This window comes from Mesorhizobium sp. B2-5-13, assembly GCF_006440535.1.
Taxonomy (GTDB): Bacteria; Pseudomonadota; Alphaproteobacteria; order Rhizobiales; family Rhizobiaceae; genus Mesorhizobium; species Mesorhizobium salmacidum.
Genome location: NZ_VFUI01000002.1, coordinates 278,664 through 393,164, shown reverse-complemented (window position 1 = coordinate 393,164; position 114,501 = coordinate 278,664). Strand labels below are relative to the sequence as shown.

The 114,501-nt window shown below is 62.9% G+C and carries 105 protein-coding genes and 3 pseudogenes (2 of these 108 running past the window's edge); 57 read left to right on the top strand and 51 right to left on the bottom strand.

The genetic code is table 11. The annotated features are described in order from the left end of the window. Positions 1-752: the 3' end of an FAD-dependent oxidoreductase gene (locus tag FJ434_RS05155; RefSeq protein ID WP_140746284.1), read on the top strand. The gene continues 1,702 nt to the left of window position 1, outside the view; only the last 752 of its 2,454 coding nucleotides appear in the window; the start codon falls outside the window, past its left edge; it ends in the stop codon at positions 750-752. Here the strand turns inward: FJ434_RS05155 and FJ434_RS05150 are convergent. Beyond that, the gene (locus FJ434_RS05150; protein ID WP_140509168.1) at positions 749-1,381 is read right to left on the bottom strand and encodes a class I SAM-dependent methyltransferase; all 633 of its coding nucleotides are present in this window, start codon (positions 1,379-1,381) and stop codon (positions 749-751) included. The two genes, FJ434_RS05155 and FJ434_RS05150, sit on opposite strands and share 4 nt — an antisense overlap. A gap of 94 nt (positions 1,382-1,475) precedes the next feature. Here FJ434_RS05150 and FJ434_RS05145 point away from each other — a divergent pair, with 94 nt between their 5' ends. Next, complete coding sequence (locus FJ434_RS05145; RefSeq protein WP_140746281.1) at positions 1,476-2,378, top strand: phosphotransferase family protein; 903 nt, start codon at positions 1,476-1,478, stop codon at positions 2,376-2,378. Between the two features lie 226 nt (positions 2,379-2,604). Here the strand turns inward: FJ434_RS05145 and FJ434_RS05135 are convergent, their stop codons facing one another. Beyond that, the gene (locus tag FJ434_RS05135) at positions 2,605-3,528 is read right to left on the bottom strand and encodes a DMT family transporter (RefSeq protein ID WP_140746278.1); all 924 of its coding nucleotides are present in this window, start codon (positions 3,526-3,528) and stop codon (positions 2,605-2,607) included. A gap of 82 nt (positions 3,529-3,610) precedes the next feature. After that, on the bottom strand, positions 3,611-4,891 hold the full coding sequence (locus tag FJ434_RS05130) for an amidohydrolase family protein (protein ID WP_140746276.1): 1,281 nt from the start codon (positions 4,889-4,891) through the stop codon (positions 3,611-3,613). A gap of 148 nt (positions 4,892-5,039) precedes the next feature. On the opposite strand from FJ434_RS05130, the gene FJ434_RS05125 reads away from it, so the two are divergent. Beyond that, positions 5,040-6,794 carry an ABC transporter ATP-binding protein gene (locus tag FJ434_RS05125; protein WP_140746273.1) on the top strand — a complete coding sequence of 585 codons (1,755 nt, stop codon included), beginning with the start codon at positions 5,040-5,042 and terminating at the stop codon, positions 6,792-6,794. 44 nt (positions 6,795-6,838) lie between these two features. Here FJ434_RS05125 and ilvD read toward each other — a convergent pair whose 3' ends face one another. Then, complete coding sequence (gene ilvD / locus FJ434_RS05120) at positions 6,839-8,683, bottom strand: dihydroxy-acid dehydratase (RefSeq protein WP_140746270.1); 1,845 nt, start codon at positions 8,681-8,683, stop codon at positions 6,839-6,841. 241 nt (positions 8,684-8,924) lie between these two features. Between ilvD and FJ434_RS05115 the strand changes: the two genes are divergently transcribed. Then, entirely contained in the window at positions 8,925-9,395 is a 471-nt protein-coding gene (locus tag FJ434_RS05115; protein ID WP_027142181.1) for a VOC family protein, read from the top strand. A gap of 171 nt (positions 9,396-9,566) precedes the next feature. On the opposite strand, the gene FJ434_RS05110 is transcribed toward FJ434_RS05115, so the two are convergent. The 3 genes from FJ434_RS05110 to FJ434_RS05100 form a co-directional block, all read right to left on the bottom strand. Beyond that, on the bottom strand, positions 9,567-11,159 hold the full coding sequence (locus FJ434_RS05110) for a peptide chain release factor 3 (RefSeq protein WP_140509158.1): 1,593 nt from the start codon (positions 11,157-11,159) through the stop codon (positions 9,567-9,569). 100 nt (positions 11,160-11,259) lie between these two features. Then, the gene (locus FJ434_RS05105; protein ID WP_140746267.1) at positions 11,260-12,189 is read right to left on the bottom strand and encodes a haloalkane dehalogenase; all 930 of its coding nucleotides are present in this window, start codon (positions 12,187-12,189) and stop codon (positions 11,260-11,262) included. Next, complete coding sequence (locus FJ434_RS05100) at positions 12,186-12,782, bottom strand: TetR/AcrR family transcriptional regulator (RefSeq protein ID WP_140746264.1); 597 nt, start codon at positions 12,780-12,782, stop codon at positions 12,186-12,188. The genes FJ434_RS05105 and FJ434_RS05100 overlap by 4 nt, the downstream gene beginning before the upstream one ends. Positions 12,783-12,902: 120 nt before the next feature. On the opposite strand from FJ434_RS05100, the gene FJ434_RS05095 reads away from it, so the two are divergent. Further along, positions 12,903-13,976: an FAD-binding oxidoreductase gene (locus FJ434_RS05095; protein WP_140746261.1), complete on the top strand. Its 1,074-nt coding sequence runs from the start codon at positions 12,903-12,905 to the stop codon at positions 13,974-13,976. Here FJ434_RS05095 and FJ434_RS05090 read toward each other — a convergent pair. The 3 genes from FJ434_RS05090 to FJ434_RS05080 form a co-directional block, all read right to left on the bottom strand. Beyond that, positions 13,970-15,343, bottom strand: coding sequence for an amidase (locus FJ434_RS05090; protein WP_140746258.1), 1,374 nt, complete (start codon positions 15,341-15,343; stop codon positions 13,970-13,972). The genes FJ434_RS05095 and FJ434_RS05090 overlap by 7 nt on opposite strands. A gap of 121 nt (positions 15,344-15,464) precedes the next feature. After that, entirely contained in the window at positions 15,465-16,319 is an 855-nt protein-coding gene (locus FJ434_RS05085) for a class II glutamine amidotransferase (protein ID WP_246675887.1), read from the bottom strand. A 15-nt stretch (positions 16,320-16,334) separates the two neighbouring features. After that, positions 16,335-16,583, bottom strand: coding sequence for a DUF6356 family protein (locus FJ434_RS05080; protein ID WP_140509146.1), 249 nt, complete (start codon positions 16,581-16,583; stop codon positions 16,335-16,337). Between the two features lie 112 nt (positions 16,584-16,695). Between FJ434_RS05080 and FJ434_RS05075 the strand changes: the two genes are divergently transcribed. The 6 genes from FJ434_RS05075 (at position 16,696) to FJ434_RS05050 (ending at position 21,369) form a co-directional block, all read left to right on the top strand. Beyond that, complete coding sequence (locus FJ434_RS05075; protein WP_140509144.1) at positions 16,696-17,166, top strand: Lrp/AsnC family transcriptional regulator; 471 nt, start codon at positions 16,696-16,698, stop codon at positions 17,164-17,166. A gap of 96 nt (positions 17,167-17,262) precedes the next feature. Beyond that, positions 17,263-17,748: a dUTP diphosphatase gene (dut, locus tag FJ434_RS05070; protein ID WP_140716520.1), complete on the top strand. Its 486-nt coding sequence runs from the start codon at positions 17,263-17,265 to the stop codon at positions 17,746-17,748. 54 nt (positions 17,749-17,802) lie between these two features. Further along, positions 17,803-18,474 carry an HAD family phosphatase gene (locus FJ434_RS05065; RefSeq protein WP_140746255.1) on the top strand — a complete coding sequence of 224 codons (672 nt, stop codon included), beginning with the start codon at positions 17,803-17,805 and terminating at the stop codon, positions 18,472-18,474. 154 nt (positions 18,475-18,628) lie between these two features. Further along, positions 18,629-19,480: a hypothetical protein gene (locus FJ434_RS05060; RefSeq protein WP_140746252.1), complete on the top strand. Its 852-nt coding sequence runs from the start codon at positions 18,629-18,631 to the stop codon at positions 19,478-19,480. A 75-nt stretch (positions 19,481-19,555) separates the two neighbouring features. Beyond that, positions 19,556-20,359, top strand: a complete 804-nt coding sequence (locus FJ434_RS05055; protein ID WP_140746249.1) for an oxaloacetate decarboxylase — start codon at positions 19,556-19,558, stop codon at positions 20,357-20,359. A gap of 11 nt (positions 20,360-20,370) precedes the next feature. Further along, positions 20,371-21,369, top strand: a complete 999-nt coding sequence (locus FJ434_RS05050) for a proline racemase family protein (protein ID WP_140746246.1) — start codon at positions 20,371-20,373, stop codon at positions 21,367-21,369. Positions 21,370-21,373: 4 nt separating this feature from the next. Here the strand turns inward: FJ434_RS05050 and FJ434_RS05045 are convergent, their stop codons facing one another. Both FJ434_RS05045 and FJ434_RS05040 read right to left on the bottom strand, forming a co-directional pair. Beyond that, entirely contained in the window at positions 21,374-22,084 is a 711-nt protein-coding gene (locus tag FJ434_RS05045; RefSeq protein ID WP_140746243.1) for a sulfate transporter family protein, read from the bottom strand. A gap of 119 nt (positions 22,085-22,203) precedes the next feature. Beyond that, positions 22,204-23,106: an EamA family transporter gene (locus FJ434_RS05040; protein ID WP_140746240.1), complete on the bottom strand. Its 903-nt coding sequence runs from the start codon at positions 23,104-23,106 to the stop codon at positions 22,204-22,206. A gap of 275 nt (positions 23,107-23,381) precedes the next feature. Here FJ434_RS05040 and FJ434_RS05035 point away from each other — a divergent pair, with 275 nt between their 5' ends. Then, positions 23,382-24,374 carry an adenosine kinase gene (locus tag FJ434_RS05035; RefSeq protein ID WP_140509130.1) on the top strand — a complete coding sequence of 331 codons (993 nt, stop codon included), beginning with the start codon at positions 23,382-23,384 and terminating at the stop codon, positions 24,372-24,374. A 388-nt stretch (positions 24,375-24,762) separates the two neighbouring features. Then, positions 24,763-25,461, top strand: a complete 699-nt coding sequence (locus tag FJ434_RS05030; protein ID WP_140746237.1) for an antitoxin Xre/MbcA/ParS toxin-binding domain-containing protein — start codon at positions 24,763-24,765, stop codon at positions 25,459-25,461. 46 nt (positions 25,462-25,507) lie between these two features. On the opposite strand, the gene FJ434_RS05025 is transcribed toward FJ434_RS05030, so the two are convergent. The 3 genes and pseudogenes from FJ434_RS05025 to FJ434_RS30065 all read right to left on the bottom strand — a co-directional run. Beyond that, on the bottom strand, positions 25,508-27,787 hold the full coding sequence (locus tag FJ434_RS05025) for an NADP-dependent malic enzyme (RefSeq protein WP_140746234.1): 2,280 nt from the start codon (positions 27,785-27,787) through the stop codon (positions 25,508-25,510). Positions 27,788-27,919: 132 nt separating this feature from the next. Further along, complete coding sequence (locus FJ434_RS05020; RefSeq protein ID WP_246678262.1) at positions 27,920-28,231, bottom strand: hypothetical protein; 312 nt, start codon at positions 28,229-28,231, stop codon at positions 27,920-27,922. A gap of 1 nt (position 28,232) precedes the next feature. Further along, positions 28,233-28,364: pseudogene (locus FJ434_RS30065) on the bottom strand (glycosyltransferase family 1 protein); the annotation flags it as partial. Positions 28,365-28,502: 138 nt separating this feature from the next. Here FJ434_RS30065 and mutS point away from each other — a divergent pair. Further along, positions 28,503-31,274, top strand: coding sequence for a DNA mismatch repair protein MutS (gene mutS / locus FJ434_RS05015; protein ID WP_140746231.1), 2,772 nt, complete (start codon positions 28,503-28,505; stop codon positions 31,272-31,274). Here the strand turns inward: mutS and FJ434_RS05010 are convergent, their stop codons facing one another. From FJ434_RS05010 to FJ434_RS05000, 3 genes are all read right to left on the bottom strand, one after another. Beyond that, the gene (locus FJ434_RS05010) at positions 31,275-32,120 is read right to left on the bottom strand and encodes an aldo/keto reductase (RefSeq protein WP_140746227.1); all 846 of its coding nucleotides are present in this window, start codon (positions 32,118-32,120) and stop codon (positions 31,275-31,277) included. It abuts the gene before it with no gap. 89 nt (positions 32,121-32,209) lie between these two features. Then, positions 32,210-32,602: a DUF305 domain-containing protein gene (locus FJ434_RS05005; RefSeq protein ID WP_140746224.1), complete on the bottom strand. Its 393-nt coding sequence runs from the start codon at positions 32,600-32,602 to the stop codon at positions 32,210-32,212. Positions 32,603-32,645: 43 nt separating this feature from the next. Beyond that, positions 32,646-35,153, bottom strand: a complete 2,508-nt coding sequence (locus tag FJ434_RS05000; protein WP_140746221.1) for a heavy metal translocating P-type ATPase — start codon at positions 35,151-35,153, stop codon at positions 32,646-32,648. A 199-nt stretch (positions 35,154-35,352) separates the two neighbouring features. Between FJ434_RS05000 and FJ434_RS04995 the strand changes: the two are divergent. The 4 genes and pseudogenes from FJ434_RS04995 to murJ form a co-directional block, all read left to right on the top strand. Beyond that, positions 35,353-35,655, top strand: a pseudogene (locus FJ434_RS04995) (glycosyltransferase family 25 protein); the annotation flags it as partial. A gap of 34 nt (positions 35,656-35,689) precedes the next feature. Continuing rightward, positions 35,690-36,493, top strand: coding sequence for a glycosyltransferase family 25 protein (locus FJ434_RS04990; protein ID WP_140746218.1), 804 nt, complete (start codon positions 35,690-35,692; stop codon positions 36,491-36,493). An 89-nt stretch (positions 36,494-36,582) separates the two neighbouring features. Continuing rightward, entirely contained in the window at positions 36,583-39,384 is a 2,802-nt protein-coding gene (locus FJ434_RS04985) for a [protein-PII] uridylyltransferase (RefSeq protein WP_140746215.1), read from the top strand. 46 nt (positions 39,385-39,430) lie between these two features. Continuing rightward, positions 39,431-41,029: a murein biosynthesis integral membrane protein MurJ gene (gene murJ / locus FJ434_RS04980; protein ID WP_140746212.1), complete on the top strand. Its 1,599-nt coding sequence runs from the start codon at positions 39,431-39,433 to the stop codon at positions 41,027-41,029. Here murJ and FJ434_RS04975 read toward each other — a convergent pair. Together FJ434_RS04975 and FJ434_RS04970 are read right to left on the bottom strand one after the other, a co-directional pair. Continuing rightward, entirely contained in the window at positions 41,004-41,408 is a 405-nt protein-coding gene (locus tag FJ434_RS04975; RefSeq protein WP_140509111.1) for a type II toxin-antitoxin system VapC family toxin, read from the bottom strand. The two genes, murJ and FJ434_RS04975, sit on opposite strands and share 26 nt — an antisense overlap. Next, positions 41,408-41,653 carry a type II toxin-antitoxin system VapB family antitoxin gene (locus FJ434_RS04970; protein ID WP_140509110.1) on the bottom strand — a complete coding sequence of 82 codons (246 nt, stop codon included), beginning with the start codon at positions 41,651-41,653 and terminating at the stop codon, positions 41,408-41,410. The genes FJ434_RS04975 and FJ434_RS04970 overlap by 1 nt, the downstream gene beginning before the upstream one ends. A gap of 232 nt (positions 41,654-41,885) precedes the next feature. On the opposite strand from FJ434_RS04970, the gene trpS reads away from it, so the two are divergent. The 3 genes from trpS to FJ434_RS04955 all read left to right on the top strand — a co-directional run bounded on the left by trpS (position 41,886) and on the right by FJ434_RS04955 (position 44,279). Further along, positions 41,886-42,953: a tryptophan--tRNA ligase gene (trpS, locus tag FJ434_RS04965; protein ID WP_140746209.1), complete on the top strand. Its 1,068-nt coding sequence runs from the start codon at positions 41,886-41,888 to the stop codon at positions 42,951-42,953. A 118-nt stretch (positions 42,954-43,071) separates the two neighbouring features. Further along, the gene (locus FJ434_RS04960) at positions 43,072-43,563 is read left to right on the top strand and encodes a universal stress protein (protein WP_010913128.1); all 492 of its coding nucleotides are present in this window, start codon (positions 43,072-43,074) and stop codon (positions 43,561-43,563) included. Positions 43,564-43,709: 146 nt separating this feature from the next. Then, complete coding sequence (locus FJ434_RS04955; protein WP_140509106.1) at positions 43,710-44,279, top strand: NifU family protein; 570 nt, start codon at positions 43,710-43,712, stop codon at positions 44,277-44,279. A gap of 156 nt (positions 44,280-44,435) precedes the next feature. Here FJ434_RS04955 and FJ434_RS04950 read toward each other — a convergent pair whose 3' ends face one another. After that, complete coding sequence (locus tag FJ434_RS04950) at positions 44,436-45,053, bottom strand: L,D-transpeptidase (RefSeq protein ID WP_027142903.1); 618 nt, start codon at positions 45,051-45,053, stop codon at positions 44,436-44,438. Positions 45,054-45,277: 224 nt separating this feature from the next. Here FJ434_RS04950 and cueR point away from each other — a divergent pair, with 224 nt between their 5' ends. Both cueR and FJ434_RS04940 read left to right on the top strand, forming a co-directional pair. Further along, complete coding sequence (gene cueR / locus FJ434_RS04945; RefSeq protein WP_140509104.1) at positions 45,278-45,667, top strand: Cu(I)-responsive transcriptional regulator; 390 nt, start codon at positions 45,278-45,280, stop codon at positions 45,665-45,667. A 238-nt stretch (positions 45,668-45,905) separates the two neighbouring features. Continuing rightward, on the top strand, positions 45,906-46,376 hold the full coding sequence (locus FJ434_RS04940; protein WP_140509102.1) for a nucleoside deaminase: 471 nt from the start codon (positions 45,906-45,908) through the stop codon (positions 46,374-46,376). Positions 46,377-47,470: 1,094 nt separating this feature from the next. Here FJ434_RS04940 and FJ434_RS29670 read toward each other — a convergent pair. Further along, a complete protein-coding gene (locus tag FJ434_RS29670; RefSeq protein ID WP_181165863.1) occupies positions 47,471-47,647 on the bottom strand; it encodes a hypothetical protein in 177 nt (58 codons plus the stop codon). Positions 47,648-48,449: 802 nt separating this feature from the next. Between FJ434_RS29670 and FJ434_RS04930 the strand changes: the two genes are divergently transcribed. Next, positions 48,450-48,950, top strand: a complete 501-nt coding sequence (locus FJ434_RS04930; protein ID WP_181165862.1) for an MmcB family DNA repair protein — start codon at positions 48,450-48,452, stop codon at positions 48,948-48,950. Positions 48,951-49,003: 53 nt separating this feature from the next. On the opposite strand, the gene nhaA is transcribed toward FJ434_RS04930, so the two are convergent. From nhaA to FJ434_RS30565, 5 genes and pseudogenes are all read right to left on the bottom strand, one after another. Next, a complete protein-coding gene (gene nhaA, locus FJ434_RS04925) occupies positions 49,004-50,200 on the bottom strand; it encodes a Na+/H+ antiporter NhaA (protein WP_140716486.1) in 1,197 nt (398 codons plus the stop codon). A 233-nt stretch (positions 50,201-50,433) separates the two neighbouring features. After that, positions 50,434-50,997 carry an ActR/PrrA/RegA family redox response regulator transcription factor gene (locus FJ434_RS04920; protein ID WP_015314185.1) on the bottom strand — a complete coding sequence of 188 codons (564 nt, stop codon included), beginning with the start codon at positions 50,995-50,997 and terminating at the stop codon, positions 50,434-50,436. Positions 50,998-51,060: 63 nt separating this feature from the next. Further along, positions 51,061-52,386, bottom strand: coding sequence for an ActS/PrrB/RegB family redox-sensitive histidine kinase (locus FJ434_RS04915; RefSeq protein ID WP_181165861.1), 1,326 nt, complete (start codon positions 52,384-52,386; stop codon positions 51,061-51,063). A 292-nt stretch (positions 52,387-52,678) separates the two neighbouring features. Then, positions 52,679-55,141 (bottom strand): ATP-dependent helicase HrpB, encoded by a 2,463-nt coding sequence (hrpB, locus tag FJ434_RS04910; protein WP_140746206.1) that lies wholly within the window; start codon positions 55,139-55,141, stop codon positions 52,679-52,681. Between the two features lie 127 nt (positions 55,142-55,268). After that, positions 55,269-55,403 (bottom strand): annotated as a pseudogene (locus FJ434_RS30565) (EamA/RhaT family transporter); the annotation flags it as partial. A 16-nt stretch (positions 55,404-55,419) separates the two neighbouring features. On the opposite strand from FJ434_RS30565, the gene FJ434_RS04900 reads away from it, so the two are divergent. The 15 genes from FJ434_RS04900 (at position 55,420) to FJ434_RS04830 (ending at position 69,302) form a co-directional block, all read left to right on the top strand. Continuing rightward, positions 55,420-56,109 carry a PIG-L deacetylase family protein gene (locus FJ434_RS04900; protein ID WP_140716482.1) on the top strand — a complete coding sequence of 230 codons (690 nt, stop codon included), beginning with the start codon at positions 55,420-55,422 and terminating at the stop codon, positions 56,107-56,109. A gap of 250 nt (positions 56,110-56,359) precedes the next feature. Then, on the top strand, positions 56,360-57,691 hold the full coding sequence (locus tag FJ434_RS04895) for an ABC transporter substrate-binding protein (RefSeq protein WP_140746203.1): 1,332 nt from the start codon (positions 56,360-56,362) through the stop codon (positions 57,689-57,691). Between the two features lie 125 nt (positions 57,692-57,816). After that, positions 57,817-58,764: a sugar ABC transporter permease gene (locus tag FJ434_RS04890; RefSeq protein WP_095771946.1), complete on the top strand. Its 948-nt coding sequence runs from the start codon at positions 57,817-57,819 to the stop codon at positions 58,762-58,764. Beyond that, positions 58,761-59,711, top strand: a complete 951-nt coding sequence (locus tag FJ434_RS04885) for a carbohydrate ABC transporter permease (protein ID WP_027142892.1) — start codon at positions 58,761-58,763, stop codon at positions 59,709-59,711. The genes FJ434_RS04890 and FJ434_RS04885 overlap by 4 nt, the downstream gene beginning before the upstream one ends. Then, a complete protein-coding gene (locus tag FJ434_RS04880) occupies positions 59,708-59,914 on the top strand; it encodes a hypothetical protein (RefSeq protein WP_140506591.1) in 207 nt (68 codons plus the stop codon). Before FJ434_RS04885 ends, FJ434_RS04880 begins: the two co-directional genes overlap by 4 nt. 2 nt (positions 59,915-59,916) lie before the next feature. Beyond that, positions 59,917-61,029 (top strand): ABC transporter ATP-binding protein, encoded by a 1,113-nt coding sequence (locus tag FJ434_RS04875; protein ID WP_140746200.1) that lies wholly within the window; start codon positions 59,917-59,919, stop codon positions 61,027-61,029. Then, a complete protein-coding gene (locus FJ434_RS04870; protein ID WP_140746197.1) occupies positions 61,022-62,035 on the top strand; it encodes an ABC transporter ATP-binding protein in 1,014 nt (337 codons plus the stop codon). The genes FJ434_RS04875 and FJ434_RS04870 overlap by 8 nt, the downstream gene beginning before the upstream one ends. Positions 62,036-62,106: 71 nt before the next feature. Then, positions 62,107-63,750: a dihydroxyacetone kinase subunit DhaK gene (locus FJ434_RS04865; protein WP_140746194.1), complete on the top strand. Its 1,644-nt coding sequence runs from the start codon at positions 62,107-62,109 to the stop codon at positions 63,748-63,750. Between the two features lie 72 nt (positions 63,751-63,822). Further along, a complete protein-coding gene (dhaL, locus tag FJ434_RS04860; RefSeq protein ID WP_140746191.1) occupies positions 63,823-64,425 on the top strand; it encodes a dihydroxyacetone kinase subunit DhaL in 603 nt (200 codons plus the stop codon). Then, on the top strand, positions 64,422-64,811 hold the full coding sequence (gene dhaM, locus FJ434_RS04855; protein ID WP_140506598.1) for a dihydroxyacetone kinase phosphoryl donor subunit DhaM: 390 nt from the start codon (positions 64,422-64,424) through the stop codon (positions 64,809-64,811). Before dhaL ends, dhaM begins: the two co-directional genes overlap by 4 nt. A gap of 21 nt (positions 64,812-64,832) precedes the next feature. Next, the gene (locus FJ434_RS04850; RefSeq protein ID WP_140506600.1) at positions 64,833-65,135 is read left to right on the top strand and encodes an HPr family phosphocarrier protein; all 303 of its coding nucleotides are present in this window, start codon (positions 64,833-64,835) and stop codon (positions 65,133-65,135) included. A 41-nt stretch (positions 65,136-65,176) separates the two neighbouring features. Continuing rightward, positions 65,177-66,751: a phosphoenolpyruvate--protein phosphotransferase gene (gene ptsP, locus FJ434_RS04845; protein WP_181165860.1), complete on the top strand. Its 1,575-nt coding sequence runs from the start codon at positions 65,177-65,179 to the stop codon at positions 66,749-66,751. 9 nt (positions 66,752-66,760) lie between these two features. Beyond that, entirely contained in the window at positions 66,761-67,183 is a 423-nt protein-coding gene (locus FJ434_RS04840; RefSeq protein WP_140506603.1) for a hypothetical protein, read from the top strand. Between the two features lie 39 nt (positions 67,184-67,222). Next, a complete protein-coding gene (gene dhaK, locus FJ434_RS04835; protein ID WP_140746186.1) occupies positions 67,223-68,209 on the top strand; it encodes a dihydroxyacetone kinase subunit DhaK in 987 nt (328 codons plus the stop codon). A 70-nt stretch (positions 68,210-68,279) separates the two neighbouring features. Further along, positions 68,280-69,302, top strand: a complete 1,023-nt coding sequence (locus tag FJ434_RS04830) for a nucleotidyltransferase family protein (protein WP_181165859.1) — start codon at positions 68,280-68,282, stop codon at positions 69,300-69,302. Between the two features lie 8 nt (positions 69,303-69,310). Here the strand turns inward: FJ434_RS04830 and FJ434_RS04825 are convergent, their stop codons facing one another. The 4 genes from FJ434_RS04825 to FJ434_RS04810 all read right to left on the bottom strand — a co-directional run bounded on the left by FJ434_RS04825 (position 69,311) and on the right by FJ434_RS04810 (position 71,817). Beyond that, positions 69,311-70,294, bottom strand: a complete 984-nt coding sequence (locus FJ434_RS04825) for a serine kinase (RefSeq protein WP_140746183.1) — start codon at positions 70,292-70,294, stop codon at positions 69,311-69,313. Beyond that, a complete protein-coding gene (locus FJ434_RS04820) occupies positions 70,291-70,725 on the bottom strand; it encodes a lasso peptide biosynthesis B2 protein (protein ID WP_140716462.1) in 435 nt (144 codons plus the stop codon). The genes FJ434_RS04825 and FJ434_RS04820 overlap by 4 nt, the downstream gene beginning before the upstream one ends. A gap of 12 nt (positions 70,726-70,737) precedes the next feature. Then, on the bottom strand, positions 70,738-71,028 hold the full coding sequence (locus FJ434_RS04815) for a PqqD family protein (RefSeq protein ID WP_140506612.1): 291 nt from the start codon (positions 71,026-71,028) through the stop codon (positions 70,738-70,740). A 432-nt stretch (positions 71,029-71,460) separates the two neighbouring features. Beyond that, entirely contained in the window at positions 71,461-71,817 is a 357-nt protein-coding gene (locus FJ434_RS04810; RefSeq protein ID WP_246672890.1) for a DUF2259 domain-containing protein, read from the bottom strand. A gap of 120 nt (positions 71,818-71,937) precedes the next feature. On the opposite strand from FJ434_RS04810, the gene FJ434_RS04805 reads away from it, so the two are divergent. Continuing rightward, entirely contained in the window at positions 71,938-73,845 is a 1,908-nt protein-coding gene (locus tag FJ434_RS04805; RefSeq protein WP_140716460.1) for a propionyl-CoA synthetase, read from the top strand. A 127-nt stretch (positions 73,846-73,972) separates the two neighbouring features. On the opposite strand, the gene FJ434_RS04800 is transcribed toward FJ434_RS04805, so the two are convergent. The 9 genes from FJ434_RS04800 to FJ434_RS04760 form a co-directional block, all read right to left on the bottom strand. Beyond that, complete coding sequence (locus FJ434_RS04800; protein ID WP_140746180.1) at positions 73,973-76,354, bottom strand: polysaccharide biosynthesis tyrosine autokinase; 2,382 nt, start codon at positions 76,352-76,354, stop codon at positions 73,973-73,975. A gap of 148 nt (positions 76,355-76,502) precedes the next feature. After that, positions 76,503-77,399, bottom strand: a complete 897-nt coding sequence (locus tag FJ434_RS04795; protein WP_140746177.1) for a UTP--glucose-1-phosphate uridylyltransferase — start codon at positions 77,397-77,399, stop codon at positions 76,503-76,505. A gap of 74 nt (positions 77,400-77,473) precedes the next feature. Next, positions 77,474-78,442 (bottom strand): glycosyltransferase family 2 protein, encoded by a 969-nt coding sequence (locus FJ434_RS04790; RefSeq protein ID WP_140746174.1) that lies wholly within the window; start codon positions 78,440-78,442, stop codon positions 77,474-77,476. Beyond that, positions 78,432-79,382: a glycosyltransferase family 2 protein gene (locus FJ434_RS04785; protein WP_140506622.1), complete on the bottom strand. Its 951-nt coding sequence runs from the start codon at positions 79,380-79,382 to the stop codon at positions 78,432-78,434. Before FJ434_RS04785 ends, FJ434_RS04790 begins: the two co-directional genes overlap by 11 nt. Further along, on the bottom strand, positions 79,382-80,371 hold the full coding sequence (locus FJ434_RS04780; RefSeq protein ID WP_140746171.1) for a glycosyltransferase family 2 protein: 990 nt from the start codon (positions 80,369-80,371) through the stop codon (positions 79,382-79,384). Before FJ434_RS04780 ends, FJ434_RS04785 begins: the two co-directional genes overlap by 1 nt. Before the next feature lie 15 nt (positions 80,372-80,386). Next, positions 80,387-81,559, bottom strand: coding sequence for a glycosyltransferase family 4 protein (locus tag FJ434_RS04775; protein WP_140746168.1), 1,173 nt, complete (start codon positions 81,557-81,559; stop codon positions 80,387-80,389). A 303-nt stretch (positions 81,560-81,862) separates the two neighbouring features. Continuing rightward, the gene (locus FJ434_RS04770; RefSeq protein ID WP_140746165.1) at positions 81,863-82,786 is read right to left on the bottom strand and encodes a glycosyltransferase family 8 protein; all 924 of its coding nucleotides are present in this window, start codon (positions 82,784-82,786) and stop codon (positions 81,863-81,865) included. Positions 82,787-82,872: 86 nt separating this feature from the next. Next, complete coding sequence (locus FJ434_RS04765; RefSeq protein ID WP_140506629.1) at positions 82,873-83,727, bottom strand: glycosyltransferase family 2 protein; 855 nt, start codon at positions 83,725-83,727, stop codon at positions 82,873-82,875. Then, a complete protein-coding gene (locus FJ434_RS04760; protein ID WP_140746162.1) occupies positions 83,724-84,785 on the bottom strand; it encodes a polysaccharide pyruvyl transferase family protein in 1,062 nt (353 codons plus the stop codon). The genes FJ434_RS04765 and FJ434_RS04760 overlap by 4 nt, the downstream gene beginning before the upstream one ends. A 208-nt stretch (positions 84,786-84,993) precedes the next feature. Here FJ434_RS04760 and FJ434_RS04755 point away from each other — a divergent pair, with 208 nt between their 5' ends. Genes FJ434_RS04755 through FJ434_RS04745 form a run of 3 tightly spaced genes read left to right on the top strand, consistent with a single transcriptional unit; the run spans position 84,994 to position 88,653 of the window. Continuing rightward, entirely contained in the window at positions 84,994-86,499 is a 1,506-nt protein-coding gene (locus FJ434_RS04755; RefSeq protein WP_140746159.1) for a lipopolysaccharide biosynthesis protein, read from the top strand. Further along, the gene (locus FJ434_RS04750; RefSeq protein ID WP_140746156.1) at positions 86,496-87,470 is read left to right on the top strand and encodes a glycosyltransferase; all 975 of its coding nucleotides are present in this window, start codon (positions 86,496-86,498) and stop codon (positions 87,468-87,470) included. The genes FJ434_RS04755 and FJ434_RS04750 overlap by 4 nt, the downstream gene beginning before the upstream one ends. A gap of 34 nt (positions 87,471-87,504) precedes the next feature. Then, entirely contained in the window at positions 87,505-88,653 is a 1,149-nt protein-coding gene (locus tag FJ434_RS04745; protein WP_181165858.1) for an acyltransferase, read from the top strand. Positions 88,654-89,020: 367 nt separating this feature from the next. Here the strand turns inward: FJ434_RS04745 and FJ434_RS04740 are convergent, their stop codons facing one another. The 5 genes from FJ434_RS04740 to FJ434_RS04720 form a co-directional block, all read right to left on the bottom strand. After that, on the bottom strand, positions 89,021-90,352 hold the full coding sequence (locus tag FJ434_RS04740; RefSeq protein ID WP_140506638.1) for a UDP-glucose/GDP-mannose dehydrogenase family protein: 1,332 nt from the start codon (positions 90,350-90,352) through the stop codon (positions 89,021-89,023). Positions 90,353-90,400: 48 nt separating this feature from the next. After that, positions 90,401-91,261 carry a family 16 glycosylhydrolase gene (locus FJ434_RS04735; RefSeq protein ID WP_140746148.1) on the bottom strand — a complete coding sequence of 287 codons (861 nt, stop codon included), beginning with the start codon at positions 91,259-91,261 and terminating at the stop codon, positions 90,401-90,403. Positions 91,262-91,409: 148 nt separating this feature from the next. Continuing rightward, the gene (locus FJ434_RS04730) at positions 91,410-91,811 is read right to left on the bottom strand and encodes a hypothetical protein (RefSeq protein ID WP_140746145.1); all 402 of its coding nucleotides are present in this window, start codon (positions 91,809-91,811) and stop codon (positions 91,410-91,412) included. A 297-nt stretch (positions 91,812-92,108) separates the two neighbouring features. Next, positions 92,109-93,131: a glycosyltransferase family 2 protein gene (locus tag FJ434_RS04725; protein WP_140746142.1), complete on the bottom strand. Its 1,023-nt coding sequence runs from the start codon at positions 93,129-93,131 to the stop codon at positions 92,109-92,111. 64 nt (positions 93,132-93,195) lie between these two features. Further along, the gene (locus FJ434_RS04720) at positions 93,196-94,326 is read right to left on the bottom strand and encodes a nucleotidyltransferase family protein (RefSeq protein ID WP_140746139.1); all 1,131 of its coding nucleotides are present in this window, start codon (positions 94,324-94,326) and stop codon (positions 93,196-93,198) included. A gap of 435 nt (positions 94,327-94,761) precedes the next feature. Here FJ434_RS04720 and FJ434_RS04715 point away from each other — a divergent pair, with 435 nt between their 5' ends. The 6 genes from FJ434_RS04715 (at position 94,762) to FJ434_RS04690 (ending at position 100,580) form a co-directional block, all read left to right on the top strand. After that, positions 94,762-94,914 carry a lasso peptide gene (locus FJ434_RS04715; protein ID WP_140506647.1) on the top strand — a complete coding sequence of 51 codons (153 nt, stop codon included), beginning with the start codon at positions 94,762-94,764 and terminating at the stop codon, positions 94,912-94,914. A 134-nt stretch (positions 94,915-95,048) separates the two neighbouring features. Then, positions 95,049-95,348, top strand: a complete 300-nt coding sequence (locus tag FJ434_RS04710) for a PqqD family protein (protein WP_140506649.1) — start codon at positions 95,049-95,051, stop codon at positions 95,346-95,348. Positions 95,349-95,457: 109 nt separating this feature from the next. Then, positions 95,458-95,850 (top strand): lasso peptide biosynthesis B2 protein, encoded by a 393-nt coding sequence (locus FJ434_RS04705; protein ID WP_246675884.1) that lies wholly within the window; start codon positions 95,458-95,460, stop codon positions 95,848-95,850. After that, positions 95,847-97,769 (top strand): lasso peptide isopeptide bond-forming cyclase, encoded by a 1,923-nt coding sequence (locus tag FJ434_RS04700; RefSeq protein WP_140746133.1) that lies wholly within the window; start codon positions 95,847-95,849, stop codon positions 97,767-97,769. Before FJ434_RS04705 ends, FJ434_RS04700 begins: the two co-directional genes overlap by 4 nt. Beyond that, entirely contained in the window at positions 97,766-98,743 is a 978-nt protein-coding gene (locus FJ434_RS04695) for a serine kinase (RefSeq protein ID WP_140506654.1), read from the top strand. Before FJ434_RS04700 ends, FJ434_RS04695 begins: the two co-directional genes overlap by 4 nt. Next, positions 98,736-100,580, top strand: a complete 1,845-nt coding sequence (locus FJ434_RS04690) for an ABC transporter ATP-binding protein (RefSeq protein WP_140746130.1) — start codon at positions 98,736-98,738, stop codon at positions 100,578-100,580. Before FJ434_RS04695 ends, FJ434_RS04690 begins: the two co-directional genes overlap by 8 nt. A 23-nt stretch (positions 100,581-100,603) precedes the next feature. On the opposite strand, the gene FJ434_RS04685 is transcribed toward FJ434_RS04690, so the two are convergent. Beyond that, positions 100,604-100,879, bottom strand: a complete 276-nt coding sequence (locus FJ434_RS04685) for an exopolysaccharide production repressor exox (RefSeq protein WP_140746127.1) — start codon at positions 100,877-100,879, stop codon at positions 100,604-100,606. Between the two features lie 600 nt (positions 100,880-101,479). On the opposite strand from FJ434_RS04685, the gene FJ434_RS04680 reads away from it, so the two are divergent. After that, positions 101,480-102,157: a sugar transferase gene (locus FJ434_RS04680; protein ID WP_140506659.1), complete on the top strand. Its 678-nt coding sequence runs from the start codon at positions 101,480-101,482 to the stop codon at positions 102,155-102,157. An 85-nt stretch (positions 102,158-102,242) separates the two neighbouring features. Beyond that, on the top strand, positions 102,243-103,499 hold the full coding sequence (locus FJ434_RS04675) for a polysaccharide biosynthesis/export family protein (protein ID WP_181165857.1): 1,257 nt from the start codon (positions 102,243-102,245) through the stop codon (positions 103,497-103,499). A gap of 360 nt (positions 103,500-103,859) precedes the next feature. Here the strand turns inward: FJ434_RS04675 and FJ434_RS04670 are convergent, their stop codons facing one another. Then, on the bottom strand, positions 103,860-105,158 hold the full coding sequence (locus FJ434_RS04670; protein WP_140506663.1) for an O-antigen ligase: 1,299 nt from the start codon (positions 105,156-105,158) through the stop codon (positions 103,860-103,862). Between the two features lie 322 nt (positions 105,159-105,480). Between FJ434_RS04670 and FJ434_RS04665 the strand changes: the two genes are divergently transcribed. The 3 genes from FJ434_RS04665 to FJ434_RS04655 all read left to right on the top strand — a co-directional run bounded on the left by FJ434_RS04665 (position 105,481) and on the right by FJ434_RS04655 (position 109,319). Next, positions 105,481-106,233, top strand: a complete 753-nt coding sequence (locus FJ434_RS04665) for an SDR family NAD(P)-dependent oxidoreductase (RefSeq protein WP_140746124.1) — start codon at positions 105,481-105,483, stop codon at positions 106,231-106,233. A 229-nt stretch (positions 106,234-106,462) separates the two neighbouring features. Then, entirely contained in the window at positions 106,463-107,803 is a 1,341-nt protein-coding gene (locus tag FJ434_RS04660; protein WP_140746121.1) for a glucoamylase family protein, read from the top strand. Next, positions 107,793-109,319, top strand: a complete 1,527-nt coding sequence (locus FJ434_RS04655) for a mercuric reductase (protein WP_140746118.1) — start codon at positions 107,793-107,795, stop codon at positions 109,317-109,319. The genes FJ434_RS04660 and FJ434_RS04655 overlap by 11 nt, the downstream gene beginning before the upstream one ends. A gap of 343 nt (positions 109,320-109,662) precedes the next feature. Here FJ434_RS04655 and FJ434_RS04650 read toward each other — a convergent pair whose 3' ends face one another. Next, the gene (locus FJ434_RS04650) at positions 109,663-110,238 is read right to left on the bottom strand and encodes a DUF1349 domain-containing protein (protein ID WP_140506670.1); all 576 of its coding nucleotides are present in this window, start codon (positions 110,236-110,238) and stop codon (positions 109,663-109,665) included. Positions 110,239-110,302: 64 nt separating this feature from the next. Next, positions 110,303-111,742: an aldehyde dehydrogenase family protein gene (locus FJ434_RS04645; RefSeq protein WP_140746115.1), complete on the bottom strand. Its 1,440-nt coding sequence runs from the start codon at positions 111,740-111,742 to the stop codon at positions 110,303-110,305. A gap of 274 nt (positions 111,743-112,016) precedes the next feature. Between FJ434_RS04645 and FJ434_RS04640 the strand changes: the two genes are divergently transcribed. Beyond that, positions 112,017-112,676: a TetR/AcrR family transcriptional regulator gene (locus FJ434_RS04640; RefSeq protein ID WP_181165867.1), complete on the top strand. Its 660-nt coding sequence runs from the start codon at positions 112,017-112,019 to the stop codon at positions 112,674-112,676. A gap of 73 nt (positions 112,677-112,749) precedes the next feature. Here the strand turns inward: FJ434_RS04640 and FJ434_RS04635 are convergent, their stop codons facing one another. Both FJ434_RS04635 and FJ434_RS29665 read right to left on the bottom strand, forming a co-directional pair. Next, entirely contained in the window at positions 112,750-113,235 is a 486-nt protein-coding gene (locus FJ434_RS04635) for a hypothetical protein (RefSeq protein WP_140506676.1), read from the bottom strand. A gap of 142 nt (positions 113,236-113,377) precedes the next feature. After that, the gene (locus FJ434_RS29665; RefSeq protein ID WP_181166192.1) at positions 113,378-113,530 is read right to left on the bottom strand and encodes a hypothetical protein; all 153 of its coding nucleotides are present in this window, start codon (positions 113,528-113,530) and stop codon (positions 113,378-113,380) included. 59 nt (positions 113,531-113,589) lie between these two features. Here FJ434_RS29665 and FJ434_RS04630 point away from each other — a divergent pair, with 59 nt between their 5' ends. Then, complete coding sequence (locus FJ434_RS04630; RefSeq protein ID WP_140746111.1) at positions 113,590-114,264, top strand: GntR family transcriptional regulator; 675 nt, start codon at positions 113,590-113,592, stop codon at positions 114,262-114,264. A gap of 45 nt (positions 114,265-114,309) precedes the next feature. Then, a protein-coding gene (locus FJ434_RS04625; RefSeq protein ID WP_246678261.1) for a Crp/Fnr family transcriptional regulator crosses the window boundary here: on the top strand, positions 114,310-114,501 show its 5' end (the start). The gene runs 645 nt beyond the window's last position; only the first 192 of its 837 coding nucleotides appear in the window; its start codon is at positions 114,310-114,312; the stop codon falls past the right edge of the window.

Here is a 114,501-nt window from a genome sequence, read left to right as displayed (position 1 = left end):
GCGGAGGCGTCGATGCCCAGCTCGCCGATGTCACCGAGGATTTCGGCACGCTGTCGCTGATGGGGCCGCGCGCCCGCGATGTGCTTTCGGCCGTGACCAATGCGGATGTGTCGAATGCCGGCTTCCCGTTCGGCCATGTGCGGGAAATCGTCATCGCGGGTCACACGGTCCGGGCGCTGCGTGTCACCTATGTCGGCGAACTGGGCTGGGAGCTGCATGTGCCGATCGCCGCCACCGGCGAAGTCTTCGACGAGCTGATGGCGGCCGGCGGGAAGCACGACATCCGGCCGATCGGCTACCGCGCGCTGGAATCGCTGCGGCTGGAAAAGGGCTATCGCGCCTGGGGCTCCGACATCACGCCCAATGACACACCGCTGGAGGCCGGGCTGGGCTGGGCCGTAAAGCTGCGTAAGAACACCGACTTCGTCGGACGACGCGCACTTGAGAAGGTTGGCGGCGCGTCCCTGACGAAGCGCTTTGCCGGCTTTACGGTCGACGATCCGGAGATCGTGCTCGTGGGGCGCGAGACCATACTGCGCAATGGCGAGCCGGTCGGCTATTTGACCAGCGGCGGCTACGGCTACACGGTCGGCAAGAACATCGGTTACGGCTATGTGCGCAACGCCGAGGGGGTGAACGATGATTTCCTCGCCTCGGGCAGCTATGAACTGGTGGTCGCGATGCAGCGGACGCCGGCTCAAATCTGTCTTGAGCCGCTATACGACCCGGCAATGGAGCGCGTGAAGGCTTAACTCACGCGCAAAGCGAGGCCACGGCTGGGGACGGTATCGGCCTCGCCAGGCATCGAGACGTAGGGACGTGTTTCCTCAATGCGGACGACTAGGCCTTGCGCCTCGAGTTCGGCGATGCGCGCGGCAAAGCCCTGATCCCACAACGTGTTCTTGACCGTCAGCACGATCACTCCGCCCGGCCGGCAGATGCGGATCAGTTCGTCCAAACCGTCGGCGCCGACATGACCCGAGGTGAACACACCGGCCGAGATGATGCCGGCATAGGTGTCGTTGGCAAAAGGCAGGTCACCGCCGAGTGCCAGGCAATGCAGCGCCGAATAGACGCCCTTGCGCGCGGCCTGATCCAGCATGCCCTGTGAGATGTCGAGCGCCTCGACCTGGGGATAGCCGGCAATGTCGAGCCATTCGCCGATCAGCCCGGTACCTGCCCCGGCGTCGAGCAGCGGGGCTGAACCGCGCGGCAGATGGCGGGCCAGCAAGGCAAGGCAGATCGTCGGGTGGCGGTAGCCGGCGGCCGACATGTCGGCGTCATAGGTTTGCGACCACCTGTCATAGAGTGCCGCTACCTCTTCCGGGCGCTTGGCCGCGTAGGCCTCGCCGAGCGCGCCTTGATGTTTGCCGTCCGTCACGTGTCGACCAATCCCTCGTCTTGCCGGGATGATAGCCAAACGGCGAAAATTGTGGAACCGTTGTCTCAAAGAAATAGCGCGTGGGGACGCAGGCATGGTGACAGACGAGGCGCGGGCAAAACTTGCCGCCATTCCGGTGCTGGCCGGCTACACCGGGCCGCTGGAACGGCTTGGCGGCCTCACCAACCTCGTCTTCAAGGCCGGCGATTACTGCCTGCGCGTTCCGGGCAAAGGCACCGAGGAATACATCAACCGCGCCAACGAAGCGGTGGCGGCACGCGAGGCGGCAAAGGCCGGCGTCAGTCCCGAGGTGCTGCATGCCGATGCCGCCACGGGCCTGATGGTGACGCGCTACATCGTCGATGCCGAGACGATGTCGCCGGAGAAATTCAGGGAGCGGCAGGGCAGTCCGGCCCGGGCGGCCGAGGCCTTCCACAAGCTGCACGCGTCCGGCGCGGTATTCCCCTTCCGCTTCGAGCTGTTTTCGATGATCGACGACTATCTCAAGGTGCTGTCGACCAGGGATGTCGCCCTGCCCGCCGGCTATCATGACGTGGTGCGCGCGGCCGGCAGCGTGCGCTCGGCCCTGACCGTCCACGCCTTGCCCCTCGTCGCCTGCCATTGCGATCCGCTGTGCGAAAATTTTCTCGATACGGGCGAGCGGATGTGGATCGTCGACTGGGAATATTCCGGGATGAACGACCCTCTCTGGGATCTCGGCGATCTCAGCGTCGAAGGCAAGTTCGACGCGGCCCAGGACGAGGAGTTGATGCGCGCCTATTTCGGTGGCGAGGCGAAGCCGGCGGAGCGCGGCCGCGTCGTCATCTACAAGGCGATGTGCGACTTGTTGTGGACGCTGTGGGGGCTGATCCAGCTCGCCAACAACAATCCGGCCGACGATTTCCGCGCCTATGCGGACGGCCGCTTCGCGCGCTGCAAGACGCTGATGGAGACAGAGGAATTTTTGCGGCACCTTGCTGCGGTACGCCAGGGCTAAAGCGCGTCGCGGTGAAGCGTATTCATGCGACGCGCTTTAGATTTTTGTTTTGATGCATGTCGTTCTCCCAAAACCGAGGCCACTTTTGAGCGACATGCATTGGGGTACCCGAAATCCGGGCCCTACAGCATGTCGCGGCGAACAGGATTCGCCGCGACATGCTGTAAGCTTCTGATTTAATGCATGTCGTTGTCCCGGAACCGAGTACACTTCCGGGCGACATGCATTAGTTCACACCCTTCGGCACGTTCTCCGGCGGCACCGTGGTGTCGACCACTTTCTGGCGATGGAAGATGAACAGGCCGGCCAGAACGATGATGCCGGAGCCGATCAGGATACGCGGGCCGGGAACGTCGCCGAAGAACACCAGCCCGAACACCACCGCCCACAGGAGCAGCGTGTAGTGCAGCGGCGCCAGTGTCGAGGCCGGCGCCAGTTTCAGCGCCCGCGTGATCATCAGATGCGCACCGCAGGAGACGATGCCGAGCAGCAGCATGGCGCCGAGATCGAGCGCCGACGGCGTCTTCCAGGCACCGATGGTCAGCACGCCGCCAACCAACAGCGTGCCGATCGTCTGCCATGTCACCAGATTGGTGTCGCTGGTGCCGCGCAGGCGCCGGTTGAGGATGATGGCGAATGCGAAGGCAAGGCTGCCGACAAGCGCGAAACCCGATGACAGCGAAAACGCGGCAGAGGACGGTTTCAGCATGATCACCACGCCGCAGAAGCCAAGCAGGATCGCCACCCAGCGGCGCCAGCCGACCTTTTCGCCAAGCAGGAAATGCGATAGCGCCGCCACATAGATCGGGCCAGCCATGTAGAAGCTCATCACATCGGCAAGCGGCAGAAAGACGACGGCGGCGTAGAACAAAGCGGTATCCAGCGTCGTCGCCACCACGCGCAGGACCTGCAGCCCGGGCCGTTCCATCTGGAACAGTCTGCCAGCGCCCTGGTTGGCGATCATCGGGCCAAGCACGATGAAGGCGCCGATAGAGCGGATCAGCACCACTTGGCCGACGGAAAAGCTGGTGACCAGCCATTTGCCCATCGCGTCGTTCAGCGCAAACAGAAAGTCGCCCGCCAGCATCAGCAGGATGCCGGCCAGAAGCACATTCCTGACCATCGAATTCCGGGCGACGGGCTCAACCATGCCCGGCTCCTAGACTCAAGCGCCAACTTTGACGAGTGGGAATCGAAGAAACGGTAAGACCAGCCGCGGAAATCGGCTGTATCTACCCGGATTTGTGCCGCCGGTTCACCTGCGACGGCCTGCCGGAGATCGAAAGCCTGGTATCCTGCCTTGTCCGCTCCGCCACCACCTTGCCCATGGCGATGACGCAGATGCGCTCGGCGCGCAGGCGCAGGGCCTCGATCGGATTGCCGGCATCGAGGATCACCAGGCTGGCGCGCTTGCCGACAGCCAGGCCAAGATGATCGAGGCCCATGATCGCGGCGTTGACGTTGGTGACCATGTCGAAGCAGCGCGCCATGTCGGCGGGGCTCGACATCTGGGCGACATGCAGGCCCATGAAGGCGACGTCGAGCATGTCGGCGGTGCCCAGCGAATACCAGGGATCGAGCACGCAATCCTGACCCCAGCCGACACGGATGCCCAGCGCCTGCATTTCCTTGACCCGCGTCATGCCACGCCGCTTCGGGAACGTGTCTTGACGGCCCTGCAGCATGATGTTGATCAGCGGGTTGGGGATCGCGGAAACACCGGCCTCGGCGATCAGCGGCAACAGTTTCGAGACGTAGTAATTGTCCATCGAATGCATGGAGGTTAGGTGCGAACCGGCCACCTTGCCCTGCAGGCCGAGGCGCTGCGTTTCATAGGCCAATTGCTCGATGTGACGCGACAGCGGGTCATCTGTCTCGTCGCAATGCAGGTCGACCATGAGGCCGCGTTTTGCCGCGATCTCGCACAATTCGGTCACCGAGCGCCTGCCGTCGGCCATGGTGCGCTCGAAATGCGGAATGCCGCCGACGATGTCGACCCCCATGTCCAGCGCGCGCATGGTATTTTGGCGCGCCGTCGGCGAGCGATAGAACCCGTCCTGCGGGAAGGCCACCAATTGCAGATCGATATAAGGGGCGACGGCCTTCTTGACCTCCAGCAGCGCCTCGACCGCCAGCAGCCTGTCGTCGCAGACATCGACATGGGTGCGGATGGCCAGCAGCCCCATCGACACCGCCCAGTCGCAATAGGCGAGCGCCCGATCGCGCACCGCTTCGTGCGTCAGGAGCGGCTTCAGTTCGCCCCACAGCGCAATGCCCTCGAGCAGCGTGCCCGACGCGTTGATGCGCGGAAGACCATAGGAAAGTGTGGCGTCCATATGGAAATGCGGATCGACGAAGGGCGGCGACACCAGATTGCCACGGGCGTCGACCTCGGTCCCCGCGGAACCCTCGAGCTTCGGCTCGATCGCAATGATCGTCTCGCCGCTGATCCCGATGTCGGCGATGCCGCCATGCGGCAGCGTGCCGCCACGAACGATTAGGTCGAAATCCATCTCTCATCATCCCGCTTGAAGAATCACAGTTGCATCGTGTCTCAAAAGGCAGCCTGCCGCAGCGGTTTCTTTCCATGGCGGCAAGGTTCCCTCCGGCGGCAACTCCCTCTATAAGCCGCCTTCGTCATCCCGGCATCAAGGATCAGCCGTGTTTCGCTTCTTCCGCTCGACGGAAAACCAGCGCCTCGTCGCAAGGCTGCTCCGGGAATCGTTCCGGCAGCACAGGGCCGGCTACGCCGCCGCCATCCTGTCGATGCTGGTGGTGGCCGGCATGACGGCCGCCAGCGCCTGGATCCTGCGCGAAATAACCAATGAATTCGTGATCGACAAAAGGGTCGATCGCGTCAACATGATTGCCGTGGCGGTCGCCGCGATCTTCATCGTCAAGGGCATCGCCAACTTCGTCCAGGCCTACTTCATGAGCCGGGTCGGCAACGCCATCATCGCCGAACGGCAGCGCAAGATCTACGACCGCGTCCTGGCGCAAGGCATCGAATTCTACCACTCGACCTCGTCGTCCGACCTGATCACCCGCATGACCAACAATGCCCAGGCGGCGCGCAACGTGCTCGACCTCATCGTCACCTCCTATGTGCGCGACCTGGTGACGCTGGCTGCCTTGATTGGGGTCATGGTCTGGCAGCAGCCGGCGCTGTCGCTGATCTGCTTCGTCGTCGGTCCGCTGGCCATCTATGGCGTCAACCGCATCCTGAAGCGTGTGCGCAAGTTCGCCGCCATGGAGTTCCGTTCGGTCGGCCAGATCGTCCAGGTGATGCAGGAAACCGCGATCGGCGTGCGCGTGGTCAAATCCTTCAACCTCGAAGGCTTGATGCGCAAGCGCATGTACAGGGCGGTGTCCGATGTCGAGGACCGGGCCAACAACATCGCCGCGCTGGAAGCGGTGACCAATCCGGTGATGGAAACGCTGGCCGGTCTGGCGATCGCCGGCGCCGTCATGGTCAGCGGCTTACTGGTTCTGAAGGGCGGCCAGATGCCTGGCAACATCATGGCCTTCATCGCGGCGCTGCTGCTTGCCTATGAACCGGCAAAGCGCCTCGCGCGCGTCCGTATCTCCCTGGAAAGCGGCATTGTCGGCGTGCGCATGATGTTCCAGTTGGCCGACGAGCCTCTGACATTGGCCGAGAAGCCGGATGCAAGGCCGCTTCATGCCGGACCTGGCGAGATCCGGTTCGACGCCGTCAGCTTCGCCTATCAGAATGGCCCGCCAGTGCTTGACCGGTTCGACCTGGCTCTTGCGGCCGGCAAGATGACGGCGCTGGTCGGCCCCTCCGGCGGCGGCAAGTCGACGATCCTGAACCTTATCATGCGCCTATATGACCCGAAGAGCGGCAGGGTGCTGCTTGACGGACAGGACATTTCCTATGCCACGCTCGCCTCGCTTAGGGAAAAAATCGCCTATGTCAGCCAGGACACGTTCCTGTTTGCCGGCACGATCATGCACAACATCCGGCTTGGGCGGCAAGATGCGACCGACGACGAGGTGATCGCAGCGGCCAAGGCGGCCAACGCGCATGACTTCATCATCGCGCAGGCGAAAGGCTACGAAACGGATGTCGGCGAGAATGGCGGCCTTTTGTCGGGCGGTCAGCGCCAGCGCATCTCGATCGCCCGCGCTATGCTGCGCAACGCCGAAATCCTGCTGCTGGACGAAGCGACCAGCGCGCTCGATGCCGAATCCGAGGCGCTGTTCCGCGATGCGCTGCAACAGCTGACGGAGGGGCGCACCACGATCGTCATCGCCCACCGCTTGTCGACCGTGCACCAGGCCGACACGATCGTGGTGCTGGAAGCCGGCAAGGTGGTGGAAAGCGGCCCGCACAAGACCCTGCTGGGGCAAGGCGGGCTTTACCAGAAGCTTTATGAGTATCAGCTGATGCCGTGAGGTTTTTCCTTCTCCCCTTGTTGTGGGAGAAGGAAGAACCGCCCTTACTCCGGCACGTGCCTCACGGCCCCCTTGTCGGCACTGGTGGCGAAGGCAGCGTAGGCGCGCAGCGCGGTCGTCACCTTGCGCTTGCGCTTTTCCTGCGGCTTCCAAGCGTCCGCGCCCTTGGCCTCCATGGCCGCGCGGCGCGCATCGAGTTCCGCGTCGTCCACGGCGAGGCGGATGGTGCGGTTCGGGATATCGATCTCGATCGTATCGCCCTCCTGCACCAGCCCGATCAGCCCGCCTTCCGCCGCTTCAGGCGAAGCATGGCCGATGGACAGGCCCGAGGTGCCGCCGGAGAAGCGGCCATCGGTGACCAGCGCGCAGGCCTTGCCCAGGCCCTTCGACTTCAGATAGCTGGTCGGATAGAGCATTTCCTGCATGCCGGGGCCGCCGCGCGGTCCCTCATAGCGGATGACGACGACATCGCCAGCCTTGATCTCATTGGCAAGGATCGCCTTGACCGAAGCGTCTTGGCTCTCGAAGACGCGCGCCGGACCGGTGAATTTCAGGATCGACTCGTCGACGCCGGCCGTCTTCACGATGCAGCCGTCGAGCGCCAGATTGCCTTTCAGCACGGCAAGGCCGCCATCTTTCGAGAAAGGCGTCTTCGCCGAGCGGATGACGCCGGTTTCGCGGTTCGTGTCGAGCTCGTCCCAGCGGCGGTCCTGGCTGAAAGCGACCTGTGTCGGCACGCCGCCGGGAGCGGCGAGGAAAAAGTCGCGCACATTCTGGCTCGAGCTGCGCGAAATATCCCAATGGTCGAGCGCTTCGCCGAGGCTGGCGGTATGCACCGTCGGCAGATCGCGATTGATCAGTCCGGCCTCGTCGAGCTGGCCGAGGATGGCCATGATGCCGCCGGCGCGATGGACGTCTTCCATGTGCACGTCGGACTTAGCCGGCGCCACCTTGCAAAGGACAGGCACCCGCCGCGACAGCCGGTCGATGTCCTCCATGGTGAAGTCGACCTCACCCTCATGGGCGGCGGCCAGGATGTGCAGCACCGTGTTGGTCGAGCCTCCCATGGCGATGTCGAGCGTCATGGCGTTCTCGAAGGCGCCCTTCGAGGCGATGCTGCGCGGCAGTGCGCTCTCGTCATCCTGCTCGTAGTAGCGCTGGGCGAGATCGACGACGAGATGACCGGCCTCGACGAACAGACGCTTGCGGTCGGCATGTGTGGCCAGCGTCGAGCCGTTGCCGGGCAACGACAGGCCGAGTGCCTCGGTCAGGCAGTTCATCGAGTTGGCGGTGAACATGCCCGAGCAGGAGCCGCAGGTCGGGCAGGCCGAGCGCTCGATGACCTTGACGTCCTCGTCGGAGATCTTGTCGTCGGCAGCGGCCACCATGGCGTCGACCAGGTCGAGCGCCTGCGTCTTGCCGGCCAGCACGACCTTGCCGGCTTCCATCGGCCCGCCGGAGACGAACACGGTCGGGATGTTGAGGCGCAGCGAGGCCATCAGCATGCCGGGGGTGATCTTGTCGCAGTTGGAGATGCAGACCATGGCGTCGGCGCAATGCGCGTTGACCATGTATTCGACGGAATCGGCGATCAGCTCGCGCGACGGCAGCGAATAGAGCATGCCGTCATGGCCCATGGCGATGCCGTCGTCGACCGCGATGGTGTTGAATTCCTTGGCGACACCGCCGGCCTTCTCGATCTCGCGCGCGACCAGCTGGCCGAGGTCCTTCAGATGAACATGGCCGGGCACGAACTGGGTGAAGGAATTGACCACCGCGATGATCGGCTTGCCGAAATCACTATCCTTCATGCCTGTGGCGCGCCACAGGCCGCGGGCGCCGGCCATGTTGCGGCCATGGGTGGTGGTGCGGGAACGGTAGGCGGGCATGTTTTTTCCTTGGTGGCTGGCCGCGCCGGGCGCGGCGGCGCTGAATTTTGATCGCAGGGGTTATAGACGCGCAACTATGGTCTGGCCACAATTTTGCAATGCGCCAGATTCTCCAGGAAAATCCGGTGCCGTTGTCGGATCGGGCGTATCACGACCGTCCTTGGGCAGACGGCAAGAAATGGCGCCATTCCGGGAGCCAGCCGTTTCATTGTGGCAGCAAGAAGCAACCGAGGAGAACGACATGCAAAAGATCACCACCTTCCTGTGGTTCGACGACCAGGCCGAAGAGGCCATGAACCATTACGTATCCATCTTCAAGAATTCGAAGGTGCTGAGCGTCACGCGCTGGCCGCAGGGCCATGCTTCGGAAGGCAAAGTGCTGGTGGCATCGTTCGAGCTCGACGGTGTGCAGTTCCAGGCGCTCAATGGCGGCCCGCAATACAAGTTCACGGAGGCCATGTCGCTCTCGATCGACTGCAAGACGCAGGACGAGGTCGATCATTTCTGGAGCAAACTCACCGAAGGCGGCGGCGAGCCCGGCCGATGCAGCTGGCTGAAGGACAAGTTCGGTGTTTCCTGGCAGGTCGTGCCGGAGCAGTTGCCGCGACTGCTTCAGGATCCTGACAGGGCCAAGGCCGGCCGGGTGATGTCAGCGATGATGCAGATGGGCAAGATCGATATCGCCAAATTGGAGGCGGCGGCGAAAGGGTGAGAAGCGGTCCGCGTAGCGGACGAAAAGCCAATTGCTTGGCTTTTCGAGCTTCGAACGCCCGGAGCTTGCGAAGGCCGGGGGATTGAGTCTAACGATCCTTGAAGTCGGCGCTGCCCCTCATCCGCCCTTCGGGCACCTTCTCCCCGTGAACGGGAGAAGGAAAAAGGGTTCTTATGCCGCTTTGTCGCGGACCTGATAATCCTTGATCGTGGCGAAGCGGATCGCTTTCCAGCGCTCGGCTTCGTAGTTCAGCGAGAAGGCGTGCTGGGCGAGGAAGACCGGGTCGTTGTCGAGGTCGCGGGCGATGTCGCCGCGATGCGCCTCGATGAAGCGAAGCACCTCGGCCTTGTCATCGGCCGAGATCCAGCGGCAGACCGAAAAGCGCGACATCTCGAATTCGACGGGCAGCGTGTATTCGAAGTTCAGCCGCTCTTTCAGCACATCGAGCTGCAGGGCGCCGACGACGCCGACGATAGCCGGTGAGCCGTCCTCGGGCGAAAACAGCTGCACCACGCCTTCCTCGGCCATCTGGTGCAGCGCTTCCTTGAGTTTTTTCGCCTTCATCGCGTCGCCGAGGCGGACACGACGCAGGATTTCCGGGGCAAAATTCGGCACGCCGCGAAACAGGATTTCCTCGCCCTCGGTCAGCGTGTCGCCGATGCGCAGCGTGCCGTGGTTGGGGATGCCGACGACATCTCCGGCGAAGGCTTCGTCGGCGGTGACACGGGTGCGGGCGAAGAAGAATTGCGGGGCCGAGAGGCTCATCGGCTTTCCCGTGCGCACCAGCTTGGCCTTCATGCCGCGCTCGAGCTTGCCCGAGCAGACGCGCACGAAGGCGATGCGGTCGCGGTGGTTGGGATCCATATTGGCCTGGATCTTGAAGACGAAGGAGGTCATTTTTTCCTCCGTCGCCTCGATGGTGCGGGTGTCGGCCTCCTGCGCGCGCGGTGGCGGACCAAAGGCGCCAAGCGCCTCGATCAGGTCGCGCACGCCATAATTGCGCAGCGCCGAGCCGAAATAGACCGGCGTCAGATGGCCCTCGCGAAAAGCGTCGATATCAAGGGGTCTGCACGCCTCTCGCGCGAGCTCCAGTTCCTCGATGAAAGCCTCGCGCTCGTTTTCCGGCAGCAGGCCGGCAACGCGGTTGGAATCGGGACCGTTGACCGGCGTGCGTTCCTTCTCGTCGTCGCCCTTGCGCACGGCGTTCAGCGCCAGGTGATAGGTGCCGGAAAAAGTCTTGCCACGGCCAATCGGCCAGGTGATGGGCGCGGTGTCCAGCGCCAGCTTCTGCTCGATCTCGTCCAAAATCTCGAACGGATCGCGGCTTTCACGGTCCATCTTGTTGACGAAGGTGATGATCGGGATGTCGCGCAGCCGGCAGACCTCGAACAGCTTCAGCGTGCGCGGCTCGATGCCCTTGGCGGCGTCGATGACCATGACGGCCGAGTCGACCGCCGACAGCGTGCGATAGGTGTCGTCGGCGAAATCCTCGTGGCCCGGCGTGTCGAGCAGGTTGAAGACGTTGTCCTCATATTCGAACGTCATCACCGAGGTGACGACCGAAATGCCGCGCTCGCGCTCGATCTTCATCCAGTCGGAACGCGTCTGGATGCGGTCCTTCTTGGCCTTGACCTCGCCGGCAAGCTGGATGGCGCCACCGAACAGCAGCAGCTTTTCGGTCAGCGTCGTCTTGCCGGCGTCGGGGTGAGCGATGATCGCGAAAGTGCGGCGGCGCGCCACTTCCTCTGGAATAATTTCGGGCATTCTCTTGGGATTTCCGTGTGACAGGCCGGGCTTCTAGCAGCGCAGCGCCGGGCTGTCGACCGGTCCGGCGGCGTGAACGCCGCCGGTTGCATGGCTTGCTTCAGGCGGGTTCGTTCATGCGGCCCGCCTGAACGCCCCCCGGAAGCCAGCCGGCGATAGCGCTGCCGATCGTGTCGGCATGATCCTCCTGCAGGTAGTGCGCGCCAGGCCCGAGATCGATGAACCGGCAGTTCTTCAAGCTGGCCGCGAATTCGCGTGCGGCCTGCGGTGAGATCAGCGCGCCTGGATCGCCGGCGAACAGCAGTTTCGGATAGGTGGACAGCCGCAGCGCCCGATGGTCGTGTTCGCTGATGGCGGCGACGTCGGCGGGCTGGCCCTCGATCGGCAATTCCCGGGGCAAACGCAGCACCGGCCTGCGCGATAGCGGCGTCGGGAACGGCGCCCGGTAGACGGCCATCTCTTCGTCGCTCATTGTGCGCAGCACCGAGGCCGGCAGCAATTTTTCGACGAAGACATTGTCTTCCAGGACCAGCTTCTCGCCGACATCGGGTGTACGCAACGCCTTGAACATTTCGCGAGCTTGCGGACGCTGGTGAAAGTCCTCCCAACGCTCGAAGGGCCGGATGAACTCCATGAAGGCGAGGCCGAAAACGCGGCGCGGCCACCGCGCCGCAAGATGGAAGGCCAGGGCAGTGCCCCAATCCTGGGCGACCAGAACCATGTCCCTGATGTCGAGCGCGTCGAGAAAGGCGTCGAGGTAGCGGACATGGTCGAAGAAGCGATAGTCGATATCGGGCTTGCCGGATTGGCCATAGCCGATCAGGTCGGGCGCGATGCAGCGCCCGAACGGCGCCACGTGCGGGATGATGTTGCGCCAGATATGCGATGAGGTCGGATTGCCATGCAGGAACAGCACGGTCGGGCCGGACGCGCCGGCCTCGACAAAGGACATGGTCGAATCGAGGACGGCGATTTGCGAACGTCTCGGTGCGGCGACGCCCGCCTGAGGCATGTCGGCTTTCGAAGTCATGGGATCGGCTCCTTTCCAAAGACTGTACTGAAGATGATCTTCTTGAATCGCTCGAGCGGCTCGGGGCTATGCTCGACTTTCATACGCAGCATGGCGCCTTGCCAGGACGACAGCAGGAAGTCGGCAAGGTCCTCGGCATCGAAGGCTCTCGTGATGTCGCCGGTCGCCTGGCCTTCGGCGATGCAGGCCGCGAAGGGCCGACGCCAGCGCTCGAAGATAGCGACCAGCCGCAGGCGCAGCGGTTCGCTGTGCACGGCGGTCTCAAGACTGAGATTGCCGATCATGCAGCCGCGCGCCCAATCATGCGCTTCAAGCTTCGAGGTGATGAGATCGAGATAACGGCGCAGCCTGCCGACAGGCGGGGTCCCATCCCGGGCCAGCGCTGTTTCGACCAGTCCGCTCACATAGGCGAAATAGCGGTCGACCACTTCGCCAACAAATTGCTCCTTGGAGGCAAAATGGTTCGTGAAGGAGCCCGGCCGGGCGTCAGCCGCGGCGACGATGTCGCGTATGCCGGCGGCGGCATAGCCCGAGTCCCAGATGGTCTGGAAACCGGCATCGAGGAGTTTTTCGCGGAGTGATTGTCTAGCCATGGTCATATAATACGTACGTACGTATTGATGTCAAGCTGCCTTTTTTATGGCATTCGATGTTGGCAAGCGGCGGACAGGATGGCACTTGGATGACATGTCACCCTTGGATCAGGAGCGAACATGAGCGCCGGCAAACAAGTGATCGTCATCGGCGCCGGCATCATCGGTGCGTCGATTGCCTGGCACCTGACCAAAGCGGGCGCCCAGGTAACGGTCATCGCCGACAGCGAGGCCGGGGGTGTCGCGACGCTCAATTCCTTTGCCTGGATCAATGCCAGCTGGGGCAATGCGGAGCCTTATTTCCGGCTGCGCAGCCGCGCCATGGCCGAATGGTCTCGGCTGGCGAGAGACCTGCCCGGCCTGCCGCTCAACTGGTGCGGCGGCCTGTGCTGGGATCTATCGGCGGCGGATATGGGAACCTATGCCGCGGAGCACTCAGCCTGGGGCTACGGCATCGAGCGCGTCGACCGTGCCGGCGCGGCGCGCATCGAGCCGAATCTCGCCGAACCGCCGGATTTCGCTTTGCATGTCGCCGAGGAAGGTGTTGCCGAGCCGGTCGCAGCCTCCAAGGCCCTGCTGGCCGATGCCGAACAGCGCGGCGCGCGCATCCGTTCCAGTACGGTCACGGCGCTGATCCAGACCAATGGCAGGATAACCGGCGTGGGCACATCGCATGGGCTGATTGCCGCCGACGAGGTGGTGATCGCGGCAGGCGTCGGCTCGCCGGACATTGCCGCGACCGCCGGCATCAACCTGCCGATCGAGACCCCGCCCGGCCTGATCGTCCATTCGCGGCCATACAAGAAGCTGCTCAACGGACTGGTGCTGGCCGAGCGGCTGCACATGCGCCAGACGGCGGAAGGCCGTATCATCGCCGGCTCGGACTTCGGCGGCGCCGATCCGGGGATGGATGCCAAAGCCACCGCCCGCGCGTTGTTCGCGGCCACGAAAGCCATGTTGCGCGACAGCGACGGACTTGAGCTGGATTTCTACACGGTCGGCTACCGGCCGACACCGATCGACGGCTTTCCGATCATCGGCCGCGCCGAGGGCATGGATGGCGTCTACATCGCGGTCATGCATTCCGGCATCACGCTGGCGCCGGCCGTCGGCCTGTTCGCCACGCGCGAAATCCTTGGCGGCGAGCGCGACCCGCTGCTGGCGCCTTACGGACTGTCGCGCTTCGCTCAATAGCCGGGCGGACGACTGAAGCCGCCGGTCAAGGGCGCCATCCCCTTGCCCACGGCGAGCAGCCGCGCCTCCGACCAGCGTGCGCCGACAAGCTGCAGGCCGATCGGCAGGCCGTCGCTGTCCTGCCCGCAAGGTATCGAAAGCGCCGGGTGGCCGCTGTAGTTGAAGACGGCTCCGTAGGCCGGCAACATCCAGTAGCTCTGGTCCTTGCCGTCGACTTTGATCGCAGTGCCCGGCGCACAATGCGGGAATGCCGTGGTCATGGCGACCGGGCAGAGCAGCGCGTCCCAATCCTCGAAAAAACGGTCCCAGACGAGAATGGATTTGTCGCGGCGGGCCAGTGCCTCAAACCAGCGCGAGACCGATGCCGGCTCCTCCGGCGGTTCCTGCTGCGCCGCCTCCATCATCATGCCGATCAGCGCGCCGCCCTGGGCGAGATCGTCGTGCAGGTCGAGCTTGGGCAGTTTCGCTTCCTCGATGATGGCGCCGGCGTCTTGCAGTCGTCTTGCGACATTTTCGACCGCTGCACTGATGCCGCCGGCCACTGGGAACCCGGGAAAGGAGGGCGCGAAAGCGATGCGCAAAGTTTGGAGGTCGAGCTTCGGCATGGCCTCGACGGGCACCGGCGCAAGGTCGGTGTCGCGGTCGTCCGGGCCGGCGATGATCCGATAGATCAACGCCAAATCGTCGATGCTGCGCGCCAGTGGGCCGAGACAGGACATCAGCCGCACGCTTCGCGCCGCACCGCCTGGATCCGGAAAGGCGCCGGCCAGCGAAACGCGATGTTCCGTCGGCTTCAGGCCGTAGACGCCGCAGAACGCCGCGGGAAGGCGGATCGAGTCCTGCATGTCGGTGCCGATGTCGAACGGTGTCATGCCTGTGCAGACGGCGGCAGCGGCGCCGCCGCTGGATCCGCCCGGGGTGCGCTGGAGATTCCAGGGATTGCTGGTGCGGCCGAACAGCGGATTGTCCGATTGCCAGTCGGACAGCATTGTGGCGACATTAGTCTTGGCCATCAGCACACCGCCGGCTGTCTTCAACCTGTTAACGACGGGGCTGTCCTCTTTCGCCACATAGTCGGCGAAGAGCGGGAAGCCGACCGTGGTTTTCATCCCAGATGTCTCGTGCATGTCCTTCAGCGTGAAGGGGACGCCGTGCAGCGGCCCGAGCGCTTCGCCACGCGACAATGCCGCATCGGCCTCCTCGGCACGCTCGCGAGCCCCGTCCCTGTCGAGCGAGATGACGGCGTTGACGGCAGGATTGTGCCTGTCGATCTGCGCGAGGTGGGCGTCGAGCGCTTCGACGGCGGAGATTTTGCGCGCGGCGATGGCGGCGGCGAGATCGGTGGCTGAGGAAAAGGCGAGGTTCATGATCAAGGTTCCGGCTTGCTTGCCGCCGCCTCATCAAATGGCGGATAGCGGCGCGGCTTCAAGCGGAGTTGAGCATTCATTGGAGGTGGGCGCTTGATTGGGATTGCGTGAGGTCGGCACTCTACGGCGCCCCCCTCTGTCCTGCCACATTGCCGATTTGAGACATCGGCGAAGAAGACTTACCCGGCCAGCGCCAGCTTCGCCGCGGAGCGAACGGACGAATGTCGATGCCGTCCCTTGTCATGGTGACGAAGCTCGATGGCGGGATCGCCTGCCAGTCGCCGCCCTCTCGATCGAAGGGTTCGGAAACGATGCAGCGGCCAGCGCCCTTGCGGAAGATGGACGTGTAGAGCGTCGGCGCCTGGACGTCGGTGGCATAGCGCACCGCATGCAGCGCCTGCCCGTCGGAGAAGGCGGCGGTCAATTTCAGCGCCGGCTCGAGACCAGCGCGGCGCGAGGCTTCGAGCACGCGGGAGGTGGCGCGGGAAACGGCACCTTGCGGGTCGGACGAAAGCCCTTCGTCGATCATGAGCAGAAAAAACAGTTCGGAATCGGTGGTGCCTTCGCGCTGCTCGAAGACAGCGTCGGACAACGAGTTCTCCAGCGCGCGGCGGATCTTCTCGAAGCCGCCGATCTGGCCATTGTGCATGAACGACCAGCGGCCGGAGATGAACGGATGGCAATTCATGCGGCTGGTGGCGCCGCCGGTCGAGGCCCGCACATGCGCGAGAAACAGGCCGGATTTGATCTGCCGGCACAGGCTCTTCAGGTTGGGATCGGACCACGCCGGCAGGATGTCGCGGTAGAGACCGGGCTCCGGCCGGTCGCCGTACCAGGCAAGGCCGAAACCATCGCCATTGGTCGGCGACTTCGCTTCCTGGGCGCAGTGGCTCTGGGCGATCAGTGAGTGACAGGGCGCCGTGAGGATGTCTTCGAGAAAGACCGCTTCACCGAGATAGGCCGCCCACCGGCACATTGCTTCCGCCTTCCTTTAGGCGCGATCCGGAAGAGCAGCGGGCTCGTTGATCGCGTGTGTGCCTCTGTTGTGCGTCCGCTCGTAGAGCTCGCGAATGATTCGGCTGGCGGTAGTCTCAAAGAGAAATGGCAAGAAAGCGTGAACAAATGCTGCTGCCGCCGCCATCAGCAGGCGCGACGAAAACCATGTGGCGAAGGCCATATGGCCGAAATAGGTTTCACCGACCTTGGCCGGATGAGAGGTGAAAATCCTTGCGACCGACATGCTGGTTCCCTTCAGCGTTTGCGTTCCGATATGAGTATCCTGACACGCCTCACCGGTTCATTGGTCCCAAAATATCCTTGTATTTTGCGATTTCATGGGACAAGTATCCCACATGACACTGGCAATCGACGAACTTGATCGGAAATTGCTCGCCGAATTGCAACGCGACGGCACCTTGTCGGTCGACCAGTTGTCGGAGCGGGTGGCCTTGTCGCGCAATGCCTGCTGGCGGCGCGTCAAGCGGCTGGAGGAAGCTGGCGTCATCACCGGCCGCGTGGCGCTGGTCGATGCCGAGAAGCTCGGGCTTGGCCTTTCGGTGTTCATCCTGATCCGCACATCCAACCACGACCCGGACTGGCTGCAGAAATTCCGCGCTGCGGTGGCGGGCTTGCCCGAGATCATCGGCGTCTACCGCATGTCCGGCGATCTCGACTATGTGCTGCGCGCCCGCGTCGCCGACGTGAAGGCCTATGACCGGCTCTACCAGCGGCTGATCGCCAAGGTGGCTTTGTCGGATGTTTCCGCCTCCTTCGTCATGGAGGAGATCAAGGAGACGACCGTGGTTCCGATGGAAGTGCGTTGAGCCGTCCTCAGGCCACAGTGATGCCCGAAAGAAAGCCGTTGATAGCCCTGCGGTCGAGTTGACCGAATCGGCAATCGCGCCGATAGGATCCATTTTATGCGCGCAGCCCTTCAAACACCTTCCGTCATCGGTCCGACCGTCGGCTTCGTCAGGTTGCCACATGGTGAGGGTCTTCCGCTTCCCGCTTATGAAAGCGCCGGCGCCGCCGGCATGGATTTGCGCGCGGCGGTGCCCGAAGACCGGCCGCTTCTGATCCTGCCGGGCAAGCGCGCCTTGGTGCCGACCGGGTTGATCCTGGAAATTCCCGAGGGCATGGAGGGCCAGGTGCGGCCACGCTCGGGCCTTGCCTTCAAACATGGCCTCACCGTCCTCAATTCACCCGGCACGGTCGACAGCGACTATCGCGGCGAGGTGAAGGTGCTGCTGGTCAATCTCGGCGACGAGGACTTCGCCGTGACGCGCGGCATGCGGATCGCCCAAATCGTTTTCGGCGCCGTGACGCAGGTGGCGGTGGAAGAGCGTTCGCTGGCCGGCGGCACGGCGCGCGGCTCGGGCGGATTCGGATCGACCGGCACCGCCTGATGCATGGCTGTATTTCGGCATATCGAACCGATTTGTCGCGTAGACTGATCCAATATGACTGAAACACGGCCGCTGCCAAAGCTCGTCATCTTCGACTGCGACGGGATCCTGGTCGATACCGAGAACCTCGCCAACCGGCGCCTTGCCGAATGGCTAAGCGCGACCGGCTATCCCGCGACCTTCGAATATTGCCGCAAGAACTTCTCCGGCCGCAGCATGGTGTCAGTGCAGAAAGAGATCGAAGAGACGACCAACGTCAGGCTCGGCGCCGATTTCGTCGAGCGCTGGAATGCCGGCCTGCCGGATCTGTTCGCCCATGGCGTCGAGGCGATCCCTTATGTCCGGGAGTTCATCGAGGCGGTCCGCGCGGCCGGCATCGCCTATTGCGTCGCCACCTCGGCAAGGATCTCCAAGATGCACATAACCCTTGGCCAGACCGGGCTGTTGCCGCTGTTCGAACATGCCATGTTCAGTGCCACCATGGTATCGCGCGGCAAGCCGTTCCCCGACCTGTTCCTGCACGCCGCCAGAACCATGGGCTTCGCGCCCGCCGACTGCATCGTCGTCGAGGACAGCGTCGCCGGCACGCAGGCCGGGATCGCCGCCGGCATGCGGGCGTTTTCCTATCATGGCGACCCCTATTCCGACCGCGACGGCCTGATCCAGGCCGGCGGCATCCTGTTCGATGATATGCGCGAACTCGCCGGGCTGGTGCCGATCCACTGATTCGCCGGCCGTGTAGGCCGGGATAACGACATGCATAAAATCAGAAGCTTACAGCAGGTCGGGCGAATCCTATTCGCCGCGATATGCTGTAGCTGCGCGGCCCGGCAAGTCATGTTAGCTTGGCGGCGCTTGGGGTGAGGGGACGATATCAAGCATGTCAGGATTTTTGCATCGGCTCGTCCTTGCCTGCCTGTTGCTGCCATTGCTGTGCGGCGCGGCCGGAGCCCAGGATGCCGCCAGCCCGGACCTCGGCAAACCCATCGTCGGCCACGCCGATACGACCTATGCCGATCTCATCAGGATGGTCGTTCCGGATCTGACGGCGAAGGGCGATTATTATGTCGGCTCCTCGCCGATCGAGATGCGGCACATTGCCGGTCCCGACAATGACAGCTCGCCACCAGAGGCACCGAGCGTTTTCAGCGCCGGCGTGCTTGGCATCAAAGCCGGCGGCAAGGATCGGCTGGCCATGCTGTTCGACCTCGGCCAGTCGCCCGACAGCGCGGAGGGCTATGCGGTGCTGGCGCTTTACGACCTCACCGGCAAACCGAAGCTGCTCGATGCCGTCAATGTGGCGACCGACCGTTTCACCTTCTTTCGCCACCCCGGTAAACTTTCGCTCGGCCCCAGTGACGATGCGCTGATGATCTCCAGCACGCATTTCAATTCGAACCAGGGCTACATGTCGACGCCGCTTATCCTGGTGCGAGACGGCCGTTTTGAGCTGATCGACCTCATCAACACGTTCGACGAAAATGTCTGTTCCTACCGGCGCTCCCAAGACCTGACCTTCCAGGCTTTGAGCGATGGCTCGCCCTACGCAGCGATCAAGGCGGCGATAACCGACAAGACAGTGCCTGGCGAAGAGACTTGCGACGAACCGGCCCCGAAGGCCGTCTCGAACGACAATTCCGTAACCTACCGCTGGGACAAGAAAACGGCGCGCTATGTCGCCGATTCCGACGCTTTCGAGAAATTGGCAGCAGACAACGAGAAACGCTTCTGAACCAACCGCATTCGTTTGCCCGGCCACGAACAGCGCGGTAGCATCCGCCCCGGCACTCGTCATGGGGGAGCATTCATGGACAACGGCAAGATTTTTCGCGACCTGCATGCCTCGACCTTCGTCATGCCCAATCCCTGGGATCCGGGCACGACGAAGCTGCTTGGCTCCTTCGGCTTCAAGGCGCTGGCCACGACCAGCGCCGGCTTTGCCTTTTCGCGCGGCCTGCCGGACGGAGCCGTGAGCTTCGACCAGATGATCCATCATTGCCGCGAGGTGACGGCGGCGACCGAACTGCCGGTTTCGGCCGATCTGGAGAAGGGCAAGGGCGACAGCGCCGAGCAGGCCGCCGAGACCATTTTCGCGGCGGAAGCCGCCGGGCTTGCCGGCTGCTCGATCGAGGACCACACCGGCGATCCGGACAAGCCCATCTATGAATTTTCGCACGCGGTCGAGCGTGTCGCCGCCGCGGTGGAGGCGGCGCGGGCGCTGAAGCGCGACTTTGTCTTCACGGCGCGGGCCGAGAATTTCCTCTGGGGCAAGTCCGACCTCGACGACACGATCAAGCGGCTGCAGGCCTTCGAAAAGGCCGGCGCCGACGTGCTCTATGCGCCGGGCATCGGCGACGTCGAGATGGTACAGACCTTGTGCTCGGCGGTCGGCAAGCCGGTCAATGTCATGGCGAAGCCCGGCTTCACCATCGCCGACCTTGCCGTGGCCGGCGTCAAACGGATTTCGCTAGGGCCGTGGCTGACCAATTTCGCCTACGGCATGCTGGAGACGGCGGCGCGCGAAATCCAGCAGGACGGCACGTTCGGCTTCACCCGCGCCGCCATGCCGTTCGGCAAGTTGCAGGCGCTGTACGGCAAATCCCAGGGCTAGGACGGGCCCGAATGAACCTTACTGTCGTCGACATGCATACGGGCGGCGAGCCTCTCCGGATCGTCACGGGCGGTTATCCCAGTATTCCCAAGGGCACCATCCTGGAGAAGCGCGCCTATGTGCGCGACCATCTCGATCATTTGCGCAAACTGCTGATCTTCGAACCGCGCGGCCATTACGACATGTATGGCGCCCTGCTGGTCGAGCCCGATTTGCCCGGCGCGGACCTCGCCGTGCTGTTCATGCACAATGAGGGTTATTCGACCATGTGCGGCCACGCCATCGTCGCGCTCGGCCGTTACGCGATCGATCAAGGGCTGGTGGCCACGCAGGAGCCGTTCACCACCGTGAACATCGAGGCGCCGTGCGGCCTGGTCGTCGCCTCCGTCGCGGTCAGCGACGGCAAGGCCGGTTCGGTGTCGTTCGAGAGCGTGCCGGCCTTCCTGTTTGCCCGCGACCAACAGATCGAGCTGACGGAATATGGCAAGATCGGTTTCGATGTCGCCTATGGCGGCGCCTTTTACGCGCTGGCCGACTGTCATCAATTCGGCTTGGAGTTCGGCCGCGACCGTGTGCGCGATTTCGTCGACGCGGCAACCGCGCTGACGAACCGGCTCAAGGCCGAGTTTCCGCTATCGCATCCCGATCATGATGACCTCGCCTTCCTCTACGGCACCATCCTGACAGATGGAAAGGACGCCTTTTCCGGGGAAGTCACCAGGAATGTCTGCGTCTTCGCCGAGGCGGAGGTCGACCGCTCGCCGACCGGTTCCGGCGTCACCGCCCGGCTGGCGGCCATGCATGCCAAGGGCGAGATCGCCATCGGGCAGAAGCGCATTTTCGAGAGCATCGCCGGCTCGCGCTTTTCCGGGGTGGTGGCGCGAACGGCGAAGGCCGGCCCGCACGAAGCGATTGTCGCCCGCGTCGGCGGCCGTGCCTATTATTCCGGACGAGCCGAATTCATTGTCGAACCGGACGACGAGCTGGGGCGCGGCTTTCTCTTGCGCTGAAGGCTCAACCGCGTGCGGGACGGGCCGCTTCCCGTGCCGAGACCGCCTTGTGCAGATGCACCATCATGGCGGCGGCGAAGAGCGGCGTCAGCAGGTTGAGCAGCGGCACGGCGAGGAAAGCCGCGATAACCAGCCCGGAGAGAAACACCGTGCCGGCATACCGCCTGCGCAGGGCCCTCGCATCTTCCTCCGGGCGAAAGCGCATGGCGGCGAATTCGAAGAATTCGCGTCCGAGCAGGTAGCCGTTGACGATGAAGAAGGCGGCGATGTTGATGCCCGGCACCAGCAGAAGCAGCAAGGCGACGATGTTGCCCAGGATGACGACGCCAAAGAATTTTACCGCCAGCACCAGCGATCGCAATGCCGGCATGGCGCGTCCGGCCGGGTCGCCGGGGTAGTCGGTGCGCTCGACCACTTCGGCGACATCGTCGAGGAACAGGCCGGCGATGACGGCCGTGACCGGCGCGACCAGCAGCGCCATGCCGAAGGCCAACGCGATGGCGGCGATTAGTCCGCCCAGCCACCCGGCCCAGGACGGTATGCCGGGCAACGATGTCTGGAGCCACGGCAGGGCCAGCCATTCGACAAGGCTGGTCAGGCCGAACCACAGGGCGACCAGCGCCAGCAGGGTCAGGCCAAGCGTCTTGATGAACACGGAGCGAAACGGAGGCGAGAGCAACTCCAGGGCCGCGGTGCGGGCAGCGTCGAAAATCACCGTGCTTCACCCCAAGGTCAGCGGACACAGCCACAAGGCAGGACGTTCCCGAGATAGGCAGTGCGGCCCGCGAGCACAAGCGCGGGCCGTTGCCAGCCTCGCACTCACCCGAAATCTGCCTATCGGGCGGAGGCCGGCTTGCGGACCGGTATGGTCATGGCCGCCACGCCGACAACGACAAAACCCATGCCGAGCCAAGCCGTAGGGCCCAGGCTTTCACCGAGGAACACGGCGCCAATGCCGACGCCGATCGGCACGCGCAGATAGGCCTGAGACGTCGTGCCGACCGACCCCAGCGTGTGGATCAGACGGAAATAGATGACGAAAGCCAGTGCCGTCGAAAACACGGACAGGCCGAGCAAAGCGAGTATGGAAGCCGCCGAAGGCGCCAGCGTCCACGGCTGGTCGACCGCCAGGCTGAGCGGCACCAGCATGATCGCACCGCACAGCATCGAACCGGCGGCGGGAAGCATCGGATCGAGGCCCCTGAAGCCGCGGCCGAAAATGGCGGCGCCCGCATAGCACACCGTTGCCGCGACGATGGCTAGCTGTGCCCAGAGCTGGTGGCCTATGCCGCCAAGCGCCTGCGTGCCGACGATCAGGCATATGCCGGCAATGCCTGCGCCGACGCCGACCAGCTTGCGCGCCGTCACCGGCTCATGGCGGGTGATGAGCGCCGTCAGCAGGAAGGTGAAGATCGGCGAGGTGGCGTTGAGGATGGTGGCAAGGCCGGCGTCGACCGAACGCTCGGCGGCGGCGATCAGCGTGAACGGGACGACGCTGTTGAGGCAGGCCTGGAAGGCGAAGCGGCGCCAGCTTGCCGCGTCGCCCGGCATGGCAAGGCCGCGCCAGCGGATGACGGCGAACAGGATGGCGCCGGCGATCAGGGTGCGGGCGGCGATGAAGGTGATGGGCGGGATGGTCTCGACGCCGATCTTGATGAAGGTATAGGACGCCCCCCACAGCACCGCCAGCACGCCGAGCAACACCAGGTCGGTGGTCGTATCGCTCTTTGCTGACATGGGCTTGCCGCCTTCGGATCGGGATCGAACAAGCCCTTTTAGGCAACGCCACGGCGAAATGCTTCGGCCACGATCGAATTGTCGTAACGCCTGGGTACAACGAAAACCAACTGCAAAACTGTCTTGCAGGCGCGCAGTCGCGGGCTTCTTCGGCAAAGGACGGGCCTCGCCGATACGCCGGCAACGACAGAAAATCGGTTGCCAGTTTTCAGGGTCATGCTGTAGACCCGCGCGGGCATGGCAAGAAGCCGGCTCGGGTTTTGGCGGAGACATTGATGCCGGATTATGACGTGCTTTGCATTGGCAATGCGATTGTCGACATCATCGCCCAGTGCGAGGAGGACTTCCTCGAGACCAACGGCATCATCAAGGGCGCGATGAACCTCATCGACACCCACCGCGCCGAATTGCTCTACAGCCGCATGGGCCCGGCGATCGAGGCCTCCGGCGGCAGTGCCGGCAACACGGCGGCTGGTGTCGCCTCCTTCGGCGGACGCGCCGCCTTCTTCGGCAAGGTCTCCAACGATGCGCTGGGCGAAATCTACGCGCACGACATCCACGCGCAGGGCGTCGCCTTCGACACCAGGCCGCTCGAGGGCGAGCCGCCGACGGCGCGCTCGATGATCTTCGTCACCCCCGATGGCGAACGCTCGATGAACACCTATCTCGGCGCCTGCGTCGAACTCGGGCCGGAAGATGTCGAGGCCGACAAGGCGTCGGGCGCCAAGGTCACCTATTTCGAAGGTTATCTATGGGACCCGCCGCGCGCCAAGGAAGCCATCCGGCAGACGGCGAAACTTGCGCACGCGGCCGGTCGCGAAGTCTCGATGACCTTGTCGGATCCATTCTGCGTCGACCGCTACCGCGACGAATTCCTCGACCTGATGCGCTCGGGCACGGTCGACATTGTTTTTGCCAACAGCCACGAGATCAAGTCGCTTTACCAGACTTCGTCCTTCGACGAGGCGCTGGCGCAGATCCGCAAGGATTGCAAGATCGCGGCAGTGACCCGTTCCGAAAAAGGCTCGGTCATCGTACGCGGCGACGAGACCGTGGTCATAAAGGCAACCACCATCAAGGAACTGGTCGACACGACAGGCGCCGGCGACCTCTACGCCGCCGGTTTCCTGCATGGCTATACACAGGGCCGAGACCTCCAGACCTGCGGCGATCTTGGCTCACTGGCGGCTGGATTGGTGATCCAGCAGATCGGCCCAAGGCCACGGCAGAACCTGCGCAAAGAGGCAGAGCAGGCGGGATTGTTGTAACAACGCCTTTCTCTTCGTCCCCTTGTGGGAGAAGGTGGCCGCGAAGCGGCCGGATGAGGGGTGTTCCAGCTTGGCAATGGCGGCACTCCGTCCAGCACCCTCAACCGTCTTGGGCGAGTCAGGCCTCGCCCGCCCTTCGGGCCCCGCAGGGAGAAGGCAAGCGCGGACCGCTTCTCACCGTCGCGCAGTTGTCACAGACCGCTCCTAAAGGCAAATGCGAGCGTGCCGTGACTGACCTTTCGGCTCGCCTATCGGGGTGTGTGGCAATGCAGGACAGCAACCTGTCGGGTCGTTGCATCTGTTGCCGTTGCGCTTTCCACTTTCAGCCCTAGCCGTTCAACAACGGCCGTGGCTGAGGGAGGAGAGCGCGCGGCCAGAAGACAGATGTATGACCAGATTTCAGACTAAGGCGACCGGCATCACGCAGGACGATTTCGCCGACATGGTGGCGGAAAAAGTCGAGCGTGCGCTTGCCCACTATGACGAGGCCATCAACGGCCCGACAATGATCTCGGTCGGCAAGATCGCCGGCAGCATAGCGTCCGCGGTCACCTTGCTGTCGCCCAAGCACCAGCGCGCCATCGACACCATTCACGCCGACCTTCCCGGCCTTGCCTCGAAATTCGTGCGTGCGCTCGCGGCGGAAGCCGCGCGCCGCAGCGAAGCTGGCACGGTGGGGACGACGACGCTGTCGGCAGAGGCCGAAACGCTTCCCGCGCTTCCCCAGTCCGACGACCTAGAATCGATGCTGATCGAGGACTGGGCCGGCCGCGTCGCCGGCTCGACCTACCTCGAGGAAAACCTGCGCATCGCCCGCTCCACCCTGCACCGCTGGCAGAGACGGGGCGACGTCATCGCGCTGCGCAAGGGCGGTCGCAAGCACGTCTTCCCGCTGGCGCAGTTCGTCGACGGCAGGCCGGTGGCAGGCATAAGCGATGTGCTGGAGATCATCGGCAATCCAAGGCTCGCATGGCTGTGGCTGACCCGCCCAGCGGCTCAGCTCGACGGCCGCATTCCGATCGACCTGTTGCGCCAGGACCGGGCGGAGGAGGTGGTCGAGGCGGCGCGGGTGTTCGCGCCGGGGTGAGAGACCAGTCTGATCGCCAGCTTTCGTCCGCCACGCCGACCGCTCTTCAAGTCCCCGCCGTATACGCCGCGATCGCCGCCATGTTCACGATGTCTGAGTCCTTGGCGTTCAGCGAGACGATCTGCACCGGCTTGTTCAGGCCGACCAGCAGCGGGCCGATGACGGTCGAACCGCCGAGTTCCTGCAGCATCTTGGTCGAGATCGAGGCCGAGTGGAACGCCGGCATGATCAGCACATTGGCCGGGCCGGTGAGCCTTATGAACGGATATTGCGCCATGGCGCGGGCGTTGAGTGCCACGTCGGCTGCCATTTCGCCGTCATATTCGAAATCGACGCGGCGCTTGTCGAGGATGCGCACGGCTTCCTGGATGCGCTCGGAACGCTCGCCCTGCGGGTGGCCGAAGGTGGAATAGGCGAGCATGGCGAGTCTTGGCTCATAGCCCATGCGGCGGGCAAATCCGGCGGCCTCCTCGGCGATGTCGGCGATCTGCTCGGCGTTGGGCATGTCGTGCACTGCGGTGTCGGCGACGATCACCGTGCGGCCGCGCGCCAGCACGATCGAGACGCCGATGACGCGGTGGCCGGGCTTGGCGTCGATGACGCGCCTGATATCGTCGAGCGCGGTCGAATAGTTGCGGGTGACGCCGGTGACGATGCCGTCGGCATCGCCCAGCGCCACCATGCAGGCGGCGAAATGATTACGGTCGTTGTTGATCAGCCGCTGGCAGTCACGAAACAGGAAGCCTTTGCGCTGCATGCGTTCGTAGAGATAGTCGGTGTAGATCGAATTGCGGCGCGACAGACGCGCATTGATGATCTCGATGCCTTGTTTGTTGAGGTCAATGCCGGCGTGCCTGGCGTTCTCCTTGATGACGTCGTCGCGGCCAAGCAGGATGGCAGTGCCGAGCCGCTGGTTCACATAGGAGACGGCGGCGCGCATCACCTGCTCCTCCTCGCCTTCGGCGAAGACGATGCGCTTGGGCTGGCGGCGCACGCGGTCGTAGATACGCTGCAGGGTCGAGGCGATCGGGTCGCGGCGGGCGGAAAGCTCCTGCGCATAACGGTCGAGATCGAGAATAGGCTTGCGGGCGACGCCCGAATCCATTGCCGCCTTGGCCACGGCGATCGGAATGGCGGAGATCAGGCGCGGGTCGAACGGCACCGGAATGATGTAGTTGGGACCGAATTTCGGCCGGTTGCCCTGATAGGCGGCGGCGACGTCGTCGGGCACGTCCTGGCGCGCCAGTTCGGCGAGCGCGCGAGCGGCGGCGATCTTCATCTCGTCATTGATGGTGGTGGCCCTGACATCCAGCGCGCCGCGGAAGATGTAGGGGAAGCCGAGTACGTTGTTGACCTGATTGGCGTAGTCCGAGCGCCCGGTGGCCATGATGGCGTCAGTGCGGATCTCGGCCACTTCCTCCGGGGTGATCTCGGGATCGGGATTGGCCATGGCGAAGATGATCGGGTTCTTGGCCATCGACTGCACCATGGCGGTGGTCAGCGCCCCCTTGGCGGAAAGGCCGAGGAAGACATCGGCGCCGTCGAGTGCTTCGGCCAGGCTGCGCGCATCGGTCTTGATCGCATGCGCCGACTTCCACTGGTTCATGCCCTCGGTGCGGCCCTGGAAGACCACGCCCTTGGTATCGCACAAGGTGATGTTTTCGGGCGAAAAACCCATCGCCTTCATCAGTTCGATGCAGGCGATGCCGGCGGCGCCCGCGCCATTGCAGACCAGCTTCGTGGTCTTCATGTCGCGGCCGGTTACCTCCAGCGCGTTGATCAGGCCGGCGGCCGAGATGATGGCGGTGCCGTGCTGGTCGTCGTGGAAGACCGGGATGTCCATCAGTTCGCGCAGGCGCTGCTCGATGATGAAGCATTCCGGCGCCTTGATGTCTTCCAGATTGATGCCGCCGAAGGAGGGACCGAGGAAGCGCACGCAGTTGATGAACTCGTCGGCATCCTCGGTATCGACCTCGAGGTCGATGGAATCGACATCGGCGAAGCGCTTGAACAGCACCGCCTTGCCTTCCATCACCGGTTTGGAGGCCAGCGCGCCGAGATTGCCTAGGCCAAGGATGGCGGTGCCGTTGGAGATGACGGCGACCATGTTGCCGCGCGTCGTGTAGTCGAAGGCTCTCGATGGATCCTCGGCGATGGCGCGCACTGGCACGGCGACACCAGGCGAATAAGCGAGGCTGAGATCGCGCTGCGTCGTCATCGGCTTTGAGGCGACGATCTCCAGCTTGCCGGGCCTGCCCATGGCATGGAATTCGAGCGCTTCCTGTGCGCTGACGGACGGACCGTTGTTCTCGGTTTTCCTGGCCATGATGCTTTTGATTTCCTCGCCGGTGGGACACCTTTTTGAAGCGGGTGCCTGTGTGCTTGCGAATTAAGACCACGGGCCGCCGCGTGTAAACCACGAAGCTCTGCAAAGCTGCTTCAAAGCGGACACGCTCGGTCAGGAGCCATTCTGCGCCACCCTGGATGCCATGATTTCATGCGCATGCTGGCGGGCCGTTGCCCATCGCCGCAGCGTCCTGGTTCCGGGAAACGGCCATTGCGATAGCGGCGGTTGGCTGCTTCCCAGTCTCTTCAGCAGGTCGGCCAGGAATACTGTGAGTTCCTGCCGTTGAGCCCGCACCTTGGCCAGCGTGCGGTTGCGAATCTCCTCGCGCGGAATGGCGCGGTCGCGCAACGTCTCGACGGCGCGCCGGATCGGGCTCGGCGATGATGCAATAGTCCGGATTGAAAAAGACGTCCCGGCCGCCAAGACTAGGTGTGGTCACCACCGGCAACCCGGCCATCATATATTCCATGCTGGAGCACATTGCCCCTTCCGCCGCCGACAGACAGAGCCCGACCGCGGCCTGGTTGTAGACGCGATTGACCTCCTGCGGCGCCAGCCAGCCAGTCAGGCGATCACACCATCGAGCAATGCACGCTGAATAGCCCCTTCCATGGAAAGATGGCTCGCGGTCTTCCCCTGCTTTCTATCCCCCCGGCATTAAACCGCGCCATCACATCTGCTAGCGTGCCGCGCCATGAACATGCACAGCCCGAACGAGCCCGACGCCGCCCCCGAGGTGATGACGCCGCCGCAGCCCGGCGCTGCCGCCGTCACGCCGATGATGGAGCAATTCATCGAGATCAAGGCGGCGAACCCGGATTCGCTGCTGTTCTACCGCATGGGTGATTTCTACGAGCTGTTCTTCGACGATGCCGAGAAGGCGAGCCGGGCGCTGGGCATCGTCTTGACCAAACGCGGCAAGCATCAGGGCCACGACATTCCGATGTGCGGCGTGCCGGTGCATGCGGCTGACGATTACCTGCAGAAGCTGATCGGCCAGGGATTCCGCGTTGCCGTCTGCGAGCAGATCGAGGATCCGGCCGAGGCCAAGAAGCGCGGCTCCAAATCGGTGGTGCGCCGCGATGTGGTGCGGCTGGTGACGCCGGGCACCATTACCGAGGACAAATTGCTGGCACCCTCGGAATCGAGTTTCCTGATGGCGCTGGGCAGGGTGAAGGGCGGAGCGGAGCCAAGAGGCGGGGAGCGCGGTAGCGCGACAGGGCACCAAGGAAGCTTTGCAATTGCCTGGATCGACATCTCGACCGGCGCCTTCCGCGTCGCTGAGACTACCGCCGACCGGCTGCTCGCCGACATCTTCCGTGTCGATCCGCGTGAGCTGATCGTCGCCGAGCCGGTGTTCCACGATCCCGAGCTGAAGCCGGTTTTCGACGTGCTCGGACGTGTCGCCAGCCCACAGCCGCCTTCGCTATTCGATTCGGCCTCGGCCACGGGACGGATCGCGCGCTTCTTCGAGGTGGCGACACCAGACAGTTTCGGCACGTTTTCGCGCTCCGAACTGTCGGCGATCTCGGGCGCCATCGCCTATGTCGAGAAGACGCAGAAGGCCGAACGGCCGCCGCTGTCGCGGCCCGAGCGCGAGGAGCAGGGCTCGACCCTATTCATCGACCCGGCGACGCGCGGCAATCTCGAACTGCTGCGCACGCTGTCCGGCAGCCGCGAGGGTTCGCTGTTCAAGGCGATCGATCGCACGGTGACCGGCGGCGGCGCAAGGCTGCTCGCCGACCGGCTGATGGCGCCGCTCACCGACCCGGCGGCCATCGGCGCACGGCTGGATTCGGTGTCGTTCTTCCGTTCCGAAGTGCGGCTTTGCCAGGCAGTGCGGATGAGCCTGAAGAGTGTCGCCGATATGCCGCGTGCCCTGTCCAGGCTGGCGCTCAACCGGGGTGGCCCGCGCGATCTCGGGGCGCTCCGCGCCGGCTTCGAGGCGGCCGGCGCCATAGCTGAAACCTTTGCCGCGATCGCCCTGCCCCAGGAATTGGCCGGCGCGATGGCCGCGATTCAGGCGCTGCCCAAGACACTTGCCCAACATCTCACCCAGGCGCTCGGCGAGGAACTGCCGCTGCTCAAACGCGACGGCGGTTTCGTTCGCGGCCGCTACCATGCCGAACTCGACGAGATGCGGGCGCTGCGCGACGAGTCGCGCAAAGTGATCGCCGGGCTGGAGCGCTCCCTGATCGAGGAGACCGGCGTCCGTTCGCTGAAGATCCGGCACAACAACGTGCTCGGTTACTACATCGAGGTGACGGCCAACCATCATGCCGTCATGACCGGCAGCGATGGCGCCAAGGCGCGCTTCATCCATCGCCAGACCATGGCCAATGCCATGCGCTTCACCACGACCGAACTCGCCGAACTGGAGACCAAGATCGCCAATGCCGCCGACCGGGCACTGAGCATCGAACTGGCCGCCTTCGATGCGCTGACGGCCGAAGCCGTCGGCCAGGCCGAGGCGATCCGCGCCGGCGCCGATGCGCTCGCCGTGCTCGACGTGTCGGCGGCACTTGCACTTTTGTCGGAAAGCGAGAGCTGGTGCCGGCCGGTGGTGGATTCCAGCCTTGCCTTCGAGATTTCAGGCGGCCGGCATCCAGTGGTCGAACAAGCGCTGCGCCGTTCGGGCGAAGGCCCGTTCGTCGCCAATGATTGCGACCTCTCGCCGGAGGGAAATGCCAAGAACGGCGCGATCTGGCTGCTGACCGGCCCGAACATGGGTGGTAAGTCGACGTTCCTGCGGCAAAACGCGCTGATCGCGATCCTGGCCCAGACCGGCTCCTTCGTGCCGGCGGCGTCTGCCCATATCGGGGTCGTCGACCGGCTGTTCTCGCGCGTCGGCGCGTCGGACGATCTGGCGCGCGGCCGTTCGACCTTCATGGTCGAAATGGTTGAGACGGCGGCGATCCTCAACCAGGCCGGCGAACGCGCGCTGGTGATCCTCGACGAGATCGGCCGCGGCACCGCAACGTTCGACGGCCTGTCGATCGCCTGGGCGGCGGTCGAATATCTGCACGAGAAGAACCGCTGCCGGGCGATCTTCGCCACCCATTTCCACGAGATGACGTCGCTTGCCGGCAAGCTGGCGCGGCTTTCCAACGTCACCATGCGGGTCAAGGAATGGGAGGGCGACGTCGTTTTCCTGCACGAGGTCGGCAAGGGCGCCGCCGACCGCTCCTACGGCGTGCAGGTGGCGCGGCTCGCCGGCTTGCCGGAAGCGGTGGTCGAACGGGCCAAGGCGGTGCTGCGCCAGTTGGAGGAAGGCGAGGTCTCCGGCAAGACCAACCGGCTGGTCGACGACCTGCCGCTATTTTCGGTGGCGGTAAAGCGGGAAGCGCCAAGGCCGATGAAGAGCGACGCGCTGGGCGCAGCACTGGGTGACATCAACCCCGACGAGATGACGCCAAAGGAGGCGCTGGAGGCACTTTACCGGTTGAAGGGACTGGCGGGGAAGTAGTCAGATCATCTCCAGCCCACTCTTCCGGCTGGGTGGCGGGAACGCACTGTCGAGATCGGCGATGTCCTGCGGCGTAAGCTTTATGTCCAGCGCGGCAAAATTCTGGCGGACGTGCGCCTGGCTGCCGGCCTTGGGAATGGCGATGACGCCGTCCTGCTGGATTACCCAGGCCAGGGCGATTTGCGCCGCGGTTGCGCTGTGACGGGCTGCGACCTCGGCGAGCCTGGCATTGTATGCCAGCGCGCCCTGCTCCACCGGCGAATAGGCCATCAGTGGGATGCCACGTTTCCTCATCCAGGGCGTGAGATCGAATTCCGGGCCGCGGCGGACCAGATTGTAAAGCACCTGGTTGGTCTGTACCTTGTCGCCGTCGGACAGGAGTCCCAATTCCTGCATCTCGTCGGTGTCGAAATTGCTGACGCCCCAATGCCGGATCTTGCCGGCTTTTTTCAGCGCCTCGAAGGCTTCGACCGTTTCCGATAGGGGCACGCTGCCCGGCCAATGCAGAAGATAGAGATCGATGCGGTCGGTGGCGAGGCGCTTCAGGCTGTTCTCGCAGGCGCGCTGCAGGCCGGCCCGCGAAGCGTTGGAAGGCAGGACCTTCGAGACCAGGAAGACCTCGGCGCGGCGCCCGGCGATAGCTTTGGCCACCACTTCTTCCGCACCGCCGCCGGCATACATTTCGGCGGTGTCGATCAGCGTGACGCCGAGATCGAGACCGAGCTTGAGGGCATCTACCTCCTCGGAGCGCCGGCGCGAATCCTCGCCCATCTTCCACGTACCCTGGCCGAGAACGGGTATGGCCTCGCCGCAGGGCAGCGTGGTGGTCCTGACGCTCGATTCCATGGCCTGGCTCCGTGGTACCCGATCGCATCGAGCCGCGACGAGACTCCGGAAGGAGTTCTCGCCGGGCCCTGCTTGGCGATGCCGGAAGCTTACTTCACCGGATGGGCGGCGAGCCAGTCCTGCATCTGCTTGATTTCGGCTTCCTGCGCGGCGATGACGCCTTCGGCGAGCTTGCGGATTTCCGGATCCTTGCCGTTGGCCAGCTCGACCTTGGCCATGTCGATCGCGCCCTGATGATGCGGAATCATGCCGCGGACAAAATCGACATCGGCATTGCCGGTATATTGCGAGGCCATCATGCCGGTATGCATCTTTTCCATAGCCGCCTTGTAGCCCGCCGTCGAAGGGCCTTCCGCCCCCATGGCCATGGCGCCCATGTCGTGCTTCATCTCTTCGCTCTGCGCCGGCACGCTTTCGAGGAAGATGGCAAGCAGCATTCCGGCGGCCATCAGCAGCAGCACGAGTTTTTTAGCCAAGGTCATTCATGGTCTCCTGTTGGTTGGGTTTGGTATCTGGGAGTTGATCTCAGAGTTTCAATGTTCTGAGCCGCAATGCGTTTGCGATCACCGAGACGGAGGACAGGCTCATCGCCGCCGCCGCCAGCATGGGCGACAAAAGCGTGCCGGTGAGCGGATAGAGCACGCCGGCGGCGACCGGCACGCCGAGCACATTGTAGAGGAAGGCGAAGAACAGGTTCTGCCGGATGTTACCGATGGTCGCCTGGGCCAGGGTACGGGCGCGGACGATGCCGTTCAGGTCGCCCTTGACCAAAGTGATGCCGGCACTCTCGACCGCGACATCGGCGCCCGTTCCCATGGCGATGCCGACATCGGCGGCGGCAAGCGCCGGCGCGTCGTTGACGCCGTCGCCGGCCATGGCAACGCCGGCACCCCTGCCGCGCAGTTCGTCGACGAGCGCTGCCTTCTGTTCCGGCAACAGACCTGCCCGAACCTCGTCGATGCCGAGACGTCCAGCGATCGCCTTGGCGGTGCGCTCATTGTCGCCGGTCGCCATGATGATCCTCAGCCCGCTGTCATGCAGCGCCTTGATCGCCTCGGCCGTGGTCGCCTTGACCGGATCGGCGACGGCGACGATGCCGGCCAGCTTGCCGTCGACAGCGACGAACATCGCCGTCTTGCCATCGCCCTGCAACGCTTCCACGCTGGCCAGGATTGCGGAAACGTCGATGGCGAGATCGGCCATCATCACGGTATTGCCGAGCGCGACCCTCTTGCCCCATACCGTGCCGGAAACGCCCTTGCCGGTAACCGCTTCGAAGCTGCCGGCCTCGGCGATCTTCACGCCGCGCTGGCCCGCCCCGTCGACGATAGCCTCGGCCAGCGGGTGCTCCGAGCCTTTTTCCAGGGTCGCGGCGTATACCAGCAATTCGTCCTCGGAAAAGCCACTGGCAGCCACGACATCGGTCAATTTCGGCCGGCCCTCGGTCAGCGTGCCGGTCTTGTCGACGATCAGCGTGTCGACGGAGGCGAAGCGCTCCAGCGCGGCGGCTTCCTTGATCAGCACGCCGGCATGCGCGCCGCGCCCGGTCGCGGTCATGATGGACATCGGCGTGGCGAGACCCAGCGCACAGGGACAGGCGATGATCAGCACCGAAACCGCCGAGACGATGGCGAAGATCAGGCTGGGCTCGGGGCCGAAGACCGCCCAGGCGATGAACGAGGCGATGGCGACGAGGACGACGGCCGGGACAAAGTAGAAGGAAACACGGTCGGCCAAGCCCTGGATCGGCGCGCGCGAGCGCTGTGCCTTGGCGACCAATTCGACGATGCGCGACAGCGTCGTCTCGGCGCCGATCCGTTCGGCGCGCATGATCAGCGAGCCGTTCTTGTTGAGTGTGCCGCCGGTCAAGGCATCGCCTTGGGCTTTCTCGACCGGCAAGGGTTCGCCTGTGATCATCGATTCGTCGATGGAGGAGCGGCCTTCGAGTACCGTGCCGTCGACCGGCACGGCATCGCCGGGCCTGATGCGCAGGCGCTCGCCGGTCTTGACGTCGTCCAGCGGCACATCGCTCTCGGAACCGTCCTCGGCGATCCGCCGTGCGGTCTTCGGCGCGAGGTCAAGCAGAGCTCGGATCGCCGATCCGGTCTTTTCGCGGGCGCGCAGTTCCAGCACCTGGCCGAGGAAGACCAGCGCCACGATGACTGCGGCTGCCTCGAAATAAACCGGCACCGCACCGCCATGGCCGCGAAACTGATGCGGAAAGATGTCCGGGAAGAGCGTGGCGGCGACGCTGTAGAGATAGGCGGCGCCGACGCCGAGCGAAATCAGCGTCCACATGTTGGGGCTGCGGTTGAGGATCGAGTCCCAGCCGCGATGGAAAAACGGGAAGGCGGCCCAGAGCACCACCGGGCTCGCCAGGACCAGTTCGATCCAGACCTTTGCGCGATCCTCGACCAGGCCCTCCAACGACAGGCCTACCATCGGCGCCATGGCGATGATCAGCAGCGGGAGCGACAGCACCGCGCTCACCCAGAGCCGCCTGGTGAAATCAACCAGTTCGGGATTTGGCCCTTCATCGCCGGTTGGCACGCCCGTTGGCTCGAGCGCCATGCCGCAGATCGGGCAGGAGCCGGGCTTGTCGCGGATGATCTGCGGATGCATCGGGCAGGTGTATTGCGTGCCCTTGGGCACCGGCGCCGGCGCCGGCCTGCCGCCGAGATAGGTTTGCGGCGCCGCCTCGAACTTCGACTTGCAGCCGGCGGAGCAGAAATAAAAGCCTTGGCCTTCATGGCGGACAAAATGTTTCGCCGTCGCGCGGTCGACGCTCATGCCGCAGACAGGGTCGGTCGCCGTCAGGTAGCTTTCCGGCTCGGCCTGAAACTTCGAACGGCAGCGCTCGCTGCAGAAATGATAGAGGCGGCCGCCATGCTCGAATGTCGGTTTGCCGGCGGCCGGATCCACGGTCATGCCGCAGACCGGGTCGCGCAGAACCGCATCCGAGGCGGCGCCTTTCGGCGCGCAACAGCCGCCATGCGAGCCGTGCGTGTGATGATCGTGATCTGAATGCGTCATTCTAAAATGCCTTGATTGTCACTGCTTCAAAACCCGAGGTAGTGCTTCCAGTAACTGGAAGGTCAAGGGCCGTTTTGGTTTTCCGCATTTCAAGCCCCGTGAAATCGATCGACCCCCTGCACAAAGGCCGAGCTCGTGCTAAAACTTTTCTTGCTAATATTCTCCGCATCCCATTCATCCCGCTAGATTTCGGTCGACAATGAAGTGCCTGGTCATAAATCTCCATCGGTCCCCGGACCGACTTGCTCACTTAAGTGCAGAGTTCGCCCGGATTGGCACCGCGTTCCAACGCGTTGCGGCGATCGGTGCACGCAGCCACCCCGAACTCGGGCAGCAACCGCAACATCCGATGTATGCCCCCCGGCGTTTGTTGGGCAGCGAGATTGCTTGCCTGCACAGCCACCGCCTCTGCTGGGCGATCCTGGCGCAGGAAGAGGCCCCCTACGGCGCCATCTTCGAGGACGACGTGGTTTTTTCAGCAAATGCCGATCCGTTGCTTGCCTGCCATCCTAAGAAAAAATAAATTTTGTTGAAGAATGAAGCGCCTGGTCATCAACCTCGATCGATCTCCCGACCGGCTTGCCCATACGACGGCGGAGTTTTCGCGCATCGGCCTCGGATTCGAGCGGGTTGCCGCAATCGATGCAAGGGACCATCCGGAGCTCATGCTGCAGCGCCAGCATCCACTGTATGCGGTGCGGCGCCTGTCCGGCAGCGAGATCGCATGCCTGCACAGCCATCGCGCCTGCTGGACCATTATCGCGCAAGACGACGCGCCCTATGGCGCCGTCTTCGAGGACGACATGGTGTTTTCCGCGAAAGCCGGTGCGCTGCTTGCCGATACTAGCTGGATTCCGGCCGATGCCGATGTCGTCAAGCTCGAGACATTCTTCCACACAACCGTGATCCAGAGGGAGAGGTTTTCCGTCGGCGGCGGTTTTTCGCTGTTCAGGCTCCGCAAGAACCACATCGGAACTGGCGGTTACCTGCTCTCCCGGCAAATGGCACGTGCTCTTCTCGAGGCGACCGCCGACGTCAACGTGGCGGTGGACAGTCTCATCTTCGACCCTGCGTTCGCTACGTCGGGCGGCAAGACGATCTACCAGCTGGTCCCGGCGCTCTGTGCGCAGGAGCAGTTCGTGGGCAACAGGTTGCCGAGCCTGGTTGAACCGGGACGGGAGGCCGAGTGGGTCGCAAGCGGGCTCGCCGGCGGACACAGGATGCCGGCTCTCGCGCGGATACGCAGGGAGGCCCGGCGGGCAGCGCGGCAGATCACCGATCTCTGCAGGCTGCGGCGGCAGATTGTCGTACCGCTCGCTCCAGTCGAGGCAAACGACTAGAGCGTTTGCCGGATCGACAGCAGGCCCATACCCAGCGCCACGAAAACACGCTATAGACGCCGCCCAAAAGGCAGGGCCAACCGGTATCCATGGCGAAAATTTCCCTGAAGCTCGATGAATTGATCGACGGCGACGCTTTGCGCCGCGAGATGACCGCGCTGACCGCGGCCAGTGCCGGCGACGGTTCCAGCCAAGCCATCCGTGCTGCCGTTCTTCAGCTTCTCAAGGGGCGCCTCGCCGAGGGCCGCAAGACAGCCGAGGCCATGCTGAGGCAAGATGGCGGCGGCAACGCTTGCGCCGAACGGCTGTCGCACCTGATGGACGAGCTGATCTGTGCGCTCTACGACTTTGCCGCGACGCATGTATACCGGGTGAAGAACCGGTCCTCGGCCGAACGCATGGCGGTCGTTGCCGTCGGAGGCTATGGCCGCGGCACGCTGGCGCCGGGATCCGACATCGACCTCCTGTTCCTGCTGCCCTACAAGCAGACGCCGTGGGGCGAACAAACAGTCGAGTACATGCTCTACATGCTGTGGGACATGGGGCTGAAGGTCGGCCATGCCACCCGCAACATCGATGAGTGCCTCAGGCTGTCGCGCACCGACATCACCATCCGCACCTCGATCCTGGAAGCCCGTTTCCTGTGGGGCGAGCGCAAACTCTATGACGAGCTGATGCTGCGCTTCGACCATGAGGTGGTGCGCACGACCGGCCCGGAATATGTGCAGGCCAAGCTCGCCGAACGCGACGAGCGCCATGCCAAGGCCGGCGAAAGCCGCTATCTGGTCGAACCCAACGTCAAGGACGGCAAGGGTGGGTTGCGCGATCTGCAGACGCTGTTCTGGATCGGCAAGTATTTTTACCGCGTGCGCACCGGCGAGGAACTGGTCGAGAAAGGCGTCTTTACCGAGGCCGAGTATCGTGAGTTTCAGAAGGCCGAGGATTTCCTGTGGGCGGTGCGCTGCCACATGCATTTCCTCATGGGGAAGGCCGAGGAGCGGCTGCATTTCGACATCCAGCGCGAGATCGCCGAACGGCTCGGCTATACGACCCATCCCGGCCTGTCGGCTGTCGAACGCTTCATGAAGCACTATTTCCTCGTCGCCAAGGATGTCGGCGACCTGACCCGCATCTTCTGCGCCGCGCTGGAGGAAGAGCAGGCCAAGCACGTTCCCGGCTTCAACCGCATCTTCCTCACCTTCCAGCGCCGTAAGCGCAAGCTTGCCGGCACGTCCGACTTCATCGTCGACAACCATCGCATCAACATCGCCGACGACGGCGTCTTCGAGCGCGACCCGGTCAATCTTCTCAGGCTGTTCTGGTTCGCCGACAAGCACGGGCTGGAATTCCATCCCGATGCGCTGAAACTGCTCACTCGTTCGCTCGGCCTGGTCAACAAGTCGCTCAGGCGCGACGAGGAAGCCAACCGGCTGTTCCTCGATATACTGACCTCGGACCGCAACGCCGAACTCAACCTGCGGCGCATGAACGAGGCGGGGCTGCTGGGCCGGCTGATCCCGGATTTCGGCAAGATCGTCGCCATGATGCAGTTCTCGATGTACCACCACTACACGATCGACGAGCACCTGATCCGCTGCATCGGCGTGCTGGCCGAGATCGAGCGCGGCGACGGCGAGAAGGTGCATCCGCTGTCGCATTCGCTGATGCCGGGCCTGAAGAAGAGCCGCGAGGCGCTCTATGTCGCCGTGCTGCTGCACGATATCGCCAAGGGCAGGCCTGAAGACCATTCCGAGGCCGGCGCCAGGATCGCGAGGCGGATCTGCCCGCATATGGGGCTTTCGCCGGCCGATACGGAAACCGTCGCCTGGCTGGTCGAGAACCACCTCGTCATGTCGATGACGGCGCAGACCCGCGACCTCAACGACCGCAAGACGATCGAGGACTTCGCCTCGATCGTGCAGTCGGTCGAGCGGCTGAAGATGCTGTTGATCCTGACCGTCTGCGACATCAGGGGCGTCGGACCGGGCGTGTGGAATGGCTGGAAGGGCCAGTTGCTGCGTACGCTCTACTACGAGACCGAACTGCTGCTGACCGGCGGCTTTTCGGAAGTCTCGCGCGCCCAACGCACGGCGGCAGCGCGCGAACGCCTGGCGGAGGCGCTCGCCGACTGGCCCGACAAGGCGCGCAAGCGCTATGTCAGGCTGCATTATGAAAACTATCTCCTGACCGTGGACCTGCCGGACCAGCTCCGCCACGCCGAATTCATTCGCGAGACGGACGCGGCTGGCAATAAGCTCGCCACCATGGTCAAGACCCATCAGTTCGAGGCAGTGACCGAAATCACCGTGCTGGCGCAGGACCATCCCCGTCTTCTCTCGGTCATTGCCGGGGCATGCGCCGGGGCCGGCGGCAACATCGTCGACGCGCAGATCTTCACGACATCGGATGGCCGCGCTCTGGACACGATCCTGATATCGAGGGAGTTCGATCGCGACGAGGACGAGCGCCGGCGCGCCGAGCGCGTCGGCCGGCTGATCGAGGACGTGCTGTCGGGCAAGAGCTGGCTGCCGGAGATGATCGAGAAACGCACCAAGCCAAGGCGCGGATCCAAGGTGTTCAAGATCCCGCCGCGCGCCGAAATCCGCAACGCGCTGTCGAACCGGTTTTCGGTCATCGAGGTCGAAGGGCTCGACCGCCCTGGCCTTTTGTCGGAGATCACCGGGACGCTGTCCGACCTGTCGCTCGACATTGCCTCGGCGCATATCACCACTTTCGGCGAGAAGGTCATCGACACCTTCTACGTCACCGACCTCACCGGCCAGAAGATCGACAACCCAGCCCGCATCGCCACTATCCGCAACCGGCTGATCGCGACGCTCGAAGGCATCGTGCCGGAACGCGGCGGCAGGTCCAAGGCAGCCGCCGAGTGACGGCCATCATCCCCTTCTCCCAGTCCCACAGGTAGTTTGCGAACGCATGAGTCTCGTCAAGAAATTTGCTACCGTCGCTTCCGGCACGTTGATGAGCCGTGCGCTCGGTTTCGGCCGCGAGATGCTGATGGCAGCCGCACTCGGCACCGGACCGGTCGCGGACGCCTTCAATGCCGCCTTCCAGTTTCCCAACACGTTTCGCCGGCTGTTCGCGGAGGGCGCTTTCAATGCCGCCTTCGTGCCGCTGTTCGCCAAGGAGATCGAGACGCACGGCACCGAGGGCGCCAAGCGTTTCTCGGAAGAGGTGTTCGGTGTCCTGTTCACCGCGCTCCTGGCGCTGACCGTTGCCATGGAACTGGCGATGCCGCTGATCGTGCGCTATCTGGTGGCGCCGGGCTTTGCCGACACGCCGGGCAAGTTCGAGACGACCGTCACGCTTGCGACGATCATGTTCCCGTATCTGATCTGCATGTCGCTCGCAGCCATGATGGCGGGCATGCTGAACTCACTGCGGCGCTATTTCGCGGCGGCGATCGCGCCGGCTTTCCTCAACATCATCCTGATTAGCGTGCTTGGCTACGCCTGGTACCATGGACTGGATGCACATGCTGTCGGCTTCGCCCTGTCCTGGGGCGTGCTGGCGGCGGGCGTGGTGCAGCTTGCCATCGTCTGGGTGGCGGTGCGCAATGCCGGCATCTCGATCGGCTTCCGCCGGCCGAAGATGACGCCGAACGTGAAGCGGCTCCTGATCCTGGCGCTGCCGGCGGCGATCACCGGCGGCATCACCCAAATCAACCAGCTGATCGGAACGGCCATCGCCTCGGCGCAGGACAGTGCCGTCTCCTCGCTGGCCTATGCCGACCGCGTCTACCAGTTGCCGCTCGGTGTCGTCGGCGTCGCGGTGGCGATCGTGCTGTTGCCCGAACTGTCGCGGGCGCTGAAGTCAGGCAACCTGATCGAGGCCGCCAATCTGCAGAACCGCTCCGTCGAATTCACCCTGTTCATGACCTTGCCGGCGGCGGCGGCACTCTGGGTCATGTCGGAACCGATCGTACGGCTGGTCTATGAGCGCGGCGCGTTCGCCGCCAACCATTCAACGCCTGTCGTGGCGGCGATCCTGGCGATCTTCGGTCTCGGCCTGCCGGCCTTCGTGCTGATCAAGGCCTTCACCCCAGGCTATTTCGCCCGCGAAGACACGCGCACGCCGATGATCTTCGCCGCAATCTCCGTGGCGGTGAACGTCGCCACGGCGCTGACGCTGTTCCCGAGGATGGGCGCACCCGGTATTGCCGTGGCTTCGGCCGTCGCCGGCTGGGTCAACGCGCTGATGCTGCTTGCCGTGCTGATCCGGCGCGGCCATTGGGGCCGCGACGTGCCGCTCTTGAAGCGCATTCCGCGGCTGGTGCTGTCGGCGGTGGTAATGGGGGTCGCCCTCTATTTCGCCGAGCATTATTTCGCCATCAGGCTCGGACCCGGCTCGCCGCTGGTCATCAAGGCGACGACGGTACTCGCGCTGGTGGCGGGCGGAGCTACGCTCTATTTCGTCACCGCGTTCGTCACCGGCGGTGCCGATTTCAGTATGATCCGGCGCAATGTCGGGCGCAGGGGATCGCCAGCGACTAAGGAACAGTCTCCAGATCCGTAAGCCGGAATTCGTCTGCCGTCGAAAGTATCGAAACGGCGTAGTAGCGCGCGCAAGCGTAGTGGAAACAGTCCGCCAAATTCAGGCGAATGGCGTTGTTGCGAAACCGCGACGCAGCCTCGATGGACAATGACGTTGCCTCGGAGGCAGGCGGAAGCTCCCGCAAGGCTATAGCTCGCTCTTCAAGAAAACGACTGACTATCCTCAGGCTTACTTCGACGGGCACTGCCAATTTTTCTGATCGCGAAAGCGCCATCGAGGCTTCCCAGACGGCGATCGCCGACGTGAAAGGAGCCGGCGCCTCCATGATCGCTTGCGAGCAGCGTGGAGCTTCGGCCTCTTGGCTCAGCATCGCGACGATAGCGGCTGCGTCGACGAACATCAGTCTTCGCCGGACAATTCGTCGTAGACCGAGCGCGGCAGCGGATTGCGTGCCTGCTCGCTCAGCTCGATCCCGAATTCGGCACGGAGTCGTGCAGCCGTCTCAAGAGGTGTCTCTCGGTTACGCCGACGCTCCAGGGCTTCGCGCATGGCGATGACGATCGCCTCGGTGAGGCCGACTCCCTCGACCTTGGCGAAGGCGCGCGTCAAGCTGTCCGCCTCCTTGTTGTTGATGTTGATGGTCATCGCAGTACCTATATTCATTTGTATAGTTATTGATACGTAGCACACTACAAAAATAATTCAACATGGTCGCGGAGCGATCTCACGCCTCTTGATCCTCTCCCCACTCTCGTCCATAAGCGCGCCGTCGCAAGGCTTTCGCCGCGCGCGGTTTCCAGCCGCGTAATTGGCTCCGAAAAGTCTGCAACTTTTCGGAATCACGCTTATACGGCCCTCCACAAGCCATGAGGAAACCATGTCCGCCTTCAAGCCACTCGTCTTCTCCGGTGTCCAGCCGACCGGCAATCTGCATCTCGGCAACTATCTCGGCGCCATCAAGAAATTCGTCGCCCTGCAGGATACGTCCGACTGCATCTATTGCGTCGTCGACCTGCATTCGCTGACCGCCCAGCTCGTCTATGACGATCTTGCCGACCAGACGCGGTCGATCACCGCGGCGTTCCTCGCCTCCGGCATCGATCCGAAGAAGCACATCGTCTTCAACCAGTCGCGGGTGATGCAGCATGCGGAGCTTGCCTGGATCTTCAATTGCGTCGCGCGCATCGGCTGGATGAACAAGATGACGCAGTTCAAGGACAAGGCTGGCAAGGACCGCGAGAATGCCTCGCTGGGCCTGCTCGCCTATCCCTCGCTGATGGCGGCCGACATCCTGCTCTACCGCGCCACCCACGTGCCGGTGGGCGAGGACCAGAAGCAGCACCTGGAACTGACCCGCGACATCGCCCAGAAATTCAACAACGATTTCTCCGCCCGCATTGCCCGTCTTGGCGTCGGCGTCGAGATGCAGGTCGGTGAGGAGACGGTGAACGGCTTCTTCCCAATCACCGAACCGGTCATCGGCGGGCCGGCGGCGCGCATCATGAGCCTGCGCGACGGATCGAAGAAAATGTCGAAGTCCGACCCATCGGACCTGTCGCGCATCAACCTGACCGACGATGCTGACACCATCTCGAAAAAAATCCGCAAGGCCAAGACCGACCCGGAGGCCCTGCCGAGCGAGGTCGACGGGCTGGAAAGCCGGCCCGAGGCGGAGAACCTGGTCGGCATCTATGCGGGTCTCGCTGAGATGTCGAAGGCCGATGTGCTGAAGCAATTCGGCGGCCAGCAATTCTCCGTCTTCAAGCCGGCGCTGGCCGATCTCGCGGTGGAGAAGCTGGCGCCGATCGCCGGCGAGATGCGCCGCATCCAGGGCGACCGGGCCTATGTCGACGCCGTGCTCAGGGACGGCGGCGAACGCGCCGGCGTGCTTGCCGAGACGACAATGAAGACGGTGCGCGACATTGTCGGGCTGCTGCAGGGCTGAGCCCGATCGTCAACGCGCCGCCTCATACCGGCCAAGACATACTGGCCTGTGGCCGACGGCTTGCCGCCGGCCTGCCGCAGTGGCAGATTGCGGCCGAAAATTTACCGAGTAGGTAGACATGGTCTCCAAACGTCTCAGCCGCGAAGCCGGTCATCGCAGGAAATTCCTGACGATCATCGATGACACGCCGGAATGCGAACGCGCCGTCGCCTACGCCTCGAAGCGGGCGCAGAGCACCAGCGGCACGCTGGTGCTGCTCTACGTCATCGTACCGGACGATTTCCAGCACTGGCTGGGCGTCGAGAAGATCATGCGCGAGGAGGCGAACGCCACGGCGCGCGCGGCGCTCGACGGCTACGCCAACAAGGTGCGCCAGAAGCTCGGCATCGAACCGGAGATGGTCGTGCGCGAAGGCAAGCCTACGGAAGAGATCCATAAACTGATCGAGGAAGACCAGGATATCGCCATCCTGGTGCTGGCGGCCGGCGCCGGCAAGGAAGGTCCCGGACCGCTGGTCGGTGCCGTGGCCGGCAAGGGTGCGGCCTTTCCGATCCCGGTGACCGTGGTGCCGCAGAACCTGTCGGATGAGGAGATCGACAGCCTCGCCTGAGGCCCGCCCGGGATCCAGTTCCCCAGCCAGCAAAAACATTCCGCCAGCCAGCCGTTCCGGCGACGCGTTTCGCTTGAATGTCCAGCCGATAGAGCCTATTTAGAACTATTCCAAACTAGTTGCCCAAAACGGGCATGGAGACGGCTATGTTCATCCAGACCGAGTCGACGCCCAATCCGGCGACGCTGAAATTCCTGCCCGGCAAGGAAGTGCTGCTCGAAGGTACCGCCGATTTCCGCGATGCTGACAGTGCGGCGACGGCCTCGCCGCTGGCTGGCCGGCTGTTCGAAATCCCCGGCGTCACCGGCGTGTTCTTCGGCTATGATTTCATCACCGTGTCCAAGGACGGCCCGGACTGGCAGCACCTGAAGCCGGCAATCCTCGGCGCCATCATGGAGCACTTCATGTCCGGCGCGCCTGTCATGGCCAAGGCGGGCCCCGCCGCCGAGACCAGCCAGACGGGCGAATTCTACGCCAAGGCCGACGAGGAGCTCGTCATCACCATCAAGGAGTTGCTCGACACGCGCGTGCGCCCGGCGGTCGCCCAGGACGGCGGCGACATCACCTTCCGCGGCTTCGAGAACGGCACCGTGTTCCTGCACATGAAAGGCGCCTGCGCCGGTTGCCCGTCGTCGACGGCGACGCTGAAGCACGGCATCCAGAACCTGCTTCGCCATTTCGTGCCGGAAGTGCAGCAGGTCGAACAGGTCTCCTAACCGCCAGTTCCCTGCCGACAGACAACAAAAAACCGGGCCGAATTGCCCGGTTTTCTGTTTGGGACGTCCGTTGTTGCCTAGACGGTCCGCGTATGAAAGGCGACTTCCAGTTTAACCACGATGTGCCGAAAAAGCGGGGCTTTCCGGCATCATGGCCTAAAGAACGATGACCTTGGCGCCGACCTCGGCGCGGTCGTAGAGGTCGATGACATCCTGGTTCATCAGCCGGATGCAGCCCGACGACATCGCCTTGCCGATCGAGTTCCATTCGGGGCTGCCGTGCAGGCGGTAGCCCATGTCACCGCCCTTGTTGAACAGGTACATGGCGCGCGCGCCAAGCGGGTTCTTCAGGCCCGGATCCATGCCGCCGGCGAACTTGGCGAGTTCGGGCTGGCGCTTGATCATCTGCGAGGGCGGTGTCCAGGTCGGCCATTCGCGCTTGATGGCGATATGGGCGGTGCCGTGCCATTCAAAGCCTTCGCGGCCGACGCCGATACCGTAGCGGATGGCCCGGCCGCCGCCCTCGACGAAGTACAGGAACTTGTTCTGCGTATCGACGATGATGGTGCCCGGCTTTTCCTTGGTGTCGTAGTTGACTTCCTGGCGATGGTACTTCGAAGGCACTTTCTCGATCGGGATCCGCGGCAGCTGGTAACCGGCATCGGTCACCGCGCCGTAGTCGTTGGAGAAGATCTGCCCGCCGATGGTGCTGCAACCGGCAATAGCGGTGGACAGCGCCAGTGCGGCGATTATTGCAAGCGACTTCATGCGCATGTGGTGATCCGGTGCCCCGCCTAAACCAGAGCGGCACGAGTCGGCCGCTTTCTCATCATCATTCATGCTGGCATTTGCTTTGCTTGCCAAGCACACGATGCCTATATGCGGGGACTTACATGCTGGTATGCGTATCACTATGGCATTTCGGCAACATACCTCGCCGGATTGTCAAGGAAATTCAATGGGCCTGAATCGCAGGCCCGCAAAATCGAGGACCCGCCATGAATGTCGGCGACGCCGCCCACCGCTCAGGCCTGCCGGCCAAGACCATCCGCTACTACGAGGAAATCGGCCTGATCGCGCCCGCGCGCGCCGCCAATGGCTACCGCGACTATTCGGGCGACGACATCCATCGGCTGGCCTTCCTGCGCCGCGCGCGCAATCTCGGCTTTTCCATAGACGATTGCCGCCAGCTGATGGCGCTCTACAGGGATCGTGGCCGCGCCAGCCAGGACGTGCGCGCGATCGCCGCCGCCCATGTCATGGCCATCGAGGAGAAGGTGCGCGAGCTGCAATCGATGCGCTCGACGCTGCAGAAGCTCGTTCACGCCTGCCATGGCGACGAGCGGCCGGACTGCCCGATCCTGGATGATATGGCGGGGGCGGCGTGAGTCAGCGACAAACCCCATCGCAGGAGCGATAGACCTCGTATTGAGGAAGGTGGCCTGGGCGAAGGCGGCGAAAGACGGCAAACCAGATGCAGCCCGCATCTTCGAAAGCCCCGTCTTGCCCCTGTGATTGTCGACGGTGCGAGTGGCCTTGCACACTTCCGTGAAGGCCGCCAGCATTGGTTCGTGTAGTATATTGCACGCTCTAATATGAACGTAACGTATAAGCCGGAGAGAGCGCATGACCCGCGACCAGATGCTCGCCTACCTTCGCGCCGCCGATGCGGTCGCTCGCGAGGCTGCCGCGCACGGCCATCATCCGTTCGGTGCCGTGCTGGTCGGCCCCGACGACGCGATCCTCATGCGCCAAGGCAATATCGATACCATTCATCACGCCGAGACCGAACTTGCACGGCGCGCGGCGGCAGCCTATTCGCCTGAGTTTCTGTGGACATGTACGCTGGTCTCAACCGGCGAGCCCTGTGCGATGTGCACCGGAACGCTCTACTGGGCGAATATTGGCCGGCTGGTCTATGGCTTCGAGGAGATCGAGCTTCTCGCGCTGACTAGCGACCATCCCGAAAACCCGACGATGAACCTGTCCTCGCGCGTTGTGCTCGGCTCTGGACAGAAGAAGATCGAGGTTCACGGCCCCTTCCCCGAAATTGCGGACGAGCTGGTCTCGGTGCACCGTGGCTTCTGGCAGCGGTAGTGGTTCTTCGGGTTTGCTGGGTTGCCGGTCTGTCCTGAATGTCTTCCAATTTCGCTTTTGGTTTGGCTACCAGATAATCGCCGCCTAAAAGCCTATAGTTGATAGACCGATGGCGAATTGAGGACGTGCTGATATGGTGCGCGTCATGGACCAGAGGATTTTAGGCTATGGACGCGGAGGGGCGGTTGGCGTCTTTCTCGGCCATATCGTGTACATGATTTTCAACGGTGACGATCCGCGCAGCATCATAGAAAGTGCCGCAATGTCTGCCGTGGTCGGAGTATTTATCGTTCTGCTTGTCGAAGGTGATTTTAAGCGGCGGGGAACTAGGCACCCCTAACCTTGCGTCATCGCCCCCCACACTATCCCAAAGCGAGGAGGATGGCTCACAGCGTCTCCTCCTTGCCTTGATACGAAGGGTGCGCCAACCCAGCCCTGTTCAAACCCAATAAAAAGCCCGCCACAGACGCCTGAGAAACCGTCGCAGCCGCAGATCGACAAGTTTAGAGAAGCCGCGCGCGAACTGAAAGCCGACCAGTCCGACGCAGCCTTTGAGGCTATCGTAAAGAAGATCGCGCATGCACTGAAGCTGACCCAGGAACAGACAAAGGAACTGGTGCGTCGGAAGCGGGATCAAGGCGAAGATTAGACGGCTATTCACCCTTTCTTCACCATATCAGCACATGCTCATAAGCGGACATGCTGATGTAGCTCGTACGTGTCGAAAGCCCCGGTGCAGGCCCAAGCGCCGGGGCTTTTTCAGATAGCTCCCGATGGCTCCGGGAAATAGCGTCCTTCAGAAGATTCCCATGACAACTAGGATGATCCCAATCGCCGCAAGGGCCATGACGAGGATCATGGCCATCTCGAAGGCGTGACCAAAATTGTCAGTCATCAGGCACCACGCACAAAGGACAACAGCCCGGCCTGCTCATCGTGTGACACAGGATCCCGCAGGCCGGGCCGTACGCCGGCTTTTGAGGGCACGAGCCGGTGAAGGTTGAGCATGTTCCTAAGCGGACCTGTCGCAATGGCATGTCCGAATGCGTACAAAATTCCGGTCTTATCCAGCAAACGGACCAAACAGCCTTCGGCTACTTTTTCGCCAGCAAGAGAGCTTCGCGCACCAGCGATGGCAAACTGCCAACGCCAAGCAAATCGATAAGCTCGCGTGCTTGGCTGAGGGTGATTCCGGTTTTGTCGACAAGCCAGTTGGCATGCTTGTCCTTGGCGGTTTGGATCAGCATTTTCGTTTCATCGAGTTCGTGCATGGCAAATGCTCCATGGCGAAACCGAAACGTATCCCTAGTGAAAGTAGCTCGCAAGCCGCGTAGGTGAAATCGTACAAATCAGACAAATCGGCCCCGCGGCCCGGCGCTTGAACGAGGATGGGTTTGTCAAATATACAATCGCCTTCTAAAAGGCGATTGTATATTTGACAGACCCAATGACAGAAAGCCCTTGCCGGGTTCAATCCGACTGGATTGAACCCGTCCCCGGCGGCGCGAAGAAGCACGTCCATCTGAACCGGTAATAGGCCTCAAATTTCAAGTGAGGAATGATCGTCCGGTAAAACGTCATCAATCGCTCGCAGATATGGTATTGATCATCAGGCGAAGTCTGGACGCGTTCTCGGGGGATAAACCACTCCGGTTCCTGGGGCTCATTCAAGTAAGCCGGGCGCGGCATCCTGACGAAATAACCGTCTTTCGTCATCCTGACGTAGTCGGAACTGATCGGGTGGCAATCTTTGTTTCCGCAGCAGTTATAGTGAAGGACGGGATCAGTCTTGCCTGTATACCAATCGTGAGCGTCTGCATCGCCGGGCAGAATGAGCCATGCCAATGCGATGTGTCTTAGCGACTGTCTCATGGAACTAGCCCCTCACCATTTGCCTATAGCATATTAGTGAGCGCTAATCAAAGTGGTGAAGCCGACCGGCTTGTCGACAAGTCAGGCGGCGCTATCCAGCCGTAGCCTGTGGAAACCGGTATCACGTCGCTTTAAATTAGCCAGCCTTAATAAGAATCGAACGGGTTCAAACCATGAACAAAATCTGGCATGGTGCCTGCCATGCCAATCATCTCCCCGATTCTCCTGAACCCTCTGATCGACGGCCGCCAGTCCGAGCGCGCCATGCTGGTGCGGCGTGGCGTGCAGCGGCTGCTGATGCAAATGGGCGCCCATGTGCTGCCTGAACTGTCGCTGGCCACCGGCCGCCGCGCCGACCTCGTGGCGCTGACGCGGCAGGGCGATATCTGGATCATCGAGATCAAATCCTCGATCGAGGATTTTCGCGTTGACCGCAAGTGGCCGGACTATCGCCTGCATTCCGACCGTTTTTTCTTTGCCACCCATCCGGGCGTGCCGGCCGAAATCTTTCCCGAAGAATGCGGCTTCATTCTCTCCGACGGATATGGCGCCGAAATCCTGCGCGATGCGCCGGAGCATCACATGGCGGCGGCAACGCGCAAGGCGCTGATGCTGCGTATCGCGCGTGCGGGTGCTTCGCGGCTTCTGGCGGCGGAACTCGCGGGGGTCGCGGTGCCGGCACTGGAGGGGGAGAGCGAGTAATCGCGGCCCTGAAATTGACGCCCGCAACTGTCAGATGCTCCAGCCCGGAACTGCTACTCCTCCGTCCCTTCCACTCCACTCGCAGCCGGCGCCATCAGCAGGACCGCGGCGCCGAGCAGCGCGGCGATGAAGGAACCGGCGAGAATGCCGACCTTGACCGCGTCCTGCAGCGCCACGTCACTGGCGAAGGCGAGCAGGCCTATGAACAGGCTCATGGTGAAGCCGATGCCGCACAGCAGCGAGATGCCGATCATGTGCGACCAGCCGGCATGGGCCGGCAGATCGGCGAGGCCGAAGCGGATGGCGAGCGCGGAGGAGCCGAACACGCCGACCAACTTGCCGACGACGAGACCGGCCGCGACGCCCAGCGTCAGCGGCTCGATCAAGGCGCCGAAACTCAGGCCGGCAAGCGAAACGCCGGCATTGGCAAAGCCGAAGATCGGGACGACGATGAACGCCACCAGCTTGTGCAGGCCATGCTCGAGCCGGTGCAGCGGCGAACGGTCGAGATCGTGGCCGATCCCGGCGGAGCGTTCGAGCGGAATGGTGAGCGCAAGTGCTACGCCGGCCAGCGTGGCATGGACGCCGGACTTCAGCACCAGCACCCACAGGATGGCGCCAAGCATGAGATAAGGCACCAGGCTCATCACCCGCATGCGGTTGAGCACGACAAGCGCGGCAATGACGGCGAAGGCCGCGCCGAGATAGGCCAGCGACAAACCGCTGGTGTAGAAGATGGCGATGATGATGACGGCGCCGAGGTCGTCGATGATGGCAAGCGCGGTCAGGAAGACCTTCAGCGAGGCCGGCACGCGGCTGCCGAGCAGCGACAGCACGCCGAGGGCGAAGGCGATGTCGGTGGCGGTCGGGATCGCCCAGCCGGACAGTGCGGCCGGATTGCTGCTGTTGATGGCGACATAGACCAGAGCCGGCACCACCATGCCGCCGGCCGCGGCGATGCCAGGCAGCATCCTGCGCGGCCAGGTCGAGAGCTGGCCATCCAGCATCTCGCGCTTGATCTCCAGCCCGACGAGCAGGAAGAACACCGCCATCAGCCCGTCATTGACCCAGTGCGAGACACTGAGCGGGCCGATATAGGCGTGGAGAACGGCGAAATAGGTTTCGGCAAGCGGCGAATTGGCGACGATCAGGGCAAGGGCCGCCGCCACCATCAGGATAATGCCGCCAGCCGCCTCGCTGTCCAGGAACTCGCGGAAGACGGAAACCGGCCGTTGCTTCAAATCCTGCATTTTGCCTCCGTACCTAGCCTGGCAGCCAACGTTGTTTGCAATGATGGCAGGTGCCGTTGACGATGCAAGGCGCCTTAGTTTCGTATGAGTTCACAGGCATATCGTATGCTTGGGAAATCGACCGACATCGCTTAGTCATCTACAGGCGTAGCAAGGAGCGCAGCGACGCGGCGCAAACCCGAGGATGACGAAGCTCGGGTGGCCTTACGCCAATTGCCCGGAGTCGACGTCTCTCAGCGCGGCGCTCGCTTGGCGAGGATCCGCTGCAGCGTGCGGCGATGCATGTTGAGCCGGCGCGCGGTCTCGGAGACATTGCGCTCGCACATCTCGTAGACGCGCTGGATATGCTCCCAGCGCACCCGGTCGGCCGACATCGGGTTTTCCGGTGGGGCGGCGCGCTCGCCGGTGGTGCGGGTCAGTGCCGCAAAGACATCGTCGGCATCGGCGGGCTTCGACAGATAGTCGACGGCGCCGAGTTTCACCGCGGTCACCGCGGTGGCGATGTTGCCGTAACCGGTCAGGATGATGGTGCGGGAATCCTCGCGCTTCTCGCGGATGGCGGCGACCACGTCGAGGCCATTGCCGTCGCCCAACCGCATGTCGACCACCGCATAGGCGGGCGGATTGGCGCGGGCCTTGCCCACGGCCTCCTCTACGCTCTCCGCCGTCTCGACCACGAAACCCCTGGTTTCCATGGCACGGGCCAGACGGGTCAGGAACGGCTTGTCGTCATCGACGATCAGAAGCGAGGTATCCTCGCCTTCAACCATAGGCCCACTGTTTTCATCGCCTGTCATCGTCTCGAAAATTCCTGCTGCCTTATTTTTACGCAGATATAGTTTTGCGGGGCTATTGTCCAATTACGCAGTGTCAAACATCGTCGCCGGGGCCGTTTCCGGGTTCAGGAAAACGCTCCTCGGCCAGGAAATCCGCACCACGGCCCCTTCGCCGAGGCCGCTCGAATTGCGAAAATCGAGTGTGGCGCCAGACCGTTCGAGCAATGTCTTGGCGATGAACAGGCCGAGCCCGAGGCCGCCTCCGGCTTCATTGCCCTGGCGTGTCGACATATAGGGCTCGCCAATGCGGTCGATGATCTCGGGCGGAAAACCCGGGCCGTCATCGGTGATCGAGAAGGAGACCATCGCCTCGTCCCAGCTCCAGCGTATGGTGACGCTCTTGCGGGCGAAATCGACGGCGTTCTCGACCAGGTTGCCGAGGCCGTAGATGACACCCGGATTGCGCCGCCCGACCGGCTCCGGTCCGGTCCGCTCGCCCGGACGAAGCTTGATCGAGATGCCGAAGTCGCGATGTGGCGCGGTGACCTCCTCGACCAGCGAGGTCAGCGGCAGGCGGGACAGATGCGCCTCGCCTTCGGACGACAGGCTGGTCAGGCGCTTCAGGATTTCGCGGCAGCGCTCGCTCTGCGAGCGCAGCAGCTTCACGTCTTCCCCGTATTTCGGATCGGTGCCGAGCGCCTTCTCCATTTCCTTGACGACCAGCGTGATGGTGGCGAGGGGCGTGCCGAGTTCGTGCGCGGCGGCGGCGGCCAGGCCATCGAGCGCGGAAAGGTGCTGCTCGCGCTGCAGCACCAGTTCGGTGGCGGCGAGCGCGTTGGCCAGAAGCCGGGCTTCGGCGGCCACCCGGAAAGCGTACATGGCGGTGAAGGCGATGGACGACAGCACCGCCATCCACATGCCGGCGACATACACGAAGGGCATCGCCAGCGGCGCGTCCTCAGGCCAGGGCAGCGGCAGATGGCGGAAGACCAGCAAGGTCGCCGCTATCATCACCAGCCCGCCAAGGATGGCGGTGAGGCGAAGGGGCAGCGACGTTGCCGAAATGACGACGGGCACGGTCATCAGCAGCGAGAACGGATTGGTCAGGCCGCCGGTCATATAGAGCAGCCCGGCTAGCTGCAGGCTGTCGAAGATCAGGATGCCGAAGGCTGCGAACGGAGTGAGCCGGTGCGCGGCCGGAAACCGGAAGGCCAGAAACAGGTTCATCCAGGCCGAACAGGCGATCAGGGCAAAACACAGGCTGACCGGCAGCGGGAATTTCAGGCCGTAAGCGACGACGAGCACCGTCACGCTCTGTCCGACAATGGCCAGCCAGCGCAGCCGGATCAGCGTGTTGAGGCGCAGTCGCTGGCTCTGCTGGAAATCGGGCGTGTTCAGGATGTTGATCATGGCAATGGATTACAGCCGTGGGAGGAATAGCGCCAGTAGCGCTGTCAGCCCGAGCCCTCCCCCACTTCGTCATCCCTGGGCGAAGCAGGAGCGAAGCTCCGTCGCGGAGACCCTGGGATCCATGCCGTGACCTTAGCCGGAGCGTGCAGCGGAGCAGAATTCTGCACCGTCGCGTGGCCTTGATGTCGCGGCATGGATCCTCGGGTCTACGCTGCGTCGCTACGCTCCTTGCTTCGCCCGTGGATGACGAAATGATGGGCGCCAATCGCCAAGGCGTGCGTTATCCCCAAGGCTAGGTCCCTCGCGGTTTGGCGCGGGCGGTGGCGGCGGCGAGTAGCGGGTTTTCCGGCCAGACATGTTTGGGATAGCGGCCGCGCATGTCGGCACGCACATCGGCCCAGGAGCCGCGCCAGAAGCCGGGCAGGTCGCGCGTCGTCTGGATGGGCCGGTGCGCCGGCGACAACAATTCGAGCGTCAAAGGCACGGTACCGTTGGCGATCGAAGGATGGCGGTCGAGGCCGAAAAGTTCCTGGACGCGGACCGCCAGCACCGGCCATTCGCCGTCGTAGCGGATCGGCACGTGGCTGCCCGACGGAGCGTCGAAATGGGTCGGCGCCAGCGTCTCGACCTTGCGCTGCAGGTCGTGCGGCACGAGCAACGCCAGCCCGGCCGGGACAGTGCCGGGGTCGATGGCGGCCAGGGATGCCGCACCGGACAGAAACGGCAGCAGCCAGTCGTCGAGTTGTCCGATGAGTGCTTCATCCGACATGTCCGGCCAGGGCGCGCCTAAGCCTTTGTACAGCCAGGACAGCCGCTGGCGCAGCGTCTGAGCCTCCTTGCTCCAGGTCAAAAGGGAAAGCCCATGCTCGCGCAAGGCTTCGATGATGGCGCGATCGGCATCGGCGCCGGCCGGCGCCGGCAGCATGCGTTCGACGAGCGTGATGGCGCCGAGGCACTCGGTTTCGCGCACCCGCACGGCGCGGCGCTCGCGGTCGAAACTCGTCTGCCTGTGCGTTTCGATCTTGTTGCCAAGCGTCGACCGGATGTCCTCCTCGCCGATTGCCGCCGCCGCCGTGATGCGGGCATTCTGCGCCTTGCCCTGCAGGTCAGCGACGACCAGAAAGGGTTCACCCGCCAGCGGATCGGCGGCATCGAGCATGGCGCCGGAGCCATTGGCCAGCACGAAACGGCCGCGCTCGCCGCGCGCCTTGGCGACGCGGTCCGGCCAGGCATGGATGAGCAGGGTTCCGGTTGGAACAGCTCCGCTGGTCTTCGCGCCGCCTGCCTGACTGGCCAGGCGCTCGGCAAGCTGGCGCGCCGACGCGGCACGCGGCGATTTCTCGCCGCGAAAGCGCATCAGCCGCCGTTCGAGGTCGGCACCGTCGCCGCCGAGGCCACGCTCGGTGAGCAGCACGGCAAGCATGGCTGCTTCCTGCGCCTGTCCGGCCTTCGCCGCCTCGGCGACCATATGCGCCAGCCGTACCGGCAGAGCGAGCTTGCGCATCGAAGCGCCCGCGTCCGTCAAGCGGCCTGCCTCGTCGATGGCATCGAGTGCGCGCAACAGCGCCCTTGCTTCATTGAGCGCGGGAGCCGGCGGCGGATCGAGGAAAGCGAGCGTCCTGGGATCGGCGACACCGAAGGCGGCGCAGTCGAGCAGGAGGCCGGATAGGTCCGCCTCGAGGATTTCCGGCGGCGTGAAGGCGGGAAGTGCCGCCGTCTGCTCAGCCCGCCACAGCCGATTGGCGACGCCGGCCTGCGTACGGCCGGCGCGGCCGGCGCGCTGGTCGGCGGAAGCCTTGCTGACGCGCACAGTCTCCAGCCGTGTCAGGCCGCTGGCCGGCTCATAGCGTGGCAGCCGCGACAGACCGGAGTCGATGACGACGCGCACGCCGTCGATGGTGATGGAGGTTTCGGCGATCGAGGTCGCCAGCACCACCTTGCGGCGGCCCGCCGGCGCCGGCTTGATCGCCGCGTCCTGCGCCTTGCCGTCGAGCTGGCCATAGAGCGGGACGATATCGGTGTCGGCGCCGACCTTGCCGGCCAACCGCTCGGCGGTGCGCTCGATCTCGCGCTGGCCAGGCAGGAAGGCAAGCACGCTGCCGCTCTCGTCGGCAAGCGCGGAGCGGATTGCCTTGGCCATGGCATCCTCGATCGGCATCCCGGCCGGCCGTTCGTCGTAGCGGACATCGACCGGGAAGGCACGGCCCTCGCTTTCGATCACCGGCGCGCCCGACAGGAGTTTCGCGACCCGTGCGCCGTCGAGCGTTGCCGACATCACCAGCAGACGCAGATCCGGCCGCAGCGCGCCTTGTACATCGAGGGCGAGAGCGAGACCGAAATCGCCGTCGAGCGAGCGCTCGTGGAATTCGTCGAAAATGACGGCCGAAACGCCGGGCAACTCAGGGTCGTCAAGAATCATGCGTGCAAGCACGCCCTCGGTGACGACCAGGATTTTCGTCCGCGCCGAGGTGCGGTTTTCCATACGCATGGCATAGCCCACCGTGGCGCCGGGCTCTTCCCCCAGTAATTCGGCCATGCGGCGCGCCGCGGCGCGGGCGGCAAGCCGGCGCGGTTCGAGCAATACGATCTTGCCCGCGCCCAGCCAGGGCGCATCGAGCAGCGCCAGCGGCACCAGCGTGGTCTTGCCGGCACCGGGCGGTGCCACCAGCACGGCGCTGTTGCCAAAGCCGAGCGTCTCGCTCAGCTCCGGCAGCACGGCGGATACCGGAAGCTCCGGCAACGGTCTGGTCGTCATTGCGATCGCATATCAGCGGTCGCGGGCGCCGTGCAACTCGTGAAAGTCGCGCCGGTCAAAGCCGGGCTCGCGCAAACGGATTCCAACGCACCGTACCCAGCCGCGCTTCCTCGCGCACCAAGCAGCAGGCGAACAGCGTCGAAAAGAAGCCAATCTCGAACACCGTGAATTGGCCGCCCAGGCTCTTGATAACGGCATCGCTGCCCGAATAGCTTGCATAGGCGATCGGGGCGAGCAGGATTCCGTTCGGTACGTTTTTCATTTCCGGGGAGATAAAGTTGAAAATACTGGCGCTCGGTGCGCATGCGGACGACATCGAGATCTTCATGTTCGGTACGATGGCCGCCTATGCCGCGCAAGGCGCGGAACTCAGTTTTGCCGTAGCCACCGATGGTGCCAGGGGCGGCAAGAGCGATCCCGCTGTCCTGGCTCGTGTCCGCCGTGAGGAAGCGATGGCCGCGGCCGCGCTGCTGGGGGCGGCGGCGCGCTTCCTCGATTTTCCCGACGGCGGGCTTGTGGCCGACGCCGCACTGATCGATGCGCTGAAAACACTGATCGGCGAAATCGGGCCGGATCTTGTGATCACGCACGCGCCCAACGACTATCACGCCGACCATCGCGCGCTGTCGGACGGCGTGCGCATCGCTGCGTCGTTCGGCGTCCCCGTGCTGCATGCCGACACGATGGGCGGCACCGGGTTCTCGCCGACCCACTATGTCGATATTTCCTCCCATGCCGATATCAAGGCCAGGGCGATCCGCATGCATCAGTCGCAGGACCCCGATCGCTTCGTCGATATCGCGCTGACGCAGAACCTTTTTCGCTCGGGCCAATGCAATGGCGCGCAAGGCTCGCTGGCCGAAGCCTTCCGCTTCGAGCCGACGTTTCCATTCGGCGACATCCGCGCGCTGCTGCCGCCGGCGCCGCCGATCCGGACGGTGATGGTGAGCACCAAGCGGGTCGACTGAACCTCCGCGTCCACAATCCGCGCTCGTCCGACCGGGGCCTTCGGCGCTTTTCCCAACGTTTTCAGAGACCGGCTTCAGCATGTTGCGGCGCAGCAACGAATTCGCTTGCCTTGTTTAGTAAAAATTGCATCACTAAACAAATTACTAAACATCCGCGGCGCAACGATGCCGCCATGTTTGGGCCTCTGAGGAGAGAGGTTGAGGTTCTTGAGACCGCCATCCGGGCGTGTTTCACAAATGGGAGGAAGGCATGAAATCGAGATTGAAACTGGCGTTGGGACTGACCTCGGCGATCGCAGCGTCGACAGCCGTCTCGAACACCGCGCACGCTGAAGACCTGACGCTGTGCTGGGCCGCCTGGGACCCGGCCAACGCGCTTGTCGAACTGTCCAAGGATTTCACCAAGGAAACCGGCATCGGCATGAAATTCGAATTCGTGCCGTGGACCAACTATGCCGACCGTTTCCTCAATGAGCTGAACTCACACGGCAAGCTCTGCGACCTGATCATCGGCGACAGCCAGTGGATCGGCGGCGCGGCCGAGAACGGCCACTACGTCAAGCTGAACGACTTCTTCGACAAGGAGAAGATCAGCATGGACGACTTCGTGCCGGCGACCGTCGTCGGCTATTCGGAATGGCCGAAGAACACGCCCAATTACTGGGCGCTGCCGGCCATGGGCGACGTTGTCGGCTGGACCTACCGCAAGGATTGGTTCTCCAAGCCCGAGCTGCAGAAGGAGTTCAAGGAGAAGTATGGCTGGGACCTCGGCCCGCCCACGACCTTCGACCAGTTGAAGCAGATCGCCGAATTCTTCCAGAAGCGGCAGGTCGACGGCAAGACAGTCTATGGCGCCTCGATCTACACCGAGCGCGGTTCCGAAGGCATCACCATGGGCGCCATGGACGTGCTCTACAGCTATGGCTTCCAGTACGAAAACCCGAAGAAGCCCTACGAGATGGAAGGCTTCGTCAACTCCGAGAAATCGGTGAAGGGGCTGGAATTCTACAAGGCGCTCTACGACTGCTGCACCCCTCCGGGCGCCTCGAACAGCTACATGGGTGAAGGCGTCGATGCCTTCAAATCCGGCCAGGTGGCGATGCACATGAACTTCGCCTTCACATGGCCGGGCCTGCAGAAGGACGAGAATGTCGGCGGCGACAAGATCGGCTATTTCGTCAATCCCAAGGGACCGGACGGCGACCAGTTCGCCCAGCTCGGCGGCCAGGGCATTTCGGTGGTGTCCTATTCCGACAAGCAGGAAGCGGCGCTGAAATACATCAAGTGGTTCGCCAACAAGGACGTGCAGGCCAAGTGGTGGTCGCTCGGCGGCTATTCCTGCCTGAATGCGGTGGTCAAGGATCCGAAATTCCCGGCCAGCCAGCCCTATGCTCAAACCTTCCTCGACTCGATGGCCATTGTGAAGGACTTCTGGGCCGAGCCGAGCTACGCACCGCTGCTGCAGGCGTCGCAGAAGCGCTTCCACGACTATGTCGTCGCCGGCCAGGGTTCGGCCAAGGATGCGCTCGACGGGCTGGTCAAGGATTGGACGCAGGTCTTCCAGGACGATGGCAAGATGTAGCCGCGAGGCAATATCCAGGCTCCTCCCGAGCTGTGACCGCCGCGTCCCGTGCCGACCTTGGCACGGGACGCGGTTCAGATAAATTCCATCACAGAGACGCCCAAGTGACCGAAGCAGGACTTACCATGCTCAATCGGACCGCGGAGAACGTTGCCCGGGCAACCCCGGAACCGTTGGCGCGCAAGGTCCGGGGCATCAGCGACAAGGGCCTCGCCTGGCTGTTCATCTCGCCGACGATCCTGTTGCTGCTCGCCATCAATATCTTCCCGCTGTTCTGGGCGATCTATCTGTCGTTCACCAATTTCCGCGCCAACCGCCCCAACGAAGTGGTGAAGAACCTCGGTTTCGCCAACTACCAGCGCATCCTCGGCGACCAGGACATCTGGATCGCTATGCAGACGACGGCGCATTTCGTGTTCTGGACCATCCTCTTGCAGACGCTGATCGGCTTCACACTGGCTTGGCTGATCGACAGGAAGTTCCGCGGCCACGCCTTCTGGACGACGCTGATCCTGGTGCCTATGATGCTGTCGCCGGCGGTGGTCGGCAATTTCTGGCGCTTCCTCTACGAGCCTCAGATCGGGCTGTTCTCTTATGTGATCTCGTTCGTGTCGGGCATTCCGCCGACAAGCATCCAGATGCTCTCCAACGTCTCGCTGGCACCGTGGTCGATCATCATCGTCGACACCTGGATGTGGACGCCATACGTGATGCTGATCTGCCTCGCGGGCCTGCGTTCCATCCCTGAATACATCTATGAGGCGGCCGAGGTCGACCGTGCCTCCAACTGGCGACAGTTCTGGTCGATCACCCTGCCGATGGCGCTGCCCTTCATCATGCTGGCGGTGCTGTTTCGCGGCATCGAGAACTTCAAGATGTTCGATATGGTCAATCTGCTGACCGGCGGCGGACCGGGCTCCACCACCGAGGTGGCCTCGATCACGCTGAAGCGGCAGGCCTTCGAAAGCTGGCGCACCGGCTATTCGTCAGCCTTCGCCATCATCCTGTTCGTCGCGGTCTTCGGTCTCGCCAACATCTACGTCAAGGCGCTCAACAAGGTGAAGCAGAGATGAGCCTGACCACTGCCCATTCGGTCGTCGCCCCCTCGGCAGGTTCGAAGCGCATCGCCGGCGCCATCATCATCGCCTACGCGCTGATCTCGATCGTGCCGCTGTTGTGGATCTTCGCCACCAGCTTCAAGACGCCGCCGGACTCGATCGCCTATCCGCCGAAGATCGTGTTCCAGCCCAGCATCGAGGGCTACTGCAATTTGTTCACGACGCGGACCAGGCAGACGCCGGAATACATCAACTCGCTCGGACCGGCGACCGGCTTCTGCGACGAGACGGTGCGCAAGCGCAACATGGTGATCGCCGGCCCGTCCAACTTCCTGCCGCGCTTCATCAATTCGCTGGTCATCGCCTTCGGCTCGACCTTCTGCGCCGTCTTCCTCGGCACGCTGTCGGCCTATGGCTTCTCGCGCTTCAAGGTGCCGCTCGCGGACGACCTTCTGTTCTTCATCCTGTCGACACGCTTCATGCCGCCGATCGCGGTCGCCATCCCCATCTATCTGATGTACCGCGAGCTTGGGCTGTCGGACACCGCGCTCGGCATGATCCTGCTCTACACGGCGGTCAATGTATCGCTGGCGGTTTGGCTGCTCAAAGGTTTCATCGACGAGATTCCGCGCGAATACGAGGAAGCCGCCATGATCGACGGCTACACGCGGCTGCAGGCCTTCTGGCGCACCGTGCTACCGCAGGCGACCACCGGCATTGCCGCGACCGCCATCTTCTGCCTGATCTTCGCCTGGAACGAATACGCCTTCGCCGCGCTCCTGACCTCGGGCACGGCGCAGACGGCGCCACCCTTCATCCCGACCATCATCGGCGAAGGGGGACAGGACTGGCCGGCGGTGGCGGCCGGCACGACGATCTTCCTGGTGCCGATCCTTGTCTTCACGATCCTGCTCCGCAAGCAATTGCTGCGCGGCATCACCTTCGGCGCGGTACGCAAATGAGCATGACCAAGCCCATCAAACGCAAGTCGCGCTGGCCGCGCTGGGCAAGGCGCGGGCTGATGGAAAACATCGCGACCGCACTGATCGCCATCGGCTTCCTGATGCTGTTCCAGCCCTTCGCGCTGTCGCTCTACACCTATTCCTTCATCACCATGCTTGCCGGCACGGTGATGTTCATCGTCGTCTCGAAATTCCCGGAATAACCATGGCCGAAATCCGCATCCAACATCTGAGAAAGGCCTTCGGCGATTTCGTCGCGGTGCAGGACTCCAACTTTGTCATCGAGGACGGCGAGTTCTTCGTCATGCTCGGGCCATCGGGCTGCGGGAAGACGACGACTTTGCGGATGATCGCAGGGCTCGAACTGCCGACCGGCGGCCAGATCCTGCTCGGCGGCGACGACGTCACCATGCTCAGGGCCCGCGAGCGCGACATCGCCTTCGTCTTCCAGCTCTTCGCGCTCTATCCGCATATGAACGTGCGCAAGAACATCGGTTTCCCGCTCTTGGCGCAAGGCATGCCCTCGGCCGAGATCCGCACCCGCGTCGAGGAAACGGCGAAGCTTCTGCGCATCGACCATCTGCTCGGCAAATCCGTATCCGGTCTTGCCGGCGGCGACCGCCAGCGCGTCGCGCTTGGCCGCGCCATCGTGCGGCGGCCGAAATGCTTCCTGATGGACGAACCGCTGGGGACCCTCGACACCGAATTCCGCGATTTGATGATCCATGAGTTGCGCGAGCTGCACAACCGTATCCATGCGACGACTGTGTACGTCACACATGACCAGATGGAAGCGATGTCGATGGCCGACAAAATCGCCGTCATGAACCACGGCGTTATCGAGCAGTTCGGCACACCGCGCGAGATCTACGACCGCCCCGCTACCATGTTCGTCGCCGACTTCATCGGCTCGCCGCCGATGAATTTTCTGGGCTTCGGCGGCGGGCTCGCCAAAGGTGCCAAGGAGATCGTCGTCCAGGGTGCCAAGGTAGCGGTGCCGGAAGTGCGCGAGGACATCGCGCCGGCCGACATGGCGCTCGGCATCCGGCCTGAGCACATCCGCTTCGACGATGCCTCCAAGCTGCGCGGCGCGATCTACGGCACCGAATATCTCGGCACCACGCAGATCGTGGCGGTGGAGACGGCGGACGGCATCATCAAGGCGCGCGTGCCGGCCGAAATTCGACTCAACACCGGCGACCATGTCGGCCTGACGCTGAACAGCGCGCGGCTGTCGCTGTTCGACAAGGGCTCCGGGCGCGCGGTGAGGACGGCGATCCACGATACTGCTTCGGAGCGGAGAGTGCAGTATGGCTGATGTGCGCATCAAGGGCGTGACCAAGAATTTTGGCGAGCAGACCGCCGTCAACAGTCTCGACCTGCATATAACGGACGGCGAATTCGTCGTGCTGCTCGGACCGACCGGCGCCGGCAAGACGACGACGCTGCGGCTGATCGCCGGGCTGGAGCGGCCGGATGCCGGAACGATCGAGATCGGCGGCCACAATGCCACGAACCTGTCGCCGGCCGAGCGCGACACCGCTTTCGTCTTTCAGCAATATTCGCTCTATCCGCATTTGTCGGTGTTCGACAACCTCGCCTTCCCCCTGCGCTCGCCGGCGCGGAAAATACCGGAAGACCAGATCCGCCGCCGGGTCGAGGAGGTGGCGAAGATGGTGCGCATTCATCACAAGCTTGGCAACCGGTCGACGAAATTGTCGGGCGGCGAAATGCAGCGCGTCGCCATCGGCCGCGCGCTGGTGCGCAAGCCGTCCATCTACCTGATGGACGAGCCGCTGTCGTCTCTGGACGCCAAGCTGCGCGCGGATCTCAGGCTCGAATTGAAACGCATTCAGTCCGAGCTCGGCGCCACCATGCTCTACGTCACGCACGACCAGATCGAGGCCATGACCATGGCCGACCGGATCGGCATCCTCGCCGACGGCGTGCTGGTGCAGATCGGCTCACCACGAACCATCTATTCCGAACCGGCAAACCTGCATGTCGCGGCACGGCTTGGCCAGCCCGCGATCAATCTTCTGCCGACGGGGCTTCTGCCTGATAGCGGCGCGCCGGCCGGCACCAGGACGATCGGCGCACGCACCGAGCATCTGGCTATCGAGAAAGCCATGCACGGCCATGCCGACGGCGTCGTCGACTGGGTCGAACATCTCGGCGACCAGAACCATCTGCATGTGACAGTGGGGCCGAAGAAACTGGTGACGCTGACCGATCCCGACACGGATCTGGCGCAAGGCGACAAAGTGATGATCCGCTACCGGTCGCCGCTCTATTTCGGCGCCGACGGACAACGACTGATGTGAATGGTTTTCGGCATCCCCGCCAAGGTGATGCCAGCTTCTGATTGACGATTGCGAAATACGGGACGAATTCGATGAAGCACTTTTTCAACCGCAGGGAAACGATCGTCACCGAGGCGCTGGACGGATTGTTGCGCACCATTGGCTCAGGCGACCTCGCGCGCCTCGACGGCTATCCCGAGATCAAGGTCGTGCTGCGCGCCGATTGGGACAAGTCCAAGGTTGCCATCGTCTCCGGCGGCGGCGCCGGGCACGAGCCGTCGCATGCCGGCTTCGTCGGCAAGGGCATGCTGACGGCTGCCGTCTCGGGCGAGATCTTTGCCTCGCCAAGCGTCGAAGCGGTGCTGGCGGCCATCCGCGCGGTCACCGGGCCGGCGGGTTGCCTGCTGATCGTCAAGAACTACACCGGCGACCGGCTCAATTTCGGCCTGGCGGCCGAGAAGGCGCGCGCCGAAGGCTTTCGTATCGAAATGGTGATCGTCGCCGACGACATCGCGCTGCCCGATATCGCCCAGCCGCGCGGTGTTGCCGGCACATTGTTCGTGCACAAGATCTCAAGCCATCTGTCTGAAGCCGGCCGCGATCTGGCCGAGATCGTGTCAGCCGCACGTGCGGCTGCGAAGGATATCGTCTCGCTCGGCATGTCGCTGTCGTCCTGTTCGATCCCAGGCCAACAGCACGAAGACAGGTTCGGCGCCGACGATGGAGAGCTTGGACTAGGCATCCACGGCGAGCCCGGCGTTGAGCGCATCGCGGTGCAAAGCGCCGACCGGCTTGTGGCTGTTATGGCGGAGCGGCTCGTGGTGCGCCTCGACCCGACGGCCACCTATGCCTTGCTGATCAACAATCTGGGCTCGGTGCCTCCGCTCGAAATGTCGCTGGTTGCCAATGCGGTGCTTGCCTCGCCGCTCGCCAAGACCGTCAAGCTGACGATCGGCCCCGGGCCGCTGATGACGGCGCTCAACATGAACGGTTTCTCACTGTCGCTGATCAAGCTCGATGCGGCGCGAGAGGCTGCCTTGCTGGCACCCGTCGGCCCGCATGCCTGGATGCCGGCAAAGCCGGTCGTTGCGCCTGCTGTCGAACCTATGACCAAGGCAGCCGGACAAGGCGCGGCGCGCAAGGCCAGCCAGGATGCAGGCACCAGGCGCTTGATCGCCACTGTCTGCGAAAGGCTGATTTCGCTGGAAGCGACATTGAACGGACTGGACGCCAGGGCGGGCGACGGTGACACCGGCTCGACCGTGGCGACCGGCGCGCGCAGCATCCTCGAACGGCTCGATACGCTGCCGCTTGCCGGGCCGGCCGCGACCCTTGGCGCGATGGGCGATATCCTGAGCGCCTCGATGGGTGGCTCCAGCGGCGTGCTGCTATCGATCTTCTTCACGGCGGCGGCGCAGGCAATGGACAGTGATGCGAAGCTATCCAAGGGGCTGCTCGCCGGGCTTAAACGAATGACCTTCTACGGTGGCGCAGAACCGGGCGATCGCACCATGGTCGACGCGCTGGAGCCGGCCTTGAAGGCGCTCGACGACAAGGGTCTGGAGGAAGCCGCGATAGCGGCCCGACGCGGCGCCGAGGCCACAGCCGCGATGGACAAGGCCAAGGCCGGACGGTCCGCCTATGTCGGCGCCAAATTGCACGGCGTGGTCGACCCCGGCGCCCATGCCGTGGCCGAAGTGTTCGCGGCCGCCGCCACGCTGCTTGTCACGGCCTGACGCATGCACCAGTTGTCGAACGACCGTTCTTTCGCTACTGCGGGCAAGGTGGAAACCGGGAATTCGGGCGACATGACGGCGCTGGACCTTTCGAGGCTGATCACGGCGGCCGCGGACACGATTGCCGCTCACGCCGAGGAATTGACGGCGCTCGACCAGGCGATCGGCGACGGCGACCATGGGCTGAACATGAAGCGCGGCTTCGAAGCCGTGCGCGCCGAGGCCGATGCGTTCGCGGCAAAGCAGCTGCCCGACGCCCTGAAGGCGATCGGCACCAAGCTGGTGATGACGGTGGGCGGTGCCTCCGGTCCGCTCTTCGGCACGCTGTTCATGGCGCTCGGCAAGGAGATTTCGGCGGAGCCCGACCATGCCAACCTGACGGCTGCCTTCGGCAAGGCGATCGAAGCGGTGGCCGCGCGCGGCAAGTCGCAGGTCGGCCAGAAAACAATGCTCGATGTGCTGCAGCCCCTGCGTGACGCGTTGGCCGGGGGAAAGACGGCGGCTGAAATAGCCGACATCGCCGACGCCGCGGCCGAAGCGACCGTGCCGATGAAGGCGCTGCGCGGCCGTGCCTCGTTCCTCGGCGACCGCTCCATCGGCCATATGGATGCCGGCGCGCGCTCGACCGCGCTGCTGGTGCGCACGGTGGCGCAAATCATCGGGGACAAAGCATGAGCAATGTCGGGATCGTGATCGTGTCGCATTCGCCGCTGGTCGCGGAGGGCACGGCCGACATGGTACGCCAGATGGTGGGCGACGAAGTGCCGCTTGCGTGGTGCGGTGGAAATGGCCATGGCGGGCTCGGCACCAATGTCGAGGCGATCATGGGCGCCATCGACAGGGCCTGGTCGGAAGCTGGCGTTGCCGTCCTTGTCGATCTCGGCGGCGCCGAGACCAACAGTGAAATGGCGGTCGAGATGATCGGCGAGCCGCGTGCGCACAAAATCATCGTCTGCAACGCGCCGATCGTCGAGGGCGCGGTGATGGCGGCGACCGAGGCATCCGGCGGCGCCTCGCTGCGGGAAGTGGTCGCGACGGCGCACGAATTGTCGCCGTCGTGAGTGAACGGGATTTTTGAAGACATGTCGGAAACCGCCGAAGCGACCGTCCTGATCACCCACGATGTGGGCCTGCACGCGCGTCCTTCGGTGAAGTTCACCAAGCTGGCCAAGAGCTTTGCCGCCGACGTGGAAATTGCACTCGCCGCCAACGGCCCATGGTTCGATGCCAAGAGCATCGTCAAGGTGATGGCGGCCAAGGCACCGAAGGGCACGGTGCTGCACATCAGGGCCAAAGGCGATGGTGCCGATGATGCTGTCCGCGCGCTGATCGAACTGGTGCAGCGCGATTTCGACGAGGATGCCGGCCATGTCCGCTCGGCTTGAGTGCGATCCATGCCTTGGCCTGCCCGCTGGGAATGCGGGCCATGCGCATTGAGGGTGTTCCAGCCTCGGCCGGCTATGCCGAGGGGCCTCTGTTCGACCTCGGCCGGCCTGCAAGCATCTACGCGAGCAAGGCAAGCGCCGCGGAAGAGAAGATGTCGCTGGAGGCAGCGATCGGCAAGGCGGTGAACCGGCTCGTGGTCATGATCGAAACCGCCGACAGCGATGCCGCCGGCATACTCGAATTCCACCTCGCCATGCTGGAAGATGACGCGCTTAGCGGACCGGCCTTCGCGTCGATCGCTTCCGGAAAACCCGCCGACGTGGCCTGGCGGCAGGCACTCGATGCCGAGATCGCCGGCTACGACGCCTCGGACCAGGATTATTTCCGCGCCCGCGCCACGGACCTGCGCGACATCAGGGACCAGGTGCTGCGCGCCCTGACCGAGGACGGTGGCAGCACGGCACCGGCCGGCGCCATCCTCCACGGCGAGGACATCGCGCCGACGCGCTTTCTCGAAACCGACTGGAGCCATGGCGGCGGCATCGCGCTGGAGGCAGGCAGCACCGCCAGCCACGTCGCCATGCTGGCGCGCTCGCGTGGCGTGCCGATGGTCGTGGGTCTGCGCGAGCCGCTCACCGCTGTTGCCGGCATCGCGCTGCTCGACGCGGAGCACGGCAATATCGTTCTGGCGCCCTCGCCTGTGGAGATCGGCTCGTTCCGGCAGGCATCCTCCGCCTTCACCGCCCGCCAAGGCGACGCGCGCACCTTTCTGGCACGGCCTGCGGCGACGAAGTACGGCACCGCGGTGCGGGTGCAGGTCAACATCGCCGACCCCAGCGATGTCGAGGCCATCGACATCGCGACTTGCGACGGTGTCGGCCTGATGCGCACGGAATTCCTGTTCGGCAAGACGCTGCCGGATGAAGAGACCCAGTATCGCGCCTATCGCAAAGTGCTGGAATGGGCCGGCGAAAAACCAGTGACGATCCGTACCGTCGATGCCGGAGGCGACAAGCCGGTGCCGGGCTTCACCGTCGAGGAAGGCAATCCGTTCCTTGGCCTGCGCGGCATCAGGCTGTCGCTGGCCAGGCTCGACATATTCCGTGTTCAAATCAGGGCATTGCTGCGCGCCGCGCCACACGGCAATCTCAAAGTCATGTTTCCGATGATCGCCACATCAGAAGAGTATGAACGCGCCGCCACCCTGTTCGCCGAGGAACGGGCAGCCCTTGCCGCGCGCGGCATCGCGCAAGAAATGCCGCCGCTCGGCATCATGGTCGAAGTGCCTTCAGTGGCCATCGCGCCGGAGGCGTTCGCCGGCGTCGCCTTCCTGTCGATCGGTTCCAACGATCTGACGCAATATGTAATGGCGGCCGCGCGCGACAATGCCGCTGTGGCCCACCTGAATTCTGTTCGTCATCCCGCGGTGCTTAGGCTGATCGGTTCGGTCTGGGCCTTCGGACGGGAAACCGGGATTCCCGTCAGCCTGTGCGGGGATGCCGGCGGCGACCCCGCCTCGATCCCGTCGCTGCTGGAGGCCGGCCTGCGCGATCTCTCGGTCGCGCCGGCGCAACTCGCCATGGCCAAGGCGGCCATCGCGGACGTCCCGGTCTAGGCGGCAGGCATGATCGATATCAAACCCGAGCCCGGCTCCGAAGAAGCGATCCGCGCCTACAAAACGATCCTGTCGCAGGTCATCGACCAGCGTCCGTCCGGCATGCGCCAGCGCCTTGCCGACGCGCTTGGCAAGCACCGCAGTTTCGTCACGCAGATTTCGAGCCCCACCTATTCGATCCCGATTCCGTCGAAGCATCTGCCCGCCATCTTTTCCGTCTGCCATTTCAGCCAGGCCGAGCGGGACCAGTTTCTCGCCGCCTACCATCAGGCGCATCCAGGGAAGATCTCGATCGCCGCGGGCGCGCGCAAGACAAGGCACGTTTCGCTCATCGTGCCGGATTTCGGCGACGACAAACAGAATGCGGCGCTCGACCGCGCGATCAACGAATTCATCCAGAAGGTCACCAGCATCACCGGCAAGAGTGGCTGATTGCCCCTTGATGCCAGGCTATTTCGGGAGGAGACGGCCGTGAAGAAATTCATGAACTCGGTGGACACGGTGCTGACCGAGAGCCTCGACGGTTTCGTGGCCGCTCATGCCGACATCCTGGTGCTAGGCGAGGAGCACAAATTCATCCGCCGCAAGATGCTCAAGCCGGGCAAGGTGGCGCTGATCTCCGGCGGCGGCTCCGGCCACGAGCCGCTGCATGGCGGTTTTGTCGGCCATGGCATGCTGGACGCCGCCTGCCCCGGCCAGGTGTTCACCTCGCCGACGCCGGACCAGATGCTGGCCGCCGCGCAGGCTGTCGACACCGGCGCCGGCTGCCTGTTCATCGTCAAGAACTATGAGGGCGACGTGATGAACTTCGACATGGCGGCGGAAATGTCGGAAGGCGTGCTTCAGGTGGTGACCAATGACGACGTCGCTGTCGAGAATTCGTCCTACACGACCGGACGGCGCGGCGTCGCCGGCACGCTGGTGGTGGAAAAGATGGTCGGCGCCGCCGCCGAGCACGGGCTGGCGTTGCCGGCGTTGAAGGCGCTGGGCGAGCGTGTCAACGACGCGACCCGCTCGATGGGCGTGGCGCTGACCAGTGGCACCGTGCCGGCGGCCGGCAAACCGACCTTCGACATCGGCGATGGCGAGATGGAATTCGGCGTCGGTATCCATGGCGAGCCCGGCCGCCGCCGCGACGCCTTGAAGAGCGCCGATGCGATCGCGCAGGAGATCTGTGCCACGATCCTTGGGGATCTGGATGGCCAGGCGAAAGGCCCGGCGCTGCTGTTCGTCAACGGTTTCGGCGGCACGCCGCTGATGGAGCTCTACTTGATGTACAACAGCGCTCGCCGGATTTTCGAGAAGCATGGCGTGACGATTGCCCGCTCGCTGGTCGGCACCTATGTCACCTCGCTCGACATGGCCGGCTGCTCGATCACGCTGACCCTGCTCGACGACGAACTGACGGACTGGTGGGACGCACCTGTCCACACGGCCGCGCTGCGCTGGGGCCTATAAGGCTGGCTTCGGCCGCGCTTTTCTGCAACCATTCTGGACAATCCACTTAGCCATGGATTTGCCCGGGTTGATGCTGCCCTCCCTCACCTTCGCCGAAGAAAGGCTGCTGCTGCGCTTGGCCGATCCGGAGGCCGCGGCGGTCGAGGACAATTTGTCGGCGAAGGCACTGTCGGCGTTGCTCGACAATGCCGAATTCCACGGTGTCCTGCCGATTATGCTGCGTAAGCTCAGGGAGCGCGGCGACGCGCGCCTGCCTCAAGATTCAGGCCTGCAATCCAAGCTGGATGATCTGCGCCAGAAGGCGACGATCGCCACCGGCCATTCGATGCTGCTGCAGTATCATGGTGACCGCATCATGAAGGGGATGGCGGCGGAAGGCATTCCGGCGCGGATCGTCAAGGGACCGGTCTTCGCGCGAAAACTCTATCGCAACATTTCCGACCGGCCGTTCACCGACATCGACATCCTTGTCGAGCCCGCCAACCTTGCACGGGCAAACCAGGTGATCGCGGCGTCAGGCTTCGAGCTTGGCAGCAACGAAGCCGAATCCTACCAGCTGCAGGAGTTCAAATGGCAGGAGAAGGAGAACTCCAGCCTGCTGGTCGAGCTGCATGGCGACCTTGTGCACGACACCGGCATGCGGCGGCGCCTGTCCCTGGGCTTTCGCGAGCTGGGCATCATTGACGGCGAGGCGACGGACACGCCGGCAGCCCTTTTGACGATCGCCATCGTGCATGCGGCAGGGGGGCATAAATTCCACCGGCTGCAGCTTTGTGTCGACGTGCTGCAAGGCGTACGGGCGCTACAGTCGCCGAAAGCCGAGGAACGCTTGCTCGACGCCGCCCGCATGACCGGCATCGAACTCGAACTGGCGATCGTGCTCAACGTGACCGGCCAGTTGTTCGACGAATCGCATGCGCTCGAACTCGCCGCTCGGATCAAGCCCGACCTGTCGATACGGCTGGCCAAAAAGCTGATCACGACGAACACGCTGCTCAGGGTCAATTCCCGGGAGAAGATCGGCTCGCGCCTGCGTCGCGATGCGTTCCGCTGGATCCAGCGGCTGGCCAAGGCCAGGCCATACGCGGCTTGAAGTGGCCGTCAGTCCCGTGACGTCAATGTGGCGCTTATCAGCGCCGCCGCATCGGCCGGACGCGCGCCCACTTCCAGGGTGAAGGCCGGCACCGAGGAGACCAGCTTGCCGATCGTCGCCAGCCGGCGCTTCTGCAGCGGCAGCAGGCCGGTCATGCCGGTGCGGACATTGTCCATCGCCAGCGCCACCGTCGCGTCGGTCCGGGCCATGGGCGTGAGCCGGGTTTCTTCGTCGGCCGATCGCGCAAGGTGCAGGAGTGCTGCTACCGGACGGGCGGTCGGGTTCTCGATTTTTATGATCCCACCCAGCTTTTCCAGCGAAACAGCCTGTTCGCCGTTACGGTCCCAGGACGGCCCGAGACATGGCGCCACAAGCGGGATCATCCGCGCGGTCTTCTCATGGATCTTGACGTGGCGGGGCAAACCCCAGGCAACAGGCCTGGCGGAAGCGACATCCAGGATCATGGCGTCGTCGGAGCACAGGCCGAATCCTTGCGTTGCCAAGGCCAGCGATGTGGTGGTCTTGCCGGTACCGCTCGGGGCATGGACCAGCACGACGGCGTCGCTGCCCGGCAGCGTCAGGCCCGCCGTGTGCAGCATATGTTGGCCGCCGGCATCGAGTGCTGCGTCCAGCATCAGCATCGATGGCGTCCAGGCGGCCTTGCTGTCGGGCACGATGCGGAGTCGCGCCCAGCCCTTCTCGTTGATCTCGACGGTCTGGCGCCCCGGCAAGACCAGATGCACGCTGGCGCCGTCCGTGGTCATCCGGCAGTAGCCGTCGTCCGGTATCTCGCCGTCAAAGACCAGGGATCCGGCGGGTGTCTCGTCCAATGTTTCCGCCTCGACGATGTCGAGATGAAAATCCGCTTCGGTCGAACCTTCGACGCGCAGGCTGGCGAGCATCCTGTCGAAGCCCAGCCATAGTCCGGCGCGGTCGGCCGAAATGCCGAGGACATGGCCGTTGAGATCATAGAAGGCGCAAGGTCTGGTCAAGCGGCGCGCACTTTCGAGGCGCGGTCATGGTGGCGATAGATCTCGACCATGCCGGGAAGGCTGTCGCTGACCACCGGCCTGCCGTCGAGGCAGACCCAGCAATGCGCCGACAGCCGCGACGCTTGCAGCGACTTCGGATCGACGCCGAAGCGCAACTCCGGATCGAAGCCGGCAAGGCGCAGGAAACGGTGGCCGAGCAGTCCTTCCCGCAGGCATCTGCGGTCGCGCATCAGCCAGGGACGGCGCACGGCACGGTTGACACGGGCGATAATGTAGGGGGCTGGCAAGCCGCGATAGGGCGTCGGCGAAGCGAGGGGCGCCCATTTCAGCACCTCCTCGAAGCTGCGGTTGGCAATGAGGACCGGCATCAGCCGCGCGCTTGCCCAGAGATGGCAGCGAAACAAGGCGCGCAAGAGAGGACTGTCCGCCATCAAGCAGTCCTTTCAGCTATCGAGTCCTGGAGCGGCGAGAATGCCTTCCGAAACAAGATCGGTGGCCAGCGCCGCCATGTCCTCGTCAAGCGTGCCCTTGTCGACCTCGAACTCCTCGCAAAGCAGGCCGACGATCTGGCCGAGGTTGCGCGCGCCATCCACCTTGTCGAGAAAAGCTTCGGTCGTGCCGTTGCAGGTATAGAGTTGACCGCTGCGCGCCAAAAGCACGACCGCGCCGTCGCCGACATGCTGAACCGAGGCATCGTCCGCCAGCCGCAGAACCGTTCCAGAGGCAATTTCCATCACGAACCCCAAAAGCGATGCAAAACCCCGAAATGAGATAGCGCGGTGGTGGGGCGCTGTCTATCGGCCGGCGGGGGGCTCGTGTAGCGCTATGCTTGCAGCACGCTCTTGTCAGGCTGTAACATTCATCCAGAGCCGAAAATCGTCCCGGAAACAGTCGTCGGAATGACGCGGCAGGCGAGTGCGTTGACCGGCAAGACCGTTGCTTTTCTTCCCTCGGGTAAGGTAAGAACTCCCCGGGACCTGGGGAGATAAGCGTATGCGTTACAATTGGGAGCGGGCTCCAACGACTTTCGAACGTCATCGAAAAGCTCTTGCGACAGCCATTTTGATCTTCGGCGGTGTCGGCCTCATGCTGGTGGCCTTGCCGATCTAGTGCAATCCACATTTGTCCAGCGAATCCTGTTCGTTAGACGGCTATCGATGGATTGCTCAGCGGAGCTGTCCGGCCACGGCGATGAAGCGGCGATCACGCCCTTCAAAGCCTTGGCTGAAGCGCTGCACCAGCACGACGATCACCGCCGGCTTGCCAGCCGGTGTGTATTCATAGGATTGCGACAGGCTGTAGGAGCTCGGGCAGTTCCTCGAGCCCGGTACGGCCTTGTCCTCATGCAAGGTCCTGAAAGGCTTGCCGTCCTGGCCTTGCAGCGTCAGCCGGAAACCGAGCGCCTTGCCCGATGTGTCGCCTTGCTGGGTGTCATCGAAGCTCGCCGAACAATCGGCCGTGCTGCCGGCCAGAATCTGTTCCAGCTGGATCGTCGAAACCCCGGTTTCGTCATAGAGCGGCACGCCACCGCGCGTGTCAGGTCAAGACACGGCCGACTGAGACGAAAATGCAGGGAGACATCGCCCGAAGAAACAACATAGGCTATTGCCGAGGACCGCAAATCGTTCCTGGGGAGGTTACGGATGGCTTCACGCTATCACGAGGTCTATGACGGCTGGAAACGCGACCCGGAAAAATTCTGGGCGGAGGCGGCCGAGGCCATCGACTGGTATTCGCCTTGGGACAAGGTGTTCGATACCGCCGCCGGCGTCTATGGCCGCTGGTTCACCGGCGCGACCTGCAACACCTGCTACAACGCCCTTGACCGGCATGTCGCCGGCGGGCGGGCCGACCAGATCGCCCTGATCCATGACAGCGCCATCACCGGAACGGTGAAGAAGTTCACCTATGCCGAGTTGAAACGCGAAGTGGTGGCGCTGACCTCGGTGCTCAAGAACCGCGGCGTCGGCAAAGGCGACCGCGTCATCATCTACATGCCGATGGTGGCCGAAGCGGCCATCGCCATGCTCGCCTGCGCCCGCATCGGCGCCGTGCATTCGGTCGTGTTCGGCGGCTTTGCCTCGCATGAGCTTGCCACCCGCATCGACGACGCAAAACCGAAACTGATCATCTCGGCCTCCTGCGGCCTGGAGCCGGGCCGGGTGGTCGCCTATAAGCCGCTGCTCGACAAGGCGATCGAGATGTCCCGCCACAAGCCGGACGCCTGCCTGATCCTGCAGCGCGACCAGTTGCGCTGCGATTTGAAGGACCATTTCGACATCGACTATGCCGATGCCGTCGCCCGCGAACGGGCGGCCGGCGCCAATGTCGACTGCGTGCCGGTGCTGGCGACCGACCCGCTCTACATCATCTACACGTCGGGCACGACCGGCCAGCCCAAGGGCATCGTGCGCGACAATGGCGGCCACATGGTCGCGCTGAAATGGACGATGGACAACGAGTTCGGCGTCAAGCCGGGAGAAGTGTTCTGGGCGGCGTCCGACGTGGGCTGGGTGGTCGGCCATTCCTACATCGTCTACGGACCGCTGCTGCATGGCTGCACCAGCGTGATGTTCGAAGGCAAGCCGATCGGCACGCCCGATGCCGGCACCTACTGGCGGGTGATCTCGGAGCATGGCGTGGTCGCGTTGTTCACCGCGCCGACCGCCTTCCGCGCCATCAAGGGGCAGGACCCCAAGGGCGAGTTCGTGCCGAAATACGATCTGTCCAAATTCCGCACGCTGTTCCTCGCCGGCGAGCGCGCCGACCCCGAAACCATCAAATGGGCGGAACAGAAGCTCAACGTGCCGGTGGTCGATCATTGGTGGCAGACCGAGACCGGCTCGCCGATGACGATCAATCCCGCCGGGCTCGGCCTGCTGCCGGTGAAATACGGCTCGCCCGGTGTGCCGATGCCGGGCTACGACATCCGCGTGCTCGATGATGCCGGCCACGAGGTGCAGCGCGGCACGCTGGGCAATGTCGTGGTCAAGCTGCCGCTTCCGGCGGGCTGCCTGCCGACGCTGTGGAATGCCGATGCCCGCTTCCGCCAGGCCTATCTCGATGAGTTCCCCGGCTTCTACAAGACGGCCGATGCCGGCATGATCGACGAGGACGGCTATCTCTACGTGATGGCCCGCACCGACGACATCATCAACGTCGCCGGGCATCGGCTGTCGACCGGCGCGATGGAAGAAGTGCTGGCCGCCCACCCCGACGTCGCCGAATGCGCCGTCGTCGGCATCGCCGATGCGATGAAGGGCCAAATTCCGCTGGGCTTCGTGGTGCTGAACGCCGGCGTCGCGCGCGAAGGCGGCGCCATCGAGAAGGAGGTCGTCGCGCTGGTGCGCGAGCGTATCGGCCCGGTCGCCGCCTTCAAGACGGTGGTGACCATCAAGCGGCTGCCCAAGACGCGGTCCGGCAAGATCCTGCGCGGCACCATGCAGAAGATCGCCGACAAGGAAGCGTGGACGATGCCGGCGACCATCGACGACCCCGCCATCCTCGAGGAAATCACGGCGGCGCTGAAGGCGCGTGGCATCGGCGTGTAGGGAGCACTGCCGGCATCTGGGTGGCGCTACCGTTCCGCGATGTTGCGGCGCTGCGAACTTTTGTGACGGCCGCAGGGCGGGACGGCCGAAACTTTGCGCAATCTCGAAATGAGAGCGGCGGCCTATCTCAGGCCGCTGTCTTCGACCGCACTTCCGACTTGTCGAGATAGTAGCTCGAGTACTTGTCGAAGAATTTCTCCGACGCGCCGAACGATCCGTATTTGGCCAGCTTCTTCAGATCGACCTTGTTCAGCACCGCGCCGACGATCTTGTTGGCGACATAGGGTTCGGATTCCAGCATGGAGCGCACCATGGCGCGCGGCGTGCGGCCCCATTCGGCGACCAGAACGAAGCCGTCGACGAGCGGCGCGAAGGCCTTGGCGTCGACCACCGGCCCCAGCGGCGGCAGATCGACGACGATGTATTCGAACGTCTCCTTGGCGTTCTCGATGAAGCGCCGCATGCCGGCCGAGGAGAGAAGCTCGCTGGTGTGCGAGAAATGCCCACGCGACACCGCCGGAATGATCGCCAGCTTGGTCTGCCTGTCGATCTTGCCGACGGACTGCCAGGTTTGACCGCTCACCACGGCTTCCATCAACCCTTGCTCGGCTTCCATGCCGAGGCTGCGGCTGAGGCCCGGATTGCGCAGGTCGCCGTCGATGAGCAGCGTCCTGGAGCCGTTGGCGGCGAGCAGACCGGCGAGATTGGCCGCGACCGTCGACTTACCTTCGCCGGGCAGGACCGAGACCACGCCGATGACGCGGCTGGCTTGCCCTTCCATGACGACATCGAAAGCGATCTTGGCGCTGCGCAGCGTTTCGGAGAACATCGACGCCGGAGCGTCGATGCTTACCCGCATTCGCGCGCGCCTTTCAATGGCGGCCGGCGATCTGGCGACCTTGAGATCGGGCTCGTCCGGTTTGTCTTCCTTCGTCGATTTGCTGCCGATGGTGGGCAGGTAACCGAGGAATTTGAGGCCAACGCGGTCGCGCACCTCGTCGCCGGTCCTGAAGAACCGCTCGTTGAACTCGTTGAGCCCGCCGAAGCCGGCGCCCATCAGAACGCCGAGCACCAGCGAAAGGCCGAGCACGATGACGGTGCGCGGGCTCGAGGCGGCAAGCGGCGTCGACGCATCCGAGATGATGCGGATCTTGCCGACCGGGAAGGATTGCTGCTGCGCGGCTTCCTCGTAGCGGCCGAGGAACGTCTGGTAGAGTGTGGTCAGCGCCGTCGCCTTCTGGTCGAGCTCGCGCAGCTTCACCTGCGACTGATTGTCGATGGAGCTCTTGCCTTGCGCGGCGGCGACATTGGCCCTGAGCGCGGTCTCGCGCGCCAGCGCCACCTCATATTCGTTGCGATAGTTTTGGGTCAGTTGCTTCAGTTCGCCGAAGATCTGCGCCGATATGTCGGCCTTCTCCTTGGCGAGCGCCACCGCCTGCGGATGCTGCGGGCCGAAATTCGCCTCCACATCCTGCTGCCGCTTGGCGACGGTGAGATAGCGCGTCTTCAGCGCCGCGATGACTGCGCTGCTTGGCTGGTCGCTGGATATGGCGGCGTCCTTGAAAGCGTTGTCCGAACCGCTGTCGACGATCGACTTGTATTGCTGGTAGCGGGCGCTGGCACGCGCCGTGTCGGCCTGCGCCACGATGAGCTGGGCGTTCAGGTCGGCGAGCTGCTTGTCGCTCATCAGCTGGCCGTCGCTGTTGGCGGACAGGCCGTGTTCGGCCCTGAATTTCTCGACCGCCAGCGATGCCTGCTGCGAGCTCTCGCGCAGTTCGGTCAGCCGGCCCTGCAGCCAGACCGCCGCGCGCTCGGTGGCATCGAAGCTGGCATCGAGCTGATCGGCGAGATAGGCGTCGGCATAGGCCTTGGTGATGGCTTTCGCCAAACCCGGATCCGTCGCTTGATAGCCAAGCGCGATGACGTAGCTTCGCCCGACGCGATCGGCCCGGATCTCGTTCTGCAGCTTGAGGATGGCATAGTCGCGTCGCGACGTGGCGATCAGCGCATCGCGCGCGGCGGGGTCGAGCTTGGAGATATCGCCGACGCCCGGCGTGGCCTGGCTCGGATGGACATACTGGATCAGACCGCGGATCATCCCGACGCCCTGGGCAAGCGCCGACTGGGGCGGGTTCATGAACGCGTCGTTCTGGTCGAGCTTGAGCTTGTCGACGACCACGGCGGCGAGCCGGGTCGAGGTCAGGATCTCGATCTGGCTCAGGATGGCCGAATCGGTCTGCATGGTTGTCGATGCCGCCGAGATGTCGTCGACGATCTTGTTCAGGCCCTCATCGATCAGCACGCTGGAGACCGACACAAATTTTGGCGGCGTCGTCTGCAGATAGAGCAAGCCCAGGAAAAGACCGATGATGGCGCACACGCCAACCACCTTGGCCTGCCGTGCGGCCATGCCAAGCAGCCGCTCGATATCGATGAAGTCGTCGCCGTCTCCTGCGTCCGAATTCGGCAATGGCATCCTCTTGTCGAGAGGAAAATTGGCATAATTCATCTTCGGTCCAATTCTGGCTTGTCTCGCTCGCGGGCCCCAGAAAGATCGGGAGCATTGGCGGACGCGACACACGCTTGGTGCCGGACAGCGAGGAGCCGACCGGCCCCTCCGCCGTCAGCCATCCGACAATGCTCCCGAAAGATGGGCATTATGCGGCTTCTTCCTGGCGTTCATGCGTCCGGACGAACTCCCGGAGCATCTCGAAAACCGGGCCCTTCATGTCGTCGCGCGCCAGCGCGAAGGCGATATTGGCCTGGATGAACCCCTCCTTGGAACCGCAGTCGAACATGCGGCCCTTGAAAGGCTGGGCAAAGAATGGCTGCTCCTGCGACAGGCGGACCATGGCGTCCGTCAGCTGGATCTCATTGCCGGCGCCGCGTTGCTGGTTGCCCAGAAGCTGGAAGATCTCGGGCTGCAGGATATAGCGGCCGTTGATGTAGAAGTTCGACGGCGCGTTGGCCGGCGCCGGCTTTTCGACCATGGCCGTCACCTCGAAGCCGCCGCCAATGTCGGCGCCACGGCCGACGATGCCATATTTGTTGGTCTCGGTCGGATCGCAGCGCTCGACGGCGATGACGTTGCCGCCGGTCTCGGCATAGAGGTCGGTGATCTCGGCCAGGCATCCGCGCCCTCCGAAGGAGACCATGTCGGGCAAAAGCAGGGCGAAGGGCTCGTTGCCGATGACCTCGCGCGCGCACCAGACGGCATGTCCGAGGCCTTGCGGCGATTGCTGGCGGATAAAGGAGGTGGCGCCGGCCACCGGAAGCAGGCTTTCCAGCGACTGCAACTGCGCCTTCTTGCCGGTCTGCTCCAGGGTTCCGATCAATTCCGGATGGAGGTCGAAATAGTCCTCGATGACCGCCTTGTTGCGGCCCGTCACGAACACGATGTGTTCGATGCCGGCCTCGAAGGCCTCGTCCACCGCGTATTGCACGACGGGCCTGTCGACTACGGGAAGCATTTCCTTCGGCATCGATTTGGTCGCCGGCAGGAACCTTGTTCCAAGCCCCGCCACCGGTATCACGGCCTTCCTGATTTTCTTCATCGCAAATTCCTTCTGAGGAGATCGACTTCAGTCCATTCACAGGCCACGAGAAATCCCTTCATGTGCCTGCATCTTCACCTCCCCACCCCAACGGCAAACTGTGCCGCTACTCTTCGCAACCGCACGGCGATCGGCATGCCCATATGCCCGACCGCCGCCGGGTCGCTGAGCGCAGTCCGTATCGCCTTGAGCGGGGACCGCGCCTTGATGTGCTGAACCATCGCCAGGAACGAGGCTGCCTTGCGCAGGCTGCGGCCGCGCCGGGCGAACGCTGCCTGCGCAGCCTCATCCATCTGGTGGGTTTGAGCGAATACCGCATCTGCTTTGCGCATCGCTTCGACGTGATGAAGCTCGAGCACACGGGAGATGGAGCCGCTACGAATATGATAGACATAGCCGATAGTAGGCTCGACCACGCATCTGCCGCCCTTGGCGAGAGCGTCGGCAAACAGGATGTAGTCCTCGCCGATCCTCAGTTTCTCGTCATAGCGCAGCTGGTTCTCGTCGAGGAAACTGCGCAGGAAGATCGGCTTGAGGTAGCCGAAATTGAATTTCGATTCGAACACGACGTTGCCGGCGATGTAGGTGGCGAGCGTTATCTCGCGCAGACCTTCCAGATACTGGCGCGGGAACATCGCGTCCTCGACCACACCGTCCTCACGGACGACCTGGAGATTGTCGACGGCGATCTCGGCGTCCGCCTTTTCGGCGCGGCCTATCATGGCGGCGATGCGGCCGGGAAAGACGGCGTCGTCGGAATCGAGAACCGCGATCCACCTGCCGCGCGCGGCGTCGAGCCCGGCATTCCTGGCCCCACCGGGGCCTTTGTTCTTTTCGAGCGCCACGACGCGCACGATGTGCTCGGGGTAGGCCCGCGCCACATCGATTGTGCCGTCACGCGATTTGTCGTCGACGACGATGATTTCAAGGCTGACACCCTTCTGGGCGATGGCGCTGGCGATCGCCCGATCAAGGGTTGCCTCGGCATTGTAGGCGGCAATCACAAAAGAAACGTCGGGGACGAAGGCACCATCAGGCTGCATGCTTGCCCCCTTCCTCTGGTGAAGGCTGGCCGTAGAGGCGCAGTTCGCGGACACCGACAAGGCCGCTGACGACGCCGACATGCATGATGCCGCGCAGTACGCTGCGGTTCCTGCGCATCGGGCTGGCGGCAACCGGAAGTGCGGCGGCAAAGCAATAAGCGGCCTTTGCCGCGGCAAGGCCGGCCTGCTTCACCCGAGCGATGCCGCTGGCATTGCGGCCCAGGAGATGGCCGTGCGTCTGACCGACCCGGAAACGGCGGCGGCTGAGCCAGTCGAACGCGGCTCTGGCCCTCGGCACCGCCTCGTCCACCCATGCTTCCGGGGCAAAGGCGATCTGGCCGCCTGCCTTGTGCATCTGGTCGAAGAATTCGGTGTCCTCACCGCCGGTCTGGCCGCGCGCCAGGCTGAAGCGGCGGTCGCGCAGGCTGTCCGATCCCATGCGCAGCAGGACGTTGCAGGTGTACCCGGTGCGGATTTCGCCCCGCACGCGAACCGGCAAGGTGGAATGGAAATCGCCGCGGCGCATCCAGTCCGGCGCATCCGGGCGATAGAGCGCGCGCACCGGGCCGAGAACCGCGGCGGCGCCGCTCTGTTCAGCCATTGTCACCAGTTCGGCGAGCCAGTGGGCGGTGGCGGTCTCATCGTCGTCGATGAAGGCCAGGAAATCCGCCTTGCTGGCGTCGAGGCAAGCGTTACGGGCAATCGAGATGTTACGCGCCGGGCAATGCCGGTAGCGGACCGGCAGCTTCAATTCCTGCGACAGCGCCGTCACCAACGCCCTGGCGCTTGGCGTGTCGTCATTGTCGGCGACGATGACGCCGACCTCGAAGCCGTCAGGCATGGCAAGCGCGGCGAGCGAGCGCAGCGTGTCGGCCAGTTCCGGCCGCCGGAACGTGCACACGCCGATGTCGATGCTGCGGTTCCTGGCCCCAGCCACCATTATGCCGCCCTCCGCCACGCGCCGAGGCCGAGAAGCTGCAGCCAGAAGCCGACGGACCAGCCGAAATGCATGACCATCGCCGAGACGCCGGCAAGCGCGATATCGGCATTGCGCTGACTGATGGCCGTCACCAGGCCGTAGCCCAGGCACACCGCCACCCACAGCAACAGCGGCAGCGCCGCAATCCAGTGCACGAAGGAGAAGGCCGCCAACAGAACCACCGGGAAGACCGCCAACGGCACCATCTGCCGAACCTTCGGGATCACCCGGTGCTTCAGCACATTCTTGGCCCGGCCACGGCCATAGCCGAGGTACTGGAAATAGAGGCCGCGCAGCGAAGTACGCGGATAGTAGACCATCTGCGTCCTGCCGCTCATCCAGATCTTGTAGCCGGCCTGCCTCAGCCGATAGTCGAGTTCCGCATCCTCGTTGTGGCTGAACGTCTCGTCATAGCCGCCGACGGCCTGGAAGGCCGATATCCGCATCAGCGCGTGATGGCCGTGGTCGACCCACTCGCCGGCGGAGAGGTGGCGATGCTTGGAGCCGCCGGTGCCGAGCTTGGAGTTCTGCGCCGCCGCCGCCGCCTTCTGCACGGTGCCGCTGCCGCTGGTCAGCATCGAAACCACCACCGAATCGGCGCCGGTGGCCTGCGCCTCCTCGATCAGCCGGTCGCAATAGTCGTCGGGATAACCGCCATGGGCATCGATGCGGATCAGATATTGCGCGCCCTCGCCGAATTTGGACACCGCGAGGTTGATCGCGGCACTCTGGATGCGCCTTTCATTGTGAAGCAGGATGATGCGCGGATCGTTCTTCTGGCGCTCGCCGACAATTGTCAGCGTACCGTCGGTGCTGCCGCCATCGGCAACAAGGATCCGCGCGCCAAGCCGTTCCGCCGCCGGGCAGAGCTGGTCGAGCAGCGCACCGATATGAGTTGCCTCGTTGAGGCACGGGATCACGATCAGGCTGGCGGCAGGCGCTTGCGTCATCGGGCGATGTTTCTCCTAGGCCAAAACTTCGGTTGTGAAAGCCTCGCGCCCAATGGTCAGTCGGCGAAGTTTCTCGACCAGGGCGCTGCAGTCGCCGCGATCGTAGCTCCACATCCTCGGATTGTGGGCCAGCACGCGCGCCTTGAGCCTGCCGAAGCGGTGTTGTTCCATCCTGCCAAGTGCTGTTTCCAGCGCCTCGGGCGTGGCCTGCGGCAACAAAACGCCGATATCGCGATGCCGCAGGAACCGTCCGGTCTCGGTGTTGTCCATCGAGATCGGCACCGCGCCGAAGCGGCAGCCTTCATAAAGGCGGTTGGGCAGCAGCCATTCGGAGTTCTGTCCCTCCTCGAAGAAATCGATCGCCCAGGAGAAATGGACGTCCTGATAGATCGCCGCCATGTCCTCCGGGTTGCGATACGGCCCGCGAAACGACAGGTAAGGTTCGGCATCGACGAAGGCATGGAAATCCGGGAATTCGGAAAGTGCCGGGCGGCCGCGCAGTACGATCTCGAACCGGCCCTCCATACGGCGCGTGAAGCCGGCCAGCAGTTCGAGCGAGCGGCGGCACCGAAGCGCCCCGAACCAGCCGATACGCCATGGCGGCGCGCCAGGTCCTTCCACCGCCTCGCGTTCGCCAGGCAGAACAGCCGCTGCCTCGAAATACTTGTTCTCGACCAGTTCCACCGGTGCCGCGACCTGGCGGAAGGGTTTGAAATAATTGGCGATGAAGGCGGGCGAACTGGTTACCAGCAGCTTCACGTCCCGCGCCAGATGGCGCTCGGTGGCGCGCAGCGCCTTGCCCAGGACATCGTCGCGGAGCACCAGGCGATGAATGTCGAGGCATTCATAGACGATCGGGACCGCGGCGCCGAAAGCCGACCTTGCCCGGCGCGCCAACGCCAGCATTTCCAGGTTGCGCGCGATGATGATGTCGGGCTTCGGCATGCCCTTGAGCTTCGAACTTATCGAAACTGCTGTTTTCGCCACGGCCGCCAGACGCTGCGCGAATCGGCCGTCACGCGTCGCGCCCAGGTCGACCGGCCGCAATCCTTCGATATCGGCAACCGGGGTGGCGGTACGGCGGAAGCCAGCCAGGGTGACCTGGGCGCCACCTGTCCGGAGCATCGTGATCCGCCGGCGAACCGCCGGATCGGAAACATCGTGTACAAGGTACAAGACATGCAGCATGAAAACTCGACCGCTGTTTGACCCACCCGAGGCGAGCCTAGTACAGCTCTTGCTGCATCGCAACATTTTTGCTGCGGCGTAGCAAAATTCGACCCGGTGCGTTGATCAAGGCGAATGCCAAGCAGTCAGGAGAACCACACGCTCCGGATGGATTTGTCACTTCATTTCAAAGGCTTGCTGGCTCGGGAAGCTTCCCTTGGGGAGTCAGGCCGCGGAAGACCATCGACTGGCGATAAATTTGTCCACGGTGCATATTGCGCTGCAGCATAAAATGCGGGGATCGAGACGAAGCAGGATGGCGCCCTACGGATTGGCCGAGCCCCGAGCCAAATTCGGTTTCTTGAATAGGTACTTAAGCCACATTTTGATGATGTCTCGATACCTGATGTTCTCTTTTCGCATGACCTCCCCGGCGAATCCCGACCGGAGCAGGTGCTTCCAATAAAGCCACGCAAACGGGTGCCACTCTCCAGCCTTCCACGGCTTAACGCTCTCCGTAAAGTGGATGATTTTCGGCACGGTATGCCTATCTCTCGACATCACGCGCCATGCGGCTAGATCATCGTACATAAACTCTCTCTGGAAATTCCACGTCGCATCCACCTGCTTCCACTTACCCCACAACATAACATTCAGGGCGTCCTGATCGGCATATTCAAACTTGGATGGATGCTCCAGCAACAGATTCAATGCACCTCTCAGAATTCCATCAATACGAGCGCGCTGCATGTCAAGTACCATCATCCCCGCGTTAAAATATTGACCGGGAAGCGCCAAATTATACTTCTGCGCGAACGCTTCGATATTTATACCAGGATCAGGAACAGCCGCACAAACACAGTGACCCAAATCACATTGCCAAAGCTCTTTCAGACTGCCCGTCACAACCATATCGATATCCAGGTATATGAGACGAGATATCGATTCATCCAGAACCTCGTCCATGATAAGACGCAAATAAGTAGCGCGGCTTATTTGCAGAAGAGGAGGCAATGTCAAAGCATCGTGACCAACAATTGAATACCAGCGAACCTCCATCCCTCTCAATTCGGCCGATATTAATTTTTGCAAATCTTCACTTATAGCATCGTGTATAATATGCACATTGAAGGTGTCATCATGATCAGAATTTGATTGGACTGATTTCAATAGCGTAACCAGATGCGGTACGTAGTTTGTATCGGACACGCATACTATGTTGATATTTTCATCAACAGAATTTCTCATCACCGTTCCTTAAACTAAAAAAAGCCGTTCTGATCTTTCGAACGCCACAAATGTCAGCTACCACGACCCGGGAGATGCTCCACGGCTCAAAAATATCGCGACTTTGCACTTGGTTGCTTGAAATTTGCTTTAGTCATGGCCCAGGCAAAGCCGAAATGCACTCGAGCTTTTTCTGGTCGGCGGCGCAAAGTGGCGAGAATACCTCGCAGAAGCCGAGCGATGATCCTGTCCGGCAAAAGTAGCCGCCGATTGACGAAGTATCCAATTGCCAATTCCTCCCGCAGAAGCTTGGTCTCGCTCCATGTCTCGGCGTTGTGGTTGGGATTGCTGTAGCTGACATCCCTGGTGTCGATGCGCAACATCGCGTGACGGCGGGATGCCAAATAGTACTTGGTCCATTCCTGGTCCTCGGCCGAAAAGACCTCCTCCCGGAAGGGACGCTCTCGCAGCAGTCGAGTAGGGATCATGGCCATGGTATTGGACAGGCCATTTCTGCCGTTGAAGTTGTGATTGGTCATAACGGTATGGCACTCGTGTGGGGCATCCTGTGCTGGTGGATGCCTCCAGTAGACAATCTCCATGCCCCCACTAAGACCAGCGTCCCATCCTTTCGCTATCAGGTCAGGCGCCCGAATGAGCATGTGGCTGCTGATGATGAGCGTGAGAGGCTGGTCGTTGACGGCGACACCGAGATTGATCGCTTTCGAAAAATTGAAGTCCTCGGAAGGATATGTCACGATATCCGCACCAAGCTCTTCAAACGCGCTGGATACGGCCGGATCGCGCGACGAATCCACGATGATCAACCGTTTCGGAGGCACGCTTTGTCTTCGCAGCGCTTCTATCACTTCGATCAGGAGCGGCGTGCATTGATATGCGCGGATCACCGCCGCGTAATGCGGCGAAGAGCTGCAATCCGGCATTCCAATGACCTGGCTCATTTCGGCGGCATCACGGCTTGGACAGCATGGACCATGTCGGAGGGACCATCAGCTAGCCGGCAGATGGACGCCGCATGTGTCCAGGTGTCGTAAAAAGCAGCAGCTTTGGCATCGAAGGATCTGAAAACGACGTTCGGGATTCCGAGAAGCGTGCTCAGAATATGAGCATGCAACCGATCGGTGACCACAATACGCCCGCGGCTCAACAGATCGATACCCACCCTCAGCCGGGTCTCCGCGTAGCGTCGGCGTGCGATAAGCGCCAAGGGCGCCAGCAGCGGATAGGCGGCAGGAAACTTACGCGTGAATTTGGAGAACAATATGTCCCCCAATCGAGCCGCGGTTCTGGGATCATCCAACCAGTCTCTCGCCTCCGCGGAAAGCCCCATCTGGTTCAGCTGCCTCTTGATTTCTTCATGCGGCGCCACCGCTTCCTTGTCAGTGCGCAACAGGCAGAACGCGTCCACATTTGCCGGCTTGCGGACGATCCGGTCCATGGCGAATGCCATGTCCGGACAGAGCACCACTTGGCAATCGAAATTCGCCCGGGCAAAGGCTTCACTTTTTGTGTCACGAGCCAGCAATGTGAAATCGGAATGCGCGGCGATGGCGTCACGCGTCTCCTGCAACACCGCCGGTGAGTCGAAATGGATGCTTTGAGACAGCTGGATGGTCGGTCGATTGGGAAAGCGTCGAAGGATTTTCAAACGAAACTCGTGGTGGTGAGGATATATATCCCCGAAATTGCCCCCGCCATGCATCAAGAGAACGGATGCGCGCTCGATGTGTCGGTCAGATGACGGGCTGTAGGTACTCCAGTCGTGGAATGCCACTTGGCTGCCGGGAAGCTCGCGTTTGAAAAAATCCAATTCGCCCAACAAGATCGCGCAGTCGCCAACGTTGGGATGCTCCGGTGGATCAATAAGGTGGATGCGCTCGCCGCGTCCGGCTATCAGCGGGAGCAAGACTTCTCTGATACGATGCCGCAAGGCAATTTGAAGATCTTCGGTCGTTCGGCTCCCTTGCGGGGGGTCTTCCAGCCATTTCTGGTGCGTCATCAGAAGTCGATCCTTTTGTGTGTCGCTCTTTCCATCTTGCCCCACCGACTGCGGTGCACAATAGCCATATCCGTTTTAATGCTGCACTGCGGCATAAATGCTTGCGCCCTGACCCGACGGGGAATAAAAACGATCGCATCGGACATTGATCGAATATCGATCGCGGGCGGGGATGTGTCGGTTCTGAGTGTACTGGAGGCGCCGGCGCGTGGATGGAATCAAGGGAAGACTGGCCAAAGGCGCGGCATGGATCACCGCGGCTCGGCTCATCACCAATCTCCTGGGCTTGGTAAGCACGCTTGTCCTAGCGCGGCTGCTCACTCCCGGCGATTTCGGAATTGTCGCCCTCGGCTGGACCGTGCTCGCGATCTTGAACTCAGTCACCGAAATTTCGATCGGCGCTGTGCTCATCCATCACCCAAATCCCACCAAGGAACATCTTGATACCGCCTGGACGCTAAGCGCGGTGCGTGCCGCGGCGGTCGCCGCGATGCTTATGGTCGTCGCGATGCCGGCCGAATCGGCGTTCGCGGAACCGCGCTTGCCGCCGGTGCTGGCGGCGTTGGCAATTTCGACACTGATAGGCGGGCTTGGCAGTCCGCGTCGAATCCTCCTCACGCGCGACCTGGTGTTCTGGCAGCAATTCCTGGTCGAAGTTTCCCAGAAGCTGGTCGGGCTCATCGTGTCGGCCGTGTTCGCGTTCATCTTCAAAAGCTACTGGGCGCTTGTTGCGGGAACGTTGGCATCGGATTTCACTGGCCTCGTCATTTCCTATATAGTCGCGCCCTTCAAGCCAAAGCCCGGCTTGCGGCACTGGCGCGAGATGTTCGGCTATTCCATCTGGCTGACTCTTGCACAGGCTATCAACACACTGAACTGGCGGTTCGACCATCTGCTGATCGGGGCCTTCCTCGGCAAGACCCCGCTTGGATATTATTCGGTGGGCGACAATCTCGCCGCCATGCCGACGCGCGAGGCGATCGCTCCTTTGACCTCGGTGCTGTTTCCTGCATTCGCCCATGTGAAGAACCGCGACGACGGCGGCCTGGAGAAGGTCTACCAGTCGTCGCAAGCGCTCGTCACGATGATCGCATTGCCCGTCGGTGTCGGAATGGCGCTGATCGCCGAACCATTGGTCCGGCTGACGATGACGGACAAGTGGCTTCCCGCCGTAATCGTGATCCAGGCGTTGTCTGCCGTGTTTGCCATTCAAACCCTGGGAAGCCTGGCGCAACCGCTGGCGATGGCAACGGGGGACACGCGATTGCTGTTCAAGCGTGACGTTCAGGCATTCATCCTGCGCGTCCCCTCGGTCGTCGTGGGACTTTGGCTTGGTGGACTTGCCGGCGTGGCAATCGCGCGAGCGGTGGCGGGGGTCATCGGCATCTTTTTCAATCTTCAGGTCGTGCGGCAACTCACCGGCATTGGCTATCTTGCACAGGTGCGCCCCAATCTGCGAAGCCTGGCAAGTGCCGGAGTCATGATCGCGGCCGTGCTCGTCTCTCGGTCGGCGCTTCCATCCAGCGTCGAAATGTCCGAGGTGATTTTGAACCTCGCGTCACAGATCGCCATTGGAGCGATCTCTTTTGCCGGAGCGCAATTGCTGCAGTGGAATTTGATGCGACGACCTGTAGGACCCGAAACTGAACTGATTGCCCTGAGCAAGCGGCTTTTGATGGGCAGGGGCGCACGCCTGCTTGGACGGTGGGCATGACAGGGAAAAGGCACGAGACCGCGGTCGTCTTCGTGACCGACAACGGATATCTCGGTCCGTCACTCCTGGCGGCACTTCAGTTGACGGCGCAAGGCATCGACGCGTTGGCCGACATCATGATCTACACGGTCGGTGTCGATCCAGCACTGATCGACACACTTCAGAACCGTGCAGGTCGGGCGATATCCTTCATCCCGCTGCCCGACACGTCCTATGTGCCACCGGATGGCGTGGCGTTTGCCAAGAACCACGTGCCAGTCACCGCTTTGGCGCGGCTCGTGATAGCCGACCATTTGCCGTCGCAGTATCGCAACATCGTTTACCTTGATGGCGATATCCAAATCGTTGGAGACATTGCGCCGCTCGTCCGGCATCGGGTCCGGGACGGTTGGATCGCGGCCGGCAGGGGTAGCGCCTGGCTCGATCCCGACGATGGATTGGGGCTTAATCCTAAAGGCTATTTCGATGTGTTGGCGGGAGCCACGCGTCAGAGCTACTTCAACTCCGGAGTGCTGGCATGCAACCGGGACACTTGGGCCATTTATGGTCCCAAAGCGCTAAACGCATTCTTCAGCAACGGCGACACGTTCATTCGGCACGACCAGAGTGCGCTCAATGCCGTCTTTGAGCAAAATGTCGAACCGCTCTCGCCGGCCTATAATTTCCACAATGTCTACGCCAAGCTCAAGTGCCACGGAATTCTCGCGCCAAAGATCATCCATTTCACCGGCCCCGCCAAACCCTGGAAGGCTGCCGTCCCGCCATGGGGATGGCGTTTCCACAAGTCTTATACCGATCTCATGGAGCGCTTTCCGGAGCTTGCGTCGGTCTTCAAAGTCGAACCTTACGCGCCGCAGCCGACACCCGGCCTGCGTGCGAGGATTTCAACCCTTCGGGGCGCTCGCACTCGAATATCCCAGCGCCGGGCATTTCGTGCCTATGTCAAGCGGGACTTCTTCGCAGTTAGATAACCGCCGCTATGTCGATTAATTCAGGGCGCGAATATTGGCTCAAGACCGTTTCAATTCCCTGCATGCAATTCGTGGAATTGCCGCTATCGTCGTACTAACGAGCCACTTGGTGTTGGCAATTCCAGGTATCGATTTGCTTGTGTGGGCAGACCCGAACGCGACACGCCATTTCACCTGGCGTTGGGAAAACGTAATTACCTATTCTCCGCTCCACATCTTCTGGAGTGGGCACGAAGCAGTACTGGTGTTTTTCATATTAAGCGGCTTTGTCTTGACGTTGGCTATTCTCAAGGCACGGGATTCTTTTGCCAATTATGCCGCAAAGAGAATAGTGCGAATTTGGATGCCCTTTGCCGTCGCATTGTTGCTGGCAATAATTGCATCAAAGGCTCTTTTCGTTCAACCCATCGGAGATGGATACAGCGAATGGCTCCAGCACACGCCACCTGGTGCGATTTCAATCAAGTCCGTCGTGGGTCATTTGTTAATGACAGGACTGACCCAACATATGACGCTATCGCCCATAATGTGGTCTCTCGTACACGAGATAAGAATATCCATCGCGATGCCATTCATAGTCTGGGGCGTTCTGAAATTTCCAAAGGCCATGGTAACTTTGTCGTTGGTCCTCTTGGTGCCCGGGGCGATCTGGCCCGAAGCATTTAGCCTTACCGCCAGCAGCCTAACGCAGTCTCTTCTGCAGACCTCCATTTATATCCCGATCTTTGTCGGCGGAGCTTTCCTGGCCGTCTATCGAGACACACTGAAAACAGCTATCGCCAAATATCCAACCGTTATCGTTGCGTTGATGTGGGCCATGGGAATTCTTCTTTTGGAGGCTCGTTGGATCATCTATGACGGGTTACTTTTCAGCCACATCTCCTCCGGAGTTGGTGCTGGCCTCATAATTCTTATGGCGTTCGCTTCGCCCGGGAGCAGCCGTTTCCTCGATAAGCCGCCGCTGATTTGGCTGGGGGATATATCTTACCCATTGTACCTCACTCATTTCACCGTGCTCATCGCTGTCGCGAAAATAGGTACGTTGATTGGTGCTCCTGTGTGGATCGTCCTGCCCATGGTTCTTGCAGTGTCGCTTTTGGTAGCCGACATTTTCCGAAGAATGGTCGATAGCCCTGTGCAAAATCTCAACAAGATGTTTTCGACCAAGCCCCGAACCGCCTAAAGCGCGTCGCGTCGAAACGGATTCAGGCGACACGCTTGGTCTTTGTTTTACGCATGTCGTCTTCCCAAACCGAGATCACTTTTGGGCGACGTGCATTGACCCGCGGCGTCCCATTGAAGTGGCATGGTGGCCAGCCCGTGAGCGTCGAGCGATCGACATGATCGCCTCAATTCACACACCACGATGACGCGCTGCTCAGCTGGAGTGATGGCGCGTTGGTGACGTTGCACGGGGCTACACGATTCAAGGCCGGCTATCCAATTCAAGCTGGCCTATTTTCCGTCGACCTAATGCATGTCGCGCAAACTGCCCAGAGCGCGGAGCGCACAACACCGGGTTAACAGCAGTCGTGATAGTATTCAGCTGCTCACGCGGCCAGCCTGCCAATCGAGTGATATTCGATGCCGTGGCGCGCCACGACCTTGGGATCGTAGAGGTTGCGGCCATCGAAGATGACCGGCGTGGTCAGTGCAGCCTTCAGCGCATCGAAGGACGGTGCGCGAAAATTCTTCCATTCGGTGGCGATCAGCAGCGCATCGGCGCCGCGCAATGCCGCTTCCTTGGTGCCGCACAACATCAGGTCGTCACGCAGCCCATAGATGGCCTGGCATTCCTGCATGGCCTCGGGGTCATAGGCCTGCACGGTCGCGCCGGCGCTCCAAAGCGCTTCCATCAGCACACGCGCCGGCGCCTCACGCATATCGTCGGTGTTGGGCTTGAAGGCCAAGCCCCACAGCGCGAAGGTCTTGCCCGTGAGATCACCCTTGAAATAGCGGTGCACTTTGTCGAACAGGACGGATTTCTGGTCGTTGTTGCGCTCCTCGACGGCGCGCAGCAGCTTGGCGTCGAATTTGACGCCCTCGGCGGTCTTGATCAGAGCGCGGACGTCCTTGGGAAAACACGAGCCGCCATAGCCGAGGCCCGGATAGATGAAGTGGTAGCCGATGCGCGGATCGCTGCCGATACCCTTGCGCACCTCCTCGATGTCGGCGCCGAGCTGCTCGGCGAGGTTCGCCATCTCGTTCATGAAGCTGATCTTGGTCGCCAGCATGCAGTTGGCGGCGTATTTCGTGAACTCGGCGCTCCGAACGTCCATCACGATCATCTTCTCATGGTTGCGATTGAAGGGCGCGTAGAGTTCGCGCATCACCGCTTCGGTGTCCTCGCTGCTGGTGCCGACGATGATGCGGTCGGGCTTCATGCAGTCGGCGACGGCGGAGCCCTCCTTGAGGAATTCGGGATTGGAGGCGACGTCGAAGCGCAAATCCTCGCGCCCCCTTTTCTTCAGCGTCTCGGCGATCCTAGCCTTCACCTTTTCGCAGGTGCCGACCGGCACGGTCGACTTGCCGACGACGATCTTGGCGGTATCCATCTCGCGCCCGATGGTCTCGGCGACCGTCAACACGTATTTGAGGTCGGCCGAACCGTCCTCGCCGGGCGGCGTGCCGACCGCTATCATCTGGATTTCGCCATGCCTGACGGCGGCCGCCGCATCGGTGGTGAACTTGATGCGGCCGGCGGCGTGATTCTCCCTGACGATGCTTTCAAGGCCTGGCTCGAAGATCGGGACTAGGCCCTGGTTGAGCCGCTCCACCTTGCTTGCGTCGATGTCGACGCAAACGACCTGGTGTCCAACCTCGGCAAGCACCGCCGCCTGCACGAGGCCGACATAGCCAATTCCAAACACCGTCAAGTTCATGCGGTTTGATTCCCATCAGGCAGCGGGCCTCTTCTCGGCCCTGCCGGTTCAATTCGTCTTTCCGAACTCCTTTATACTGCACACCAGCGATTCCGGAAATTGGCAGGGCTGGCCGAGCGCGGTGAAGGCGACACGTTCGACCTGCAGCGAAAGCTTGCGGCCCGGATCGGCGAACGCTCCCATCCAGCCCTTCATCGTGTCGCTGCCCCAAAAGCTGAAGAAAATCCTCTGCGCATGGCTGGGCAGCTTCGCAGGATCGGTGATGGTGTTCACAAGCTGGCCGTTGAGGTACCAGCGAAGACTATCCTTCTCCCAGACGAAGGCGTAGTCGTTGAAGGCACTGTCGGTGCCACCGGGCACGTCGACCAGCTTCTCGTTCTTGCCCTTGCCGGCGATATAGGCGTTGACCTGCACCTTGGACGTGTCCTTGGTGAGGACCTCGAAATCGATCTCGTCCCAGGGCTGCTTGTCGGACGGGCCGATATAGGAAAAGAAGGCCGCATTGAGGCCGGCGCCTGTATCGGTTTTCATTCGCGCCTCATAGGTACCATAGCCGAAGCGCTGCTTGGTCTGTATCTCACCGCAGGCGAATTCACGATCCTTGATCTTCTGCTTCGCGAAACCGAGCGAAAGAACGCCGTCGGAAAGCTGGACCAGGCCTTTCGACCAGGTGCAATTCTGATGGCTGCCGTTTGTCCAGCCATCTGAAACGTACCAGCGCTCGCGGTCGAAACTCTTGAAGTCGTCGACGAAAGAGGGCGCGGACTGGACATCCTGCGCATGAGACGCGGTTGCCGGCAGGCTGCCAAGAGCGGCGAGCAGCAAAGCGACTGCCAGGCCGGACCGCCAGCCGAAATGCAGGGGGGTGTCGATTGCTGTCGTGGACATGATTTTGGGATCCGAATTCATGACAAACTCACCTTTGCGCTGTGCGTCCCCAACCCAAAGTCGACGCTTGAACCGCTTCCAAACGGGCCAACCTTGACCTCTTCAATCACCCTCCCGACTTCCTCCAGTCTTGCATCACCTCCGTCGTAACGGTCCCGCGCCGCCGCCTTCACCCCCGGCCGGCTCCTGCCCGCCAGGCCGATGCGACCGTGGCCGGCGAATCGGTGGCCGCGTTCTCGTCGAAGACCACATCCAGCGAATGCCGGAGCTCGCGCATCATGCCGCCCTGGCGCGACAATGCCGCGATGCGGCGCTCGCTGTTCAAGATCGACTGCGTCAGCGCGCTGACCTCGGACGCGCGGCGGTCGGAGGCGGAACCGTTTTCCACGGCTTCGACTGGGAAGGCCGCGTTGGTCGCCTCCTTGCGGTAGCGGCTCTCCAGGCTGGTTTTCTCGGCATCGATTTCAGCCGCGACCTGCTCGAACAGCTTCGCCAGCCGGTCGAGACGCGCAACGTCTGTCTGCCTGTCGCGGATAGGATCCCTTGATCTGAAGCCGAATATCGAGGCCATGAGCTTAAATTCCCGTCATCGCCGGCTTTCTGGACCGGCTTTCCGTCCGGGCCACCGGCCGATCCCCGCAACCGGGGCTCAAAAACTCGTACCGCGTCCACTTCTCCGAAGAAGAGAGACTTGGGACCAGTCCGATCGGGGCCAATTCGGCTGGCCGTTCAATTTGCTGCATCGCAACATAGACTGCCATCCCCGGAGCCGCGAGGCAACCACCCAATTCGTAAACTCATGAATCCGATCGAAATGATTTGCGTAGCACGCTCCCGGGCGGCAGGCAGCACCGGACGGTCCCGCGCCTTACCGTCCCTTGCCCGTGCTGGTTCCGTCCATCAGGAAACGCAGCGTCGGCACGCGCTTGTTCCCGGACACGAGGCCAACACTGCGAAACAGCGCCTCGAGCTTGTCGGATGCCACCCCCTGGACGATAGGAATGAGGTTGGATTGGCTTGCGAAGGCGTAGGCCGCGGCCGAAGCCAGGCCTCGCTCGGCCTTCACGTCGAGGAAATTGCGCAGCCGGTATTTGTCGCGCACATGCCGCTCGTGCCGCCGCAGTACCGCCTTGGACCCTTCCGGCAGGCTGTCGATGGCCAGCAGCGCCAGATCGGCATCGGCCAGCCGCTTCAGGTCTTGCGTCTTGTGGCGGCCACTGAGCGAATCGGCGCGCACGATGGCGCCGTAACCGCAGGAGCGGATGACCTTGAACCGTGCCCCGTGGGCGACCGCCCGCGCGTAAAGCACATAGTCCTCGCCCAGTCGCAGGCTTTCGTCGTAGCGCAATCCGTGGCGGTCGAGGAAGGCACGGCTGATCACGGGCTTCAAGAAGCCGAGCTCGCCTCTTTGCACGCGGCGTCTGGAGATGTTGCCTTCCACGAAGCTTTCGAAATCCAGGAATTCCGGATCGGCGGCAAAATCCGGGGCGACGATTTTGGTCGCGTCACCGGTCGCGTCATCTCTGATAAGCATGATGTTGTCGGCGGCGAAATCCCAGTCGGCGCCGGCAAACAGGTTGCGAAACCGGCCCTCGAGGAAGAAATCGTCGGCGTCCAGAATGCTGACGAACGGCGCTCGTGAGCGGGCGATCGCGGCATTACGGGCAAAGGACGGGCCGCGGTTGACGTCGAGGCGCATGACGGTAAGCCGACCGCTGCCATCATCGGCGGAGCGGGCGACCTCGGCCGTAGTGTCGGTAGAGCCGTCGTCGACGACGACGACCTCCGCCACTTCCGGTTCGCGCAGCGCGGATCCGATGGCGACCGCGATGGTGCGCGCCGCGTTCTTGGCCGCGATGATCACGCAGACCTGGGATTTCGTCATCGACATGGAATTTGCCTCTTGCACAGGTTCCGTTCTGCCCCCGCCCTGTACCCGTTCGATACCACTGCCATCATGGACTGGCCGGCCGTTCGAAGATGCGGCGGCTGATGTCCGCCGACGCGGCCCAGCCAACCTCGGCCAGATAGCGGACGGGAGCCCGCCCGCACAATTCCCACAACACCGTCCGCCGCTGCGGCCAGCGCAGCGACAACAGCCATGGCGCAATGACCATGTTGAGCAGATCCTCATTGCCGATGCGCGACAGGATCGGCTTGGCCCGCTCCGACAGAAGCGTGCCGGTGCCGCCCAGCAGCACATCGGCGGCGCGCAGGCCGAGCAGCAAGGTGTCTTCCAGTCCCTGGTTCACCGCGGCATCGAGCACACGCTGCTGATCAGCCTCGTCGAGTCGGCTGGCGCCGGCCCTGATATCGCAGACATAGCCGGCGCAGGGCTCGCGGTTGAACAGGGCCTTGGCGACGCTGATGCAGGACAGCATCAAAGTGTCGGCGGCTGACGTGAAGGGGACTTCGGCGCCGGTAATCTCGACCAGCCGTTTTCGCCGCAGGAACCCGTCGGCATCGCGGGGACTGGGCGAGCCGGGCTGCTGAAGCCGGTAATGAAGATCGACCGTGGATGATCTCGGCCCATTGCCGCGGACCATGTGCTGTTCGCCGAGGAAGCGGACCCACCAGACCGAACGTGACTTGCCTGACACCTCGTAGCCGATCGAGCGCAACACTTCGCGTGCCTTCGAGAACCCGACCGGCGAGACCAGGATGTCGACATCGCCCGCAGGCTTCATGAAGTGATCGTCGTAAAGCAGATGCTGCTGGAATGGCCCTTTCAGGAAGACGAAATCAATCCGCCTGTCGAGCAGTGCCTCGTTGATGGCCATCGAATCCATCAGGCAGGCGGCGTTCATCGAAACCGTGCTTCTACGATAGGTTTCAAGCCACTGGAAGAGCTCGGCCGGCCTGTCATTCGCCGGCGCACGCGACAGGGCCTTCAGAACGAAGGTACCGACCTTATTGAGCCTGGCGATATCGGCGACGACAGCGACGGAAAGGCCAGGCGGCGACACCTCGCCCGCCGAGGCGGCCGTTCCTGCGAAATACAATCGTAAGCAGGCCTGCACATAGGCGATCTCATTGGCGCAGTCCGTGGCGCGCAATCTTTCATAAGAGCTTTCCGGCAAGGCCATTGAGCGCACAGTCTCCAAAAAACGGTTTGCGCATCGCGCTATGCTGCACCTGCGAAGCAAAGCATCCTTAAAAACCGCGGCGCCGTAAAGCCTTTCCTTTCGCAGTGCAAAATTTTGCAACCGCCGGGCTGTCGGCGGCGGTCAGCTCAAAGAGGGATATAGTCTAGTGTCATCTAAAATCAATCGCCTGCGTTATTTTCCCTTAAAATAGTAGAATCAAAGGTTTACAGGGCTTTTAGCAGCAAGGGCCGATTGCATGCGGCCTTATCTCAAAAGAGGCGAGTCTCTTATACCGGGTGACGGTCGCAACCCATAATTGATTAACGCAAGGTAAATGAGGCTTGACTCATAAATGTTGCCATGCAGCTATTGCAATGCAGCATTAAAGTGCTGACGGCAATCGACAGGCCGTTTCAAGTCCTAATGGAGAGTAAAATGGAACAGAATGTTGAAAAGCATGAGTATGAGACGCCAAACCTGACGGTACATGGTTCAATTGAAACCATTACGCAGGGCGGCGGTGGCAACACGGCACTCGACGCATCGTTTCCCGCGCACACCCCGATCGGCGACCTGACTTTCTCCTGAGACCAGCCTGATGCTGGAGGAGTGACGTTGGGCCTCCAGGATCCAAGACCAAAATGGAGCCGGGGATGAAAATCCCCGACTTTCCGCCTTGAACCGACGACGTGTAGGCCGTGTGTTGCAAACGAGGTTTTAGGATGAACTGGAACCCCTCCGAGCAGGATTGCGTAAGGGCCACCAAGGACGCCGTTGCTTGCGAATTCGGCAGTGGCCTCGCGCTTCTCAACCTGAAATCCAATATTTATTACAGCCTCAACGGTGTCGGGGCCTTCATTTGGGAGCTGATCCAGGAATCCAAATCGATCGCCGATATCCGCAGCGCGGTTCTCGCTCGCTACAATGTCGACGCCGAACGCTGCAAGGCCGACGTCGACGCATTGCTGAAAGGCTTGATTGAAAACGGGCTTGCGAGGCTTGAGCATGAGGCCCTCGTCTAGGCAGATGTCACAAAAGGCCGTGGTTCCGCAGCAAAGACCTGTGACACAGGGACATCCCCGGCCGATGAAGCAGCGGCCTGGCGGGCGGAGCCTGGCGAGGGTTTTGTCCTTGAGCGGCTCGGAAGCGTTTTTCCTGTGCCGCTGCCTGCTGGTGGTCGCGGCCGTCCGGCTCGGGCTGACATTGTTCTCCTACAACCGCGTCCGCGGGATGGTGACACGGCTCAACGCGCGCCAATGTGCCAGCATGGGCGAGTTGCGGCTTGTCGCCTGGGGGGTTGCAGCGGCCGCACGGTTCGTGCCGGGCGCCACATGCCTGACCCAGGCGCTTTCGGGCCAATACCTCCTGGCGCGCCAAGGCAATGCCTCGAATGTCCGCATCGGCATCGAGCGCGGCACGGGCGAGCAATTGAAGGCGCATGCCTGGCTGGTCAGCGACAACCACATCGTGCTTGGCGGATCCATCGATGGTTTCGCCCATCTGGTCGACCACGGCAGCCGATGAGCGGCGTGGCCGGAATCCTGCTGCGACAGGGCCCCGCGCCGGCTGAAGCGGCGAGCGGCATCCAGCAGATGCTGGCGCGCATGCGCCATCGTGGCCCAGACGGAAGCTCATGGTGGCTGGACAGCGGCATCGCGCTTGGCCACGCCTGGCTGAACACGACCGACGAAGCCGGCCCCGGCCCGCTGACCATGGCCGGCGGCAAGCTGGCCATCACCGCCGACTGCCGGCTCGACAACCGCGACGAGTTGCTCGCCAGGCTCGGTATCAGGGACAGCTCAGTCGCCGACGCGGTATTGCTGATGCGGGCCTATCTGCGCTGGGGTGAAGCCTGCCCCGTGCATCTGCAAGGCGATTTCGCCTTTGCCGTCTGGGATGCCGAGCGGCAACTTTTGTTCTGCGCGAGGGACCATTTCGGGGTCAAGCCATTCTACTACCACGCCGCGGAGCGACGCTTTGCCTTTGCCTCCGAGATCGGGCCAATGCTCGACCTCGACGGGGTCGATGCGCGCCTCAGCGAGCACCGGATTTCTGGATTCCTGGCCGGGCTTGCCGATGACCCGCAATCCACGCCCTATAGCGACATCTTCGCCCTGCCGGCGCGTCACAGTCTCACCGTCAGCGCGCAACGTCTGGTGCTGCGCCGGTATTGGCAGATCGAACCATCGCAGGGAGTGCCGCGGTCTGATGCCGCGGAAGAATTCGCCCATCTGTTCTCGCAAGCGGTCCGAAATCGCATGCGGGGAAGTCCGTCGGTCGGTGCGATGCTGAGCGGCGGCCTCGATTCCTCCTCGATCGCCTGCGTGGCCGGGCTGCAAAATGCGGCCGGGCGCAAGCCGAAGCTGCCGACCTTCTCACTGGTTTTCGACAGGGGTTCGTCGATGGACGAGCGCTCCTTCATCGATGCGGTGCTGGATCAGCAGAAGGCCGATCCGACGCTGATCCCTGTCGGCAACTATGAGCCTTTCGCTGAGTTCGAACGGGTACTGGAGGAGCAGGAAGGCACCTTCCTGGCGCCGGGCCTGACGCTGACCCGCGGCATCTACCGGACGGCGGGCGCCAAGGGCATCAAGGTGCTGCTCGACGGCCATGGCGGCGACGAAGTCGTTTCGCAGGGACATGGCCATCTGCACGAGCTTGCCAATGGCGGCAGATGGCTGGACCTCTGGCGCGAGGTCCGCAGCGCCTCCAACACCTATGGCGGCAGCACGCTCGGCCTCTATTTCCAGTTTCTCACCATTTACGGACCGGCCTGGCGCATCGCCAGGCTGAGACAGCTGGGGAACCGAGCCCTGAACAGGATAGGCAGGCCTGCCAAATCGCAGCGTGGCCGGAGCTGGCGCGACCTGATCAATCCGGACCTTGTCCGGCGAACGGAGCTCATCGACCGGTTCCACCGAGCCGGCTATATGCCGCCCAGCATCCAGGCCAGCGACGCGCTCAGCCACCGCTGGATCCTGTCCAACGGATATGTCCCGCATTCTTTCGAGGTTCTGGACAAGGCCGCCGCCAATTTCGGCGTCGAGCCGCGTTATCCGTTCTGGGATAAGCCGCTGGTCGAATTCTGCCTGGGGCTGCCGGGCGAGCAGAAGCTCAGTCACGGCTTTGGCCGCTACGTGTTGCGCCAGGCCATGGAGGGTATCCTGCCGGCGGCGGTCCAATGGCGGCGCGACAAGATCGATTTCACCGCCAATCTCGTCAACGGCATGGTGCGCAATCATCGCGACCTGCTGGAGCAGTTGCTGGTTGGCGATGCGGGTCGCATCGCACCCTATGTCAACCTGCCGGAAGTAAACGCCGCCTATGCGCGGCTGCTGCGCCAGCCGGACCAAGCGGCACCGCTCGATGTCCAGTATGTCTGGCGCTCGGCGTCACTGTCGCTGTGGCTGCGGCAGGTCCAGCATGGCGGGAGCCCCGCATGATGTCTCGCCATGAGCCGTTCGGCGGCGATCTCGACCATCTTGCCCAGCGCGGCGGGATCGCGGGAGAACGACGTTACTACCGCGCCTACGGCCTGATCATCGCATCCGATGTGTCACTGCCCGAACTGGAGCCGGCGGAACCGGCGGCGGCCGACATCGAGATCGCCATCGGCCCGATCGATATGCCCAAGCCCTCGGCGGAGGCCGCGACCGTCTTCCGCTTCGAGCCCGGCCGGCAGTATCTGGCCTGGGAGGCCGTCGGCGCATTCCTGATCAGCGACGCGCGCCGCATCGATGTCCAGCCGGCGCCCGGCGTCGACGACGCCTTGCTTGCCTTCCCGCTGCTGGGGCCGGTGCTGGCGCTGCTTCTGCACCAGCGCGGCCTGCTGGTTCTGCATGCCAGCGCCATTGCGGTGACCGGCAGGGGCGCCATCTTCATGGGCGACAAGGGCGCCGGCAAATCGACGACGGCAAGCGCGTTGGTCCGGGCCGGACACGATCTGCTTACCGACGACGTCGTGGCGATCGACCTGGCAGACCCGAACCAGCCGATGATCGTTCCGGGGTTTCCGCAGATCAAGCTTGCCGCCGATGCCGCGGCGGCGATCTCGCTTGGGCAGGCGCAAGTGCGGCCGCAAGTGCATCCCGCGATCGAGAAAATGCAGCATCGCCTGCACGGCGCCTTCTCCGGCAACAAGGTGCCGGCGGCCAGGATTTACATCCTCGAGCGCGGCGAAAGGGCTGGGATCACCCCCTTGCCTCACATCGCCGCCTTGCCGGCCATCATCAAATTCTCCTACGTGACGCGGTTTGGCCGCGCTGCACTCTCCGGCGATTTCGCGGCGATGCATCTTCGCCACTGTTCAGCAATCGCTAACCATGTCGGCGTGTGCCGGCTGGACGTTCCGACGGGCATCGACAGGATCGGCGAGGCCGTAGCGCTGATCGAGAAGGAACTGGCTGGAGATGCCTAGGTCATCGGTCTTCAGCCCGTCGCTGTTTCGCGATGTCGCGGCGTTCGGTGCCGTCATTGCCCAGATCGGCGGGCGGCGAACCTGGACGGCGCTGTTGTTCCTGATCCTCGGCAGCCTGACGGAAGGCATCTCCATCCTGCTGCTGGTGCCGCTGCTGCATCTGGTCGGGCGCGCCGACCAGGATTTCGCGGTCAGGCTGCCGAACATTGATTTTGTGCGCTGGCTGGTGCCAGGCGGAACGATGCAGCTGACCACGGTGCTCTGTGCGCTGGTCGGGCTTATTGCCGTGCAGGCAGCTTTCAACCGCTTCAAGTCAGTCTATATGGCAAGGCTGCTCTTCGATTTCATCAACCGCTTGCGCATGAACCTGTTCGAGAGCATCGGCAAGGCGCGGTGGGGCGTGTTCACGCGCATGCGCGGCTCCGATCTCGACCATGCCCTGACCGGTGACATAGACCGCATCCAGGGGGCGGCCTTTTCCCTGCTGATGCTGGTGCAGATCGCCGTGCTGCTGGCGGGCTATCTCGTGATTTCCATGTTCATTTCGCCGGTCATGACGGCGTTTGCCGTTGTCATCGGCATCGTGATGTTCATAGCGCTGCAGCCGTTCCGCTCGCGCGCCACCGCTTTCGGCCGGATCCTGACGACCAATCGCCAGGATCAGTACCGCACGGTCTCGGAATTTCTCGGCGGCATCAAGGTGGCCAAGAGCCTGAATGTCGAGGCCAGCTATTTCGCGCAGCTGCAGGCCACGCTCGAAAAGATGAAGGCCGACAACATCGCCTATGTTCGCAATTCTTCGATCGGCACCGCCGTGTTCCAGGTGGCGAGCGTCGTGGGCTTGAGCGTCTTCATCTACGTGGCGCTGGTCCGCTTCCACCTGTCGCTGGCCGAGATCGTCGTGCTGCTCCTGGTCTTCATGCGAATCGCGCCGCGCTTCATGGACATGCAGACGCAGGCCCAGCAGCTGCTGATCAACCTGCCCGCCTACACAGCAATGCGTAGCCTGCAGGCACGTTTCGACGCCGAGCGCGAACCGGGCCATATCGAACCCACGGACGCCCGCAAGCTGTCGCTCGATACGGGGCTGAACATTCGTGATGTTTCCTTCGCCTATGACGACGGCACCGGCAAGGCGGTGGTGAGCGACATCACTTTCGGCCTCCCGGCCGGCAAGGTCACCGCTCTGATCGGCCCGTCCGGATCAGGCAAGAGCACGATCGCCGACATGCTGCTCGGGCTGCTCGAGCCGACCGCCGGCAAGATCCTCGTCGATGGCGTCGAGATCGATGCCGGCAATCGCCGCCGCTGGCGCGATCGGGTGGCCTATGTGCCGCAGGACGTGTTCCTGCTGCATGACACGATCGCGGCGAACCTGCGGCTTGCCGCCCCGCAGGCCGGCAACGACGAATTGTGGACGGCACTGCGCGCCGCGCACGCCGGCGAATTCGTCGAACGGCTCGACCTGGGACTGGAGACGGTGGTCGGCGACCGCGGCGTACGCCTCTCGGGCGGCGAGCGTCAGCGCATCGCGCTGGCGCGCGCGCTGCTGCGCAAACCCTCGCTGCTCATCCTGGATGAGGCAACAAGCGCGCTCGACTGGCAGAACCAGTCGCTTATCGCCCGGTCGATCGACGGCCTGCGCGGCGCGATGACGATCCTGACCATCGCGCACCGGCCATCGATGATCGCCTTCGCCGACTGGGTGGTGGCAATGGAAGGGGGCCGCGTCGTGGAAGTCGGGCAATATCAGCGGCTGAAGGCGAAGCCGGGGAGCCGGCTGTCCCGGATGCTGTCGGGAGAACAATCGGAGACTGAACCCGCCGATGTGGCCTGAGGACGGTGATATCCCCGTGGGATCTAATGCAGGCCCCGCCGGGCGCTGCCAAGCTCCTCGCCCTTGGGCACTTCGGTGGAGTTCTGCTTTCTCTCGGCTTCGCGCAGCCTGTCGGCTGGTGTCGGCGCGCTACTGGCGATCATGGCATAAACAACCGCGAAATAACCGGCCTGGATGACCACGGCGCAGATGATGATGCGCATCAGTGTCGTGCCAAGCGAAGCCCCACCTAGCCAGGACCAGGCAACGACGATCGCGAGCGCGAAGAGCATCCCAACGATGAATTTTGGAAGCGACATACCCAATAGCCCATAAACCGGCTCGGGTCATATCCAACGATAGCCCCACCCGAGCGCCGTCCCTTGTCATGCGGGCTTGTTGAGTCACCCGCTGCCGACCGGTTGCTTCCGGCCTTTCAACCTGTCGTCACTATGACAGGTATAATTTGCAATTCTATTAAGGCGAGCAGAAGGCGGCAAGGGCAACCGCACATATTTTTGATTGAGCTTACGCCTTCGACTCTGCCATGCTGCAACGCACACGATCGCAATTCACTCAACCTGCAGCCGCCATAAGCTGCGAGTACAATCTATAATATTAAGCAGTATTTTAGGTGAATAGTTTCGAATATGGCATCTTCCTAAAGCACTGACATGCTCCCAACCCTCGTCCCGAGAACGCGCCGCCTAGGAATCGCCTCAAAAAAGTCCTGATTTTTTTATCCTTGCCCACTTATTGTCACAAATGTGCTAAAGATTTCGAAATTTGTGCAGGGCGAGCTTATTATTTAGTCAATTCATGACGCGACTATTTCAAGAGGGTTGGAAATTGTGTGTTGCGCTGCAGCATTTTTTTGGTATCGTGCGGTAAACCATTCGTTCAACGCATGGAGTTTCCGTATGAGGGATATTGCCAAGGCGGCCACGGCGGACTTTTCGCAGGCTGACACCGACTTTCCGCCGCCGATCGGCGGCCTCATCAAGCGGAGCTTCGACATCGCCGGCTCGCTGGCTGGGCTGATCGCGCTCAGCCCGCTGTTCATCATGATAGCGTTGCTCGTCAAGTTCTCCGATGGCGGGTCGATTTTCTACGGTCACCGCCGAATCGGGCGCGGCGGACGGCTGTTCTCCTGCCTCAAGTTCCGCACCATGGTGCCGAACGGCGACAAGGTGCTGACTGCCTATCTTGCGACCAATCCAGAGGCCAATGCGGAATGGATAGCGACCCGCAAGCTGAAGAACGACCCACGCGTCACCCGCGTCGGAGCGGTCCTGCGCAAGCTCAGCCTCGATGAGTTGCCGCAGATCATCAACATCCTCCAGGGCGACATGAGCCTGGTCGGGCCTCGCCCGGTGGTCCGTGACGAACTGGAAATCTACGGCAGCGCGGCCGTCTATTATCTGAAGTCCCGGCCCGGCCTGACCGGCCTGTGGCAGGTCAGCGGCCGCAACGACGTTTCCTATGACAGCCGCGTCGCGTTCGATCGCCACTATGTCGAGAACTGGTCGCTGTTCGAGGACGTTCGCATCATCATCAGGACCGTACCGGCCGTCTGGATGTCACGCGGCTCTTATTGATCGGCCGGCCTGACCCAGGCATCGGGCGGCAAGCTCATCGGGCGATGGGGCTAAAACGGATCGGAATGTTCAGTTGAAGATAGACATGTTGGAAGCCTTTGGCAGCGGCCCATTTTCGGGCCGCTCGCGGCTCGTGGCGACGTGCCTTGCGATGTCGCTCGCTTTCCCCCAGCTGGCCGCCGCCGACGATTACCGTCTGGGTTCCCAGGACAAGCTCACCATCCGCATTGCCGAATGGCAGACCGTCGAGAGCGCGTTCCGCGACTGGTCGTCGGTCAATGGCCAATACACGGTCGGTCCGGCCGGCACGTTGTCGGTGCCTTTCGTCGGCGAACTGCCGGCGGCCGGCAAGACCACGGCGGAGATCGCCGCGGCGATCGGCGAGGCGCTGCAGCACAAGCTCGCTTTGTCGGACAAGCCCGAAGCCTCGGTCGAAATGGCACAATTTCGGCCGTTTTACATTTCGGGCGAAGTGCAGAACCCCGGCCAATTTCCCTATGTGCCCGACCTTACGGTGCTGAAGGCGATCAGCGTCGCCGGCGGCATCAGGCGCAACGCCGACTACGGTCCCCAGCTCGGCAAGGACTTGGTCACAGCCAAGGGCAATTTCGATATTTCCGACGACCTGCGCGTGCGACTGATCGTCAAGCGCGCCCGCATCGACGCCGATATGGCTGGCAAGACGAGCTTCGAAGCGCCGAAGGAGGTCGAGGGCGATCCGCGCCTGCCGACCATTGTCAATGACGAGATGACGATCCTGACCGCCGACCAGAAGGCGCTGAAGCTGAAGCTCGAGGCGCTGGACGATCTCAAGGGTGTGCTGCAGGCCGAAATCGAATCGCTGCAGAAGAAGATCGTCAACCAGCAGAAGCAGGTCGACCTGGCGCAGCAACAGCTGACCAGCATCGGTCCGCTTGCCCAGAAGGGCCTGGTCGCCAATTCGAGACTTCTGGATTCTCAGCAGTCCGTCACCGACCTGCAGGGCAAGATCCTGGATTATGAGACGGCCATCCTCACCGCAAAGCAGGCTATCAGCAAGGCGACGCAGGACGCCATCGACGCCCAGAACACCTTGAGCTCGAAGCTTGCCGTCGACCGGCAGCAGACCGAAGCCGACCTGAACGAGGCCGCGCTGAAGGTGAATATGCAAAAAGGCCTGATAACCCAGGCCACGGATCCGGCGACGACGGCCGCCATCACCAACGACCAGCAGCCTAGCTTGCTCTACTCGCTGGTGCGCAATGTCGACGGCAAGACCAGCGAAATCGCCGCCAAGGAAGACACACCGGTGCTGCCTGGCGATGTGATCAAGATCAAGCTGGCACCGCTGGCCAGCCAGTAGGAAAGCGGAAGTTCGCGCGGCCCGTCGCGTTCGTTCCATAACGCAAAGACTTTGAACCTCCGCCTGGCCTGCCGGGCGGAGGTTTTTGCTGGCAGGATTTCCTACACCGGGAAACCAGAACGGCTGTTGACGCGACACCGGGTGGAGAACCGTCTCACGTTCTTTTCCTGGAATGGCTCTGACCCGCTCCAGCTTTATCTAAAGCGCGTCGCGTCGAAACGGATTCATGCGGCGCTTTAGGCCGTTGCTTGATGCATGCCGTTGTCGCAAAACCGAGGTCACTTTTGCGCGACATGCATTAGCGCCGGACGGAAAGCCGCTACGCACTTTTCCTGGAACGGCTCTAGCGGACCCTCATCATTACTCGGCCGCCGCGGGACGATGAGGCCAGGTTGCCTCTCCGCCCTTCGCATTCGCCGGCTCGATGGCGGGGGACCATCGCGTGCGGGTAACAGGCAGCCGCGCCAGCTTGAAGTAGCTGAAATACATCAGGAAGGAGCCCATGATGTAAGGGTTGAGGGTCTCGACTTCGACGAAGGAACGGATGAGCAGCAATACCATCACGCCGAAGAGAACCACCGATTCGGCTTGCCACCTCTTGAAGATCACCGCTGCGACATGGCCATAGAGCGTGCGCAGCAAGATCAGCGATATCAGCACCGCCCCGGTGAAGCCGAGTTCGACAAGGGCCTCGACATAGGTGTTGTGGAAGTGGAAGCCGGTACGGCTGGCGATGTAGAATTCGTTCCAAAGCCGCTCGGGTTCGGCAAAACCCTGCACCCAATAGGCGGCATAGCCGACGCCGAGAATCGGCGAGCGCTGCGCGGCGTCCCAGCCCTGCTCCCACAGATAGGTCCGCCCTGTGAGCGTCGAATCCTTGCCGAAGATGCCAAGCACGAAATCCATGAGCCCGAGATTGAGGGCGACAATAGCCACCACGACGATCATGCCGGCGCCGATCAGGAAGATCACCCGGCGATAACGCCGCGACAAAAGCTTGCTCATCGCAAGAAGCGCAATAAGCGCCAGGACGGCCGGTATCGAGGCCATCGAGGTGGCGGAATGCGAGACGACCAGCACATAGGCCGACAAAAGCACGACTGGCACGGTCAGCATGAAGCTCAGCCGGCCACGCCGCAGAAAAGCAAGGAACACGACGGAGAAATAGATGCCGAGCGAGCCGACAAAACCGATCTGGTTCTTGGAGGCGAAGGCGCCGACGAAATTATAGGTGCCGTCGAGCACGTCCTCGGAATAGCCACCGACCTTCAGGGAATAGACCAGGACGAAGAATATGCCGACCAGGGCGCCTATCGTCAGGGTGCGCACGCTGACGGTGCGCGCCGCGACATAAGCGCAGGCGATATGCGAAAAGTACTGGACCGCCGTTCTGGCGGTGACGCCGGGCGCCTGCGACCAGAACACGGAGAAGCAGACATAGGCCACGAAGAGCAGCGGCAGCCAGGCACTGGACAGTTGCCGCAGGAACCGGCGGTAGTCGACCAGGATGAGCGGAAGCCAGACGGCATAATAGGCCAGGATCAGCACCTGGCCGAAAATGACGGAATAGGAGAACGCCCAGATCGAGACGGCAACGGCAAAGCTGCCATAGACCGAATTTTTTTCGGGGTCGACGATCAGGGATTTGGGAATTTTCATCTAAAGGGTCCCGTCGACACGACCCGGGACCGGCAGGTCGCGGACCAGCCGGCATATCCGCAAACAAGGGCGTGCAAGAAACGGCGTCTCCATTGTGCAGTGCAATATAACCTATCGCACCCCATGCTCAATGGCAAATTCGGTCACCTTGTCTTACAGCGCGGCGATCGCCGAGAGATCACACCCCATAATCCGGCCGGTGTTGGCCCAGACGATCCGACAGCGTACCGACTTGAACTCGGCTGGCGGTAACCTCACAGTCTCGAATGGAAAGACCATGACATAGATCGGCTTTCAGCCAGATAGACAGGGAGGGGATCACATGCCGATGAATTTCGCGGGACGCTTCGCCGGCCGCGCGGCGGTGATTACTGGCGGCGCCTCGGGCATCGGCCTGGCAGTCGCGCAGAGGATCGTCGACGAAGGCGGGCGCGTCAGCGTCTGGGATCGCGATCCCGCACAGATCGAACAGGCGAAAGCCGTTATTCCCGGCCTGCATGGGGTGATGATGGACGTTGCGGATTCGGCAAGTGTGGAGGCCGCCGCACAATCGACTATCGAAGCCCTCGGCGGCGTCGACATACTGGTCACCAGCGCCGCCATCACCGGGCCGAACATGACGACCTGGTCCTATTCGGCCGAGGATTGGCAAAGGGTCATCGACATCAACCTCAACGGCGTCTTCTACTGCAACAAGGCGTTGGTGCCGCACATGCTCGAGCGCAACTATGGCCGCATCGTCAACATCGCCTCGATCGCCGGCAAGGAAGGCAATCCCAACGCTTCCGCCTACAGCACGTCGAAGGCGGCGGTGATCGGCCTGACCAAGTCGCTCGGCAAGGAGCTCGCCAAGACCAAGGTGACGGTCAATTGCGTGACGCCGGCCGCCGTACGCACAGCGATCTTCAAGCAGATGAGCCAGGAGCACATCGACTTCATGCTGTCCAAGATACCGATGGCTCGCTTCGGCGAGGTCGAGGAGGTGGCGGCGCTGATCTCATGGATCGCCTCGGAGGAATGCTCGTTCACCACGGCCGCCGTGTTTGACGTTTCGGGCGGCCGCGCCACTTATTGAGCCGTATCGAGGCAGTTCCGAGTTGGCGCGAGCCAACTACAACTCCGCGTGACGAAGCAACGATTGGAGCTGGACAGGCTTATGGGAGCTGACGACCCAATGAACGTGCCATAACAGGGAAATGCCATGACACGACGAGAGAGCCCGGCAGGTGCGACGCCCCCCGGCCACCGTGCCGGTGATGTGCGATCAACGGGAGCCGCGATCATCATGTTGGAGTTTGCATCGTTTGCTTAGAGCAGATCCCGCCGCGCTGGCCGATGACGAGCTTCTGGACCGCTATCAACGCGCCGCCTTCGGCTATTTCCTGGAGAATGTGAACCCCGACAACGGGCTGGTCGCCGACACGTCGCGGCCCAATTCACCGTGCAGCATCGCCGTCGTCGGTTTCGCCCTGTCCTGCTATCCGATCGGCGTCGAACGTGGCTGGATAGCGCGCGACGCGGCTGCCAGGCTGACCCTTGCGGCGCTACGCTTCTTCCAGACCAGCACGCAAGGCAGCGGCCACGACGTCACCGGCCACAAAGGTTTTTACTACCACTTCCTCGACATGCGGACTGGTTTGCGCGTCTGGCGCTGCGAGCTGTCGATGGTCGACACCGCCTTGCTGATCGCCGGCATGCTGGTGGCGGGCGCCTATTTTTCCAGGAACAATGACGATGAGGCCGAAATCCGCCAACTGGCCGAGGCGCTCTACAGGCGCGTCGACTGGCGATGGGCGCAAGGCAGCAGCCCGACGCTCCGCCAGGGCTGGAAGGCCAGGAGCGGCTTTCTGCACTATGGCTGGGAAGGCTACAACGAGGCGACGATCCTCTATGTGCTGTCCATGGCCTCACCGGACCTCCCGAGTTCCGACGGCAGCTACGAGGCCTGGACGGCGACCTATCAATGGGAAAACATCTACGGCCACGACGTGCTCTATGGCGGGCCGCTGTTCATGCACCAATTCTCACATGCCTGGATCGATTTCGCCGGCATCCGCGACGCTTTCATGCGCGAGAAGAATTCGGACTATTTCGAAAACAGCCGCCGCTCGACACACCTTCACCGCGATTACGCCCGGCACAATCCTTACGGCTTTGACGGCTATGGCGAGAACCTGTGGGGCCTTTCGGCAGGCGACGGACCAGGCGGCTTCCGCGCCAGCGTGCAGCGACGGCGCCACCGGTTTTCCGGTTATGCGGCGCGCGGCGCGCCTTTCGGTCCGGATGACGGCACGATCGCGCCATGGTCCTATCCGGCGTCGCTGCCTTTCGCGCCGGATATCTGCCTGGCGGCGCTACGGCACCTCGTCGATCGTTACCCGGACGTGATCGACAATTTCCGGCTGCCGAGCGGTTTCAACCCGACATTGGCCAACCGGCGAAAATTCGGCCGCAACGGCTGGGTGTCGGAAGGCCATTACGGACTGGACCAGGGTATTGCGGTGATGATGATCGAAAACCACCGTTCCGGCCTGATCTGGGAGCTCATGCGCTCCAATCCCCACATCCGTCGCGGCTTGGGCAAGGCTGGCTTCACCGGCGGGTGGCTGTCGCGGCCGGCAACCGGGGGGCGCGATGTCAGGTGAACCGACGAGAGCCGCCTTCCCCGTCGACCGCAACGACGTCGAACTGATCAGGGGCGCGCATCCTCCGCACTGGAAGAACCCGATCCCGAACGGCCCCTACAATCTCGTCATCATCGGCGCCGGGCCGGCAGGGTTGACCGCCGCGCATGATGCGGCGAGCCTTGGAGCGAAGGTCGCGCTGATCGAGCGTGGACTGGTCGGCGGCGCCTGCGTCAATGTCGGCAGCATTCCGTCGAAGTCGATCATCCGCACGGCCAGGCTTTATGCCGACATGCGCGATGCCGAGAGTTTCGGCGGCGACCCCCCGGACCATCTTCGTGTCGATTTTCAACGGGCCATGACACGGATGCGGCAGATCCGGCAGCGGATCAGCCGTGCCGATTCCGCCGCGAGCCTGGTTTCGGAAGGAATCGATCTCTATTTCGGCGAGGCGCGATTTGCCGGACGCGATACGGTCGCGGTCGCGGACAGCACGCTGCATTTCAAAAAGGCGCTGATTGCGACAGGCGCGCATCCCGCCTTCCCTGCCATTCCGGGGCTGGTCGAAGCCGGCTATCTCAGTAACGAGACGATGTTCGACCTTACGCAATGCCCGCCGCGGCTCCTCGTCATCGGCGGCGGTCCGCTTGGCTGCGAGACGGCGCAGGCCTTCTGCCTGCTCGGCGCGAAAGTCATCCTGGCGCAGAGCGATCCGATGTTCCTGCCCGGCGAGGAGCGCGACGCCGCTCAGATCCTTTCGGATGCGCTGGCGCGCGAGGGGGTGGAGGTGCGCCTGAACACCGAAGTGGTGGCGGTGCGCAGGGAAGGGGCAAACAAGCTCGCCGACCTGATGCGGGATGGCGACACGAAGACGATTTCGGTGGACGAGATCATCACCGGCGTCGGCCGTTCACCCAATGTCGCGGGTCTCGACCTCGAAGAGGCTGGCGTGGCGTACGATGCCAGCGGAATCAAGGTGGATGATTATCTGCGAACCAGCAACCCGCACATCTACGCGGCGGGCGACGTCTGCCTCGACTACAAGTTCACCCACACCGCCGAGGCAACGGCGCGCATTGTCGTGCGCAATGCCTTGTTTCGCGGCCGCGAAAGGCTCAGTGAACTCGTCATTCCCTGGTGCACCTATACCGATCCGGAGATCGCCCATGTCGGTCTCTACCCCCTGGAGGCGCGCGGCAACGGCATTCCGGTCAAGACCTACACCGTGCTGATGCACGATGTCGCCCGTGCCGTGATGGACGGCGAGGAAGAAGGGTTCGTCAAGATCCATGTCAGGGAGGGGTCCGACCGCATCCTGGGGGCGACGGTCGTCGCCAGCCATGCCGGAGAGATGATCAACACGGTGACCCTCGCCATCCAATCGGGCGTGGGATTGCATGCGTTGGCCGATGTCATCCATCCCTTCCCGACACAGACGCAAGGCATCAAGATGGCGGGCGACGCCTACAGGCGGACACGGTTCACCTCCCTGCGCAGGCGCCTGGCGGCGCGCTGGCTGGCATGGTCCAGGCGATAATCCCAAAAACCATTGCGACAAGCTGATCGGTCTTTCGGCACGAGGTGCCGATCGATGTCGCTCCCAATGGAATTCCCAACGTGCTGCCCGCCGAAGCCGCGACCGACAGCGTCTATCCGACGATCCCCGAGGCAACCGTGCGGACGCTGCCGGATTGCCTGGTGTGGAGCTCGTCGAAAATCCCGAAAGGAGCGACCGGATGCTGCTCGATTCGTGGCGCCTCCTTGCCACGACCTCGGCATCCGGCCGGTCGGCCTGCCCAAGCTGGAAATCCTACACGTCCCGTGGTGGGCGGCCGCCCGCCGAAGCTCCTCGCGCAGAGGCTCCAGATAGTTTGCGGGCGTCAGTCGTGCAGGTCCCGCGCAATCGGTGGGCCGACCGAAAATCCGGAGAACGTGACCTCGAAACCTTCACGCTGCGGCGAACAGCACATCATGCCGACATCGACCATCTTCGAGATCGGGAAATAGGCGAGCCGCACCGGCTTCCAATGACCGTCGGAAGCGTCGAGATACTGGACACGGATCGCTTCGCCGTGGCGGGTCAGGCGGATCCTGACGCCGTCCGGGCCAGCGGCGATGGCCACCAGCGACCAGTCCGAGGTGTCGTTGGTGACAACGACCGAGACATAGGCAAGGCCGTCGGTGTATTCGATGCCGGCCTTGATCCAGTGTGTTTCGCTCAGCCGGACCATCAGCCCGGCCTGGTCGTAAAGCACCTTGTAGTCGCCCTTGACGGTGACCTCGGCGGTGAAGTCGCCCTCGACCCGCCCAGACAGGAAGTGGCCGTTGTCGCGCCAGAAACCATAGAAGGTCTCACGCCAGAAATCGGTCTCCTTACCGGTGCGCACACGCACGCCATCACCTTCGATGGCGTGATGCGGCGGCGGGTTGAGCCAGGTCAGGTCCTGCAACGTCATCGCTTGCACCGGTCCGGTTTCTGGTGAGGTGACGGTTCGCCGGCCCGTCAGCCGGCGCGCCAACTCATCCCGCGAACGTATAAGCGGTCTTTACCGTGGTGTAGAACTCCATGGCATAGCGGCCCTGTTCGCGTGGGCCGAAGCTCGAGCCCTTGCGCCCGCCGAAGGGAACGTGGAAGTCCACACCCGCCGTCGGCAGGTTGACCATCACCATGCCGGCTTCGGAGTTGCGTTTGAAATGCGTGGCGTGCTTGAGGCTCGTGGTGCAGATGCCGGAGGTCAGCCCGAACGGCGTGTCGTTGGCGACGGCAAGTGCCTCGTCATAGTCCTGGACGCGGATGACGCTGGCGACCGGGCCGAAAATCTCCTCGCGCGAACTGCGCATTGCATTGGTGGCCTCGGTCAGCAGCGCCGGCTTGAGATAGAAACCCGGCGTCTTGCGGTCGAGCCGCTCGCCGCCGAAGGCGAGCGTGGCGCCTTCCCGGACACCGATGGCGATATAGTCCTCGTCCTGCTTGAGCTGGGTCGCGTCGACAACCGGGCCGATCTGGGTCTGCACGTCGAGCGCATCGCCGATCACCAGCTTTTCCATGCGCTCCTTGAGCGCGTCGACGAAACGGTCGTGGATGCCGTTGGTGACGATCAAACGCGACGAGGCCGTGCAGCGCTGGCCGGTCGAGAAGAAGGCGCCGTTCAGCGCGCAATCGACGGCGACCGCCAGATCGGCATCGTCGAGCACGACCAGCGGGTTCTTGCCGCCCATTTCGAGCTGGAACTTGCGCATGTGCTCGACACTTGCCGCGGCGACGCGCTTGCCGGTTCCCACCGAGCCGGTGAAGGAGATGGCGTTGACGTCGGGGCTGTCGAGCATTGCCTGGCCGACCACCGAGCCTTTGCCCATGACGAGGTTCAGCACGCCCTTGGGCAGGCCGGCGCGATGCAGGATGTCGACGATTGACCAAGCGCTCTCGGGAACGAGTTCGGCCGGCTTGAAGACGATGGTGTTGCCGTGAGCCAGCGCCGGAGCGATCTTCCAGGCGGGAATGGCGATGGGGAAATTCCATGGCGTGATGATGCCGACCACGCCGACCGCTTCGCGCGTGATCTCCACGCCGACGCCCGGCCGCACGCTTGGCACCACCTCTCCCGACAGGCGCAATGTTTCGCCGGCAAAGAAATCGAATATCTGGGCGGCGCGAATGGTCTCGCCAATGCCCTCGGCCAGCGTCTTGCCTTCCTCGCGCGCAAGATTGCGGCCGAGTTCGTCCTTGCGCGCCATGATCTCGTCGGCCGCCTTTTTCAGCACCGCATGACGGGCCAGCGGACCGGAGCGCGACCACGCCGGAAACGCCGCCTTGGCCGCCGCTATCGCCTGGCCCGCCTGTTCGACGCCCGCCGAGGCATATTCGCCGACGACGTCGCCCGTATCCGAAGGATTGATGTTGCGGGACCCGGCATCGCCGACCCATTCGCCATCGATGAGGTTCTTTCGAAACGCTGTCATGTCCTTGCCTTCCTGCTTGCTGGCCGCGCGGCCGCATCTGTCTGAAGGGTATTTGCCAGACAATTGCGTTGCGGGAAAGCACGCACTGGGCTGGAAGGCCGCGACAAAAGTCCCCGGCCCATGCTCATGCCTTCGGTGCAGCGGCGACAGTGCCGCGTCGACAACCAATCCGGCTAACATCGGTGGATAGCGCTCCGGGTCAAGGTCGAATTGCCCTGTACAGATATGTCCACGACCTTGATTTGCCCGATGCGGCGTGTCAAGCGTCGTGCTGATGGCAGCACCCGAGACGACGATCCAGCGTGCCGGCGCCACCGGCAACATCAAGGCCACTCGGGACGACTGGCTGAAGCTCGCGCTTGAAACCCTGATCTCGGATGGCGTCGAACGCGTCCGTGTGCTGACGCTAGGCCAGCAGCTCGACGTCTCGCGCTCGAGCTTCTACTGGTATTTCAAGAGCCGCCAGGATCTGCTCGACCAGTTGCTGGACCACTGGCGACAGACCAATACCCGATTCATCGTCGAGCGCGCCCAACGCCCTTCCGCGACTGTCATTCGCGGGGTGATGAGCATTTTCGAATGCTGGGTGGACGAAAAGCTGTTCGACCCCCGGCTGGATTTCGCGATCCGGGCCTGGGCGCGCCGCTCCCCGACCATCCGGCGTGCGCTCGATGAGGCCGACGAAGAACGCGTCAATGCCATACGCGACATGTTCATGCGTCATGGCTATGAGGGGGAAGACGCGTTCGTGCGCGCGCGCGTGCTCTATTTCATGCAGATCGGCTACTATTCGCTGGAACTCAACGAGCCGATGAGCAGCCGCCTGCCGCATGTTGCCGCCTATCTGCGCAGCTTCACCGGCCGGGAGCCCTCGCCCCAGGATATCGAGGATTTCTCGCGCTACGTCGAGAAGACCGTCTCCCGCACCCGGTAGCCATCCCCTGAAAGCAAGCTGCGCATCGATGTCGGCAACATCGCCGCCGAAAATTAGCCAGCGCTGATCATGCTCAAAGCGTAAACGACCAGAACAGGCAGGCCAGCGTGGCGGCGGCAAAGATCACGAAGAACAGGCTGCGCAGCAGCACATTGCGGCGCAACTCGTTCATGACGAAATGACAGCCGATGATCGCGGCCGCAAACAGGAAGCGCCAGTTCAACACCGCCCACAAGATATCCCGCTGACCGAAAGCCCACCTGGCGACGAGGCAGCCAAGGATGGCCGCGAACAGCACGATGACGGTCCAGAAGACCGCGTCCGCGGCGTTGGTCAGGACAATGCTGGCTGCCCTGATCGGCAGGATCATCATCAGCAGGGCGCTGAAGAAATAGACGGCTGCAAGTGGAATGAACGTGCCGGCGTCGGCGATGCCGTCTAGCCGTCTCACACCGATCGCGCCATAGGGATAGCCGTGCCTTGCCACCGCCAGGCTCAGCGCCATGAGCAAGGCGGTCAGCACTGCGACCAGTGCGAAGGATGTGAGGGCTTTGCTCATGATGTTCCTGTCCCGGGCGAATCAGACAGGAACTGATGTAGCCGATGGTCGTAAATTGCGGGTAAGCTTTCACCCGGGATTACCGACAGGGGCGAAGCCGCTTAGCTCGACGGTGCCGCTCGTCCCGGTCGCCGGTGATAAATCAGCTCCAGGCGTGCAGCGGCGGATTTTCGCCGTTGAGGAAATACTGTCGAGGATCTAATATTTCCAGCGCACCGGATCGTGCAGCGAGTGCGTGCGGGCGCTGCGCCAGCGTCGAGCGTGCCGGCCAGTCCGCGTCGACCGAGGCTCCCATTCCGATTTACATTCTAATATAATCTGACCATTCCCGGTGAACGAAGCTATGGATTTGCCATGGACCTGGACCCTTCGACCCTCAATCGGGCGCTGCCGCTCCGCGATCAGATCTATCAGAAGATCCGCAACCTGATCGTCGTCGGACAGATGAAGCCGGGGGAAGTGATCAACGAGGTGGCCATCGCGGAGGCGCTCGGCGTTTCGCGCACGCCGGTGCGGGAAGCGGTCAAGCGCATCAGCGACGAAGGCCTGGTCAAGATCCTGGCGCAGACCGGCACCTATGTCGCGCCGATCAGCCGCGCCGATCTCGAGGAAGCCTATATCATCCGCCGGTCCCTGGAGATGGAGAGCGCCAGGCGCGCGGCCGTCAAGCTCACGCCGGCGTCCGCCGAACTGCTGGAGGACAATATGGCGGCGCACAGGCTTGCCATATCGCGCGGCAGATACGCGACCGCGATCCAGCTCGACGATGTCTTCCATCGCACTATTGCCGAAATCTGCGGCCTGCCGATGATCTGGCGGGCGGTCGACATCTCGAAGGCGCAGATGGACCGCGGCCGTTACCTCGCCATTCCAAAGCCCGGCTATGGCGAAAAGACGATCGAGCAGCACGAAGCCATTCTCGACGCCCTGAAGCGACACGATGCCGAGGGCGCGGCACAGGCGATGGAAAACCACCTCGAGACGTCGTTCCGCAACACGCTCGAAGTCGCCGCCGACCTTCTCGGCTGAAAACCCGCGACCGGAAGCGATCGTCGCAGGAAGAATGGTCTTAGGGTGGCCTCGCCCGACGCGGGGCGCAATTATTTGCCAAGCCCGCTTATGGGGCGTAAACTTGACTATCGGCTGCCATTTATCCGGATGCAGCCGACAGTGAGAGGTACGTGCTCTTGCCCGTCAGGGAGAAGAGCCATGCCTCAATCCACTTTTCGCAACCATGTTTTGAATACCCTCACGCCTGAGGATTTC

Bases quoted from the DNA above. Each gene is read 5' to 3' on its own strand.
- FJ434_RS04805 (WP_140716460.1), top strand. From the start codon at position 71,938: ATGGCTTCACGCTATCACGAGGTCTATGACGGCTGGAAACGCGACCCG.
- FJ434_RS04850 (WP_140506600.1), top strand. From the start codon at position 64,833: ATGTCGGAAACCGCCGAAGCGACCGTCCTGATCACCCACGATGTGGGC.
- FJ434_RS05060 (WP_140746252.1), top strand. From the start codon at position 18,629: ATGTCAGGATTTTTGCATCGGCTCGTCCTTGCCTGCCTGTTGCTGCCA.
- FJ434_RS04990 (WP_140746218.1), top strand. From the start codon at position 35,690: ATGAAGCGCCTGGTCATCAACCTCGATCGATCTCCCGACCGGCTTGCC.
- FJ434_RS05130 (WP_140746276.1), bottom strand. From the start codon at position 4,891: ATGGATTTCGACCTAATCGTTCGTGGCGGCACGCTGCCGCATGGCGGC.
- FJ434_RS05025 (WP_140746234.1), bottom strand. From the start codon at position 27,787: ATGGCCAGGAAAACCGAGAACAACGGTCCGTCCGTCAGCGCACAGGAA.
- FJ434_RS04650 (WP_140506670.1), bottom strand. From the start codon at position 110,238: ATGACGTTGCAGGACCTGACCTGGCTCAACCCGCCGCCGCATCACGCC.
- FJ434_RS05065 (WP_140746255.1), top strand. From the start codon at position 17,803: ATGACTGAAACACGGCCGCTGCCAAAGCTCGTCATCTTCGACTGCGAC.
- FJ434_RS04895 (WP_140746203.1), top strand. From the start codon at position 56,360: ATGAAATCGAGATTGAAACTGGCGTTGGGACTGACCTCGGCGATCGCA.
- FJ434_RS04760 (WP_140746162.1), bottom strand. From the start codon at position 84,785: ATGACGCACCAGAAATGGCTGGAAGACCCCCCGCAAGGGAGCCGAACG.
- FJ434_RS04735 (WP_140746148.1), bottom strand. From the start codon at position 91,261: ATGAATTCGGATCCCAAAATCATGTCCACGACAGCAATCGACACCCCC.
- FJ434_RS05035 (WP_140509130.1), top strand. From the start codon at position 23,382: ATGCCGGATTATGACGTGCTTTGCATTGGCAATGCGATTGTCGACATC.
- FJ434_RS04875 (WP_140746200.1), top strand. From the start codon at position 59,917: ATGGCCGAAATCCGCATCCAACATCTGAGAAAGGCCTTCGGCGATTTC.
- FJ434_RS04635 (WP_140506676.1), bottom strand. From the start codon at position 113,235: ATGAGCAAAGCCCTCACATCCTTCGCACTGGTCGCAGTGCTGACCGCC.
- FJ434_RS04890 (WP_095771946.1), top strand. From the start codon at position 57,817: ATGCTCAATCGGACCGCGGAGAACGTTGCCCGGGCAACCCCGGAACCG.
- FJ434_RS05055 (WP_140746249.1), top strand. From the start codon at position 19,556: ATGGACAACGGCAAGATTTTTCGCGACCTGCATGCCTCGACCTTCGTC.
- FJ434_RS05080 (WP_140509146.1), bottom strand. From the start codon at position 16,583: ATGTCGGTCGCAAGGATTTTCACCTCTCATCCGGCCAAGGTCGGTGAA.
- FJ434_RS04725 (WP_140746142.1), bottom strand. From the start codon at position 93,131: ATGTCGATGACGAAATCCCAGGTCTGCGTGATCATCGCGGCCAAGAAC.
- FJ434_RS04630 (WP_140746111.1), top strand. From the start codon at position 113,590: ATGGACCTGGACCCTTCGACCCTCAATCGGGCGCTGCCGCTCCGCGAT.
- FJ434_RS04985 (WP_140746215.1), top strand. From the start codon at position 36,583: ATGGCGAAAATTTCCCTGAAGCTCGATGAATTGATCGACGGCGACGCT.
- trpS (WP_140746209.1), top strand. From the start codon at position 41,886: ATGTCCGCCTTCAAGCCACTCGTCTTCTCCGGTGTCCAGCCGACCGGC.
- FJ434_RS05100 (WP_140746264.1), bottom strand. From the start codon at position 12,782: ATGGCTAGACAATCACTCCGCGAAAAACTCCTCGATGCCGGTTTCCAG.
- FJ434_RS04840 (WP_140506603.1), top strand. From the start codon at position 66,761: ATGATCGATATCAAACCCGAGCCCGGCTCCGAAGAAGCGATCCGCGCC.
- FJ434_RS04715 (WP_140506647.1), top strand. From the start codon at position 94,762: ATGGAACAGAATGTTGAAAAGCATGAGTATGAGACGCCAAACCTGACG.
- FJ434_RS05085 (WP_246675887.1), bottom strand. From the start codon at position 16,319: ATGTGCCGGTGGGCGGCCTATCTCGGTGAAGCGGTCTTTCTCGAAGAC.
- FJ434_RS05090 (WP_140746258.1), bottom strand. From the start codon at position 15,343: ATGAACCTCGCCTTTTCCTCAGCCACCGATCTCGCCGCCGCCATCGCC.
- murJ (WP_140746212.1), top strand. From the start codon at position 39,431: ATGAGTCTCGTCAAGAAATTTGCTACCGTCGCTTCCGGCACGTTGATG.
- FJ434_RS04690 (WP_140746130.1), top strand. From the start codon at position 98,736: ATGCCTAGGTCATCGGTCTTCAGCCCGTCGCTGTTTCGCGATGTCGCG.
- mutS (WP_140746231.1), top strand. From the start codon at position 28,503: ATGAACATGCACAGCCCGAACGAGCCCGACGCCGCCCCCGAGGTGATG.
- FJ434_RS04640 (WP_181165867.1), top strand. From the start codon at position 112,017: ATGGCAGCACCCGAGACGACGATCCAGCGTGCCGGCGCCACCGGCAAC.
- FJ434_RS04975 (WP_140509111.1), bottom strand. From the start codon at position 41,408: ATGTTCGTCGACGCAGCCGCTATCGTCGCGATGCTGAGCCAAGAGGCC.
- FJ434_RS04670 (WP_140506663.1), bottom strand. From the start codon at position 105,158: ATGAAAATTCCCAAATCCCTGATCGTCGACCCCGAAAAAAATTCGGTC.
- FJ434_RS04720 (WP_140746139.1), bottom strand. From the start codon at position 94,326: ATGGCCTTGCCGGAAAGCTCTTATGAAAGATTGCGCGCCACGGACTGC.
- FJ434_RS05040 (WP_140746240.1), bottom strand. From the start codon at position 23,106: ATGTCAGCAAAGAGCGATACGACCACCGACCTGGTGTTGCTCGGCGTG.
- FJ434_RS04815 (WP_140506612.1), bottom strand. From the start codon at position 71,028: ATGGAAATTGCCTCTGGAACGGTTCTGCGGCTGGCGGACGATGCCTCG.
- FJ434_RS05135 (WP_140746278.1), bottom strand. From the start codon at position 3,528: ATGGTTGAGCCCGTCGCCCGGAATTCGATGGTCAGGAATGTGCTTCTG.
- FJ434_RS04645 (WP_140746115.1), bottom strand. From the start codon at position 111,742: ATGACAGCGTTTCGAAAGAACCTCATCGATGGCGAATGGGTCGGCGAT.
- FJ434_RS04800 (WP_140746180.1), bottom strand. From the start codon at position 76,354: ATGAATTATGCCAATTTTCCTCTCGACAAGAGGATGCCATTGCCGAAT.
- FJ434_RS04730 (WP_140746145.1), bottom strand. From the start codon at position 91,811: ATGGCCTCGATATTCGGCTTCAGATCAAGGGATCCTATCCGCGACAGG.
- FJ434_RS04920 (WP_015314185.1), bottom strand. From the start codon at position 50,997: ATGACAGGCGATGAAAACAGTGGGCCTATGGTTGAAGGCGAGGATACC.
- FJ434_RS04780 (WP_140746171.1), bottom strand. From the start codon at position 80,371: ATGACGCAAGCGCCTGCCGCCAGCCTGATCGTGATCCCGTGCCTCAAC.
- FJ434_RS04680 (WP_140506659.1), top strand. From the start codon at position 101,480: ATGAGGGATATTGCCAAGGCGGCCACGGCGGACTTTTCGCAGGCTGAC.
- FJ434_RS04765 (WP_140506629.1), bottom strand. From the start codon at position 83,727: ATGAGCCAGGTCATTGGAATGCCGGATTGCAGCTCTTCGCCGCATTAC.
- FJ434_RS04790 (WP_140746174.1), bottom strand. From the start codon at position 78,442: ATGCAGCCTGATGGTGCCTTCGTCCCCGACGTTTCTTTTGTGATTGCC.
- FJ434_RS04750 (WP_140746156.1), top strand. From the start codon at position 86,496: ATGACAGGGAAAAGGCACGAGACCGCGGTCGTCTTCGTGACCGACAAC.
- FJ434_RS05075 (WP_140509144.1), top strand. From the start codon at position 16,696: ATGACACTGGCAATCGACGAACTTGATCGGAAATTGCTCGCCGAATTG.
- FJ434_RS04785 (WP_140506622.1), bottom strand. From the start codon at position 79,382: ATGGTGGCTGGGGCCAGGAACCGCAGCATCGACATCGGCGTGTGCACG.
- FJ434_RS05010 (WP_140746227.1), bottom strand. From the start codon at position 32,120: ATGGAATCGAGCGTCAGGACCACCACGCTGCCCTGCGGCGAGGCCATA.
- FJ434_RS04830 (WP_181165859.1), top strand. From the start codon at position 68,280: ATGCTGCCCTCCCTCACCTTCGCCGAAGAAAGGCTGCTGCTGCGCTTG.
- FJ434_RS05005 (WP_140746224.1), bottom strand. From the start codon at position 32,602: ATGACCTTGGCTAAAAAACTCGTGCTGCTGCTGATGGCCGCCGGAATG.
- FJ434_RS04885 (WP_027142892.1), top strand. From the start codon at position 58,761: ATGAGCCTGACCACTGCCCATTCGGTCGTCGCCCCCTCGGCAGGTTCG.
- FJ434_RS05095 (WP_140746261.1), top strand. From the start codon at position 12,903: ATGAGCGCCGGCAAACAAGTGATCGTCATCGGCGCCGGCATCATCGGT.
- FJ434_RS04700 (WP_140746133.1), top strand. From the start codon at position 95,847: ATGAGCGGCGTGGCCGGAATCCTGCTGCGACAGGGCCCCGCGCCGGCT.
- FJ434_RS29665 (WP_181166192.1), bottom strand. From the start codon at position 113,530: ATGGGAGCCTCGGTCGACGCGGACTGGCCGGCACGCTCGACGCTGGCG.
- FJ434_RS04880 (WP_140506591.1), top strand. From the start codon at position 59,708: ATGAGCATGACCAAGCCCATCAAACGCAAGTCGCGCTGGCCGCGCTGG.
- ptsP (WP_181165860.1), top strand. From the start codon at position 65,177: ATGCGCATTGAGGGTGTTCCAGCCTCGGCCGGCTATGCCGAGGGGCCT.
- FJ434_RS04870 (WP_140746197.1), top strand. From the start codon at position 61,022: ATGGCTGATGTGCGCATCAAGGGCGTGACCAAGAATTTTGGCGAGCAG.
- dhaM (WP_140506598.1), top strand. From the start codon at position 64,422: ATGAGCAATGTCGGGATCGTGATCGTGTCGCATTCGCCGCTGGTCGCG.
- FJ434_RS05115 (WP_027142181.1), top strand. From the start codon at position 8,925: ATGCAAAAGATCACCACCTTCCTGTGGTTCGACGACCAGGCCGAAGAG.
- FJ434_RS04970 (WP_140509110.1), bottom strand. From the start codon at position 41,653: ATGACCATCAACATCAACAACAAGGAGGCGGACAGCTTGACGCGCGCC.
- FJ434_RS05000 (WP_140746221.1), bottom strand. From the start codon at position 35,153: ATGACGCATTCAGATCACGATCATCACACGCACGGCTCGCATGGCGGC.
- FJ434_RS04770 (WP_140746165.1), bottom strand. From the start codon at position 82,786: ATGAGAAATTCTGTTGATGAAAATATCAACATAGTATGCGTGTCCGAT.
- FJ434_RS04740 (WP_140506638.1), bottom strand. From the start codon at position 90,352: ATGAACTTGACGGTGTTTGGAATTGGCTATGTCGGCCTCGTGCAGGCG.
- FJ434_RS04940 (WP_140509102.1), top strand. From the start codon at position 45,906: ATGACCCGCGACCAGATGCTCGCCTACCTTCGCGCCGCCGATGCGGTC.
- cueR (WP_140509104.1), top strand. From the start codon at position 45,278: ATGAATGTCGGCGACGCCGCCCACCGCTCAGGCCTGCCGGCCAAGACC.
- hrpB (WP_140746206.1), bottom strand. From the start codon at position 55,141: ATGACGACCAGACCGTTGCCGGAGCTTCCGGTATCCGCCGTGCTGCCG.
- FJ434_RS04775 (WP_140746168.1), bottom strand. From the start codon at position 81,559: ATGCTGCATGTCTTGTACCTTGTACACGATGTTTCCGATCCGGCGGTT.
- FJ434_RS04955 (WP_140509106.1), top strand. From the start codon at position 43,710: ATGTTCATCCAGACCGAGTCGACGCCCAATCCGGCGACGCTGAAATTC.
- FJ434_RS05145 (WP_140746281.1), top strand. From the start codon at position 1,476: ATGGTGACAGACGAGGCGCGGGCAAAACTTGCCGCCATTCCGGTGCTG.
- FJ434_RS04960 (WP_010913128.1), top strand. From the start codon at position 43,072: ATGGTCTCCAAACGTCTCAGCCGCGAAGCCGGTCATCGCAGGAAATTC.
- dut (WP_140716520.1), top strand. From the start codon at position 17,263: ATGCGCGCAGCCCTTCAAACACCTTCCGTCATCGGTCCGACCGTCGGC.
- FJ434_RS04950 (WP_027142903.1), bottom strand. From the start codon at position 45,053: ATGCGCATGAAGTCGCTTGCAATAATCGCCGCACTGGCGCTGTCCACC.
- FJ434_RS05050 (WP_140746246.1), top strand. From the start codon at position 20,371: ATGAACCTTACTGTCGTCGACATGCATACGGGCGGCGAGCCTCTCCGG.
- FJ434_RS29670 (WP_181165863.1), bottom strand. From the start codon at position 47,647: ATGCACGAACTCGATGAAACGAAAATGCTGATCCAAACCGCCAAGGAC.
- FJ434_RS04710 (WP_140506649.1), top strand. From the start codon at position 95,049: ATGAACTGGAACCCCTCCGAGCAGGATTGCGTAAGGGCCACCAAGGAC.
- FJ434_RS04865 (WP_140746194.1), top strand. From the start codon at position 62,107: ATGAAGCACTTTTTCAACCGCAGGGAAACGATCGTCACCGAGGCGCTG.
- FJ434_RS04915 (WP_181165861.1), bottom strand. From the start codon at position 52,386: ATGATCAACATCCTGAACACGCCCGATTTCCAGCAGAGCCAGCGACTG.
- FJ434_RS05105 (WP_140746267.1), bottom strand. From the start codon at position 12,189: ATGACTTCGAAAGCCGACATGCCTCAGGCGGGCGTCGCCGCACCGAGA.
- FJ434_RS04655 (WP_140746118.1), top strand. From the start codon at position 107,793: ATGTCAGGTGAACCGACGAGAGCCGCCTTCCCCGTCGACCGCAACGAC.
- FJ434_RS04930 (WP_181165862.1), top strand. From the start codon at position 48,450: ATGCCAATCATCTCCCCGATTCTCCTGAACCCTCTGATCGACGGCCGC.
- FJ434_RS04675 (WP_181165857.1), top strand. From the start codon at position 102,243: ATGTTGGAAGCCTTTGGCAGCGGCCCATTTTCGGGCCGCTCGCGGCTC.
- dhaL (WP_140746191.1), top strand. From the start codon at position 63,823: ATGACGGCGCTGGACCTTTCGAGGCTGATCACGGCGGCCGCGGACACG.
- ilvD (WP_140746270.1), bottom strand. From the start codon at position 8,683: ATGCCCGCCTACCGTTCCCGCACCACCACCCATGGCCGCAACATGGCC.
- FJ434_RS04795 (WP_140746177.1), bottom strand. From the start codon at position 77,399: ATGAAGAAAATCAGGAAGGCCGTGATACCGGTGGCGGGGCTTGGAACA.
- FJ434_RS05110 (WP_140509158.1), bottom strand. From the start codon at position 11,159: ATGCCCGAAATTATTCCAGAGGAAGTGGCGCGCCGCCGCACTTTCGCG.
- FJ434_RS04820 (WP_140716462.1), bottom strand. From the start codon at position 70,725: ATGGCGGACAGTCCTCTCTTGCGCGCCTTGTTTCGCTGCCATCTCTGG.
- FJ434_RS04685 (WP_140746127.1), bottom strand. From the start codon at position 100,879: ATGTCGCTTCCAAAATTCATCGTTGGGATGCTCTTCGCGCTCGCGATC.
- FJ434_RS04665 (WP_140746124.1), top strand. From the start codon at position 105,481: ATGCCGATGAATTTCGCGGGACGCTTCGCCGGCCGCGCGGCGGTGATT.
- FJ434_RS04695 (WP_140506654.1), top strand. From the start codon at position 97,766: ATGATGTCTCGCCATGAGCCGTTCGGCGGCGATCTCGACCATCTTGCC.
- FJ434_RS05030 (WP_140746237.1), top strand. From the start codon at position 24,763: ATGACCAGATTTCAGACTAAGGCGACCGGCATCACGCAGGACGATTTC.
- nhaA (WP_140716486.1), bottom strand. From the start codon at position 50,200: ATGCAGGATTTGAAGCAACGGCCGGTTTCCGTCTTCCGCGAGTTCCTG.